This is a genomic window from Pseudomonas sp. W5-36, from assembly GCF_046540455.1.
GTDB lineage: Bacteria > Pseudomonadota > Gammaproteobacteria > Pseudomonadales > Pseudomonadaceae > Aquipseudomonas > Aquipseudomonas graminis_B.
In genome coordinates this window covers 1-115,343 of record NZ_JAXCIQ010000016.1, presented here as the reverse complement: position 1 = coordinate 115,343, position 115,343 = coordinate 1, and the positions used below count along the sequence as shown (strand labels likewise).

Annotated in this window: 83 protein-coding genes and 4 pseudogenes (1 of these 87 running past the window's edge); 35 read left to right on the top strand and 52 right to left on the bottom strand. The window is 61.7% G+C overall.

Annotated features, from left to right (window positions below; translation table 11 throughout):
• Together baeS and SLW74_RS21800 are read left to right on the top strand one after the other, a co-directional pair.
• Window positions 1-377 carry the end of a sensor histidine kinase efflux regulator BaeS gene (gene baeS, locus SLW74_RS21805; RefSeq protein ID WP_410930080.1) on the top strand. It extends 1,009 nt beyond the left edge of the window, so only the last 377 of its 1,386 coding nucleotides appear in the window; its start codon lies beyond the left edge, outside the window; it ends in the stop codon at window positions 375-377.
• 3 nt (window positions 378-380) lie between these two features.
• Window positions 381-1,064 carry a response regulator gene (locus SLW74_RS21800; RefSeq protein ID WP_065991678.1) on the top strand — a complete coding sequence of 228 codons (684 nt, stop codon included), beginning with the start codon at window positions 381-383 and terminating at the stop codon, window positions 1,062-1,064.
• Between the two features lie 27 nt (window positions 1,065-1,091).
• Here SLW74_RS21800 and SLW74_RS21795 read toward each other — a convergent pair whose 3' ends face one another.
• Together SLW74_RS21795 and SLW74_RS21790 are read right to left on the bottom strand one after the other, a co-directional pair.
• A complete protein-coding gene (locus tag SLW74_RS21795) occupies window positions 1,092-2,585 on the bottom strand; it encodes a chemotaxis protein CheW (protein WP_410930079.1) in 1,494 nt (497 codons plus the stop codon).
• Complete coding sequence (locus SLW74_RS21790; protein ID WP_410930078.1) at window positions 2,582-4,348, bottom strand: PAS domain-containing protein; 1,767 nt, start codon at window positions 4,346-4,348, stop codon at window positions 2,582-2,584. Before SLW74_RS21790 ends, SLW74_RS21795 begins: the two co-directional genes overlap by 4 nt.
• 564 nt (window positions 4,349-4,912) lie before the next feature.
• On the opposite strand from SLW74_RS21790, the gene SLW74_RS21785 reads away from it, so the two are divergent.
• Complete coding sequence (locus SLW74_RS21785) at window positions 4,913-7,159, top strand: putative bifunctional diguanylate cyclase/phosphodiesterase (protein WP_410930077.1); 2,247 nt, start codon at window positions 4,913-4,915, stop codon at window positions 7,157-7,159.
• A 355-nt stretch (window positions 7,160-7,514) separates the two neighbouring features.
• Window positions 7,515-8,654, top strand: a complete 1,140-nt coding sequence (locus SLW74_RS21780; RefSeq protein ID WP_192174678.1) for a glutathione-independent formaldehyde dehydrogenase — start codon at window positions 7,515-7,517, stop codon at window positions 8,652-8,654.
• A gap of 146 nt (window positions 8,655-8,800) precedes the next feature.
• On the opposite strand, the gene SLW74_RS21775 is transcribed toward SLW74_RS21780, so the two are convergent.
• The 3 genes from SLW74_RS21775 to SLW74_RS21765 all read right to left on the bottom strand — a co-directional run bounded on the left by SLW74_RS21775 (window position 8,801) and on the right by SLW74_RS21765 (window position 10,725).
• The gene (locus SLW74_RS21775; RefSeq protein WP_410930076.1) at window positions 8,801-9,409 is read right to left on the bottom strand and encodes a dTMP kinase; all 609 of its coding nucleotides are present in this window, start codon (window positions 9,407-9,409) and stop codon (window positions 8,801-8,803) included.
• Window positions 9,410-9,412: 3 nt separating this feature from the next.
• Window positions 9,413-9,958: a glutathione peroxidase gene (locus tag SLW74_RS21770; protein WP_192131551.1), complete on the bottom strand. Its 546-nt coding sequence runs from the start codon at window positions 9,956-9,958 to the stop codon at window positions 9,413-9,415.
• A 185-nt stretch (window positions 9,959-10,143) separates the two neighbouring features.
• Entirely contained in the window at window positions 10,144-10,725 is a 582-nt protein-coding gene (locus tag SLW74_RS21765) for a CGNR zinc finger domain-containing protein (RefSeq protein ID WP_410930075.1), read from the bottom strand.
• 72 nt (window positions 10,726-10,797) lie between these two features.
• Here SLW74_RS21765 and SLW74_RS21760 point away from each other — a divergent pair, with 72 nt between their 5' ends.
• From SLW74_RS21760 to SLW74_RS21750, 3 genes are all read left to right on the top strand, one after another.
• The gene (locus SLW74_RS21760) at window positions 10,798-11,985 is read left to right on the top strand and encodes an MFS transporter (RefSeq protein WP_410930074.1); all 1,188 of its coding nucleotides are present in this window, start codon (window positions 10,798-10,800) and stop codon (window positions 11,983-11,985) included.
• Window positions 11,986-12,082: 97 nt separating this feature from the next.
• Window positions 12,083-13,666 carry a putative bifunctional diguanylate cyclase/phosphodiesterase gene (locus SLW74_RS21755; protein ID WP_410930073.1) on the top strand — a complete coding sequence of 528 codons (1,584 nt, stop codon included), beginning with the start codon at window positions 12,083-12,085 and terminating at the stop codon, window positions 13,664-13,666.
• Between the two features lie 231 nt (window positions 13,667-13,897).
• A complete protein-coding gene (locus tag SLW74_RS21750) occupies window positions 13,898-14,059 on the top strand; it encodes a hypothetical protein (RefSeq protein ID WP_141695236.1) in 162 nt (53 codons plus the stop codon).
• Window positions 14,060-14,185: 126 nt separating this feature from the next.
• Here the strand turns inward: SLW74_RS21750 and SLW74_RS21745 are convergent, their stop codons facing one another.
• On the bottom strand, window positions 14,186-15,115 hold the full coding sequence (locus SLW74_RS21745; RefSeq protein ID WP_410930072.1) for a helix-turn-helix domain-containing protein: 930 nt from the start codon (window positions 15,113-15,115) through the stop codon (window positions 14,186-14,188).
• Window positions 15,116-15,405: 290 nt separating this feature from the next.
• Here SLW74_RS21745 and SLW74_RS21740 point away from each other — a divergent pair, with 290 nt between their 5' ends.
• Together SLW74_RS21740 and SLW74_RS21735 are read left to right on the top strand one after the other, a co-directional pair.
• Window positions 15,406-16,719, top strand: a complete 1,314-nt coding sequence (locus tag SLW74_RS21740) for an ABC transporter substrate-binding protein (RefSeq protein ID WP_410930071.1) — start codon at window positions 15,406-15,408, stop codon at window positions 16,717-16,719.
• A 55-nt stretch (window positions 16,720-16,774) separates the two neighbouring features.
• Window positions 16,775-17,548, top strand: coding sequence for an L-iditol 2-dehydrogenase (locus tag SLW74_RS21735; protein ID WP_410930070.1), 774 nt, complete (start codon window positions 16,775-16,777; stop codon window positions 17,546-17,548).
• 31 nt (window positions 17,549-17,579) lie between these two features.
• On the opposite strand, the gene SLW74_RS21730 is transcribed toward SLW74_RS21735, so the two are convergent.
• Window positions 17,580-17,822 (bottom strand): LysR substrate-binding domain-containing protein, encoded by a 243-nt coding sequence (locus tag SLW74_RS21730; protein ID WP_410930069.1) that lies wholly within the window; start codon window positions 17,820-17,822, stop codon window positions 17,580-17,582.
• 110 nt (window positions 17,823-17,932) lie between these two features.
• Here SLW74_RS21730 and SLW74_RS21725 point away from each other — a divergent pair, with 110 nt between their 5' ends.
• Window positions 17,933-18,715 carry a YkgJ family cysteine cluster protein gene (locus tag SLW74_RS21725; protein WP_410930068.1) on the top strand — a complete coding sequence of 261 codons (783 nt, stop codon included), beginning with the start codon at window positions 17,933-17,935 and terminating at the stop codon, window positions 18,713-18,715.
• A gap of 48 nt (window positions 18,716-18,763) precedes the next feature.
• On the opposite strand, the gene SLW74_RS21720 is transcribed toward SLW74_RS21725, so the two are convergent.
• Window positions 18,764-19,720, bottom strand: coding sequence for a threonine dehydratase (locus tag SLW74_RS21720; protein WP_410930067.1), 957 nt, complete (start codon window positions 19,718-19,720; stop codon window positions 18,764-18,766).
• A 123-nt stretch (window positions 19,721-19,843) separates the two neighbouring features.
• On the opposite strand from SLW74_RS21720, the gene SLW74_RS21715 reads away from it, so the two are divergent.
• The gene (locus tag SLW74_RS21715) at window positions 19,844-20,653 is read left to right on the top strand and encodes a helix-turn-helix transcriptional regulator (protein WP_410930095.1); all 810 of its coding nucleotides are present in this window, start codon (window positions 19,844-19,846) and stop codon (window positions 20,651-20,653) included.
• A gap of 12 nt (window positions 20,654-20,665) precedes the next feature.
• On the opposite strand, the gene SLW74_RS21710 is transcribed toward SLW74_RS21715, so the two are convergent.
• Entirely contained in the window at window positions 20,666-21,292 is a 627-nt protein-coding gene (locus SLW74_RS21710) for a glutathione S-transferase (RefSeq protein ID WP_410930066.1), read from the bottom strand.
• Between the two features lie 17 nt (window positions 21,293-21,309).
• A complete protein-coding gene (locus SLW74_RS21705; RefSeq protein WP_410930065.1) occupies window positions 21,310-21,525 on the bottom strand; it encodes a DUF6434 domain-containing protein in 216 nt (71 codons plus the stop codon).
• A gap of 158 nt (window positions 21,526-21,683) precedes the next feature.
• On the opposite strand from SLW74_RS21705, the gene SLW74_RS21700 reads away from it, so the two are divergent.
• The 3 genes from SLW74_RS21700 to moaA all read left to right on the top strand — a co-directional run bounded on the left by SLW74_RS21700 (window position 21,684) and on the right by moaA (window position 25,255).
• Window positions 21,684-23,033, top strand: coding sequence for a cation:proton antiporter (locus SLW74_RS21700; protein ID WP_410930064.1), 1,350 nt, complete (start codon window positions 21,684-21,686; stop codon window positions 23,031-23,033).
• Window positions 23,034-23,353: 320 nt separating this feature from the next.
• Window positions 23,354-24,181, top strand: coding sequence for a formate/nitrite transporter family protein (locus SLW74_RS21695; RefSeq protein WP_410930063.1), 828 nt, complete (start codon window positions 23,354-23,356; stop codon window positions 24,179-24,181).
• Between the two features lie 75 nt (window positions 24,182-24,256).
• Window positions 24,257-25,255, top strand: coding sequence for a GTP 3',8-cyclase MoaA (moaA, locus tag SLW74_RS21690; RefSeq protein ID WP_410930062.1), 999 nt, complete (start codon window positions 24,257-24,259; stop codon window positions 25,253-25,255).
• 404 nt (window positions 25,256-25,659) lie between these two features.
• On the opposite strand, the pseudogene SLW74_RS21685 reads toward moaA, so the two are convergent.
• The 19 genes and pseudogenes from SLW74_RS21685 to SLW74_RS21595 form a co-directional block, all read right to left on the bottom strand.
• Window positions 25,660-26,259: pseudogene (locus SLW74_RS21685) on the bottom strand (methyl-accepting chemotaxis protein); the annotation flags it as partial.
• Between the two features lie 525 nt (window positions 26,260-26,784).
• A pseudogene (locus SLW74_RS21680) lies at window positions 26,785-27,408 on the bottom strand (cache domain-containing protein); the annotation flags it as partial.
• A 398-nt stretch (window positions 27,409-27,806) separates the two neighbouring features.
• Window positions 27,807-28,556 carry a phosphonate metabolism protein PhnP gene (phnP, locus tag SLW74_RS21675; RefSeq protein ID WP_410930061.1) on the bottom strand — a complete coding sequence of 250 codons (750 nt, stop codon included), beginning with the start codon at window positions 28,554-28,556 and terminating at the stop codon, window positions 27,807-27,809.
• Window positions 28,547-29,113, bottom strand: a complete 567-nt coding sequence (phnN, locus tag SLW74_RS21670) for a phosphonate metabolism protein/1,5-bisphosphokinase (PRPP-forming) PhnN (RefSeq protein WP_410930060.1) — start codon at window positions 29,111-29,113, stop codon at window positions 28,547-28,549. The genes phnP and phnN overlap by 10 nt, the downstream gene beginning before the upstream one ends.
• Complete coding sequence (locus SLW74_RS21665) at window positions 29,113-30,288, bottom strand: alpha-D-ribose 1-methylphosphonate 5-triphosphate diphosphatase (protein WP_410930059.1); 1,176 nt, start codon at window positions 30,286-30,288, stop codon at window positions 29,113-29,115. The genes phnN and SLW74_RS21665 overlap by 1 nt, the downstream gene beginning before the upstream one ends.
• The gene (gene phnL, locus SLW74_RS21660) at window positions 30,282-31,031 is read right to left on the bottom strand and encodes a phosphonate C-P lyase system protein PhnL (RefSeq protein ID WP_410930058.1); all 750 of its coding nucleotides are present in this window, start codon (window positions 31,029-31,031) and stop codon (window positions 30,282-30,284) included. Before phnL ends, SLW74_RS21665 begins: the two co-directional genes overlap by 7 nt.
• Before the next feature lie 22 nt (window positions 31,032-31,053).
• On the bottom strand, window positions 31,054-31,884 hold the full coding sequence (phnK, locus tag SLW74_RS21655) for a phosphonate C-P lyase system protein PhnK (protein ID WP_065991652.1): 831 nt from the start codon (window positions 31,882-31,884) through the stop codon (window positions 31,054-31,056).
• Window positions 31,881-32,768, bottom strand: a complete 888-nt coding sequence (locus SLW74_RS21650) for an alpha-D-ribose 1-methylphosphonate 5-phosphate C-P-lyase PhnJ (protein ID WP_410930057.1) — start codon at window positions 32,766-32,768, stop codon at window positions 31,881-31,883. The genes phnK and SLW74_RS21650 overlap by 4 nt, the downstream gene beginning before the upstream one ends.
• Complete coding sequence (locus SLW74_RS21645) at window positions 32,765-33,838, bottom strand: carbon-phosphorus lyase complex subunit PhnI (protein ID WP_410930056.1); 1,074 nt, start codon at window positions 33,836-33,838, stop codon at window positions 32,765-32,767. The genes SLW74_RS21650 and SLW74_RS21645 overlap by 4 nt, the downstream gene beginning before the upstream one ends.
• A complete protein-coding gene (gene phnH / locus SLW74_RS21640) occupies window positions 33,838-34,485 on the bottom strand; it encodes a phosphonate C-P lyase system protein PhnH (RefSeq protein WP_192131975.1) in 648 nt (215 codons plus the stop codon). Before phnH ends, SLW74_RS21645 begins: the two co-directional genes overlap by 1 nt.
• A 26-nt stretch (window positions 34,486-34,511) precedes the next feature.
• Window positions 34,512-34,994: a phosphonate C-P lyase system protein PhnG gene (gene phnG, locus SLW74_RS21635; protein WP_192131515.1), complete on the bottom strand. Its 483-nt coding sequence runs from the start codon at window positions 34,992-34,994 to the stop codon at window positions 34,512-34,514.
• A 14-nt stretch (window positions 34,995-35,008) separates the two neighbouring features.
• A complete protein-coding gene (phnF, locus tag SLW74_RS21630) occupies window positions 35,009-35,758 on the bottom strand; it encodes a phosphonate metabolism transcriptional regulator PhnF (protein WP_410930094.1) in 750 nt (249 codons plus the stop codon).
• A 39-nt stretch (window positions 35,759-35,797) separates the two neighbouring features.
• Complete coding sequence (phnE, locus tag SLW74_RS21625) at window positions 35,798-36,586, bottom strand: phosphonate ABC transporter, permease protein PhnE (protein WP_074887601.1); 789 nt, start codon at window positions 36,584-36,586, stop codon at window positions 35,798-35,800.
• Between the two features lie 90 nt (window positions 36,587-36,676).
• Complete coding sequence (gene phnD, locus SLW74_RS21620) at window positions 36,677-37,681, bottom strand: phosphonate ABC transporter substrate-binding protein (protein WP_192131511.1); 1,005 nt, start codon at window positions 37,679-37,681, stop codon at window positions 36,677-36,679.
• A 73-nt stretch (window positions 37,682-37,754) separates the two neighbouring features.
• Window positions 37,755-38,588, bottom strand: a complete 834-nt coding sequence (gene phnC / locus SLW74_RS21615) for a phosphonate ABC transporter ATP-binding protein (RefSeq protein ID WP_410930055.1) — start codon at window positions 38,586-38,588, stop codon at window positions 37,755-37,757.
• Between the two features lie 1,077 nt (window positions 38,589-39,665).
• Entirely contained in the window at window positions 39,666-40,430 is a 765-nt protein-coding gene (locus tag SLW74_RS21610) for a methyl-accepting chemotaxis protein (protein WP_410930093.1), read from the bottom strand.
• Between the two features lie 93 nt (window positions 40,431-40,523).
• Window positions 40,524-41,558 (bottom strand): annotated as a pseudogene (locus SLW74_RS21605) (cache and HAMP domain-containing protein); the annotation flags it as partial.
• Window positions 41,559-42,161: 603 nt separating this feature from the next.
• Window positions 42,162-42,833 carry a response regulator gene (locus tag SLW74_RS21600; RefSeq protein WP_065991644.1) on the bottom strand — a complete coding sequence of 224 codons (672 nt, stop codon included), beginning with the start codon at window positions 42,831-42,833 and terminating at the stop codon, window positions 42,162-42,164.
• Window positions 42,808-46,209 (bottom strand): ATP-binding protein, encoded by a 3,402-nt coding sequence (locus tag SLW74_RS21595; RefSeq protein ID WP_410930054.1) that lies wholly within the window; start codon window positions 46,207-46,209, stop codon window positions 42,808-42,810. The genes SLW74_RS21600 and SLW74_RS21595 overlap by 26 nt, the downstream gene beginning before the upstream one ends.
• A gap of 260 nt (window positions 46,210-46,469) precedes the next feature.
• On the opposite strand from SLW74_RS21595, the gene urtA reads away from it, so the two are divergent.
• From urtA to SLW74_RS21560, 7 genes are all read left to right on the top strand, one after another.
• Complete coding sequence (gene urtA / locus SLW74_RS21590; RefSeq protein ID WP_410930053.1) at window positions 46,470-47,714, top strand: urea ABC transporter substrate-binding protein; 1,245 nt, start codon at window positions 46,470-46,472, stop codon at window positions 47,712-47,714.
• Between the two features lie 160 nt (window positions 47,715-47,874).
• Window positions 47,875-48,792: an urea ABC transporter permease subunit UrtB gene (urtB, locus tag SLW74_RS21585; RefSeq protein WP_410930052.1), complete on the top strand. Its 918-nt coding sequence runs from the start codon at window positions 47,875-47,877 to the stop codon at window positions 48,790-48,792.
• Window positions 48,793-48,815: 23 nt separating this feature from the next.
• On the top strand, window positions 48,816-49,997 hold the full coding sequence (urtC, locus tag SLW74_RS21580; RefSeq protein ID WP_410930051.1) for an urea ABC transporter permease subunit UrtC: 1,182 nt from the start codon (window positions 48,816-48,818) through the stop codon (window positions 49,995-49,997).
• Complete coding sequence (gene urtD, locus SLW74_RS21575) at window positions 49,994-50,755, top strand: urea ABC transporter ATP-binding protein UrtD (RefSeq protein ID WP_410930050.1); 762 nt, start codon at window positions 49,994-49,996, stop codon at window positions 50,753-50,755. Before urtC ends, urtD begins: the two co-directional genes overlap by 4 nt.
• A gap of 10 nt (window positions 50,756-50,765) precedes the next feature.
• A complete protein-coding gene (urtE, locus tag SLW74_RS21570; RefSeq protein ID WP_410930049.1) occupies window positions 50,766-51,455 on the top strand; it encodes an urea ABC transporter ATP-binding subunit UrtE in 690 nt (229 codons plus the stop codon).
• Between the two features lie 179 nt (window positions 51,456-51,634).
• Window positions 51,635-52,864 (top strand): formamidase, encoded by a 1,230-nt coding sequence (gene fmdA / locus SLW74_RS21565; protein WP_410930048.1) that lies wholly within the window; start codon window positions 51,635-51,637, stop codon window positions 52,862-52,864.
• Window positions 52,865-52,941: 77 nt separating this feature from the next.
• The gene (locus SLW74_RS21560) at window positions 52,942-53,289 is read left to right on the top strand and encodes an FmdB family zinc ribbon protein (RefSeq protein ID WP_410930047.1); all 348 of its coding nucleotides are present in this window, start codon (window positions 52,942-52,944) and stop codon (window positions 53,287-53,289) included.
• 419 nt (window positions 53,290-53,708) lie between these two features.
• On the opposite strand, the gene SLW74_RS21555 is transcribed toward SLW74_RS21560, so the two are convergent.
• From SLW74_RS21555 to SLW74_RS21520, 8 genes are all read right to left on the bottom strand, one after another.
• Window positions 53,709-54,686, bottom strand: coding sequence for an oligopeptide/dipeptide ABC transporter ATP-binding protein (locus SLW74_RS21555; RefSeq protein ID WP_410930046.1), 978 nt, complete (start codon window positions 54,684-54,686; stop codon window positions 53,709-53,711).
• On the bottom strand, window positions 54,683-55,723 hold the full coding sequence (locus SLW74_RS21550) for an ABC transporter ATP-binding protein (protein ID WP_410930045.1): 1,041 nt from the start codon (window positions 55,721-55,723) through the stop codon (window positions 54,683-54,685). The genes SLW74_RS21555 and SLW74_RS21550 overlap by 4 nt, the downstream gene beginning before the upstream one ends.
• The gene (ddpC, locus tag SLW74_RS21545) at window positions 55,720-56,619 is read right to left on the bottom strand and encodes a D,D-dipeptide ABC transporter permease (protein ID WP_410930044.1); all 900 of its coding nucleotides are present in this window, start codon (window positions 56,617-56,619) and stop codon (window positions 55,720-55,722) included. Before ddpC ends, SLW74_RS21550 begins: the two co-directional genes overlap by 4 nt.
• 1 nt (window position 56,620) lies before the next feature.
• Window positions 56,621-57,637, bottom strand: coding sequence for an ABC transporter permease (locus tag SLW74_RS21540; protein ID WP_065991633.1), 1,017 nt, complete (start codon window positions 57,635-57,637; stop codon window positions 56,621-56,623).
• Window positions 57,638-57,760: 123 nt separating this feature from the next.
• Complete coding sequence (locus SLW74_RS21535; RefSeq protein ID WP_410930043.1) at window positions 57,761-59,317, bottom strand: ABC transporter substrate-binding protein; 1,557 nt, start codon at window positions 59,315-59,317, stop codon at window positions 57,761-57,763.
• Window positions 59,318-59,530: 213 nt separating this feature from the next.
• Window positions 59,531-60,085 (bottom strand): D-alanyl-D-alanine dipeptidase, encoded by a 555-nt coding sequence (ddpX, locus tag SLW74_RS21530; RefSeq protein ID WP_410930042.1) that lies wholly within the window; start codon window positions 60,083-60,085, stop codon window positions 59,531-59,533.
• A gap of 143 nt (window positions 60,086-60,228) precedes the next feature.
• Window positions 60,229-61,080 carry a MurR/RpiR family transcriptional regulator gene (locus tag SLW74_RS21525; protein ID WP_065991631.1) on the bottom strand — a complete coding sequence of 284 codons (852 nt, stop codon included), beginning with the start codon at window positions 61,078-61,080 and terminating at the stop codon, window positions 60,229-60,231.
• A 788-nt stretch (window positions 61,081-61,868) separates the two neighbouring features.
• Window positions 61,869-63,236, bottom strand: a complete 1,368-nt coding sequence (locus SLW74_RS21520) for a hypothetical protein (RefSeq protein WP_410930041.1) — start codon at window positions 63,234-63,236, stop codon at window positions 61,869-61,871.
• 279 nt (window positions 63,237-63,515) lie between these two features.
• Here SLW74_RS21520 and SLW74_RS21515 point away from each other — a divergent pair, with 279 nt between their 5' ends.
• Entirely contained in the window at window positions 63,516-63,719 is a 204-nt protein-coding gene (locus SLW74_RS21515; RefSeq protein WP_410930040.1) for a 2Fe-2S iron-sulfur cluster-binding protein, read from the top strand.
• 223 nt (window positions 63,720-63,942) lie between these two features.
• Here SLW74_RS21515 and SLW74_RS21510 read toward each other — a convergent pair whose 3' ends face one another.
• From SLW74_RS21510 to mrdA, 3 genes are all read right to left on the bottom strand, one after another.
• Window positions 63,943-65,262, bottom strand: coding sequence for a hypothetical protein (locus SLW74_RS21510; protein WP_410930039.1), 1,320 nt, complete (start codon window positions 65,260-65,262; stop codon window positions 63,943-63,945).
• A gap of 311 nt (window positions 65,263-65,573) precedes the next feature.
• Window positions 65,574-67,295 (bottom strand): ubiquinone-dependent pyruvate dehydrogenase, encoded by a 1,722-nt coding sequence (gene poxB, locus SLW74_RS21505; RefSeq protein ID WP_410930038.1) that lies wholly within the window; start codon window positions 67,293-67,295, stop codon window positions 65,574-65,576.
• A gap of 135 nt (window positions 67,296-67,430) precedes the next feature.
• Window positions 67,431-69,365: a penicillin-binding protein 2 gene (mrdA, locus tag SLW74_RS21500; protein WP_192131468.1), complete on the bottom strand. Its 1,935-nt coding sequence runs from the start codon at window positions 69,363-69,365 to the stop codon at window positions 67,431-67,433.
• A gap of 524 nt (window positions 69,366-69,889) precedes the next feature.
• Here mrdA and SLW74_RS21495 point away from each other — a divergent pair.
• The 4 genes from SLW74_RS21495 (at window position 69,890) to SLW74_RS21480 (ending at window position 75,584) form a co-directional block, all read left to right on the top strand.
• Window positions 69,890-70,636 (top strand): gluconate 2-dehydrogenase subunit 3 family protein, encoded by a 747-nt coding sequence (locus SLW74_RS21495; protein WP_192131466.1) that lies wholly within the window; start codon window positions 69,890-69,892, stop codon window positions 70,634-70,636.
• Between the two features lie 6 nt (window positions 70,637-70,642).
• Window positions 70,643-72,406 (top strand): GMC family oxidoreductase, encoded by a 1,764-nt coding sequence (locus SLW74_RS21490; RefSeq protein WP_065991625.1) that lies wholly within the window; start codon window positions 70,643-70,645, stop codon window positions 72,404-72,406.
• Window positions 72,403-73,629 carry a c-type cytochrome gene (locus SLW74_RS21485; RefSeq protein WP_410930037.1) on the top strand — a complete coding sequence of 409 codons (1,227 nt, stop codon included), beginning with the start codon at window positions 72,403-72,405 and terminating at the stop codon, window positions 73,627-73,629. The genes SLW74_RS21490 and SLW74_RS21485 overlap by 4 nt, the downstream gene beginning before the upstream one ends.
• An 824-nt stretch (window positions 73,630-74,453) precedes the next feature.
• Complete coding sequence (locus SLW74_RS21480; protein ID WP_410930036.1) at window positions 74,454-75,584, top strand: SMP-30/gluconolactonase/LRE family protein; 1,131 nt, start codon at window positions 74,454-74,456, stop codon at window positions 75,582-75,584.
• Window positions 75,585-75,882: 298 nt separating this feature from the next.
• Here SLW74_RS21480 and SLW74_RS21475 read toward each other — a convergent pair whose 3' ends face one another.
• The 6 genes from SLW74_RS21475 to SLW74_RS21450 form a co-directional block, all read right to left on the bottom strand.
• Complete coding sequence (locus SLW74_RS21475) at window positions 75,883-76,035, bottom strand: hypothetical protein (protein ID WP_410930035.1); 153 nt, start codon at window positions 76,033-76,035, stop codon at window positions 75,883-75,885.
• 759 nt (window positions 76,036-76,794) lie between these two features.
• Window positions 76,795-77,130, bottom strand: a complete 336-nt coding sequence (locus tag SLW74_RS21470) for a hypothetical protein (RefSeq protein WP_410930034.1) — start codon at window positions 77,128-77,130, stop codon at window positions 76,795-76,797.
• A 417-nt stretch (window positions 77,131-77,547) separates the two neighbouring features.
• On the bottom strand, window positions 77,548-77,895 hold the full coding sequence (locus SLW74_RS21465) for a hypothetical protein (protein ID WP_410930033.1): 348 nt from the start codon (window positions 77,893-77,895) through the stop codon (window positions 77,548-77,550).
• A 63-nt stretch (window positions 77,896-77,958) separates the two neighbouring features.
• A complete protein-coding gene (locus SLW74_RS21460; RefSeq protein ID WP_410930032.1) occupies window positions 77,959-78,351 on the bottom strand; it encodes a hypothetical protein in 393 nt (130 codons plus the stop codon).
• A 331-nt stretch (window positions 78,352-78,682) separates the two neighbouring features.
• Entirely contained in the window at window positions 78,683-79,135 is a 453-nt protein-coding gene (locus SLW74_RS21455; protein WP_065991617.1) for a hypothetical protein, read from the bottom strand.
• A gap of 237 nt (window positions 79,136-79,372) precedes the next feature.
• Window positions 79,373-83,464: an RHS repeat-associated core domain-containing protein gene (locus tag SLW74_RS21450; RefSeq protein WP_410930031.1), complete on the bottom strand. Its 4,092-nt coding sequence runs from the start codon at window positions 83,462-83,464 to the stop codon at window positions 79,373-79,375.
• A gap of 37 nt (window positions 83,465-83,501) precedes the next feature.
• Between SLW74_RS21450 and SLW74_RS21445 the strand changes: the two genes are divergently transcribed.
• A complete protein-coding gene (locus SLW74_RS21445) occupies window positions 83,502-83,765 on the top strand; it encodes a hypothetical protein (RefSeq protein ID WP_410930030.1) in 264 nt (87 codons plus the stop codon).
• Window positions 83,766-83,820: 55 nt separating this feature from the next.
• Here the strand turns inward: SLW74_RS21445 and SLW74_RS21440 are convergent, their stop codons facing one another.
• From SLW74_RS21440 to SLW74_RS21425, 4 genes are all read right to left on the bottom strand, one after another.
• On the bottom strand, window positions 83,821-86,652 hold the full coding sequence (locus SLW74_RS21440) for a type VI secretion system tip protein VgrG (protein ID WP_410930029.1): 2,832 nt from the start codon (window positions 86,650-86,652) through the stop codon (window positions 83,821-83,823).
• 493 nt (window positions 86,653-87,145) lie between these two features.
• Complete coding sequence (locus tag SLW74_RS21435) at window positions 87,146-88,495, bottom strand: APC family permease (protein WP_410930028.1); 1,350 nt, start codon at window positions 88,493-88,495, stop codon at window positions 87,146-87,148.
• A 305-nt stretch (window positions 88,496-88,800) separates the two neighbouring features.
• Entirely contained in the window at window positions 88,801-89,025 is a 225-nt protein-coding gene (locus tag SLW74_RS21430) for a DUF6555 family protein (protein WP_192131449.1), read from the bottom strand.
• Between the two features lie 395 nt (window positions 89,026-89,420).
• Entirely contained in the window at window positions 89,421-89,735 is a 315-nt protein-coding gene (locus SLW74_RS21425) for a hypothetical protein (protein ID WP_410930027.1), read from the bottom strand.
• Between the two features lie 428 nt (window positions 89,736-90,163).
• On the opposite strand from SLW74_RS21425, the gene SLW74_RS21420 reads away from it, so the two are divergent.
• Window positions 90,164-92,119: a putative bifunctional diguanylate cyclase/phosphodiesterase gene (locus tag SLW74_RS21420; RefSeq protein WP_065991612.1), complete on the top strand. Its 1,956-nt coding sequence runs from the start codon at window positions 90,164-90,166 to the stop codon at window positions 92,117-92,119.
• Between the two features lie 362 nt (window positions 92,120-92,481).
• Here the strand turns inward: SLW74_RS21420 and SLW74_RS21415 are convergent.
• Window positions 92,482-92,676 (bottom strand): annotated as a pseudogene (locus tag SLW74_RS21415) (helix-turn-helix domain-containing protein); the annotation flags it as partial.
• Window positions 92,677-93,298: 622 nt separating this feature from the next.
• Between SLW74_RS21415 and SLW74_RS21410 the strand changes: the two are divergent.
• The 4 genes from SLW74_RS21410 (at window position 93,299) to SLW74_RS21395 (ending at window position 111,365) form a co-directional block, all read left to right on the top strand.
• Window positions 93,299-106,411 (top strand): BapA/Bap/LapF family large adhesin, encoded by a 13,113-nt coding sequence (locus SLW74_RS21410; RefSeq protein ID WP_410930026.1) that lies wholly within the window; start codon window positions 93,299-93,301, stop codon window positions 106,409-106,411.
• Between the two features lie 111 nt (window positions 106,412-106,522).
• On the top strand, window positions 106,523-108,004 hold the full coding sequence (locus SLW74_RS21405) for a TolC family outer membrane protein (RefSeq protein ID WP_410930025.1): 1,482 nt from the start codon (window positions 106,523-106,525) through the stop codon (window positions 108,002-108,004).
• A complete protein-coding gene (locus tag SLW74_RS21400) occupies window positions 108,001-110,160 on the top strand; it encodes a type I secretion system permease/ATPase (RefSeq protein ID WP_065991608.1) in 2,160 nt (719 codons plus the stop codon). Before SLW74_RS21405 ends, SLW74_RS21400 begins: the two co-directional genes overlap by 4 nt.
• Window positions 110,157-111,365, top strand: coding sequence for an HlyD family efflux transporter periplasmic adaptor subunit (locus SLW74_RS21395; RefSeq protein WP_065991607.1), 1,209 nt, complete (start codon window positions 110,157-110,159; stop codon window positions 111,363-111,365). Before SLW74_RS21400 ends, SLW74_RS21395 begins: the two co-directional genes overlap by 4 nt.
• On the opposite strand, the gene SLW74_RS21390 is transcribed toward SLW74_RS21395, so the two are convergent.
• Window positions 111,366-111,962 carry a serine protease gene (locus tag SLW74_RS21390; protein WP_244160408.1) on the bottom strand — a complete coding sequence of 199 codons (597 nt, stop codon included), beginning with the start codon at window positions 111,960-111,962 and terminating at the stop codon, window positions 111,366-111,368.
• 403 nt (window positions 111,963-112,365) lie between these two features.
• Here SLW74_RS21390 and proP point away from each other — a divergent pair, with 403 nt between their 5' ends.
• The 3 genes from proP (at window position 112,366) to SLW74_RS21375 (ending at window position 115,114) form a co-directional block, all read left to right on the top strand.
• Window positions 112,366-113,868 carry a glycine betaine/L-proline transporter ProP gene (proP, locus tag SLW74_RS21385; RefSeq protein ID WP_192131440.1) on the top strand — a complete coding sequence of 501 codons (1,503 nt, stop codon included), beginning with the start codon at window positions 112,366-112,368 and terminating at the stop codon, window positions 113,866-113,868.
• A gap of 236 nt (window positions 113,869-114,104) precedes the next feature.
• Window positions 114,105-114,347: a hypothetical protein gene (locus SLW74_RS21380; RefSeq protein WP_410930024.1), complete on the top strand. Its 243-nt coding sequence runs from the start codon at window positions 114,105-114,107 to the stop codon at window positions 114,345-114,347.
• A 92-nt stretch (window positions 114,348-114,439) separates the two neighbouring features.
• A complete protein-coding gene (locus SLW74_RS21375; RefSeq protein ID WP_410930023.1) occupies window positions 114,440-115,114 on the top strand; it encodes an HAD family hydrolase in 675 nt (224 codons plus the stop codon).
• Window positions 115,115-115,343: the final 229 nt, after the last annotated feature.

The following is a 115,343-nucleotide window of genomic DNA, read 5'->3' as shown; positions in this document are numbered from 1 at the left end:
AACTGGACCTGCCGTCCCAGCCCCTGGAACTGTCGGCCGATGCCAATCGCCTGCAGCAACTGTTTTCCAACCTGCTGGAAAACACCGTGCGCTACACCGACCCGAACGGGCTGATCCACATCCGGGCCGTCCTTGATCGCGACAACGTATGCATCGAATTCCTGAACTCCGGTCCCGGGGTGTCGGACGAGCAGCTGCCGCGCCTGTTCGAACGTTTCTATCGGGGCGAATCGTCCCGCGCCCGTACAAGTGGCGGGGCCGGCCTGGGGCTGGCGATCTGTCACAGCATCGCCCTCGCCCACGGCGGCAGCCTCAGCGCCGCTCACTCGCCCCTTGGTGGGCTTTGGCTGACCCTGCATCTGCCACGGAATATCTGAACCATGACCGACGACTGCCCGATCCTGATCGTTGAAGACGAACCGAAACTGGCCGCATTGCTGCAGGATTATTTGATCGCCGCGGGCTACCCGACCCGATGCCTGGACAACGGCTTGCAAGTGGTGCCGACCGTGCGCGCCCAGACACCGCGCTTGATTCTGCTCGACCTGATGCTGCCCGGGCGCGACGGTATGCAGGTCTGCCAGGACCTGCGCGGTTTCAGCGCCGTGCCGATCATCATGATCACCGCTCGCGTCGAAGAAGTGGACCGCCTCCGGGGCCTTGACCTGGGCGCGGACGACTATATCTGCAAGCCGTTCAGCCCCCGCGAGGTGGTGGCCCGGGTCAAGGCCATCCTGCGCCGCGGCCCGCAACTGCTGACCGGCGCTGCGCCGCGGCTGATCATTGATGACGCACAACACCGCGCGTCACTCAATGGTGTCGAGCTGGACCTGACACGCCTTGAACTGCGGTTGCTCAGCACGTTTGCGCGTTCGGCCGGCCGGGTCTTTTCCCGGGATCAACTGCTCGACAAGCTCTACTCCGACCACCGCGTAGTGACTGACCGTACGGTGGACAGCCATATACGCAACCTGCGGCGCAAGCTGGAGCAGGCCTGCCCTGGTGAGACGCCCATTGAATCGTTGTATGGCGTGGGCTACCGGTTTCAGCTCACTGATGCGTGAAGCGTCAGCGAGGCAAATGCCCCTGGCTTACCCCGCGAGGCGCTGGGTCTGCACCTCAGTCCCGGTCATCTCCAACCCTCTGACGATGTTGCTCAGATTGATCAGCGTCATCCAGCGGACCTGATCACCCTTGCCGATACTCACCAGGCTGCGCATGCGGTCATTGACTGAACCCCGGATGCTTGCGCCGTGCTCCCAACCCTCGGGGTGCTCGGAGGCCGGATGGGTGAAGGTTTCGATGGAGTCGGTCCGGTTGACCACCAGCCCGAAGCTATGACGTTCGCCCTTGACCAGCAGCACCCGCTCCAGCGTATTGCCGGGAGGTGTTGTGCCTTCAATCAAGCTGCTCAGGCAAACCAGCGGGATCTGCTCGCAGCGCAAATTGAAACTGCCCAGCAGATGCGTCTCTTCTTGCGCAAACCGCACGAAGTGCTCGGGCATGTCGAGGATTTCCAGCACTTGATCAAGGGGCACCACGAACGGCTGGGCCGCCTGGAACACCAGGCAGGTCTGGTTCATCTGCATGAGACGAGAACCCGGCGCGTCCTGGCTGGACGGGCTGGTCTGATAGATCCTGGCGAAACTGAGCGTCTCCTTGCGCTCGAGCAACTCGCGGTACTCAAGCAACAACGCCTGCTCTCCGTTCTCCAGCCCGACAACGCCGGCAAACAGGCCCGGCTCCCGTAACCCATAGCGGGGCAACGGCAGGATTTCGTGAGCACGCTTGCGCACAATCGAAATCATCCGGTCGTACACCAGCCCGATGCGATAGCCTTCTCGCGAAGTCAACACCAGCAACTGGTTCTGGTTCTGGGCCGCCTGCGCCGTCGCCGGGGAATCAATGCCCAGTACCCGGTTCAGGCTCAAGGCAGGCACATCAATGCCACGGCGGTTGACGACGCCCAGGCAATAATCCCCACCCAATTTGCTTGGCAGCATGTCCGGGCGGTCCACCAGCTCGGTAATCGCCCTCGCGTCCAGCGCATAGCGCTTTCCTTCGCACTCAAACAACAGCAAGTGATGCAGCTCCCGGGACGGATCCTGAACCTCCACCGTGTCGCAGACGTCCCTGGACTGCGCAGTCAACACCTGGGGCAAACCGCACAGCGCGTCCAGGTCGAGCCGGTAAATCATTCGCTCATTTTCCACCAGCACGAGTTCTGGCAGCAGCGCGACCGCGGTGCCCTCGCCGCCGAGACGGCACAGGTTTCGCACTTCGACTTTCATCACGTCACTGACGCCGCTGACCGCAATGCCCAGGCGCCGGCCTTGATGGTTGACGATGGCAACCATCTCCAACGGATCATGGCAGGAGACGTCATGCGCACCCAGCAACGACCGCAGCTCAATCAGTGGCAGGGCCTTGCCGCGCAGGCTGAACATGCCAAGCAAGGCGCCGCCCTGCAGCGGATGAGGCTGCAGCCGCGCGGGCCAGTTGATCACCTGCTCCAGTGCCTGGGCGTCAATCGCGACTTCCAGCCCGCCCAGCCTGACTACCCCAAACGCAAGGGCCTCGCTCATAGGCTTTCAACCTGGCCCGGGGCGCTCAAGCCCTTGCCCAACCCGGTCGCCAGCTTGATACGGTTGAGCTCGCCGATCAGTTCCGATACCCGCTCAGCCAGGTGATGCTGTTCCTGCGTGGCGGCACCGATGGTACTCATCGCACCATTGGTCTTTTCGACCCCGGCCACGATCCGCTCGAACGCACTGCCCGCGCTGCGGGAGATCTCGCTGCCGGAATTGATGCGGCGAACCGTCTCCTGGATCAATTTGTTGATTTTGGTGGTGGCGTGGGAAGACTTTTCAGCCAGCTTGCGCACCTCATCGGCCACCACTGAAAAGCCCAGACCATGTTCACCCGCCCGTGCCGCTTCAATCGCGGCGTTGAACGCGAGCATGTTGGTCTGACCGGCGATGGTACTGATCACCTCAATGATTTCCTGGATGTCCTCAGCCGATTTGCCGATGGTGTCCATCGCTGCGGACGCCTCGTTGAGGGTCTGGGAACCACGCTGAGCTTCATCCTGGGTAATGCGTGCCTGATCGTTGGCGTCGCCGGTGGTTTTGACCACTTCGGCAATGGCGTCCATCAGACGGGTGACTGACTCATCCATCGCCTGGGTCTTGGCTTCAATGGCTTCTTCCAGCTCGACCTGAGCGGTAATATCGGTGGCGAACTTGACCACCTTGTAGGGTTGCCCCGTCGCGTTGAACACCGGGTTATAGGTCGCTTGAATCCAGATTTTCTGGCCGTACTTGCTGATGCGCATGAAGCGCCCGGTGAAGAATTTGCCGCTGCTGAGTGCGCCCCAGAATTCCCGGTAAGGCGTGGTTTTGACGTACTCGGGTTCGCAAAACAGCGAATGGTGGCGGTTCTTCAATTCCTCCATCCGGTACCCCACCAGATCCAGAAAGTTAGCGTTGGCCGAGAGGATATTGCCGCTCAGGTCGAACTCGATCACGCCCTGGGCGCGGTTAATGGCGTTGACCTTGCCTTCGTGCTCCATCGTGCGAAGTTTGGTCTCGGTCACATCGGTGGCGAACTTGACGATCTTGTAGGTCTGGCCCTGGGCATCGAGAATCGGGTTATAGGACGCTTGAATCCAGACATCCCGACCGTCTTTGCTCAGCCGCTTGTACTCGTTGGAGTCGTACTCGCCTCTGCCCAGCTTCTCCCAAAATTCGCGGTACACCAGAGAAGCTGCGTATTCCGGCTCACAAAACATGCGGTGGTGCTGGCCCACGACTTCATCCAGCGTGTAGCCCATGGCCGAGAGAAACTTGCTGTTGGCGGTCAATACATAGCCGTCAGGGGAGAACTCGATCAACGCCTGGGAGCGCTCGATCGCCTCGATTTTGCTTTCCCACTCGGCATTGCGATTGCGCACTTCAGTGACGTCGCTGGCGAATTTGACGATCTTGAATGGCTTGCCGTTGTTGTCCATCACCGGATTGTAAGTGGCCTGCAGCCAGATCTGGCGCCCGTCCTTGGCCTGACGCTGGTACTGGCCGGCGTCAAATTTGCCGGTGCCCAGCTTCTCCCAGAACATCAGGTATTCCTTGCTGGTCGCATAGTCGGGCATGCAAAACAGCCGGTGATGGCGCCCGCGAATTTCATCGAGGTCGTAGCCCATGCAGTCGAGAAAATTCTGGTTGGCGTACAGCACATTGCCCTGCAGATCGAATTCGATGACGGCTTGGGAGCGGTCAATCGCGCTCAGCAGAGAGTTCAGGTCGGCGCCGGTTTGGGCGAGTTCTGCAGTGGCATTGGATTTATTGTTCATGGCGCAGGTCCGCTAGCTAAATGATGTTGAGTGGGCGGGGCTCCTTCCCTGAAAAGCGTTAGGCGACCACTGTTTTTTATCCGCGAAACGCCTCGGACAGAGGCGCGCTCAGGCCGGACTTACGGGTGCTCGCCTTGGATTAAACGTTTCAGATATTCGATCGGCAGCGGATGCCATGAACTTTAGCGAGGGTTGTACATTTATTTAATGCTGTATAGGTTTGAACCTTCGTCGCGGATGACAAGACCGTCCCAAAGACGGAGCGTTTAGCTGTCCAGCGCGTGGTAGTGTCTTCGCTGCAACCACGTATGGAGCGATATTTTCCATCGAGCCCACCTTCGATGATGTCATAGTGAAATCGCGGAGTGGCCACCCCTTGGTCCTTTCCTCATTTCGCGCAGATTGTTTGCCACAGGGTCCTGTTGAACTTCGTCGCCACGCCGATACCGAAAGTGCTAACCGGCGCCAGGTGCACACGCTCTACTGCGCGGCTGCTACTGGTTCCCGATCTCTACGCGTGTCGAATGTCCACCTGGTACATCGTCCCTCTTTCAGGTAATGCATATGGCCGGCAAGGCTCATCTCGGTTTGAAGAATCATGAAGTGTTGGGTCATTTCCTGGACGCGGCTTCCCACCTGACCGGGGCGACCGGCGCCATTCTGATCGTGCGAGACCAAGAGCAGTGGCGCACCGTGGCGACCTACGGCACGGCACCGGAGGTGCGCGCAGACGAAATCACCGGTGGATGGCTGAAGATGGTGTTGTCCTACGGCGACGTCGTCGACGTTGGCGAGGCCATGCCCGCTGATGCCGCGCTGCCTGCCGGGCTGGATCGCGTGGTCAACGAGTCGCTGGTCTGCGTCGCCATTCGCGATGGCAACGCCGCCCTGACCGGCGCGGTCTTGATGACGATCCCCCTTCCCCACAAGCGTCTCAGCGCCGCGCACATCTATGGCGTGCAGACCCATGCGGCCGATCTCTACGACTCCCTCAAGTTGACCCCGACACAGGCGGCTGGCGGATCAGCGGTCATCGAGCGCCTGCGCTTGCTGGAGTCGGTGGTGGTCAACGCGAAGGACGCCATCCTGATTACCGAAGCCGAACCCATCGATCTGCCCGGCCCGCGCATCGTGTATTGCAATCCGGCGTTCCTCACCACCACCGGGTTCAGCCTGGAAGAAGTCATGGGGAAGACGCCCCGGATTCTGCAGTGCGCCGAGACTGACCGCGCCACGCTTCAGCAGATCAGGGACGCGCTGCAGCGCTGGGATCCCGTCGAGGTCGAGCTGATCAACACCCGTCGTGACGGCACCAAGTTCTGGGTGCAGCTCAGTATCGTACCGGTCGCCAACGAGAAAGGCTGGTTCACCCATTGGGTTTCCGTGCAGCGCGACATCACAGAACGTAAAGACGCAGAGCAGAATTTTCGCCAGGCCCAGCTTGATCGTGAGGAGCGCGTGGCGCTCGAGTCACGGCTGATCGAGCGGGAGCGCATTCAGGACGAACTGTCCTACGCAGCGTTCCACGACGAGTTGACGAGGCTCAAGAACCGCGGCTATTTCATGGCCCGCATCCATTCGGCCTTGAGCAAGGGGAACGCCGATCAACCCGGCGCGGCCACGGTGGTGTACCTGGATCTGGACCGATTCAAATACGTCAACGACGGTATGGGGCATCATGCGGGCGACATCTTGCTCAAGAGCGTTGCAGAACGCCTGAGCGAGTGCATTGATCCCTCGGCGGTGATCGCCCGCATCGGTGGCGACGAGTTCGCGATCCTGCTGACCGACGAAGGCCATCAGGAACAGGCCATCGAGACGGCCAAGCGCGTGACCCACGCCCTGAGCCTGCCGACCGCCATCGACGGGCAACAGCTCTTTATCTCCTGCAGCATTGGCATTGCGACGCTGGACGTTCAGCACACCACCGCCGAAGACCTGATCCGTGATGCGGACGTGGCCATGTACGCCGCCAAGAAGAAAGGCCGTGGCAGCTGGGCCGTCTTCGACCTCTCGATGCGCCAGGCCTCGATTGACCTGCTGGTGATGCAGAATGCGCTCAAGCACGCGATAACCCGGGACGAGTTCTATCTGGTCTACCAGCCGATCTTCTCCATCACCACTGAAACGATAGTGGGCGTTGAAGCATTGGTCAGGTGGCGCCACCCGACCCTGGGGATTGTCGCCCCTGATGTGTTCATCAGCGTCGCCGAAGACATTGGCGTCATTTGCAATCTGGGTCAGTGGGTCATGCGCAACGCCTGTCGCGAGGTCAAGAAGTGGGCTACCGCCACCGGTTCGGGCGGTATCAAGCTGAACGTCAACGTGTCAGGGGTCGAGCTCAACCGCAAAGACTTCGCCCTTCAGGTCGCCGAGATCATCGCAGAGACCGGGTTCGATGCCCGTGCCTTGCAGATCGAGATCACCGAGTCAGTGTTCCTGCATGAACCGGAGATGGTCGCCAAGACCCTCGAAGACCTTCGCGCCCAGGGCATCCGGATTGCGCTGGACGATTTCGGCACCGGCTACAGCTCCCTGGGCTACATCGACCGCTACCCCATCGACGCCATCAAGATCGATCGGTCATTCGTCACGCGCATGATGAAACATGAGCGCAGCGTCGCCATCGTCAAAAGTATCCTGTCCCTGGGCGAGGCGCTGGACCTGGCAATTGTTGCCGAGGGCGTCGAAACCCTCGGCCAACTCGACCAGCTCAGGGAGCTGGACTGCCCTTATGCTCAGGGTTTTCTGCTCAGCCCACCGGTGCTTCCCGAGGAAGTTCTGGCATTGCTGGTTGCGAGCAGGCGATGACCAGGCGCCGGCGCTGACCTCCTGAGTGCCGGCAGTCTGTCTGCACAGGACCGGTTTCAGCCGCACAATCGCTCAGGCGGCTCACCCGGTGTCGTCGACCACACCGCCGTCGACCCGCAGCAGGGTTTCAACGCCAGGTGGGGAGACCGAGCTCACCCTGTTGGACCTGCCACGGCTTGCATAGACGCCGTGATGTTTGTGGCCAGCGACTGGCCACAAACCCCGTCACAGAGCCTTTTGCCAGCATTTACCGTTCGTCACTCCCGGCCAATCTCTTTGAACGACAGGCCGGCACGGTCGTACTAAATCTGGCGCATATATGTCCCTATCTGCACCTCATTCTTCTGGAGAACCCATGAAAGCCATTATTTACAACGGTCCTTACGACGTGAGCGTTCAGAACGTTCCCGATGCCAAAATCGAAAAAGCGACCGATGTCCTGGTCCGCATTACCACGACCAATATCTGCGGTTCCGACCTGCACATGTACGAAGGCCGCACCAGCTTCGAAACGGGCCGGATTCTGGGTCACGAGAACCTGGGTGAAGTCATCGAAGTGGGCGCCGCGGTCGATCGCGTGAAAGTGGGCGATATGGTCTGCCTGCCGTTCAATATCGGCTGTGGGTTCTGCGAAAACTGCGAGCGTGGTCTCACCGGCTACTGCCTGACCGTCAACCCCGGCAGTGCTGGGGGCGCGTATGGTTTTGCCGAGATGGGGCCTTACGAGGGCGGCCAGGCCGAACTGCTGCGCGTGCCGTATGGCGACTTCAACTGCCTGGTGCTGCCTGAAGATGCCAAGGAGAAAGAAGACGACTACGTCATGCTGTCGGACATCCTGCCTACCGGCTGGCACGCGACTGAATTGTCCGGCCTGTTGCCAGGTGAAAGCATCGCCATTTACGGCGCAGGCCCGGTCGGCCTGATGGCGGCCCATGCCGCGATGATCAAAGGTGCCTCACAAGTCTTTGTGGTCGACAACCACCCAGACCGTCTCGCCCTGGCAGCCAAACTGGGCGCCACGCCGATCAACACGGCACAGACCCAGGCGGTTGAGCAGATCATGAACCTGACCAACGGCAAAGGCACGGACCGTGGCTGCGAATGCGTGGGTTATCAGTGCTGCGACAAGCACGGCCATGAAGCCAATCACGAAACCATGAACAACCTGGTGGCGTCCACCAAGCCCACCGGCGGTATCGGTGTCGTGGGTGTCTTCGTGCCGCAGGACCCGAACGCTGCGAGCGATCTGGCGAAGGAAGGCAAAATGGCCTTCGACTTCGGCTCCTTCTGGTTCAAGGGTCAGCAGATCCGTACCGGCCAGGCCAACGTCAAGGCGTACAACCGTCGCCTCGCCGAGCTGATTCACCACGACCGTGCCAAGCCGTCGCAGATCATCTCCCATAGCCTGAAGCTGTCCGAAGGTCCGGACGCCTACAAGCACTTTGATCAGCGCGACGACGGCTGGACCAAAGTGGTGCTCAAGCCTTCGGCGTAACGCTGCCGGGTAATCCGTCGACGTCACGCGTTGACAGGCGATCGGGACCGGAGGGGATTTTCTCCTTCGGTCCCGAACTGCGTTTACAGGCCCGGAACGTGCCGTATGTGAGGCATTTAGCCCGGTTCCTTCCACGGCAAAGCAAATCACAGCACCTCGCGTATCTCGGCGACCACCTGCATCGTCGCGTCTTCGATCCGCCCTTCGTTTCGACACAAAACCCAGCCGTTATCAGAGACCGCCCGCTCAAACGCCTCAGTGCAAGCCGCGTGCTCCTCCAACCTGTGAATCACCGTGCTGCTCAACCCACGCCGTCGTGCGGCTGCCCTCGCCCATGAAACCTCGGCCGCCGTCACGACCCCGACGTGCAAATCCGGTACCTGCACCTCCTGGTCGATGTTCAACTGCAGGATGTCCGCAAACGGGACGGTCCGGCGAAACGCGGCATCGGACGGGTACCAGCGGTCGATCAGGACGATGCTGTCAGGTGGCTGTCTGGTCAGCACGTGCCGTGAAATCCAGCCACGGCTGGCGGCCAGACGCTTGCACACCTCCCACTCCAGATCCCGGTCCGGCCCTCTGACCAGTTGGTTAACCAGGGCCATGGTTTCACGCCGGTGAGGGTCACTTTTGCTTTCGCTCAGCCGGATCACTTTGTGCTTATCAGCCCTCAGTGATTGGGTGATGGCTTCCAGCAGAGTGGTTTTACCGACACCCTTTGGCCCATCCAGCGAAACGAACAGCGGACGATTCATGCTTCAAACAGCAAGGGCTTCGTCAATGGCCGCGGTCAGCCGTGGATCATCTGCGGTCACATCCGGCGCAAAGCGGCCAATCACCTTGCCGTCTCGCCCGATCAGGAATTTCTCGAAGTTCCACAGCACGTCGGTGCCTGCGCCGCTTTCGATGCCGTAGCCCTTGAGGCGTTCACGGAACGGTCCGTCGCCGGTGGCTGCGGGCTGGGCGGCGGTCAGTTCGCGGTAGAGCGGATGGGTGTCGTCGCCGGCGACGGAGATCTTCGAGAACAGCGGGAAGTGCACGTCATAAGTGGTGGAGCAAAAGGACTGAATGTCGCTGTCACTGCCAGGCTCCTGCTCCTTGAAGTTGTTGGCCGGAAAGCCCAACACTTCAAGTCCGGCGTCCTTCTTGCCCTGGTAAAGGCTTTCAAGCCCTTCGTATTGCGGCGTCAGCCCGCATTTGGAGGCCACGTTCACCACCAGCAGCACTTTGCCCTTGTACTGGCCCAGATTGGCTGGCGTGCCATCGATTTGCTTGAGGGGAATGTCGTACAGAGAATCGGTCATGGGTGGCTCCTGTTTGTTGGTTTGACGTGTCTGGGGCCAACCCTCATCGGTCGGCCTTCAGGGACACCTTAAAGCATGCGGCCGATGATTCGGTCATGTTTTGCGAGGCGTTGGCCGATCGTCTGCCCACTCTGAAAGAGCCAGGTCCTGCAGTTCAAGCGTTCTCATCCAGGCCAGGCTGGCCGCTAGCCGCTGTCCGCTACCGGGCTCTTTTTCGCCGCAGCGCGCGCCCTGAAGGCGCTGACCTTGGCAATTGTCCCGCACGCCCTGCCCTCCGCGCCGCCCTTGGTCATCCCACACCAGCGTTTACTGACGTTGCGAGTGTTGTCATAGAAAGCCCAACGGCAATCGCCACAGGTCTTGAGTCGAGACCATGTCCCTGATGAAAGGGCATTGGCCACCGCCGCCAATAGGTGGGCGCTGCAGCTGTCGTCGGCCGGCATCACCACTATCTGCGGCACGCCCTTCACCGACTTGACCTGCACTGACAGAGCCACGCGCGAGAACCAGGCGTTAAGCAAATGCCCCCCGTCATCCAGACCCTCGCAGGACTTGCGCAGGTCCGAGCGCAACGTCAGCAGTCTGTCCAGCGTATCGCTGGCGGCCGGGGGACGAAGCGAAAGCTCGTCGCGCCATCGCCCGGCGTTATGGCATAGCTGCGGCAGTTCGTCCGTCTCCACACGCGTCTGGTTGGGAATCGACCAGGTATTGATAAAGCGCCGAACGCATTCGAGATCGCCCGGTGCTGCTTGATTCTGAGTCTGCATGCCCGCTCCTGTTGCAAAGACCGTCGATGTAAGTAACCATCAAACTATCATTGATGGTTACGAGTCCTCAATATGATCAAGGAAGACCCAGCCGAACAACCGTCCTGGCCCCCGGGTATCCGCAGATTGCTGTGGATGCAGGGGCTGATGAACGCCTCCCATTTCATGACGATACCGCTGCTGGCGCTGTACATGTCAGCCAACCTCCAGTTCGGCGCAGCTGCACTGGCGTCGGTGATGTCCGCCAATCTGCTTTGCGCACAAGTGCTCCCACTTGCCGCGGGCGCGATCGCTGATCGGTTCGGCTCGCACTGGGTCATTACCCTGGGCCTGCTGCTGAGGGGCTTGGGATTTCTCGGGTTCAGCGCGTTCGATGGAGTGAGCGCATGGATTGGCTGTGCGGTGATCGCAGGTTCCGGAGTCGCCTGCTACGAGGGTGGCGTTTATGGGGTGTTCGGCCGGCAACCCAGAGAATGCCACTCGGCCCTCTTCGCTTCCAACAACCAGATGTTGAACGCCGGAGCGGCGGTGGGGCCCATTATCGGTGGGCTTGCCGGCCTGGCTGACATCCGCGTGGCCTTCGGCATCAGCGCAGTAGTGTTCATCAGTCTCAGCGCCGTTGCCTGCCGATCAACGTATGGATCATCAGTGAGGTTGAGCCGGCAGCCCGTCCTTAAAAGCCTGAAAGCTGCGGCTACAGACGGCGGGCTGTGGCGATTGATCGTTGTTTCATTGCCATGGTTTTTCCTGTTCCCGCAGCTCTACGTGGCATTCCCGATGTACGCGGGGCAATTAGCCGGCCCCCATGCAGCTTCCGCCATTTACGTCGTAAACGGGGTCGTCGGTCTGGCGTTCATCCTTTTGGCGAAGCGCTGGCTGACGACAATGAATCCGGCATCACTGACAACCTGGGCGTATCTGGGCGCGGCAGTCACGTTCGCCAGTGTCGCCATGCTGCGCGGCATCGAATGGTTTCTGCTGTTTATCCTGGCCTACACCGTTGTCGAGACCATCCTGTTGCCCACGCTTGAAAGCATGACCGCATCGCTGGCACCGGATGGCAGCCAGGGAACGTTCTTTGGCCTGATGAGTGCGATAGGGGCACTCAGCGGCACCGGGGGTTATTACGTGGGAAGCTGGCTCATATTGAACCGAAGCCCTGTCGAGACCTGGTTAGCGCTCGCAAGCGTAGGGCTCGCAGGCGTTCTCGCCTCCTTACTGCTACTGCGCAGATCGGGGCCCAGAGCGTCTGTCGGCTGATCAGCTATTCAGGGACTCTGCGATCAACGGTATGAACCTATGTGAGAAGATGGCAGTCTGACATCACGATTATCCTTCCGGCCCAGTGAGGCCTGACATGAATGACCTGCACCGCCGCAACCCCTGTCGCCTGCCAGTACTGCTGCTGATCACGCTGTCCACAGTGATCGGACTTTCCATTGTGTGGGAATTCGAGCTCGAAGCCTGGGTGATGCACTGGCTCGCCCTGCCCTATGACGCTGACTTTGAGGATGCCGAAAGATGGCGATTCGTCCTGACCGTCACGGGGTTTTCTCTGATTTCACTGATCATCCCGACCATTCTGCTCAGACGCCTGATCGCCAATACCCGGTCCAGCTACCTCAGGCTGAAACAGGCACAGGCGCAGACTGAAACCCTGGCCACCTATGACTCGTTGAGCGGGCTGATCAACCGTCGCATCTTCATGGACATGGTGAGAAATCAGCTCGGTTTGAAGCGGCCCGCGGCGGTCATGCTCATCGATCTGGACCACTTCAAGGCGGTCAATGATCAGCATGGTCACGCCGCCGGCGACATTGTGCTGGTGGAAATCGCGCGCAGGCTCGAAGCCATCGCCGACCATAACGGCGGCGTGGCGGTGCGATTGGGCGGCGATGAGTTCTGCCTGCTGTTTCTCACGTTCAAACACCAGTCCGAGCTGTGCCAGATCGCCGAGGCGGCTGTGTCCCGGCTCGGCGCGCCATTGTCCGGCGCCGTCGAACCTTCGGCGTTGGGCGCCACCATTGGCATTGCACGGTCGTGGACAGACGCGCAGGACGCTTCGGCATTGCTGCACTGTGCCGACACCGCAATGTACCGGGGTAAAGAAGACGGGCGTTCGACCTATAACTTTTATGACAGCCAATATGAAAAACAGCGCCGGGCCCAGGCCGATCTTGAACTGGCACTGAGACGAGCGGTGGAAGCAGACGAAATCGTGCCGTACTTTCAACCGATCGTCGCGCTCCCCTCTCAGGAGGTTGTGGGCTTTGAAGTTCTCGCGCGCTGGCTCAAGCCCGACGGCGGCACCGCCCCACCTTCCGACTTCATTCAGGTGCTTGAGCGCCTGGGGTTGATCCCGTCCATGACGCACTCGTTGATCAAGCAAGCCTGTCGCGCGGCCAATCGTTGGGATGACCGCTTGCGCTTATCAATGAACGTCAGCGCCGGCATGGTGACCGACGCGCTGTTTCCCGATCAGTTGCTGGAGCAGCTTCGGCAAGAGCAGTTTGCGTTTCATCGCTTCGAAGTCGAAATCACCGAGGAGGCCCTGGTCGGGAACCTGGACGTGGCGCGGCAGAACCTGAGCAAATTGCACGACCACGGCGTTACCGTAGCGCTCGATGACTTCGGCATTGGTTATTCAAGCCTGTATCACCTGACCCGCCTGTCCATCGACAAGATCAAAATAGACCGGTCGTTCTTTGAGCCCGGGCAGACCGATCACCTGCCCATGGTCGAAGCGATTCTGGGCATGGCGCGCAGCCTCAAAATGCAAGTCACGGCTGAAGGCGTCGAGGAGTTTCACCTGCCTCACCTGCCGTCGTGGCTCGCCAACAGCGGATGCAACTACGCCCAAGGCTATCTGTACGGCCGTCCGAAGCCGGCTTCCAGCCTGTTCTGCTACACCCATTCGTCGTTTGCGCAGCAAGCCGGCTGAAAGTTCGCGGGCACATGCGCTGGCAATCTCCTCTTGCGCGCGGTTTCCCGGTCATGGCGGGTCGGCCATTGCCGATCAGCTATTTCGCGTCAGGTATTTCAGCTCGGTGATCGCGGTTTGAAATGCACTGAACGCTGAAGCCGGCACTGACTCCAAACCTTGCCCCGACACTCACGGCTAACGTGTTGCGTCGGTGGGCATTCGAATCATCTGCCAGATCAAGGAATTCCCATGACCGATCCACGTAACGTCGCCCACGACAAGAAAGTGCAGCAAGAGAAGAAGAACCACGGCGAAGAAGTCGCGCCGGATGCCGTGCACGCGCCGCAGCCAGGCATGAAGCCGGCGCTCAAGCACGACGATGATGCGACCGAGCACGACGAACAAGCGTGAGTCAGGCACTGGCCTGAGTGTGAGATCACCGGTGGGCGGCGCTGACTGACCGTCAGCTGCCGCCCTATCGGCGCCCAGCCATCGTTTGGACGTGGCATGGGTTCATCTCAACACGGTAAAGATCGCCTACGACGCCTTGAACGTGTTCAAGCTGAATAAAGCCGCCGCCGTGGCTCTTCGGTAATCCGACGGCGTCTGCTTCATCTCGTAGCGAAAATGTCGATTGAAATTCGACAGGTTAATGTAACCCACCTCAAAACAGACATCGGCAATGGACATCTGCGTCTGCAGCAGCAGCCGACAGGCCTTCTGAATGCGCAGCTTGCGCATCAGGTCGATGAACCCATGCCCCGTGGCGCGTTTGAAGAACCGCGAGAACCCCGGTTCGCTCATGTGCAACCGCTCGGCGATCACCGACAGCCTGATATCCCCCGTGAGCTCCCGCTGCAGGTAGTCGAACGCCCGGTGTACACGCTCGGCGCTTTTGGCATCCAGTGTCGGCGCATAACACGCACTCGCCAACGTACGGGCTTCTCTGTCAGACGCTCCGCTCAGCGTATTGAGCAGCTCAAGAAACAGTAGCAAGCGCTGTAACCCGCTCGCCGAGCCTATGCGCTCGAGCAGGTCTGCGGCCCGCAGGGCGGTCTCGCCGGTAAATTCCAGCCCGCGACGGGCGCGGTCGAACAATCCCTGCAATTCACCCAGCTCAGGCATCGACTCGCGCAGTGCCAGCAACGTCGCGCCGTCAAATTGCAGCACGACGTCCCGGTCTTGCAGGTGCTCCCCCGGCGCAAGATCGCCCATCCAGTCATGGGGCAGATCGGGACCGATCAGCGCCACATGGCCGGGGCCGAAGGCGCCGATGTAATCGCCCGCCACCACTTTGCCGCTGCCTTTGCGGATCAGATGAATCTCGTACTCGGGATGGTGATTCCAGCGCGCGAGCGCATAGGGATAGTCGTGCTCATACCAGCGAAAACTCTGCTGGGGCGCCGGCAGGATGATTTCCAGCTCGGCAGGCAACTGCTCGAATAAGGCGGTTCGGCTCGCAGGCATGGTCTGCCCCTTTTTGTCGTTGTTGGCGCACGCATCGACGCACCATACGCCCATCGCATCGCCCTGCTCCACCTCGGCTGTCACTGCACACTGATACTTTTTTAGCCTGGCGCATGGCTGGGCTGTGCGGTTAAAAAAGCATCAGCGGCACATCCCCAGCGTGTTTGTTGCAGGCCGTCCGAGCTGCTGTAATCGACACGCCACTGCCCCGAGGTGACACGTCAGATTGATCGGCAGGGCTCAAAACAACAATAACGATTCCGCGCTGCCAGCGCGGACTGGAGATCACCATGAAGATCACCCATCACGCGCTGCTGCTGTCTGCCGGTCTGTCACTGGCGGGCATCAGTCAGGCTGCCGAGACGATCACCATCGCTACGGTCAATAACAACGACATGATCCGCATGCAGCGGCTGTCCAAGGTATTCGAAGAGCAGCACCCCGACATCACGCTCAACTGGGTGGTGCTTGAAGAAAACGTCCTGCGCCAGCGGCTGACCACCGACATCGCCACCCAGGGCGGTCAGTTTGATGTGCTGACCATCGGCACCTATGAAACGCCGTTGTGGGGCGCAAAAGGCTGGCTTGAGCCGATGAAGGACCTGCCGGCCAGCTACGACCTCGACGACATCATCCCGTCCGTGCGCCAGGGCCTGTCGGTCAAGGACACCCTGTATGCGTTGCCCTTCTATGGCGAGAGCACGGTGACCTACTACCGCACCGACCTGTTCAAGCAAGCCGGGCTGAGCATGCCCGAGCACCCGACCTGGACCCAGCTCGGTGAGTTTGCCGCCAAGCTGCACCACCCGGACCAGGGCCAGTACGGCATGTGCCTGCGGGGCAAGGCCGGCTGGGGCGAGAACATGGCCTTGCTGACGACCATGGCCAATGCCTTTGGCGCCCGCTGGTTCGACGAGCAATGGCGACCCGAGCTGACCAGCCCCGAGTGGACGGCCGCTGCCAACTTCTACGTCAACACCCTTAAAAACTATGGGCCACCGGGTGTTTCCAGCAACGGTTTCAACGAAACCCTCGCGTTGTTCAACAGCGGCAAATGCGCGATCTGGGTTGATGCCAGCGTGGCAGGCTCGTTCACCACCGACAAAGAACAAAGCCGGGTGGTGGACAGCGTGGGATTCGCCCCGGCGCCCGTTGAAGTGACCGACAAGGGGTCGTCCTGGTTGTACGCCTGGTCCCTGGCAATCCCGGCGACCTCCAAACACAAGGACGCCGCCAAGACCTTCACCACCTGGGCCACGTCCAAGGAATACATCCAGCTGGTGGCCCAGAAGGATGGCATCACCAACGTGCCGCCTGGCACTCGCACATCTACCTACAGCGACGCCTACCTCAAGGCCGCGCCGTTCGCCAGGGTGACACTGGAAATGATGAAACACGCCGATCCGGCGCACCCGTCGGCCAAGCCGGTGCCCTATGTCGGCATCCAGTACGTGACCATCCCGGAATTCCAGGCCATCGGCACGTCGGTGGGCAAACTCTTCTCGGCCGCACTCACCGGTCAGACCTCCGTCGAGCAGGCACTGGCGGCTGCGCAGTCGACGACGGAGCGGGAAATGAAGCGCGCCGGTTACCCGAAGCAATAAACGCCCCGCCGACGGAAGTCGGCCGGACCTCACCCCATGACGGATGACTCTTTCAATGAAACGACTCGAAGGTAAAAGCGCCCTGATCACAGGCGCGGCCCGGGGTATCGGGCGGGCCTACGCCGAGGCCTATATTCGCGAAGGCGCGACAGTGGCCATCGCCGACATCAATCTGCAGCGCGCGACCCAGACCGCCACCGAACTGGGCGCCAGTGCCTACGCGGTGAAGATGGACGTTACGGATCAATCCTCCATCGACGCGGCCATTGCGGCCGTCGTCGCCACCACCGGCAAGCTGGATATCCTGATCAACAACGCCGCACTGTTTGATCTGGCACCGATCACCGACATCACCCGCGAGAGCTACGAGCGGCTGTTCTCGATCAATGTCGCCGGCACGTTGTTCACCCTTCAAGCGGCGGCGAAGCAGATGATTGCTCAGGGTCATGGCGGCAAGATCATCAACATGGCGAGCCAGGCCGGGCGTCGCGGCGAGGCACTGGTGGGCGTCTACTGCGCGACCAAGGCCGCCGTCATCAGCCTGACCCAATCCGCCGGGTTGAACCTGATCAAGCACAGGATCAACGTCAATGCGATCGCACCGGGGGTCGTCGACGGCGAGCACTGGGATGGCGTGGATGCGTTGTTCGCCAAACACGAGAACCGGCCGTTGGGCGAGAAGAAAAGGCTCGTCGGCGAGGAAGTGCCCTACGGCCGCATGGGCACCGCCGAAGACCTCACCGGCATGGCGATCTTTCTCGCGTCAGCGGAAAGCGATTATGTCGTCGCCCAGACCTACAACGTCGACGGCGGCAACTGGATGAGTTGAGCCCTGAAAACACGCCACTCGCCGGGCCCATTCACCTCTGTGCGTCGCGCTGCGCCTGCCCCGCCCACTCCCGCACCGCCTGCACAAACAAGCGCAAGGACATGGGCGGATGGCGGTTCGCGGGGTAATACAGGCACAGGCCTGAATAGTTGGGGCTCCACTCGGCGAGCATCTGCACCAGCCGCCCGGCTTGCAGATGCTCGGCCACCAGGGACAACGGCACCCACACACCGCTCGGGTAAAGGTGACCGGCCAGATCGATTAAAGATCGCACTGTTGTTGCCGGCGGTGGTCCCACTCATAGAGGGCACATAACCCCAGGACTCACGCGATCGCGCCCTCGTCCGAATCATTCCCGCTTAACGAATACGCGACCCAGGTGACATGGATAGCCAAGAATCAGAAAACGTTTCAATAGCCGGCGCACCAGGCGTCGACACCGACCAACGATTCGAATGCGTCGGGTGTGGCGCGTGCTGCCGTGGCCGCTTCGTCCCTTTGACCCTGGCCGAAGCCGTGACCTGGCTCAAACGCGGCCACCCCGTAGGGGTGTTGCTGGAGGCGTTCGACGATTCTCTCTGGCCCGTCGACTCGCCCGAGTATGCCTACAACGCCGGGCGGTCTGCGCCGGTCATTGGCGGTTCGGGCACGCTGCGGGTGACGGTGATTCTGGCCGCCAATGCGATCCCTGAATGCCCGAACCTGCAAAAAGACGGTCTCTGCTCGGTGTACCTGGAGCGCCCGATGGTGTGCCGGATCTACCCGATGGAGATCAGTCCTTTCATTGAGCTGAAACCTCAAGCCAAGGACTGCCCGCCGGAAAGCTGGCGGCAGGGCAGCCTCTTGGCATCGGATCAGGGGCTGGCGATGCTGGTCCAGCAATCGCGCCAGACCGACCGCGATGATGCCCGGCGTAAAGTGGCGGTGTGCGAATCCCTGGGCCTGACCGTCGCCGGCTGGAAAGGCAACGGTCTGGTGATTCACCAGCCCTCGGTCGAAACGCTGCTCGCCGCCTGCGAAAGCGCTGAGGTCGATGCCAACCCCACGGATCAACCCTGGCAGATCAAGGCAGAAGACCCTCCGTTGAGGGCGTATCTCAACGCTCAGTCCGTGCCCATGGCCGACTCACCCAGCGACGATTACATCTTCCACGCGATCCCCCGCTGACCGGCCCCTGCTGAACCGCTTGAAGCGGTCGGCTTGCCGCTTACCGCTTCAGGCAATTACCCGCGCATACACCGACCGGTCCACATTCCCGCCGGACAGAATAACCCCGACCGTTTTCCCTGCCATGGCCCGGCGTTCCTGAATGAGCGCCGCCAGTGCAGCGGCCCCTGCGCCTTCGGCGAGGTTGTGGGTGTCGGTGTAGTACACGCGCATGGCCACGGCAATCTCGTCTTCGCTGACGGCGACAATGCGCTCCGCCCCTACGCTGTAAATGGCGAAGGCCGCCGGAACGGGTCGGCGCACGGCGAGGCCGTCGGCAAAGGTGTTCGCCGACGGGGTTTGCAATATGGTGCCTTCCTCGAACGACCACTTGGCGGCCGCCGCCTCGGTGGACACGACACCGACCACCCGGGTTTTCAGGCCCAGCGCGTCGCGGGCGGCAATCACCCCGCAAATCCCTGATCCACACCCGACAGGCACGTAAACCGTGTGCAGATCCGGCGCTCCCAGGAACAATTCCAGCGCATACGTGGCCACGCCCTTGAGCAGCTCGATGTGGAAAGGCGGGACCAAATAGTGCCCATGCACGTCCGCCAGCCGCGCGGCTTCCTCCCGGGCTTCGTCGAAATCCCGGCCGCATTCGATCACGTTGGCGCCGAGCGCGCGCATGGCGTTGTTCTTTTCCGGGGAGTTGCCTTCCGGCACCACGATCAACGCACTCAAGCCCAGCGCACTAGCGGCCAGCGCCAGGCTCTGACCGTGGTTGCCGCGCGTCGCCGTGACGATGCCCCTGACGCTCGGGTAGGTACGCTTGAGCCAGTGCATGAAGGTAATCCCGCCGCGCACTTTGAAGGCGCCAGTGGGCGTGTGGTTTTCGTGTTTGACCCACACCGTGCTGTTCAGCCGCTGAGCCAGTAACGGCCAGGCATATTGAGCGGTCGGCGGCATGACCTCATACACCTGGCGAGCGGCCTGTTCGATATCGTTGCGGGTCAGTCCGTGCATGGGGCGACTACTCCTCAAAATCGTGTCCTCCAAAAGGTGGCCCAGTCTAGGCAGACCCACGCCGCGCCGGCTTTCAGAAAACTGACCTGACTTTTGCCGAATCACTTGATTACTATCAAGGCCATGAACCCGACAAAACTCACCCCTGCCCCGCTCCCGTCTGAACCGGTTCGCCGTGTCGAGGCAGGCCCGTGGATGATCGAATTGCTCCCTGCCGCCGCTTACGCCACGCGCTATGTGGCGACCCAGGCGGTGGTCGGCTTTGCCTTCGAAAGTCAGCGCGGCCTGCACGCCATCGGCAGCGACCGGGTGCACCCCTTCGACGCGGTGCCTAATGGATTGGCGTTCGTGCCTGCCGGTTGCGACGTGTTGTCGGCGTCGCCCACGGGCGGTGAATACCTGCGGCTGCTGCGCACTGACGGGCTGGCGCTGGCGGGCGACCACGCCTTCAATAACCGCATTGACCCCCAGGCGATCGCCCTCGCCATGAAGATGCGCGCAGCGCTGTTGCAGACGTCGGCGGCAGACGATTGGGAGGGCTGGGCGCTGGCCCTGGCCGACCGGATCGACGACAAAAGCGCTGTCGACGCGCCGCTGCAAGGGTTGATAAACGCCAGCCGGATGCGCAGACTCGATGAGTTCATCGACGCCGGTCTCGACGGCCCGCTGGGGGTGCAGGCGATGGCGCAGGTGCTGGGGTTGTCCGAGGGCTATTTCATGCGGGCCTTCAAGCACACCACCGGCAAAAGCCCCCACAGTTATCTGATCGACCGACGCCTGGCCAAGGCCAGAGCCCTGATGCGTGACTCAACGGCGAGACTGGCCGAGATCGCCCACGGCTGTGGCTTCAGCTCCCAGGCGCATATGGCGACGGCCTTTCGCCAGCGCATGGGCATCAGCCCGGCGAAGCTGCGCAGTCAGTTGTCGCCGTGACCGACCTCGCGTTCACCAACCGTGGCGCTGCAGCACCGCGTGGATGACGGGATGTCGATCAATGACCCCGAGGGCGGCGTAAAACTCGGGCCGCGACCTTCCCAGATGCTCCCGCGCCCCACTCCACTGGCTGACCATGCAGGCGAGGACCTCAACGGCGCCGGGCGCATGTGGGTGCCAGGCAACCGGGTTGTCAAACACATCGCTGAACACCTCCCACTGACTGTGCAGCTTGCGCGTCGCCCCCGCGACCAAGCGGTCTAAATGGTCAGGCTCGCCGTCCGGCAGCCACCGTTCCGGGTAGTCGATCAGTCCAATGGACGCGTAGCAGTTGGTGGTGAGGTACGCCAGGGCCCGGAGTTGCTGGGCACGTTCATGGACGTCGTGAGACAAGAGGCCGGACAGCGGAAAGGCCAGGCCCAGGTGGGTGAGGATGGCCGCGCTCTCCGTCAGCACGCCGTCGCCGGGGATGACCAGCGTCGGCACCTGCATCAACGGGTTCAGACGTTTGAGCTCATCGCGCCCAGCGCCGGCCGCCTGCGAACTGGCGCCCACCAGGCGGTAATCAGCGCCGCACAGCGTGAGCGCCATCTCGATGGCGGCCGAGCCGGATCTGTCGGCCCCGAATAATGTGAACATGCTGTCTCCGGTTTTCATCAGGCGTTATTGCCGTGGCGTCGTTGCCACTCATCGACCACATCGCCCAGGGTCTTGGCGCTGTCGTTGCGTATCCAGGCCATGAAGTCACGGTCGAACTTGAAGGCCGGCCCGCACTGCGCGGTCATGAAACGACGCACGTTCTGGGTGTTTCGGTAATCGTGAGTAACCCGGGTTTCTCGGGAAAGCGATTCGCTGTGCCAGTCAAATGCCATGGGGCTCAATCCAGGTGAGGGGGTCGCGCACAGTCTAGTCGGCAAACACGCGCTGTCGCGCCTCGCCGGTCGCGGGATCCATTCCACATTAGTTTCAACTATCCCCCCCTCCTACAGTCACACACTCATTCCCGCCCATTGACTGATGATGTTTCCGCATGAGTTTCATTCTTTGCATGACCGTCTTCGGTGTCCTGCTGATGCTGCTGGCACTGACTTCTTCCTATCTGCGCTGGCTGCCGGTCACGACGTCGGCGGTGTGCCTGGCGTTTGGCGCCGCGATCGGGCCCTGGGGCCTGGACATCGCGCAGCTCGACATCCGCGATGCGCGCCACTGGCTGGAACGGCTGACTGAGATCGCCGTGTTGTTCTCGCTGTTCAACACCGGCATCAAGCTGCGCCTGCCCCTGCACCGCAGCGGCTGGTATTCGGCGTACCTGCTGGCAGGGCCAGTGATGCTGGCGACCATTGCCGGCGTCAGCCTGGCAGCCCATTACCTGTTCGGCCTGTCATGGCCCATCTCCTTGCTGCTCGGTGCCATGCTCTCGCCCACCGACCCGGTGCTGGCCGGTCTGGTGCAGGTCAACAGCGCCCAGGACCTGGATCGGGTGCGCTTCGGCCTGTCCGGTGAGGCCGGGCTCAACGACGGCACTGCGTTCCCCTTCGTAATTTTCGCCCTGATGTTCATCACCCACGGTTTTTCGGATTTCGACTGGACCCAGGGCTGGCTGCTGAAAAACATCGTCTGGGGCGTACCCGTCGGGCTGATGCTGGGTTACGGCCTGGGCCGTGGCGTCGGTCATCTGATGATCTACCTGCGCATCAAGAACGCCGACAGCACCCTGTCGCCCAACGACTTCCTCGCCCTGGCGCTGATTGCCATTGCCTACGTCACCGCCGAAGGCCTCGGCGCCTACGGATTCCTGGCGGTGTTCGCGGCGGGCATTGGCGTGCGTCACGCCGAATCCAACGCCACCCAATCGGAGGTGCCGTCGGAACACGTGGCCATCCCGATGGTGGGGCACACCCACAGCGATCCGGAGTCGGCGATCATGGGCGATCGCGATGCGCTCTCAGACAGTCAGCTCGCCGCCGGCGTGATGATGGGCGACATGATGGTCTTCGGCAGCCTGGTGGAGCGCGCGATGGAGGTGCTGCTGATCACCCTTCTCGGCGCCGCCCTCGCCAGTTACTGGGACTGGCGCGCGGTCGGGCTGGGGCTGGCGCTGTTCTGCGTGATTCGGCCGTTGAGCGTCTGGCTGTTAATCAGTGGCAAACTGCTGACCCGCCCGCAAAAAGCCCTGGTGGGCTGGTTCGGCATTCGCGGCATCGGCACGCTGTACTACCTCTGCTATGCGCTGACCCACGGTCTGCCGGCCGAGTCAGTCCACACCACCATCAGCCTGACATTGTCCGTGGTGGCGCTGAGCATTCTGCTGCATGGCATCAGCATTCAGCCTCTGCTGGAGCGCTACGAGCGCAGCATCACCCGGGCCGCCAAAGACTGACCTCAAGACCGCGTCCGCTTCCCTTTATGGAAGCGGCTGCACGATCAAAAGCCCCATGATAGACAGCGTCGATGAGCCTATCGGAACAAGCGATTGGACGCTCAAGGGTGCGATCGGTAGCGTGCTCACTAATTGATCAGGTCTTTTGAGCGTCCTCTGCAATGCGGTTTAACGTCGCAGCAGCGCGCCCAACAGGGATCGGCGCCGTGTCGGCTGACACCCCCGCGCACCAAGACTGGATGCTTGAACCCCTCTTTCGTTTTCGTGCCGCCGGCGGGTTCAGCCGCGGTGCGGTCCATTGCTTGTGAGCCTGAAAGCCTATGTCCATCAATACACCGCAGCAGATCGCCGAGATCACCATTGAAGCCGGCGTGAAAAAGTCCCATATGCCGACCGCGGCAATTCTGGTGCTGGGCTTTCTCGCCGGCGCGTTCATCGCCCTGGGCTTTTTGCTGGACATCCATGTCAGCACGATGATCCCGGCGCCCTGGGCGTCACTGGGCAATCTGATGGGCGCTGCGGTGTTCCCGATCGGGCTGATTCTGGTGATCCTGGCCGGCGGTGAGTTGCTGACCGGCAACATGATGAGCCTGCCCACTGCCATGTTCGCCGGGCGCATTCCGCTGTCGGCGGTGGCGCGCAACTGGGCGCTGGTGACCCTGGCCAACCTGCTGGGCGCGCTGTTCGTCGCGTACTTCTTCGGCCATGTGCTGGGGCTGACCGAAGGCGCGTATCTGGCCAAAACCCTGGCCATCGCCAAGGCCAAGGCCAGCGCGGATTTTGCCCAGGCGTTTATTTCCGGCATCGGTTGCAACTGGCTGGTGTGTCTGGCGGTCTGGTTGTCGTATGCCAGTAAAGACGTGACCGGCAAGATCCTCGGTATGTGGTTCCCGATCATGGCCTTCGTCGCCATCGGCTTCCAGCACGTGGTCGCCAACATGTTCGTGATTCCGGCAGCGATCTTTGCCGACGCATTGAGCTGGACCGAATTCGTTGAAAACTTCGTTGCGGTGTTCCTGGGCAATGCCGTGGGGGGTGCAATTTTCGTCGGGCTCGCGTATTACGTGTCCTATTCGAAAGCCATTCAGGCTTCGGCAACCGGTGTCACTGCTGCGTCCATCGAGCAGCAGACCGGTAGCCAGATTTAACGCTGCAGCCGCGCGCCTCATTTCCCGAGGCGCGCACCCTGTTTCTGCCACGCGTCACGTTGTCGAGAGTAATCAATGTCAGATCGAGTCCTGATGGACAGCTATTCACGCAAGGTCGATTACGTCCGCATGTCGGTGACGGATCGCTGCGATTTCCGCTGCGTGTATTGCATGGCCGAGGACATGACGTTCCTCCCCCGTCAGCAGATTCTCTCCCTCGAAGAAATCCATCAACTGGCCGAGCGCTTCGTCGCGCTGGGCACAAAGAAGATTCGTCTGACCGGCGGTGAGCCACTGGTGCGCTCCGGCATCGTCGGGCTGGTTCGCAGCATTGCCGCCCTGCCCGGCCTGCGCGAACTGTGCATGACCACCAACGGCTCGCAGCTCGACAAACTCGCCGTGCCGCTGTTCGAAGCCGGCCTCAAGCGCCTCAACATCAGCCTCGACAGCCTTGACCCGGCGCGCTTCAAGGAACTGACCCGCACCGGTGAGCTGAGCAAGGTCATCGCCGGGATCGACGCCGCCAACGCGGCCGGTTTCGAGCGCACCAAGCTCAACTGCGTGGTGATGCAGGGCCGCAACGACCACGAGATCAATGATCTGGTGGCCTTCGCCATTGATCGTGGCGTCGACATCACGTTTATCGAAGAGATGCCCCTCGGGACCATCAGCGAGCACAGCCGCGCCGAGTCGTTCTACTCCAGCGAGCAGGTCCGCGAGCGCATCGCCGAGCGCTACACCCTGGTGCATTCCACCGAGTCTACGTCCGGGCCCTCGCGCTACTGGCGGGTGGCCGAGGCGCCGCACATCCGCATCGGCTTCATCTCGCCCCACAGCCATAACTTCTGCGCAACCTGCAACCGGGTTCGGGTCACGGTGGAAGGTCGTCTGTTGCTGTGCCTGGGTAACGAGCATTCCGCCGACCTGAAAGCCGTGCTCCGGGCCAATCCGGGTCAACCGGACAAGCTCGAAAAAGCCATCGTCAACGCCATGCAGTTGAAGCCGTGGAAGCACAACTTCGAGCTCAACGATGACGTCCAGGTGGTGCGCTTCATGAACATGACCGGCGGCTGAATACGCCCTGGTTGCTCAGCGGTTAGCCCATGATGAAAAGCCTGGCGGCCTCCATCCCTCAGGCCAAGAGTCCTTGCTGAACGCCTTCGGCGAGTGACTTGGAAAAGCCCCCCTTTCAAGAGCTTCCCGGCTGAAGCCGGTCCTACAGTCACGTGGTGTTTTAGTGGGACCGGCTTCAGATGGTCCTACGGCACGCGGTGTCTTTAGTAGGACCGGCTTCAATTGGGCCTACGGCACGCGGTGTTTTAGTGGGACCGGCTTCAGCCGGGAAGAGGTCGGCTTGACCACCCTCAATTTCCTGGCAACACAACCCATGTGGGAGTGAGCTTGCTCACGAAGACGGCGTTTCAGACGCCGAAGATTTAATCGTGCTCACGCCCCGCCTGGACAGCGCGCAAAGCGCCTTACCCCTCCCGGCCACCGCGGCTCAGTGCACCCAGGCGAGCGGAGATCGACTGCATGCCTTTGCCCAGTTCGCGCAGGGTGCCGGCGTCCCGCGCGCCTTGTTCGCTGGAGGCGTGAATGCGCACGGCCAGTTCGTTGATTTCGTGGGTGACATGGCTTTGCTCCTGGGCGGCCACGGCGATCTGATGGGCGCGCTGAACGATGTCGTCGAAGCTGAAGACGGTGGTGCCCAGTGTCGCGGCGACGTCGACCGCCTGCTGCACCGACTCACGGGTGCGGGTGGCACCGTTTTGCATCGTCGAGACCGCCGCACTGGAGGCCTGACGCAGTTGCGAGATCATCTCCTGAATCTCGTTCGCCGACGCCTGGGTTCGCCCGGCGAGGGTGCGCACCTCATCAGCCACCACCGCAAAACCACGCCCCTGCTCCCCTGCCCGCGCCGCTTCAATGGCGGCGTTCAGGGCCAGCAGGTTGGTCTGCTGGGAGATCGACTTGATCACCTCCAGCACACTGCCCACGCGCTCGATATCATCGCCCAGCTGGGTGATGGCGCCCGCCGCCCCGGCAATGTCCGTCGCCAGGACTTCGATGGACTGACTGTTGCTGTTGACCTGATCCTGGCTCTTCTGCGCATCGCCCAGGGAACGGCGGGCGGTGTCGGAGCAGTCTGTGGTGTTCTGGGCGACTTCATTGGCACTGGCCGACATCTCGGTGATCGCGGTGGCCAGCAGCGTATTGTCCTGACGCTGGGATTCGGCCCGTTCGGCGACGCCTTGGGACAACTGCGCCAGCTCGTTGGCCTGACGCTCCAGAGACACCGATTCCTCGGCGATGCGGTGCAGCATGTCGCGCAGGGAACCGGCATAGCGGTTGACCGACTCACGCAACGCGCCGATCTCGTCGGCGCGCAAAATCGCCAGTTGAGTGTCAGTCTGACCGCCTTGGCCCAGGCTTGAGATCTGAGCAGTGGTTTCCTCCAGTTGCGCCAGCAGCCGCTTGCCGGCCAGCCAGGCCAGACCCAGCAGCACGCCCAAAAGCGGCAACAGGAACAACAGAATCTGTCCGGTGAGGCGGTTGGCCAGGCCGACAACCCGGGCTTCCGGGGTCACAAGCCCAATGCGCCAGCCCGTGCCGGCCATGGTCGCCAGGGTGACGTAGGCCGGGCCGTTGAGCCGACCGTCGTGCTCAATCCGCAGGGTCGAGAGGGCCGAGGTGTTGCTCGCTAGCTGATCAGCCACCGGCTTGAACCAGGTTTGCTCCTGGCTCAATCCGGTAATGGTCAACAGGCTCTTGGTGCCCTTCGCATCAGGGAAATACAGCAGATTCCCTGACGGATCGACCGCAAAGGCGTAGCCGTCGGTGACGCCGCCTTTGTCTTTGAGGAACGCCGCCAGACCGTCCAGCTTCAGGTCGATGGTCGCGACACCGGCGAACGCGCCCTGGGCCCGGTAAGGCACGCTGCAGGTGGTCATTGCCACGCCGCTGACCGGGTCCTGATACGCATCGGACCAGACGCAACGCCCTGCCGGTGCGGACTTGGCCCCGGTGTACCAGGACTCAGCCTGATAAGGCGGCGTTTTGGCCTGGTTGTATTCGTCCGAGAAATCCAGCCGGTTGGCGGGGTCGCGGGCCCAGAAAAAACTGCGGCGCTCGGTGCCTGCCGCAAAGGCGTTGGGCTCCGGCCATACGCCGCCACCGGCAATGGCGGAATCCCCCTGGCTGTCGATCAGGCCGGGGAAATTGCTCATGTACAGGGTTTCGTCGTGGGGCAGCGTCTCTGCCAGCAGCGCCATGGCCGCCGCCGTCCCTTCGATGCGGCTCAACGGTAACGCCAGCTGACGGGTGATGGCGCTGGCTGACTGCTCCGCCGACTCGGTGCCGGCAGCCACCAGCTGGGGTTTGCCGCCCAGGGTCATGACCGCGTAAATCGCCACCGCCGTCAGCACCAGCAATGTCAGGATCCCCAGGGTCATTCGTCCAGCGATGCGGCGAGGAATCAACGACATGGTCAAGCTCCGAAGGAAATGTAGGGCTACATTTGCAACGGCCGTGACAGGCAAAAGTTGAAGCCGGACAGGTGTTTAAGCGACCTGAGCGACAGGAGGTCATAGGATGACTCGCCTAACGTCAGCCCTCCCCGCCCCGGTCAGACTTCCATGGCGTCCCGCGCCACCCGAACGTGGTCAGGCAGTTCTGCGGCATGTTCCATCAGCCACGCATCCAGCGTATGCCCGACATGGGTCAGCACGGCCTGTTCGGGCTTGAGCGCCTCAATGATCTGCAGCGCCAGGTTCACATCGTTGTGGTTGCGCGGCGTCTGCGGCTGAGGGGGCATGGAGCAGTCGAGGACCAGCACGTCGAGCGCCTCGCGCTGCAGAAAGGCCTGGGCGTCATGGGGCAAGCCGACGGTGTCAGTGAGGTACGCGATCCGCCGTCCCCCGCCTTCCAGCAAATAACCCAGCGTCGGTTTGGAGTGCAGCAGCGGCAGCGCGGTGACCTGGAGTTCGCCGAGGGCGCGGCTTTCGAAGGGCATGAAAGGCTGGCTGAAATCGAGAATGCCCGGGTGCTTGTACAGGTCCGATAATCCTTCCGGGTCGACCGGGCCGTGCACCGGAATCACAAGGCCCTGGCCCCAGCGCAGGTGCAGCAGGCCCTGGGCATGGTCGGCGTGGTAGTGGGTTTGCAGGATGCCGCTGAGGCTGCGGGGCGGGAAGCGTTCGGTCAGGTCGGGCAAACCGCTGTCGATCAGCCAGCGTTGGTCGCCCAGTGCTACCAGCGCGCAGCACGGACGGCGGCGCAGGCGTTGGTCGGCATGGGCGGCGCGGCAGGCGGCGCACTCACAGCCATAGACCGGCACTTGTCGCGCATCCCCCGTGCCCAACAGGGTCAGACGCATGCGGGGGCGCGCTCCAGTCGCTGCAGCAATCGGGCGACCGTTTGCTCAAGGGCGCCGGAGTTGTCGAGCACGATCATTGACGGGTCACTCATCTGCAAATCGTCAGCGAACTGGGCATTGCGCGCCAGTCGGGTTTCGATCTCATCCGCCGATTCCCGCGCCCGACTGAGCAATCGATCCCGCAATACCGATTGATCCACCGTCAGCAGCACCACCCACAGTGACGGATAACGCGACCGCGCGTGGGGCAGATGGCCGCGCGAGCCGTTGACCAGGACGTCGTGCCCGTCGGCCAGCCATTGGTCGATCTCGTTGGGGATGCCGTAATGCAGGCCGTTGGCGAACCAGCTCAAGGCAAACGCGCCCTGGGCCTGCAGGGCCTCGAAACGCTCGACGCTGACGGCCTGGGCCGCTTCGCCCTTGGCTTCTGCCGAGCGGGTAATGACCCGCCGCACGATCCGGCAGTCCCGCGCGGCCAATGCCTCCCGGGCCGCGTCCAGCAGGCTGTCCTTGCCCGAACCCGACGGCCCGATGAGATAGATCAACCTGCCTGCCATCAGAACACCCTCTTCGCTTGTCGCCAGACTTGTTGAATGATCGGCAGTGTGCCCACAGCCCGGGCGTGGATCAGGTCGGCGCGCAGGCCGACGCGGATCTCGCCGCGATCCTGCAAGCCCGCCGAACGGGCCGGCGCCAGGCTGACCGTGGTCACCGCACGCGCCAGCCCGGCGCCTGTCGAGTCGTCCGCTGACACCTGCGACTCATCCAACTGGGCGCCCAGGGTGAACGCCGCCTGCAACAGGCTGGCCGGATAGTAATCGCTGGAGAGAATATCCAGTAGCCCTTCTTCGGCCAATGTCGCCGCCGCGATGTTGCCCGAGTGCGAGCCGCCACGGACGATGTTCGGCGCGCCCATCAACACGCTCATGCCCAGACGCCGGCAGCCCTGCGCCGCTTCAAGCGTGGTCGGGAACTCGGCGATGCTCATGCCGTAGGCCGCCGATTCCTCGACATGGGCCAGGGTGGCGTCGTCGTGACTGGCCACCGAGAGTCCGCGTGCCAGGCAGATATCGACAATCGCCCGGCGATAACGGTCGCTGTAGGTCTTCGAGTTGGCGACCTGCTCGACAATGAAGGCGTCCATCTGCTCGCTGCTCAGGTGGTATTTGCCCATGTAGTACTCACGGTACTTGGATTCCAGGGCGAACTGGCGCTGGCCCGGCGAATGGTCCATCACCGACACCAGCTGCACCAGGGGCTGCTCGACCAGGTCGCGGAACACGCTGAGGGTGTCCGGGTGACAGACCTCGCAGCGCAGGTGCAGGCGGTGCTCGGCGCGGGTCATGTCGGCGGCGTTGGCCTTGGCGATCGCCTCGACCATGCCCGGCAGTTGCTGCATGCGCTTGCCCTTGGGGTTGACGTCGCCGATGGACAGCGCGTCGAACACCGTGGTGATGCCCGCCGCGATGATTTGCGCGTCGTGGCTCATGACCGCCGACGCTGACGGCCAATCCACACCGGGGCGCGGGCTCAGGTGTTTTTCCAGGTTGTCGGTGTGCAGCTCGACCAGCCCCGGCAGCAGGTAATCGCCATTGAGGTTCTGCGCCTGGGGCAACTGGCTGATGCCCTCGTCGATTTCGCTGATCAACCCGTCACGCAGCACCACGGTGCCGCTGAAGACGCGCTCGGCGGTGACGATCTTGGCGTGGGTCAGGATCTCTTCGTTCAGCATTGTTCGGTCTCCTTCGGGCTCGATGCCATCGATGCCATTGAGGCTTGCGGGTCAAGATCGGGCGGGGTCATGTTCAGATGACGGTCGGACACCGCTTCCCGGGCCAGACGGTCGTGGAAGATGCCGATCACCGCAGCACCGGCGCCCTTCGCTTCATTGATCAATTCGAGGACCACCTGACGGTTGCCGTCGTCCAGCGACGCGGTCGGCTCGTCCAGCAGCATCACCGGCCACGGCACCATGAAGCCGCGGGCGATGTTGACGCGCTGCTGTTCGCCGCCGGAAAACGTCCCCGGCGCCAGTTGCCACAGGCGCTGGGGAATGTTCAGCCGGGCGAGCAGATGCTCGGCGCGGACCTGGGCGTCTTCATGCTTCCAGCCACGGGCCAGCGCCGGTTCCATGACCACCTCGACGGTGGCGACGCGGGGAATCACCCGCAGAAACTGGCTGACGTAGCCGAGGGTTTGCTGCCGCACTTGCAGCACCTCGCGCGGCGAAGCGCCGACCAGTTCCAGCCACTCGCCCTGATGCTGCACGCGAATGCTGCCACCGGCCGGCAAGTAGTTGCCGTAGAGGGTGCGCAGCAGCGTGCTTTTGCCCGCGCCGGAATGGCCGTGGAGCACCAGGCACTCGCCGCCGCTGACGGAGAAATTCAGGCCGCGCAGCACGTTGAGCACCACGCCGTTCTGCTGGTGCAGGGTGAAGGTTTTCGAGAGGTCACGGACCTCGATCAGCGTGTTCATTGAAGGCATCCCGAAAGTCGGATCATGGCTGCAGCACCGAAGACACCAGCAGCTGCGAATACGGATGTTGCGGGTCGTCGAGGATCTGATCGGTCAGGCCGGTTTCCACCACGTGGGAACGGCGCATGACCATCAGCCGATCGGCGAGCAAACGGGCCACGGCCAGGTCGTGGGTGACGATCACCACCGCCAGGTCCAGCTCGCGCACCAGCCCGCGCATCAGGTCGAGCAAGCGCGCCTGCACCGACACGTCAAGGCCGCCGGTGGGCTCGTCCATGAACACCAGCCGTGGGCCGGACACCAGATTTCGGGCGATTTGCAGGCGCTGCTGCATGCCGCCGGAAAAGGTCCGTGGCAAGTCGTCGATGCGCGCCGGGTCGATCTCCACCTGGTTGAGCCAGTCCAGCCCCGCCGCCCGCAGCGCCTGATAATTGCGCACGCCCTGGGCCATCAGCCGCTCGCCGATATTGGCACCGGCTGAAACGCCCATGCGCAGGCCGTCTCGAGGGTTCTGCTCGACGAAGCCCCATTCCGTACGTAGCAGTGTGCGGCGCTCGGCCTCGCTGGCGCTGTACAGGTCCAGCCATTGGCCGGCATTTTTATGGGTGTCGGCGAGGCGGTAATCGATGACGCCCCGGTCGGGCGGGCAACGGCCGCTGAGCAGCGACAGCAGCGTCGACTTGCCGGAGCCGGATTCGCCGACGATGCCCAGCACCTCGCCGGGGTACAGCTCGAAACTGACGTCCTGGCAGCCTTTCTCCGGACCGTACAACTTGGTCAGTCCGCGCACTTTCAGCAGTGGCTGGGTGCGGTCGCTGACGGCATCACGGTCGATCTGTTGAGCAGCATTCATTGCGCGCCCCTCCCCTGACTGACCCGTTGCGCGCAGTAGTCGGTGTCCGAGCAGACGAAGCTCTGGGTGCCCTGATCGTCGAGGATCAGCTCGTCGAGGAACGACTCGTGGCTGCCGCAGATGGCGCAGTTGTGTTCCCATTTCTGCACTTCAAAAGGGTGATCTTCAAAATCGAGGCTGGTGACGCGGGTGAACGGCGGCACCGCGTACAGACGCTTCTCGCGACCGGCGCCGAACAGCATCAATGCCGGGCTCATGTCGAGTTTCGGGTTGTCGAATTTGGGGATCGGCGACGGGTCCATGACGTAGCGTTCATCGACGGTCACCGGGTAGGCGTAGGCCGTGGCGATGTGGCCGAAGGTGGCGATGTCTTCGTAGAGCTTGACGTGCATGACGCCGTAATCATTCAGCGCGTGCATGGTGCGGGTCTCGGTTTCCGACGGTTCGATGAAGCGCAGCGGCTCGGGAATCGGCACCTGATAGACCATAATCTGATCGGCGTGCAGCGGCGTTTCCGGGATGCGGTGACGGGTCTGGATGATCGTCGCTTCGGGGGTACGCTCGGTGGTGGCGACGCCGGCGGTGCGGGCGAAAAATCGGCGGATCGACACGGCATTGGTGGTGTCGTCGGCGCCCTGATCGATGACTTTGAGCACGTCCTCGGCGCCGAGGATCGCGGCGGTCAGCTGCATGCCGCCGGTGCCCCAGCCGTAAGGCAGCGGCATTTCACGGCCACCGAAGGGCACTTGATAGCCGGGAATGGCCACGGCTTTGAGCAGGCCGCGACGGATCATGCGTTTGGTCTGTTCATCCAGATACGCGAAGTTGTAGGCCTCGTCTCGGGGGGCCTGTGGCTGAAGACGTGGCGGCGTGGCAGCATTCATTGAGCCTGCTCCTTGGAGGGCGTGCGCAGTGTGCGGATCAGTTCCAGTTCCGACTGGAAGTCCACGTAGTGCGGCAGTTTCAAGTGCGAAACGAAACCGGCGGCTTCGACGTTGTCGCAGTGGGCAAGCACGAATTCTTCCTGCTGCGCGGGCGAGACGATTTCCTCGCTGTACTCACCGGCGCGCAACGAGCGATCCACCAGCGCCATGCCCATGGCTTTGCGTTCGGCGTGCCCGAAGGCCAGGCCGTAGCCGCGCGTGAACTGCGGCAGCTCGGTGGCGGAACCGACGAACTGGTTGACCATTTCGCACTCGGTCACTTCGATGGCGCCGATGGAGATCGGGAAGCCCAGCTCTTCCGGCTCGATCCACACCTCCACGTCACCGACGCGAATCTCGCCGGCAAACGGGTGATTGCGGCCATAGCCGCGCTGGGTCGAATAGCCCAGCGCCAAGAGAAAGCCTTCATCGCCGCGGGCCAGCGCTTGCAGGCGTTCGGCACGGCTGGCCGGGTACTCCAGCGGCGCGCGGGTGATGTCAGCGACCGGCGCGCCGGTGTCCTGTTCTTCCTTGATCAGGCCTTCTTTGGCGAGCAGCCCCAGCACCCGCGGACAATCCTGAACGGCCGCGTCGGCCTGCCCTTCAGGGCCAGGGAATGCGCCCTCGGCCAGCAAGGTGAAATCCAGCAAGCGGTGGGTGTAGTCGAAGGTCGGGCCCAGTAGTTGCCCGCCGGGAACGTCCTTGAACGTGGCCGACAGACGCCGGTTGAGCTGCATGGCCGAGGTGTCGATGGGCAGACTGGCGCTGAAGCGGGTCAGCGTGGTGCGGTAGGCGCGCAGCAGGAAGATCGCTTCGACCAGATCGCCGGCCGATTGCTTGATGGCCAGCGCGGCGAGTTCAGCGTCGTACAGCGAGCCTTCGGTCATCACCCGGGCGACGGCCAGGGGCAGTTGCTGGCGGATTTGTTCCACGCCCAGTTCCGCGACGGACGTGTCGCCCCGGCGTCGTTTCGCCAGCAGTTTGTGGGCATTGTCGATGGCCTGTTCGCCACCCTTGACGGCAACGTACATCAGACGGCTCCTGTCGACGGTTGAGGGCTGGACGGTTGCAGACTGGACGGTTGCGGCTTGAACAGCACTTGGGTGCTGCGCGGGAGGCCGAGCAATTCGCTGCCGGCGACGAAGAACACGTCGATCCCGCGGGGGAAGTCATTGCGCGCTTCGCGCTCCTGCCAGAACGCCTCCTGCAACGGCAGGCTGACGTGGTTTTTGCTTTCGATCCCCGGCCCGCGCCAGGCCAGTTGCGTGCCGCCCTGCAGACTCGGCAACTGAACCAGCAGCGTGCAGGACTGGTCGGGGTAGCGATCGTTGCCCAGGTCGAAACCGCTGAGGTCGTGCAACTGGCTGTCGTCGAGCAGCGCGAAGCGGGCGTTCTGCCGGTCGCTGACGATGGGGCAGCCACAATGGAAGGTCAGGTTGGCGCGGATGGCCTGGGTGTCGAACTTGGGGGCGAGCCACAGCGGCGTGTCGATGTCCAGCAAGGCCAGGCACAGGGCGTGGCTGGCCGCGGCAAGGCCTTCAAGGTGCGGCGGGGTTTGCGTGGCGAGCAGGCTTTGCGCGACACCGGGGCCGGCCAGGGCCTTGAGCGCGGCGCGAAAACTGCGCTGGGCATCCAGCACCGGATCGGTGAATGCCGGCTGCAACAGCGAGGCGGGCAAGGATTGAGTGGCGAGAGAGGTGCTCATCAGTTTTCTCCTCTGACCAGGGTGAAGAAGTCCACTTTGGTCGCGGCGGTTTCGGCTTGTTGTTGGGCCCGGCGCAGGTCTTGCGCGCGGGCCAGCGGGTCGATCAGGTCGCTGATCCAGTGGGCCTGTTGCGCGCCCTGCAAATGGGCGTCGGCCAGGGCGGCGAGCTCGGCGTGGGCCTTGTCGCGCCCCGCCAGGTAGCTGAAGCCGGTGCGGCCATCGGCCAGGCGCACCACACAGCGGGTCACGGTCATCTCGCCGACGTTGAACGGCGCGCCGCTGCCGCCCATGCGGCCCCGCACCAGGGTCATGCCGATTTCCGGCGCGCGGATCAGTTGGTAGTCGGCGTCACGCAGGGCGGCTTCGTGGGCCTGCAGTTCGGCCCGGCGGCTGCGCGACAGCACGCCGATCCAGTGCTGGCGAGCGGCATGGTCGGGTGCCGGGGCGTCGGCCGCGTTGGAGGAAACGGGTGTGGCAGTCATCGCGGGCATCTCCATCAGGTGACGATCTGATACTGGAAGCGGTCGGAGCGGCTGGTGGAATGGGCAATCTCCACCGGGTTTCCGTGCGCATCGTGGGAAAGGGTCAGCACCGTCAGCGCCGGCAAGTGGCGCGGCATCAGCAGCACACTGGCCTCTTCGCGACTGGGCAGGCGCGCGCCGATCAGGCTGAAGGTCCGGGTCAACGGCAATTGCCGTTCGGTGAGGAACTGGCGCACCGAGCCGCTGACGTAGTCGGCGATCAACGACGCGCGGGTGGCGCAGTAACGGTGGCGAATCAGGCAGACCGGCTGGCCGTCGAGGCGGCGCAATGTTTGCAGTTCGATCAGCGGCGCGTGGGGTTCGAGGCCCAGATGCGCGGCCTCCTCCACCGTCGCCGTGCAGTGCCGGCGTTGCAGCAGCACCGCTTCGACGCCGTGGCCGAGCGCGGCGAGGGATTCGCTGTAGGCACTGCCGGCGGCGACCGGGTACACCAGCGGACGGCCCAGCACTTGGGTGCCTTTGCCCTGTCGGCGCAGCAGGCTGCCTTCGCGCACCAGTTCGTCGATGGCCCGGCGCACGGTGTGGCGGTTGACCTCGAAGCGCGCAGCCAGCTGGACTTCGGCGGGCAGGTATTCGCCGGCGGTGTAGCGGTCGAGTTCACTGCGCAGGGTCTGCGCCAGTTCGCGGTACCTGGGTTCACGGTGCAGGGGTTCACGGGGCAAGGCCCCGCGGTTCATCGTTTCGGTTTGTCTAGACAACTGCATGGCTAAAAAAAGGGTTCGCACCCTCTCCTGTCGTGGTCGTTAGATGAACTGCTTGCGCAGGCGCTGGGAGAAGATGTCGATGACGCTCACCACCACGATGATCACCAGCAGCACCGAGCAGGTCTGGGTGAACTGGAAGGCGCGGATGTTTTCCCAGAGGATTACGCCGATCCCGCCAGCACCAACCATCCCCACCACCGTCGCCGAGCGCACGTTGGATTCGAATCGGTACAGCGCGTAGGAAATCCACAGCGGCATGACTTGGGGGATGACCCCGAAGATCACTTCCTGCAACGCACTGGCGCCGGTGGCGCGCACGCCCTCGACCGGGCCCGGATCAATCGCTTCCACCGCTTCGGCGAACAGCTTGGCGAGCACGCCGGTGGTGCTGATCCACAACGCCAGGACACCGGCAAACGGGCCCAGGCCGACAGCGACCACGAAGAGCATGGCGAAGACCATTTCGTTGATCGAACGGAACGCATCCATGACCCGGCGCAATGGCTGGTGAATCCACCACGGCGTGATGTTGTCGGCGCAGAGAATGCCCAGCGGTACCGAGCAGACGATCGCCAGCAGCGTGCCCCACAGGGCGATCTGCACCGTGACGATCATTTCCTTGAGGTACGCGCGCCATTCGTGGAAGTCAGGCGGGAAGAAGTCGGCGGCGAAGGTCGCCATGTTGCCGGAGTCGCGGTACAGCGCCAGCGGGTTCATTTCCGCGCCGTGCCAGGCCCAGGCCATCATCGCCAGGAACAGGCCCCAGCCCAGGTATTGCGGCCAGCTGCGCTTGCCGGCGGCTTCGATGTAAGCAGCGTGAGTGGTCATAAAAAGTCCGGTTGCGAACGGATGAAGCGTCATGACTGGCGCGCCGTGCCTGCACGGGGTTGGTCCCCACAGGCAGGCGCGCCCCGTGCATCAACCCGCCTTGGCGGTGCCTTGCTTTTCCAGCTCGGAAATACGGTCCTGCAGCTTGGTCAGCCCGGCGTCGATGTCTTTCAGGCGAGTGGCCTTCTCTTCGGCGCTGAGGGTGGTGCTGGCCGTGGTTTCGGTCTTCTGCTTGAACAGCTCGAGCTGGCGGATGGTCAGCAACTGGTCGTCCGAGGACTTGAGGAACTTGCCCATCTGCATGTTCTTCAGCACGGCCTTTTCTTCGTCGGTGTCGCCATAGTTAGCGAAGAAATCGCGGATCTTGTTCTTGTCCGCGTCCGACAGGCCCTTGCGCCAGACCATCGGGTCGGCGGGGATCAGCGGCGATTTCCAGATGACCTTGAGCATGGCGGCCTTGTCCGGCTGGGTGACTGCCAGACGGTCCCAGCTTTCGGTGTTGAAGGTCGCGACGTCCAGTTGCCCTTTGGCCACGCTCAGGGCATTGACTTCATGGCTGGAGTTCAGCGTGCGTTTGAAGGCGGTGGCGGCGTCGACGTGGTTCTGCGCGAAGACGTAGTAGCCCGGCACCAGATAGCCCGAGGTGGAGTTCGGGTCACCGTTGCCGAAGGTCAGTTCCTTGGCGTGCTTGAGCATGTCCTCGACCGAATTGATCGGGCTGTCCTTGCGCGCAATGATCACGCTCCAGTAGCCGGGCGCACCGTTGGCAGCAGCGGTCTGGGCAAAGATCTCGCCGCCGGAACGGTCCACCGCTTCCATAGCCGCCTTGTTGCCGAGCCAGGCCACATCGACCTTGTTGAAGCGCATGCCCTGGATCAGGCCGGCGTAGTCGGAGGCGAAGGTGGCGTTGACTTTAAGCCCGGTCTTTTTCGTCATGTCGTCGAGGAACGGCTGCCAGACGCTCTTCAGGTTCTGCGACGACTCAGTGGACATGATGCCGAAGTTGATGACGTTGTCATCAGCCTGCGCAGTGCCCATCAGGCAACCGGCGACGACAGCGGCAGACGCGAAGACGCGCCCGATACGGTTCAACATGGGGAACTCCCGGAGCTGGGTTGGTTGTTGGGGTGTTGTCTGGTTTATGTGGTTTGTCAGTGCCGCAACTGAATCAGGCGCGGGCCATCAGCAGTTGGGGCGGTCGTTCGGTGTCCCGCGCGCTGCCGTCGAACATCAGGCTGGTGTCAGCGTCGGCGCCGTACAGGTCGTTGAGAAACTGGCTGTTGAGCTCGGCGCCGTTGCCGTCGAAGTGAATGCGCCCGCCCTTGAGTGCCACGGCACGGGGGCAATAGCGCACGGCGTAATCCACCTGATGCAGGGTGACGACGACGGTCTTGCCGTCCCGGCGATTGATGTCGGCGAGGATTTCCATGACCTTGCGCGCGGACTCGGGGTCGAGGGAGGCAATGGGTTCGTCGGCAAGAATCACTTCGGCCTTCTGGGTCAGCGCGCGGGCAATGGCTACCCGCTGCTGCTGGCCGCCGGAGAGGGTCGACGCCCGCTGCGGCGCCAGATCGGCAAGGCCGACGCGGTCAAGATTGGCCATGGCCCGGGCTTTCTCCTCGGCGTTGAACAGGCCGAGGCTTCCACGCCAGCGCGGCATGCGACCCAGGCAGCCGAGCAGGACGTTGTCGAGCACGCTGAGGCGATTGACCAGATTGAATTGCTGAAAGATGTAGCCGATATCCGCGCGCAGGCGACGCACCTTGCCGTTGAGCCGTCCCGAGGCCTGCACTTCACGACCCAGCACCTGGACGCTGCCGCCATTGCTGCGATCGCAGCAGGCCAGCCCGGCCAGGTGACGCAACAGCGTGGATTTACCGGACCCGGACGCGCCGATCAGCGCGACCATCTCCCCGTGTTGTATAGACAATGCAAGGTCAACCAAAGCGGTCTTTCGGGCGAAGGTCTTGTTGAGGCGGTCGACGTGGATGGCTGCGGTCATGGGCTTCTCTGGTTTTGTGATTCCAGCGTCCTGCCGGGAGTGAATGATCAGCCGCACGACCGTCCATGGCCGCGTTCGGTGCGAGTGACATTAGGGGCAGCCTGTGGCAGTTCCATGAACCGACGATGACTGTGGGATTGCACTTCGGAGACGGTTTGCTACGGGACTTTTCGGGGTTTTTCTGGACAGGTTGGCGCCCAAGGGCGATCTAGCCGCTGTGCGGGCTAGACAAGTTGCGCGGATGTTGAAGGCAGGACAGCGGGGTCAATGCCAAGACTGAAACAAATAATTCGTGCCGTTGGTCCGTTGGCACAACGCTATGGGGTTAGCAGTACCAGCGTTAGCGGGCAAGGCGTCGGATGGCGCGCTGCGGGATTGAGGGTGTAAAAGGCTGGCCTCTTCCCGGCTGAAGCCGGTCCCACTATGGAAATGCACTTCGACCGTAGGACTGGCTTTAGCCGGGAAGACGTCGGGTGTCACGCCGCAAGATCCAGGGTGTAAAGGCTGGCCCCTTCCCGGCTGAAGCCGGTCCCACAAGATCACCGCATCCCGTCAGTGAGGCCTGTGACGCGGAGCGTCAGGGGATGCATTCCCACGCGGAGCGTAGGGAACGATCCAATGTTGGCGTCTGAGCTAACCTCTTCCCGGCTAAAGCCGGTCCTACTACGCGTGCTTTGATCTGCTTTTGATCTTGAAACACAAATAGTTCAGACGACGCCCATCGCGACTTGGGTGCAGGCTGAACGTAGACGACGCGTAGTGGGCCGAGCCGCAGGGATGCGGCGAGAGCGCCGTCAGGACATGGATGTCCGTTCGGCGCGGGCCCACGGAGCGTCGTCGGAGTGAGGGTATTCCGACGAAGGAGGAACCAAGCCAGGAGCAAGCACCCTTGGTTACTTGGGGTGCTTTTCCAAGTAACTCGCCGAAGGCGAAACAGAGGCCGTTAGGCCGACGCTCTAGATCTTGATCTTGATCTTGATCTTGATCTTGATCTTGATCTTGATCTTGATCTTGATCTTGATCTTGATCTTGATCTTGATCTTGATCTTGATCTTGATCTTGATCTTGATCTTGCGTCTAGATCCTGAAGGTCCCCACCAAATGCTGCAACCGCGCCGTCTGATGCTCCAAGTGCGCACAAGCATCAAGAGTTGACTTCAGGTTATCGACCCCCTCCTGATTCAGCGTATTGATCTCGGTAATGTCCACGTTGATCGCCTCAACCACCGCCGTCTGCTCCTCGGTAGCCGTCGCCACCGACTGATTCATCCCATCGATCTCACTGATCCGGCGGGTCACGCTATTGAGCCGTTCGCCCGCCTGATTGGCGATCGTCACACTGTTCTCGCTCTGACGCTGGCTCTCGGTCATGTTGATCACCGCGTCCCGCGCGCCCACCTGCAACTCCTCGATCATCCCCTGCACCTGCTGCGCCGAATCCTGGGTGCGGTGCGCCAGGTTCCTCACCTCGTCCGCCACCACCGCAAAGCCACGACCCGCTTCCCCTGCCCGCGCCGCTTCGATGGCGGCGTTGAGCGCCAGCAAGTTGGTCTGCTGAGAGATACCGGTGATCACTTCCAGAATCTGCCCGATGTTCGCGGTCTTGTTGTTCAGCGTCTCGATGTTGGCACACGACTCGCTGATCTTCTCGGACAGCTGGTTCATCGCCTTGATCGTCTGACTGACAACGCCTTGGCCTTCGCTGGCCAGTTGCGTGGCGTCGCTGGAATGCTGCGACGCCAGCGCGGCGTTCTGAGCGATTTCCTGGGCGGCGGCGCCGAGCTGATTGATCGCCGCGGCCACGCTGCTGGTGCGGCTGGTCTGCTGATCGGAATTGCCCATCGACGAGTTCGAGGCTCCGACCACGCGCGCCGCGACTTCCCCCAGTTGCCCGGCGGTCGACGCCACTTCGCGGATCGAGCTGTGAATACGCTCCACGAAACGGTTGAACGACTGCGCCAGCGCGCCGAACTCATCCTGGGACACGATGGCCAGACGCATGGTCAGGTCACCCTCGCCGTCGGCAATGTCCTGCATCGCCCGGCCCATCTGGTGCAACGGCTGCATCAGCACGCGGATCAACAGCCCCAGCAGCACCATGATGATCGCCACGGCAATGACCATGGCGAGAATCGCGGACGAGCGGAATTCGCTGAGCATCGAGTAGGCCGCGTCGCGGTCCAGCACCAACGCCACGTACCAGTTAGCCGACGAGAGCCCTTCCACCTTGGTGAACGAGATGATCTGCGCCTTGCCGCCGGACTCGATTTCCGCCACGCCCGGCGCGATGGTCGGTGCGCCGCTCGGGTAGGCCTCGCTGACATTCTTCAGGATCAGCTTGGTGTCCGGGTGGATCAGAATCTTGCCGTCGGCACTGACGATGTACGCATAACCATGGCCGCCGAAGTTCAGCGAGTTGATGGTCTTGCTGATGGCGTCCAGGGAAATGTCCGCGCCTGCGACGCCGATCATCTGCCCTTGCTGGCGCACCGGCGTGGCCAGTGTCACCACCAGCTTGCCCGACGAGGCGGCGATGTACGGCTCAGTCACGATGATGCCCTGCGCCGCATCGGCCGCCTTGTACCAGCCACGGGCACGGGGGTCATAGTCGGCGGGGCGGTTGCCCGTGGGCACGGAAAACATCACGCCGTCCTTGCTGCCGAAATAACTGAGCTGGAAGTTGTCCGGGTAAACCGGCAGACCGATCGCCCGTTGCAGGCTGGTCACCGCCGGACCGTCAACCGCGATCTGCTGGGCCATGGAGTTGAGCAACTGCGTGCGGCTGTCGAGCCAGGTTTGAATGTTTTGCGTGGTCAGGCTGCCCATCTGTTGAAGTTCGGAGGCGACGCTGTTCTTCAGGGTTTCGCGCTGGCGAAAGTCGTTCACCAGAATGAAACACGAGAAGGCAACTACCACGATGAGTGCAGCGGCCAGCAGGATCTTTTTGCTGAAACCCAGACGTTTGATCATATGCGTGTGTCCATAACCAGAGATGACAGCGACGAGAGTGCGATGCCGATAGGTGCGCTGCGCTTTGCACGAGGGCTGCAAGAACGAGAAGGCACGGCCTGAACATGTTTCGGCTGGGAAGACGGGGAATTTAGGGCCGGTGAGTAATGAAGATCGGGAGTGGTTATTTGAGGGGTTAAGCGATTCAGCTTATATCCAAACGCGGGGCGTTTACGGGGTGACTGGATCCAAAGATTGAGGGTGTGCAGCCTGGTCCCTTCCCGGCTGAAGCCGGTCCTGCACAAGCACCTCATCCCGTCAGTGAGACCTGTGACGCGCGGGGACACGGGGACACGGGGACAGATTAATTTACGGTGAAGCGCTGTAAATAAATCAGTCCCCATTAATCGAGTCCCCATTAATCCTTGTAAATAAATCAGTCCCCATTAATCAATTAATCAATTAATCAATACCGCAGAATTGGAAGCGCTCAAACCGGCCTCTTCCCGGCTAAAGCCGGTCCCACTGACAGCAGCGGGTGCGTGCATTGCGACCGGCTCCGACTGTAGGACCGGCTTCAGCCGGGAAGCTCTTGATCTGCTTTTGATCTTCGTATCCCGGGGATCACACCCGCTCGGTCATTGCCGCCATGGCCACGGAGGTGGCGGCGGTGCGGGTTTCGACGCCCAGTTTGATGTAGATGTGTTCCAGGTGTTTGTTCACCGTTCGCGGGCTCAGTTGCAAAATGTCGGCGATGTCTTTGTTGGTTTTGCCGAAGGACACCCAGCGCAGCACTTCGATTTCCCGGTCGGTGAGCTGGAAGCGGCGGGACAGTTTGCCGTAGGCGGATTTGTCTTCGAACGTCACCGGCTGCGACGCCGTGCGGGCGGTGTGCAGGATGCGCGCGGTGCGCAAATGCGACGCGACCCGGGCCAGCATTTCAGCGCACTCGATCGGCTTGGTGACGTAGTCGATGGCGCCAGCCTCGAAACCCTGCACCACGTGCTCACTGTCGGTCAGCGCGGTCATGAACAGCACGGGGATGTTGGCGGTGTCCGGTTGTGCCTTGATCTGGCGGCAGGTGTCGAAGCCGTTCAGGCCGGGCATCATCGCGTCCAGCAGAATCAGGTCCGGACGCCGACGCTGGATGCGAGTCAACGCGCTGTGCCCGTCCAGCGCCACCAGCACCATGTACCCCGCCTCGTCCAGGGCATCGGACAGCAGCGCCAGGTTATCGGGTACGTCATCGACGATCAGAATGACGCCGTTTTCAGCGGCTCGGGTCATGGCGTCCATTAAGGGCCTCCTTCAATTGAAGACTGAGTTCATCCAGGCGAAAACCTGACGCCAGGGTTCGCAGGCGGGTGACAAAACCGGTGCTGTGGGTGTTCTCGCGCTCGATGGCGTCGAGTTTTTGTTGTATGCCACGGATATAGCCCAGGCCGCACAGTTCATACAGTTCTTCCAGATCTTCGCGCGACGGCAACACCACCGGCGCTTGCACGAGCAACGGGGCGCTGCGCAAACGCCGCTGCCAGGTCAGTTGCAGATGGTGCTGAATCCGGTCCAGCAGTTGCGGCAAATGCAGGGGTTTGGCCAGGTAGTCATTGCACACCTGCAGGCTGCGTTCCTTGTCATCGGCGAAGGCATTGGCGTTGGCCGACAGCACGATGATCGGCGCCAGGGACAGCGCGTTGCGGCGGATCATACGGCTGGTCGCCCAACCGTCCATGTCCGGCATGGACAGGTCCATCAGGATCAGGTCCGGGTGCAACAGCGACACCTGCCTGACCGCCTCTTGCCCGTTGGCCGCCTGCGCCACGTCAAAACCCAGGGGCATGAGCATGCCGCTGATGACCTTGCGGTGCTCGATGTGATCGTCCACCACCAGAATCAGCCGGCGCGGACCGTCGTAACCGATGACGTCGTGGTTGACGTCGATGATCGCCTTGGGCACCCGCACTTCGGACAGGAACAGCCGCACCTGAAACCGCGTGCCTTCCTCCGGCTGACTGCTGACGGACAAGGCGCCGCCCATCAGCGCCGTGAGCATCCGCGTGATGGTCAGCCCCAGGCCCACGCCGTTGTCCTGGCGTACCAGCCCGCCCCGTTCGAACGGCTGAAAAATCCGTTCGATCTGATCCGGCGCGATGCCGATTCCGGTGTCGATGATGTCGAAGGTCGCGGTTTCGCGCCGGTAACTGACCCGCAGGCAGACTTCCCCGCTGTCAGTGAAGTTGATCGCGTTGCCCAGCAGGTTGATCAGAATCTGCCGCACCCGCTTCTCGTCGCCGCGCACCACTTCCGGCATGCGCCCGATCAGCTCCAGGCGAAAGTGCAGGCCTTTTTCCCGGGCCGGGCTGGCGAACATTTTCTCCAGGTCGCTGAGAAACTCCTGGAACAGGATTTCCGTCGGCTCCAGTCGCAACTTGCCAGCTTCGATCTTGGCCACGTCCAGCAGGCCGTCGATCAGCGACAACAAATGCGAACTGCTGCGCATGATGGTCGCCAGGGAGTCCAGATGTTTGCTCGGGGTGGCGCTGTCCCGTTGCAAGATCTGGGTGAAGCCCAGAATGCTGTTGAGCGGCGTGCGCAGTTCGTGGGAAAGCCCGGTGACATAGCGGCTCTTGGCGGCGTTGGCGGCCTCCGAGGCTTCCTTGGCTTCCTGCAACGCCTGATCGGTTTTGTGGTGCGCCTCGATTTCCTGCATCAGCAACGCAGTCTGCCTCTCGGATTCTTCCAGGGCCACGCGCCGGCTCTCCCGGGTCAGCACCACCCACCAGGCCAGTACGCCGGCGAACACGCAAAAGGTCAGGAACGCCTTGAGAAACGCCAGCATCAGGGTGTGATGCACCTGCGGCGATTGATCGATCAAGCCGTGTGAGACCTGGCTGTAAATCATCGTCAGCGCCCCGGTCAGGGTCAGCACCAACACGGTGAGCAGGCCCAGGTATTGCGCCAGCCGGGTGTGCAGGTATTGGCGTGGCAAGCGGGGCAGCAGGCGGGCGATCAGGTCCTCGAACTGGGTCGACAGCCGCGAGCGGGTTTTGCATTGATCGCCGCAGCGGGCGTCCAGCGAACAGCACAACGAGCAGATGGGCGAACCGTAGGCCGGGCACCAGGCCATGTCCGGGGTTTCGAAACGGTTGCTGCACACGCCACAGCGCAGGCTGGTCTGGCGGCCGAGGGGGAACAGCAAACCGGGGTCGCTGTCCCGGGCGATGTAGTAACGGCCTTGGGTCAGCCAGGCGATCAACGGCGCCGCGATCAGGGCGCTGGTCAGGGAAATCAGCGGCGGCGCAGCCCGGGCCACCTCCCCCAGCGCGCCGAAATGGGCACACATCGACAGCAGTGACGCAATAAACATCGCGCCGACGCCCACCGGGTTGATGTCGTACAGGTGCGCGCGCTTGAATTCGATGTGCTTGGGCGAGAGGCCGAGGGGTTTGTTGATCACCAGATCGGCCACCAGCGCGCCGATCCAGGCGATGGCGACGTTGGCATACAGGCCGAGCACTTCCTCGATGGCGTCGAACACACCCAGCTCCATGAGGATCAAGGCGATAGCGACGTTGAACACCAGCCAGACCACCCGGCCCGGATGGCTGTGGGTGACCCGGGCGAAGAAGTTTGACCAGGCGAGAGACCCGGCGTAGGCGTTGGTCATGTTGATCTTGATCTGGGAAATGATCACGAACAGCACCATGGCCGCTAGCCCCCATTCCGGGGAGGCAAACACGTAGTTGAACGCCACCAGGTACATCTGCGTCGGCTCGGCCGCGCGTTCGATGGGCACTTGGTGTTGCAGGGCGAGAAAGGCAAGAAAGGCGCCGGCCATGATTTTCAGGCCGCCGGGGATGACCCAGCCGGGCCCGGCCATCAGCAGCGCGGCCCACCAGCGCTTGCGGTTGCGGCGGGTTTTTTCCGGCAGAAAGCGCAGGTAGTCCACCTGCTCGCCGATCTGCGTCACCAGGGACAACGCCACGCTGAACGCGGCGCCGAACAGCAGCAGATTGAACGTGCCGCCCTCGCCCTCCCGGCCGGCAAAGGTGGTGAGGTCGGCCAGCGCGTCGGGATTTTTCCAGATCACGAACACGTACGGCACGATCAGCAACGTCAGCCACAAGGGTTGCGACCACATCTGCAGGCGGCTGATCAGGGTGATGCCGTAGGCCACCAGCGGGATGACGATGATTGAGCAGATCACGTACGCCAGCGCCAGCGGAATGTGGGTGTACAGCTCCAGCGCCAGGGCCATGATCGCCGCTTCCAGGGCGAAGAACAGGAAGGTGAAACTGGCGTAGATCAACGAGGTGATGGTCGAGCCGATGTAGCCGAAGCCGGCGCCTCGCGTCAGCAGGTCCATGTCCACGCCATAGCGCGCGGCGTAGTAGCTGATGGGCAGCCCGGTGAGGAAGATCACCACCGTCATGGCGATGATGGCCCATAAGGTGTTGGTGAAGCCGTAGCTCATCACCAGCGCGCCGCCGATGGCTTCCAGTGCCAGGAACGACACGGCCCCGACAGCGGTGTTGGCGATGCGGAATTCCGACCATTTGCGAAAGGACTTGGGCGTGAAACGCAACGCGTAGTCTTCCATGGTCTCGTCGGCGACCAGACGGTTGTAATCGCGGCGCACCTTGATGATGCGTTGAGAGCCGGAGGGTCGCACAGATTGGTTCCTGATGAGAGAGAGCGAATTCGCCACTCACCGTCCTTGCTGGCGCGAAACTGAGACCTGTGTTCAAACAGCAACTTCTGTGCCGCGGGCGCAATCATGCCCCGGTCCGGCGCTTCCGGCCCTACGTCAAATGACGTACGCGCATACGTCACGCTGCGTATACCCCGATTCCCGCGCCCGCCTCATCCTTGCTCGCAGCTCGCGACGGCCCCTCACCCGGCGCCGCGAATCACCAGCACAGGAGCGGGAACATGGATTCACGACTGACAGGCCCCACGCGCTTTTTCCCCCGACGCCTGGCATTGGGGGCGGCCGCCCTCTCGCTGATCGCCGCCAGCGTGTTCAGCCAGATGACCCTGGCCGACGACGCCAACAGCACCGGTCTGGCGGTCACGCCGACCGAAGTGACTGTCGGCCAGCTGCACTCGGCCACCGGCACCATGGCGATCTCCGAAACCGGTTCGATCCAGGCCGAACGCCTGGCCATCGACCAGATCAACGCGTCGGGCGGCATCCTCGGTCGCCAGATCAAGATCGTTCAGGAAGACGGTGCGTCCGACTGGCCGACCTTCGCCGAGAAAGCCCGCAAACTGCTGGTCAACGACAAGGTGGCCACGGTGTTCGGCTGCTGGACCTCGGCGTCGCGTAAAGCGGTGTTGCCGGTGTTCGAGAAAGAAAACGGCCTGTTGTACTACCCGACCTTCTACGAAGGCCTGGAACAGTCGAAAAACGTGATCTACACAGGGCAGGAAGCCACCCAGCAGATCCTGGCCAGCCTGGACTGGATCGCCAAGACCAAAGGGGCCAAGACTTTTTACCTGATCGGTTCGGATTACATCTGGCCGCGCACCTCAATGAAGATCGCCCGCAAGCACATCGAAAACGTGCTCCGCGGCACGGTCGTCGGCGAAGACTACTACCCGCTGGGCAATACCCAGTTCGGCTCGCTGATCAACAAAGTCAAATTGAAGAAACCTGACGTGGTCTTCGCCGCAGTCGTGGGCGGCTCCAACGTGGCGTTCTACAAGCAGCTCAAAGCCGCAGGCGTCGATTCCACCAAGCAGACGCTGTTGACCCTGTCGGTCACCGAAGACGAACTGCTGGGCATTGGCGGCGAGAACATGAAGGGTTTCTTCGCGTCGATGAAGTATTTCCAGAGCCTGGATAACCCCAACAACAAGGCGTTCGTTGAGGCGTTCAAGGCCAAGTACGGCAAGGATTCGGTGATGGGCGACGTGACCCAGGCCGCCTACCTCGGCCCGTGGTTGTGGAAAGCGGCGGTCGAGAAAGCCGGCAGCTTTGACGTCGACAAAGTGGTGGCGGCGTCCCCAGGCATCGAGCTGAACACCGCGCCTGAAGGCTACGTGAAGATTCATGAAAACCATCACCTGTGGAGCAAGACCCGCATCGGTGAAGTCCAGGCTGACGGCCAGTTCAAAGTGGTTTACGAGTCGGAGCTGATCGAGCCCAATCCGTTTCCGAAGGGCTATCAGTAGGCCGCTGCGCGGTAGCTGTAAGCGGTTAGCTGCAAGCGGCAAGTGGAAGCGGTGTGCGTTGCAGTTGCTCTCGCTTTTACTTGCCGCTTGAAGCTTACAGCTTGCAGCTGGTCCCGACCCCCAATCCTAAACCCACACAGCTTCCCGAGGAGGGACCACCATGGAATGGCTATCGGAATTTGGTGCCATCGCGGCCATGCAGGGGTTTAACGGGCTTTCCGTGTTCTGCGTGCTGTTGTTGATGGCCCTGGGGCTGGCGATCATCTTTGGTCAGATGGGCGTGATCAACATGGCCCACGGTGAATTCCTCACCATCGGCGCCTACACGACTTATCTGCTGTCGACCCTGGTGCAGACCTGGTGTCCGTGGATGCAGCCGTACTATTTCTTCTTCGCCATCGCGTTGTCGTTCGTGGTGGCCGGTGCAGTGGGCTGGGTGGTGGAGTGGCTGATGATCAGTCGCCTTTACCAACGACCGCTCGACACCCTGCTGGCGACCTGGGGCCTGTCCCTGGTCATGCAGCAAGCCTTCCGCTCCATCTTCGGCGCCCGTGAAGTCAGCGCCAACCCGCCCGAATGGCTGATGGGCGCGGTGAACCTCACCGACGCCATCGAGATCCCGCGCAACGGCCTGTTCGTCATGGGCCTGACCGTGCTGATGACCGGCGGGATTTTTCTGATGCTGTACCGCACCCGCTGGGGGCTGCACGTCCGCGCCACGGTGCAGAACCGCATCATGAGCCGGGCGGTGGGCATCAACACTCGCAAGGTTGACCGCATGACTTTCGCCCTGGGCTGCGGCGTTGCCGGGGTCGCGGGCGCAGCGTTCACCACCATCGGTTCCACCGGCCCCACCGCAGGTTCCCTGTACATCGTCGACACCTTTCTGGTGGTGGTTTTCGGCGGCGCGGCCAGCCTGTTCGGCACCATCGCCTCGGCGTTTGCCATTGCCCAGACCCAGTCCCTGTCGGAGTTCTTCATGAGTGGCTCGATGGCCAAGGTCCTGACCCTGTCCGCGGTGATCCTGATCCTGTTGATGCGCCCCCAGGGGTTGTTTGCCAGCAAGGTCCGTAAATAAGTGTGCGCCAGAGAGGTAGCCCCATGAACGCGCTAAACAAAATGCTCGGCGGACGCCAGGGCGTGGTCGGCCTGCTGATACTCGCGGCCCTGATTCTGGTGGTCTTCCCCCTGACCCTGGACGCCTTTCGCCTGAACATGGTGGGCAAATACCTGACCTACGCGTTCGTCGCCGTGGGCCTGGTGTTGTGCTGGGGGTACGGCGGCATTCTCAGCCTGGGCCAAGGGGTGTTCTTCGGCCTGGGCGGGTATTGCATGGCGATGTTCCTCAAGCTCGAAGCCTCCGATCCGGAAAGCACCAAGATCCAGTCCACGCCCGGGATTCCGGACTTCATGGACTGGAACCAGATCACCGAACTGCCCGGGCTGTGGGCGCCGTTTCACAGCTTCACGTTCACCTTGATCGCGATCATCGTGTTGCCGGTGCTGCTGGCCTTGATCATTGGGGTCGCGCTGTTCAGACGCCGGGTGGGCGATGTGTATTTTTCCATCGTCACCCAGGCCATCGCGTTGATCCTCACGGTGCTGATCATCGGCCAGCAAGGCTTGACCGGCGGGATCAACGGCATCACAGACCTCAAGACACTGCTGGGCTGGGACATCCGCAGCGACAGCGCCAGGATGCTGTTGTACTTCGTCAATGCAGGGCTGCTGTTCGCCTGCATCCTGTTTGGCAAGTTCATCCTCGCCTCCAAGCTGGGCCGGCTGCTGATGGCCATGCGCGACAAGGAAGAGCGGGTACGGTTTTCCGGTTACGACGTGGCGGCGTTCAAGGTTTTCGTGTACTGCGTCGCGGCGTGTTTCTCGGCCATCGGCGGGGCGATGTTCGCCTTGCAGGTGGGGTTCATGTCGCCCTCGTTCGTGGGCATCGTGCCGTCCATCGAGATGGTGATTTTCGCCGCCGTGGGCGGGCGCATGTCGCTGCTGGGCGCGGTGTACGGATCGCTGCTGGTCAACTACGGCAAGACCTACTTCTCCGAGTCGTTCCCCGAATTGTGGCTGTACCTCATGGGCGGGCTGTTCATCGCCGTGGTCATGTATTTCCCCAACGGCCTGGCCGGTTTGTGGGAAAGCCACGGGCGCAAATGGTTGTCGGGCGTGACGCGCAAGCCGGCACTGGTGATTGCCTCCCCTGCCCCGGTCATCACGCCAACCCCCGCCCCCGCTGACAAGCAAGCTGCCAGCCCGATGGAGATTCAGCCATGACCCGCGCCACAGGCTTTCAGATGAACAAACCGGTCCTGGCCATTGAAGGGCTGACCGTTTCGTTCGACGGCTTCAAGGCGGTGGACGACCTCAACCTGTACATCGACCGCAACGAAGTGCGGGTGGTCATCGGCCCCAACGGTGCGGGCAAGACCACGGTCCTCGACCTGATCTGCGGCAAGACCCGGGCCACGGGCGGCAGCATCCAGTTCAAGGACCGCGAGCTGACCAAAATGAACGAGTACGACATCGTCCGTGCAGGGGTCGGGCGCAAATTCCAGACGCCGTCGATCTACGACAACCTGAGCGTGTTCGAGAACCTGGAAATGTCGTTTCCGGCGGGCCGGTCAGTGTTCGGCGCGCTGTTTTTCAAGCGCACCCCGGAGGTGCTGGACCGGGTCAATCAAGTGGCCGCCGAGATCTTCCTCGGTGACTGGCTGCAGAAGCAGGCGGGCCTGTTATCCCACGGCCAGAAGCAGTGGCTGGAGATTGGCATGTTGCTGATGCAGGACCCGGAACTGCTGATGCTCGACGAGCCGGTGGCGGGCATGAGTGTCAGCGAGCGGGCGCAAACCGCCGACCTGTTGAATCGCATCAGCCAGGGCCGCTCGGTGCTGGTGATCGAGCACGACATGGAGTTCGTCAAGAGCATCGCGCACAAGGTCACGGTGCTGCATCAAGGCAAGGTGCTGGCCGAAGGCAGCATGGAGTCGGTGCAGAACAACCCGAAAGTCATCGAAGTTTATCTGGGCCATTAAGGAGCGCAGCATGTTCAACATTCAGCAGCTGGCGTGTGGCTATGGCCAGAGTCAGGTCCTCCACGACCTGAGCCTCTCGGTGCAGAAACAGGAAATAGTCGCGGTGATGGGCCGCAACGGCATGGGCAAGACGACCCTGTTCAAAAGCCTGATGGGCATCCTGCCGCAATGGAGCGGCCAAGTTCAGCTGGACGGCGTGGACGTGTCCGGCCTGGAAACCCACAACAGGGTCGCCCACGGCATGGCCTACGTGCCCCAGGGCCGGATGATTTTTCCATCGATGAGCGTGCTGGAAAACATTCAGACCGGCCTCCCCGCCTCAGCGGGCGGCCAGGTGCCGGAAGACCTGTACGCGCTGTTCCCGGTGCTGTTCGACATGCGCAGCCGACGCGGCGGCAACCTGTCCGGCGGCCAGCAACAGCAGCTGGCGATCGCCCGGGCCCTGGCGACCAATCCCAAGGTGTTATTGCTCGACGAGCCCACCGAAGGCATCCAGCCGTCGATCATCAAGGACATCGCCCGCACCCTCAAAGAGATCCGCACCCTGCGCAACCTGACGATCATCGTCTCGGAGCAGGTGCTGTCCTTCACCCTGGAAATCGCCGACCGGTTGCTGGTGATCGAGAAAGGCCGCTTCGTCATCGAAGAAACCCGGGCCAACGTCGATGAAGCGACGATCAGTCGGTATTTGTCGGTGTAAGCAACAGCCAGAGATGTGCAGCGCCTGTAACGGCCTCTCGCGGGACAAGCCACGCTCCTACAGAGGAATGCGGCCACCTGTAGGAGCGACCGGGGTGGCGATCCACCTTGTCCCGCGATGGCGCCCGCCCGGACTTTCACGACGTATTTGATTGACCCGAAACCCAAGGAGAACCCCCCATGACCGATACCTTGATCAAAGTCGACCTCAACCAGCCTGTCACCGAAAACGAGCAGATCCACAACCGCTGGCACCCGGACATCCCGATGGCCTGCTGGGTCAAGCCGGGGGATGATTTCATCCTCGAAACCTACGACTGGACCGCTGGCGCGATCAAGAACAACGACGATGCCAGCGACGTCCGCGACGTCGACCTGACCACCGTGCATTACCTGTCCGGGCCGGTGGGTGTGCACGGCGCCCAGCCCGGCGACCTGCTGGTGGTGGAGCTGTTGGACATCGGCGCCCGAGCCGATTCGCAATGGGGCTTCAACGGCTTTTTTTCCAAGCAGAACGGCGGCGGCTTCCTCACCGAGCATTTCCCGCTGGCGCAGAAATCCATCTGGGATTTCAAAGGCATGATGACCAGCTCCCGGCACATTCCCGGCGTCGAGTTTGCTGGCTTGATTCACCCCGGCCTAATCGGCTGTCTGCCGGACCACAAGATGCTCGCCGAGTGGAACCGCCGCGAGCAGGAACTGATCGACACCGACCCGGCCCGCGTCCCGGCCCTGGCCTGTCCGCCCTGCGCCAGCACGGCGCACCTGGGCAAACTCAAAGGCCCGGCCCGAGACCTCGCCGCCGCCACGGGCGCACGCACCGTGCCGCCCCGTGAGCACGGTGGCAACTGCGACATCAAGGATTTGTCCCGAGGCTCGAAAGTGTTCTTCCCGGTCTACGTGGACGGCGCGGGTTTGTCCGTGGGCGACTTGCACTTCAGCCAGGGCGACGGCGAAATCACCTTCTGCGGCGCCATCGAAATGGCCGGCTGGGTGCACATGCGCGTCGAGCTGATCAAGGACGGCATGGCCAAGTACGGGATCAAAAACCCGGTCTTCAAGCCAAGTCCTATCGTGCCGAACTACAACAACTACCTGATCTTCGAAGGCATCTCGGTCGACGAAGCCGGCCAGCAGCACTACCTGGACGTCAACGTCGCCTACCGCCAGGCGTGCCTGAACGCGATCAACTACATGACCAAGTTCGGTTACTCCCCGGCCCAGGGTTATTCGCTGCTGGGCTCGGCACCGGTGCAGGGTCACATCAGCGGCGTGGTCGACATCCCCAACGCGTGCGCGACGTTGTGGCTGCCGACCGAGATCTTCAAATTCGACATCAACCCCAACGCCAACGGCCCGACGAAATTCATCGACGGCACCGTGGACTTGCCGATCGCGCAGGATAAGTAACGCCGGGCTGACGCCTGACCTGCAGGCGCGAAGGAATTCGCGCCTGCAGAACCCACGCCGACTAAAGGATTTGAGCCATGCCCATGTACGAATACGACTGCTCTGACTGCGGGGATTTCACTTCGCTGCGGCCCATGGCCGAGAGCGCGCTGCCGTGCGAGTGCCCGGCGTGCGGCGCATCGAGCCTGCGGGTGATTCTCTCCGCGCCGGGGCTGAGCACGATGGCCGGCAACACCCGCAGCGCCATCGCCCGCAACGAGCAAAGCGCCCACGCGCCAAAAACCCTGGACCAGTACAAGGAAAGCCGGGGCCACCCCAGCGGTTGCAGTTGCTGCGGCCCGACGAAACGGCTCGAACCCACCAAAGCCAATCCCCACGCCCTGAAAGGCAAGCCAGCGGGCCGACCGTGGATGATCAGCCATTGATCTTTAATTTTTATAGGCCGTTTATAATGTTTATTGTTTATAGGGGACTGATTTATTTATCGCGCTTCTTTGATAAATCAATCTGTCCCCGATGGCATAAGCGAGCCGGGAGACACATTAATTTACGGTGAAGCGCTGTAAATAAATCAGTCCCCCCCCCACTGCGGCAGCTCGGTCGGCGCCGAGACCGGCCCATCGTCCACCGCCACGCCCAGCCTCGGCACTGCCTCCAGTGTTTATAGAGCGTTTATAGGGGACTCGTTTATAGGGGACTGATTTATTTATCGCGCTTCTTTGATAAATAAATCTGTCCCCGATGGCAGAACCGAGCCGGGAGACAGATTGATTTACGGTGAAGCGCTGTAAATAAATCAGTCCCCTTCCCAGTCAGTCGCTCCCCAGTCGAGTTCCCTCCTCACTTACGACTCGAGATGACAGCGCACGGACGCCTCACCGCCTTTTGCCGGTAGTAACGCCTGGGGCTTTTCGCAGCCGTGGGTGGCTTTCGGGCAGCGATCCCGGAAAAAACACCCCGTCGGCAACGTTCGATTGCCCGGCAGCTCGGTCGGCGCCGACACTTGCCCATCGTCCACCGCCACCCCCAAACGCGGCACTGCCTCCAGCAACAGCTGCGTATACGGATGACGCGGCCGCTCAAGCACTTCCGCCGCCGTGCCCAACTCCACAATCTGCCCCAGGTACATCACCGCCACCCGGTCGGCCATGTGCCGCACCACCGAGACGTTGTGGGAGATCAGGATGTAGGTCAGGTCGCGGCTGCGCTGCAGCTCGGCCAGCAGATTGAGAATCTGCGCCTGCACCGAAATATCCAGTGCCGAGGTCGGCTCGTCCAGCACGATGATGTCCGGGTTCGACGACAAGGCGCGGGCGATGGCGATACGCTGCCGTTGCCCCCCGGAAAACTGGTGAGGAAAGCGATCAAGGTATTCCGTGCGAATGCCCACCTGAGCCGCCAACTTCGCGGCAATGGCACGCATCTCGTGGCGCGGCGCCGAACGCTGCACGAACAGCGGCTCGGTGATGATTTTCCACACCGGCAGCCTCGGGTCGAGGGACGATTGCGGGTCCTGAAACACAATCTGCACGTTGCTGCTGCGTTCCTTGTCGCTGTTGTAGATCCAGTCGAGTCGCCCGGACGTCGGCTTGATCAAGTCCATCAGCAACTGCGCCAGGGTGCTTTTGCCGCAGCCAGACTCTCCCACTACACCGAGAGTCTCGCCGGAGCGGACCTGCAGATCGATGCCGTTCAGGGCATGGGCCTGGGCCTTGGGTCGGCCAAGCCAGTCCTTGCCCATCGGGTAATGCACGCGCACGTCTTGCAGGCCGAGGATGGTCGGGCTCTCGCCGGGCAAGGTCTGCAGCGCTGAACGGTTCATGGCCGCGACTCCTGTGGGGTGGCGTGTGAAGGCGCGCTCAACCAGCAGGCGCTCTTGCGGTCTGCGGCGGCGTCGATGGTCTGCATTGGCGGGCGCTGCAGGCATTGAGCCGTGCCGAAGGCGCAGCGATCCAGGAAGGTGCAGCCCTCCGGCAACGCCGAAAGGTTGGGCACCTGCCCGGGTATGGTCATCAGGTCCTGACCCGGTTCGACCCTCTCCGGCAATCCGCTGAGAAGGCCCTGGGTGTAAGGGTGCCGGGGGTCGGCCATCACCTGGGCGGTGACGCCCTGCTCCACCACCGCGCCGGTGTACATCACGTATACCCGGTCGCAGAACTGCGACACCAGCGCCATGTCGTGGGTGATCAGCAAAATCGCCGTGCCCCGCGCGCGGGCCTTTTCACGCAGCAGCAACAGCACTTGCCGCTGAACGGTGACGTCCAGCGCGGTGGTCGGTTCGTCGGCGATCAGCAATTGCGGGTCGCAGGAAAACGCCAGAGCGATCATCACCCGCTGACGCATGCCGCCGGAGAGCTCGAAGGGGTAGCTGTTCATCACCTGCTCGGGGTCGGCGATGTGCATGTCCCGCAGCAACGCGATGGCTTTGGCCTTGGCGTCGGCCTTGCTCAGGCGCTGGTGATGGATGATCACGTCGAGCATCTGCCGGCCGATGCGGCGGGTCGGATTGAGGGCGGTCATGGGCTCCTGAAAGATCATCGCGGCGTCGCGGCCACGGACACTCAGCAGGTCCTTCTCTTTGGCGGTGAGCATGTCGCGGCCCAAAATGCTCAGGCTGCCGCCTTTCACGTCGTAAGAACGCTCCGGCAGCAGGCGCAGGCTGAGCATCGCGGTGACCGACTTGCCGGAGCCGGACTCGCCGATGACCCCTACGATCTCGCCAGGATTCACGTGCAGCGAGACACCGTTGAGCGCCTTGACGGTACTTTTGTAAGCCGGGAATTCGATGCGCAGGTCGTCGATGACCAGCACCGGTGCTTGCTCGGCAAGGGGTCTTTGAACAGAAGCCTGCATGGTCATTTCCCCTGCTGCCGTGGGTCGAGCAAGTCACGCACGCCGTCGCCCAAAAGGTTGAAACCGGTCGCGGTGGTCAGAATCGCCAGGCCGGGAAAGGTCGAGTACCACCATTGATCGAGGATGTAGTTGCGCCCGGTCGCGACCATGGCGCCCCACTCCGCCGTCGGCTGTTGCGCGCCGAGGCCGATGAAGCCCAGGGCCGAGGCCATGAGGATGGCGCTGCCGATGTCCAGGCTCAGCTGCACCAGCAACGGCGGCATGGCGTTGCGCGCCACGTGCCAGATGACCATGTGCCAGCGCCCGGCGCCGAAGGTTTCGGCGGCCTTGACGTAACCCATCTGGCGAATGCTCAGGGCCTGACCTCGGGCCAAGCGCACGTAGAACGGAATCCGCACCAAGGTGATCGCCAGCATGGCGTTGAACAAGCTCGGGCCCAGCGCGGCGGCCAGGGCCATGATCAGGACCAGCGACGGCACCGAGAGCATGATGTCCATCAGGCGCATGATCAGGCCGTCAAAGCGCCCGCCAATGATCCCGGACATGCAACCCAGCAAGCCGCCGGCAAAGCACGACGCGAAGGCCACGAACAGGCCAACGCCGACGGATTGCCGACTGCCGTACAGCACCCGGCTGAACAGGTCGCGGCCCACTTCGTCGGTGCCGAACCAGTGGGCGGCGGACGGCGCGGCCAGGCGCTGGGTCAGGTTCAGTGCATTGGGATCATGGGACGCGAGCCACGGCGCGAAGGCCATCACCAACAGCACCATCACGGTGATCAGCAGCCCGGCCATAGTCAGCGGACTGCGGCGGATCTGGTGGGCCAGATACGCCCATTTGTCCTGCCAGCGCGACGCGGCCGGCAATGGCGCCACGGCGGGCGCGGTGATCGGGGTAGTCATGTCAGTTGACCTCGCCAATGCGCGGATCGATCAGGCGGTACAGCAGATCGATCGCCATGTTCAGCAGCACATAAATGAAAGAAACCATGATCGCGAAACCCATCACCGCCGGGAAATCCAGCGACTGGATCGACTTGACCACGTAAGCGCCCATGCCCGGCCAGGCGAACACGGTTTCGGTGAGCACCGCGCCGTAGAGCAGATCGCCCAGGGTCAGGCCCAGTACAGTGACCGAGGGAATCAGCGCGTTGGGCAAGGCGTGACGCAGAATTACCGCCCATTTCGACAGGCCGTAGGCACGCGCGGTACGGATGTAGTCTTCGCCGAGCTGGTCGAGCATCGCCGAACGGATCTGCCGCGCCACCACGCCGAGGTTGACGAAGCCGAGGGTGATGGTCGGCAGAATCAGGTGCTGCAGGGCGTTGAAGAACAGCCCGGTGTCGCCCGCCAGCAGCGAATCGATCAGGTAAAAGCCGGTGATGGTGCGGGGCGGGTCCAGCCCCTCGTCAAGCCGCCCGCTGCCCGGCAGCCAGTTGAGGTGGCCGTAAAACAGCACAATCAGGCCCAGCCCGAGCCAGAACGCCGGGGTCGAAATCCCGGTCACCGCCAGGGTGCGTGCGACCTGATCTATAAAGCGGTTGTGGTACACCGCCGAGAGCACGCCCAACGGCACGCCCACCAGAATCGACAAGGTCAGCGCCGCCAGCGCCAGTTCCAGGGTTGCCGGAAAGAACGCCTGCAAGTCTTCCAGCACCGGGCGATGGGTGCGAATCGACGTGCCCAGGTCGCCGTGCAGCAGGTCGAGCATGTAGCGGCCGTATTGTTGATACAGCGGCAGGTCCAGCCCCAACTGGTGGCGGATGTTGTCGACGATGGCGTCGGTGGCGCGGTCGCCGGCGATCAGTCGCGCGGGGTCGCCCGGAATCAGGTGCGAGATGGAAAAGGTAATCAGGGAAACGCCGAACACCACCAGCAGCAGGCCGCCCAGGCGTTTGCGCAGCATATTCAGGAAGGCCATGGGGCACCTCAGTCACGCAGTCGATCAATAACGCGAAACTGCTCGCGGACACAGCGCTGCTTCACAGGCCGCTGCCTCACTTGCAGGGCCCTGTGAGTCACAGCGATTGACGGGATGCAGCGCTTACTTGGTGATCGTGCCGACGTTGAACACCTGTTCCAGCATCGGGTTGAACACGTAGCCCTTGACCTTTTCGCTCATCGGCAAGGTGTAGGCCTTCTGGTAGAGGTAGGCGTAGACGCTGTCGTTGAGCACGATCTTCTGCGCCTGCTGATACAGCTCGGTGCGCTTGGCCATGTCATTGGTGCTCGCCGATTCGCGGATCAGTTTGTCCACGGCCGGGTTGTCATAGAACGAACGGTTGCCGGCCAGGCCTTTCAGCTTCGAGTCGAAGAAGAAGTTCATGAACATGTAGGGGTCGGCGAAGTCCGGGCTCCACGAACCGATGGCGATGTCGAAGTCCCCGGTGCCCAGGCGCTCGCGCATGCTGGCGTTGGCGAGCTTCTCCAGCTTGAGGTTCACGCCCAGGGGTTGCAGGCCGGCTTGAAGGGTCAGGCCGATGGGCTCCCAGTTCGGGTCTTTGTCGGAGTACATGAATGTCAGGTTGCTGACCTTGGGTGACACTTTCGCCAGGTCCGCCTTGGCCTTGTCCATGTCCTGCTTGAACGCCGGCAGCTTCTCGTCATACGCCCACATGCCCTGGGGGATCGGGCCATTGAGCGGCTTGGCCTTGCCTTTCAGGATGCCGTTGATGATGCCGTCGTAATCCAGAGATTCGACGATCGCGCGCCGCGCATCGGGGTTGTTCATCGGCGCTTTCTGGGTGTTGAGGTACAGCAGCGTCACCCGCAGCGACGGGTAGTCGCCGACGACAATGCCGGATTTCTTCGCCAGCGCTTCGAGCTGGTCTTCGGGCATGTCTTCGATGATGTCCAGGTCGCCGTGTTCCAGCTGCAGCCGACGCACCGAGGCCTCGCTGATGATCTTCACCACAACTTTCTTCAGGGTCGGTTTGGGGCCGGCGTAGTAGCTGTTCTGCTCCATGGTCAGGGCCTGGCCTTTCTGCCAGTTGACCAGCTTGAACGCACCGGAACCTGCGGTGTGGTTCGACAGGTAGGCGTCGGCGCCTTCGGCTTTCTTCGCCACGTCCGGGTTGATGATCGCCGCGCCGTTGTGGGCCAGCGTCGAGAGGAACGGCGCGTACGGTGCTTTCAGGGTGAAGCGCACGGTCAGCGGATCAACCACCGACACCGCCATGTCATCGGGAAACGCACCGGACGGGCCTTGCTTGAGCTTCATCACCCGGTCGAAGGAGAACTTCACCGCTTCGGCGTTGACCTCGGCGCCGTCATCGAATGTGTTGCCGGGCTTGAGCTTGAATTCCCAGGTCAGGTTGTCCGCCGAGGTGGTCCAGCTGCTGGCCAGCTCCCCCGCCACTTCGGTGCTGCCCTTGCCGTTTTCGACCTTGTAGGTGACCAGCCGCTGGTACGCCGGGTAGGTCACGGTCCAGTCGTTGTTGTCGATGGTCACGGCCGGGTCGAGGGTTTGCGGGTCGGACGGTTTGCCGATCATCAGGGTGTCCTGGGGCACGGCTGCGCTGGCCGATTGCCAGGCGCCGAGGCCCATGGCGGTGCAGAGGACTGCCATCGCCAGCGTGCGTGGGGTAAGGATTGATTTCATGCCGGTTCCTTGATCGTTCGATGTCTGAAAGTTCGTCAGGTTTGTTATTGAAGCTATACCGGGCAGTTAAAGCTCACAGGCCTCAGGCCTGGGAAATGGCACGCCCTGTTCTTGCGAGGTCGGGTGGCGCCAGATTCAGCCGGGATTCGTGGTCGTCCCGGTCGTGTGTTCGTGTGTCTTGTTTTATGTCTTGTCGTGCTGCGTGCTGCGTGTTCAGTCAGCGGGCTGGATCGAGCCGTCGTCGATCAGCGGGTAGTCCTCGGCGTCGGGCAGTTCGTAATGCCACCACTCGCTGTCGATGTAGGTGAATCCTGCGGCCAGCATGATCCCCAGCAGGAGCAGACGATTGCGCTGAACGTTGGCGGGCAGATCAGCAAAAAACTGATGGGACTGCTCGCGCATGTCATCGAAACCGGTGCCCATGTCCAGGGCCGTGCCGCTCGCGTCGATCAGGGTAAGGTCCACCGCGACGCCACGGGTGTGGTGGGAACCCAGCGTAGGGTCACGGACGTATTCCGGGTTGGGCAGCGCCTGCCAGAGCAGGTACTGCGCGTAAGCCGGGCGATAAGCATCGAAGAGGCGCAGGCGCAACCCGGCCTGGCGCGCCAGGGTGCTGGCCTTGCGCAGACAACGCTCGGCGTCGCGGTGCAGCAGGCAGCGCGGGTCCTGGTAAATCTGCTTGCCGGCGAGGTTGTCGACGCCGGCGTAGATCAAGTCGACCTCGACCTGCAGCGCGTGGGCGTCGACTTCGACGAGGGGGCTATTCACGTAACGACACTCCAGATCAGCTTCTTCATTCATCATGTATTGAGGGGGTAGAGCTTCCCGGCTGAAGCCGTTCCTACTAAAAGCGAGTCATGCATCGGGCCCGGCTGCCTCCCGTAGGACCGGCTTCAGCCGGGAAGCTTTGGCTATTCAAACTGGCCAAACAGTTGTTGCAGCTCACGGTTCTTCGCCAGCCTCTGGTCGAGGCGATCGCCATAGCGCTCGGCTACCGCCGACACCATCAAATTAAACAGGCACGTCAGCGGCGCCAGGGAATCCCAGAATTGCCCCACGTCGGCGTCGAGCTGGAGCAGGTCGCTCGGGAAATCCCGCGCCCACGGGCAGTGAAAATCGGTGATGAAGGCCAGTCCGACGGTCTGCTGGTGGGCGACTTCGCAGAAGGTCCGCGTAACAGCGGAATAGGTGCGGAAGTCGGCGATCACGGCGTAGGGATTTTCGAATTGCGAGTTCAGCGATTCGGCATAGGTGCCGGACAAACCGTCGACGTAATACACCTTGGGCCGGATGTACTCCAGGTGACTGAAAAACGCGTTGAGGATGCCGCGGGTGGTCTGAATGCCGACGATAAACACCGCGTCGGCGCTGTGCAGCCGTTCAACGATCCGGGCGAAGGTTTCGCCACGGGCCAGGGCATAGACCCGCTGGATCGCTTCCAGCTCACGGTTCATCGAACGTTCCAGTGCATCACCCTGGGTGTTTTCTTCACGAAACGCGCCGAGCCGATCAGTGATCACCCAAGGACTGGCGGTGTCGCCGCGCAGGCTCTGTTTGACGTCGTCAATGTTGCGGTAGCCCAGGGAGCGCAGGAACCGCCCCACCGAAATACCGGTGGTGCCGGTCTGCTGGGCGATGCTGTCAGCGGTCTCGAACGGCAGCTTCTGCGGGTTGGCCAACAGGTAGCCGGCGATGCGCTTGCCCGTCGGCGTCAAATCGCTAAACCGTTGTTCCAGTGCATCGAGGAAGGGACGCTTTTCCATGAGAATTCCGATGATGGAGCCGGGTTGCACGGACCGGGATAATGTTATCCGGCGGTCATTTTGCAACAGGATGTTAGCAACTTAACATCCTGTCTCACGGCCTTACAACGATTTTTTCAAGAGATTTCAGGCAGGGGATTTTGGTGATTCAGGGTGGTGCGGACGAGAGAGGAAATGCCCTTTTTGTGGGCGATATTCACTGATACAGGATGACCTTACGGGAGCGCAATGGTCTGCGGAATGACCACTTCAAGGGAACCATCTGCAGACTTGAGCCCCAAACTTGACCACCGGCTCCGACGGAAACCGCGCAGGGCGAATATCTAGCCGATCCACGGAGACCGTCGTAAGCACCAGCGTGTTTTTACCGTCCTCCTCTGGACGACTTTTCATCTTTGAATATCAGACTATCAGCCAGATGTACTCCGGTTGCTACCTATGGCTTTCGTATCCACCTTAAGAAAGCCGCTGCCGTGAAACCCCGTATGCGGTAATCCGCCCGACGTTATTTTGACAAGATAGCTCGCCGATAAAAACTCAGGTCGGTCGTCATAGCTTGGGATCCTCGACAGGAAGAAGCTACTGCCCGCCCCTTTTCTTTCACTCCGTTTCCTCTCAACACTTTGTTCCCCTTGATCGATATTCTTTCTAGGTAGATCCCCTTGACCGACCACGTAAAATCGTTGACCGGCATCCGGATTTGGGTCGATGAATACTCCCAAAGGGACTGGACCGCTAAAAACGAAGTAGGGGTCCAGTTCTCCACCCGCCCGAGAGGCTGGAGGGTTTTAACTGCCTGCTTCCCCGAAAAACCTGAAGAGCAAAACTTCGGTGGGAAGCGTGTTCGGATCCTGAGCAACCGCGAGTATATCCGTGCCTCTTTGAATCCCCAGCTTGCGGAACCCATTAAGATTGTCATAAGTTCTGGAGCCGTTAATACCAAACTCGCTGTCCAGAGTCCCATCAGGCATTATCCGCGTCATGCGTGCATGCTGCTCCGATACCGCATCCTGTCCAGCCACGATGATTCGTTCTTGGTTATCCAACTCCATGAACACAAACGCATCTGAAATGCCGCCCATCTCACTCAACAAAAGTGCTTCACCACCATTGAAACTTGCGTCCTCCTTCCCGTTCTTGTCCAGCTTCATGACAGCAAATTCCATGCGTCCCTGCGATTGTAGGTAATCCACAGCAAGCAAGAGGATAGCTTCGCCGTCATCCAGGACCGTGACTTGTTTAATATAAACATTGGCCCCTTCGATCTTGATGATCTGCTCACCGCTATTGCCGAAGCCGGAATCGAGTTTACCGTCCGAGGTATATCGAGCCAGGACCCCCTCTGTAGCATTGGAAACCTGCCCCCTGCCAGCAAGCGTGATGCTCCTATTACTATCGATTCCATAGTCTAACCATTGCAGCCCGCGTTCTGGACTTCCCGCAGGTATCGTCAAGACGCCGTTTGTCCCAAACGAGGTCACGGGGTCGCCGTTCTCACCAATTTTTACCAGGTGGTAGGATTCAACCTGGGTGTTGGAGTTGAAAAGACGGCAACAGAAAAGTATGTCTCCACTTGACTGTACAGTCCGCCGGATAGAGCCGAATCCATGGGAAACAGCTTGAATGTGTGGCGCCCGCGAGTCGTCAGGGTGAGATAAATCAACGCCGCAGCTGGCCGCGTCTTTAGACAAGTCGACCTCGTAAATCATCCGCCCTTTATTCCCGAAATCCTCATCAATTGCGGCAGGGGTGCCTGAAGTCTCAATACGGACTGCGGCAGGGTAAAAATATCTACCGGATTCGGTAGTAACGTCTGTGATGCCAACACAGGTAATTTTGCCGTCGTTATTAAAAATCAACCCCTGAACATCCATAACGGCTCTTAGACTGTCATCGACGAATGGAAGGGCCAAGTTCCCAAAAGCAGGATCAACAGCGCCAGTCGGCAGCCGGCCAACTATCACACTTGGGTTACTGCCACTCGTCCCGTAAGTGATGACATAGATCCTTTGATCAGTATCCGTGGTTGGATCAGTGATAAACGGATCACGAACATATCTGACATAGCCACTGCCGCCGAATTGTAGATCCTGATCCCCAGCAACATGCGCGGCGTTGGCAGGAGAGGTCCTTCCGTTGCGACTGTCATTACCCATGACGTTTCATCCTTTGAATGTGTTTGCGGTTTCCAGAGCCTAGCGCCTGGTCCGATCACGTTCAAATAGGATGAAACCCACCTGATTTATTGCGAATTAGAAAATCCCTTTAAATACATTAGCTTGGAAATTAATAGTATGATTCGCAATTGAGCTTACTTCCAAAAAATCTATAGACTTATAAATAACCGAAATAAGAATCACCGTACTATTCCCTTTTATCCTGCAACGTACCACTGCTCGCAACAAGCACGCCGGCTGATCTACAGGCGCTGTGCATTGCACACAGCGCCCACTCGACCCGCATACGCCTGCCGAACTGGCGCTTGTTTATCATGCGCCGGAAAAATAATACAAGGATCTGTAGACCAATCTAATCAGAGTTATTTAACACCCAACCAACTGTCAGCCAATTATGTATTGCTATGCGTCACATGCCCTATGAAGTGCGTGCAGAGTCCCAGCAAGTTTGAAATAGCTTAAAGCCTCCCCTACAGACAACATACCCTATCTGAGCAGGACCGGCTTTACCCGGGAGGAGGCCTGTGTGAACACCCTGACTTTTGCGGTGTATCCACTGACGCCTTCCCAGCTGAAGCCGGCCCTACATGAGATCAGCGCAGGTTGTTCTTCGCCAATTCCAGCACTATGTCCGCCTTGCCGGTCATGAAGGCCTTGAGCGTGAACAGACTGAAGCTTTGATACATCAGTGCCCTGGCACGCTTTCGCCAAGGTAACGAACGACGTAAAAATTCCCGTCGCCTTGTTTCCGGTAGAATTTCGCGAGCAGGTCGGGCCCCCTGTGAATGGCCGTATTGTTCAAAGCCAAGAGATCTGGATACCCGGCTGTGCCATTCGAGCCGAAGCTGATATCCGGAATACCGTCGGGTGTGAATCTTTTAAGTTCGCAGCCGTTTTCCTGCGAATAGTAGGCGAGGAGATAGCGCCCCTTGTCATCGATATGCATTTCCGGCCAGCGTCCGCTGGTGGCAAACACCGTATCAAGAATCCGCGGCTCTCCATTATTAAATGAAGTGTCCGGCGCTCCATTTTCCAAACGCTTCATCAAGGCCAAGGCAGTGATGTTTTGCCTGGACACGGCCACAAGCATCGTCACGCTACCGTCTGCCATGACGTGAACCCGAACCAGATAAGGAGGCTCCTCTCCACCTTGGATCTTCTGTATTCCCCCGGATCCGTAGTTTGAGTCAAGGACGCCCTCTGTCGTGTACTTGGCTATCACCCCATAAGCTTGAGCGCCTGCAGCGCTCTCGCCAATCAGCAAGAGATTACCGCCCCCGTCCACACCATAGTCGTTCCAGATAGGGCCATCGGCGTCCGAGCCAATCAGAAGAAGACCGTCATGGCCAAACTGATCATCGGGCAACCCATTCTGCTTAGTCTTTACCAAATAACACGACCGCATTTGAGTGTCATAGTCGAGGATCTGAGACACGAACAAAATGTCTTTGTTCTCTTGTTGTTGACTCCGCCGAATCGAAGTGAAAGGAAAAGGAGGAACCTCAGGGGCGTTCTTGGACGGCTGACCGGTGGGGTAAACGACTCGCCCTCTATCCCCGAAGTCAACATCCAGGGCACCGGACGACGTCAGCCGGATTGCTGCGGGGTAATGATAATTAAGCTCTCGCACTTCCAGCTTCGTATCACCGACACACATCACTGCGCCGCGCTGATCGAAAATCAGTCCCTGGATACGTATATCCCCGCCCACAAGACCCGGCTGATCCGTCAACCCCGGCAGAATCAACGTTTCTCCATTATTAAAGTCGGGATCGGGTTTCCCGTTGGCTAAGTGGCGGGAGATGGAACTTGGAAAAGGTGCAGGCGTGCGGTGCTCTCCGTTGGTGATCAGGTAGAACTTCTGATCTGTTCCTGCCTCAAGTTCGGTAAATACGCGCGCGCTTCGACCCAGTACTTGTCCGTCGATACCGAAAACAGGGTCCTGATCCCCAGCCATTGATTCCACGTTGGAACCCTTAATACCGTTGCGTTTGTTTTTGTCCATGATCACTCATCCTTGCTGAACTAAACTCCGGATTGCTCAGTATAGGCAAGCGAAGGCTGTGCCAAAAAAATAAGCAAGATTCGCCGAATGTCGAGGCGCGCTCATAATTCCCTTACTAACAAAGCGTTGCGTGCGGATAGAACTATTTGGAACTGATCTGATTTCGAATAAATATAAAAAGCGAAATGCGGGTTATATGAAACCGGCACCCGATAGTGTTTGAGTGTTAAGCGATTGCTCTACCCGCATTGTCCCGGGTTGAAAAACAGGCGCTGTGCATTGCACACAGCGCCCACTCGACCCGCAGGTGCTTAACGCAAATTGGTCTTCGCCAACTCCAGCACCATGTCCGCTTTACCGTTCATTACAGCCTTGAGCATGAACAGGCTAAAGCCTTTCGCCTGGGCCAGCTTGATCTTTGGCGGCATGCCCAGTTCCTGTTTAGCGGTCACGACATCCACCACCACAGGCCCCGGGTGCTCGAAGGCTTTCTTCAGCGCGGCCGGCAAGTCCGCCGAGTCTTCCACGCGAATCCCCAGAATCCCCGCGCCGATCGCGATGTTGGCAAAATTGGTGCTGTCGAAATCGGTGTCATGGGGCACATAGCCGCCCGCCTGCATTTCCATCGCCACGAAGCCCAGCGAGCTGTTGTTAAACACCACCAGCTTGATCGGCAAATTCAGTTGGCGGATCGACAGCAGGTCGCCCATCAGCATCGACAAGCCGCCGTCGCCACACAGCGCCACCACTTGCCGCTGCGGGAATGCCGATTTCGCACCCAATGCCTGGGGCATCGCGTTGGCCATGGAGCCGTGGTTGAAGGAACCCAGCAGAGAGCGCTTGCCGTTCATGGTCAGGTAGCGCGCGGCCCACAGGGTCGGTGTGCCGACGTCGACGGTGAAAATCGCGTCCGGGTCGGCGTAGGCGTCAACCAGGCGCGTCAGGTATTGCGGGTGAATCGGCTCGCCGTGGCCCGACGGCGTAGCCAGTTCGTCGAGTTCCTCGCGGGACTTGGCGTAGTGATCCAGTGCCTTGTCGAGGAACTTGCGGTCCGCGTGGGCCTTGAGGCGGGGCAACACGGCATCGAGGGTTTCACCGATATCCCCCGCCAGGCCGAGGGCGACCGGCACGCGACGGCCAATGGCGGTCGGGTCGATGTCGATCTGAATGACCTTGGCTTTTTCCGGGTAGAAATTGCGGTACGGCAAGCTGCTGCCGAGGATCACCAGCGTGTCGCAGGCCATCATGGCGTGGTAGCCGGAGCTGAAGCCGATCAAGCCGGTCATGCCCACGTCGAAGGGGTTGGCGTATTCAATGTACTGCTTGCCGCGCAGGGCGTGAACCACTGGCGCGGAGAGTTTCTCGGCCAGCGCAACCACCTGATCGTGGGCCTCGGCACAGCCGGCACCGGCGAGAATGGTCACGGCTTTGGACGTGTCCAGCATGTCCACCAGGCGTTGCAGATCAGCTTCTGCCGGGATGATCCGCGCAGGCGCGTGATCGACCCACACGGGTTTGATGTCCGGGGCCGCGCTCAGGGCGACGTCGCCGGAGATGACAATCACCGCCACGCCGCGCTGGCTGATGGCCGCGCGCATGGCCCGCTCCAGCACCCGAGGGAACTGCTCGGGGGTGCTGACGGTTTCAACGAAGTGGCTGCACTCTTTGAACAGGTCGGTGGGGTGGGTTTCCTGGAAGTAATTCAGGCCGATCTCGGAGGACGGAATCTGCGCCGCAATGGCGAGGACCGGCACACCGCTGCGGTGGCAGTCATACAGGCCGTTGATCAAGTGCAGGTTGCCCGGGCCGCAACTGCCCGCGCACACCGCCAGCTTGCCGGTGGAGGCTGCTTCCGCCCCTGCCGCGAAGGCCGCGACTTCTTCGTGACGGGTGTGCATCCACTTGATCTTGCCCAGGCGCTGGAGGCTGTCGGTCAGGCCGTTCAGGCTGTCGCCGCTGACGCCCCAGATCTTCGAGACGCCGGCTGCGGCGAGGGTTTGGGCGAGGTAGTCGGCGATGGTTCTGCTGGACATGGGGCAAGTTCCTTGTCGAGTCGAATGAGCGCGCGAGGCCGGAACAGACCTCACGCGTGGTCTCAAATCGACCTGTCACGCCGGGCACAGTTCAGTGCATCTTGGGGAAACGCCCCCGCGCGCAAGCGCCGGATCTCACACCGGCGGCTGGCCCGCCGCTTTGCTCGGCGCGGCGATCTGCACTTTCGGATTGACCGGCGTGGCACTTGGCGTGGCGTATTGCTGCTTCAGGTGGCCGTCCGGGTCCAGCAGCCAGGCATCCAGAATTTCCCGCACCACGGGACCGGCCACACGACCGCCCGCCTCGCCGTTCTCGATCATCACCGCCACGACAATCTTCGGATTGGCGGCCGGCGCAAAACCGACGAACAACGCGTTGTCCCGGTGCCGCTCCAGGGTCTTGTTGCGGTTGTAGCGTTCGCCCTGCTTGATCGCCACCACTTGCGCGGTACCGCTTTTGCCGGCGATGCGGTATTGCGCACCTTGCGCCGCCGCACGGGCAATGCCGCGCGGGTCGTGCATGACCGCTTGCATGCCATTGTTGACCTGATCCCACTCGTGGGGATCACGCAGGACGATGTTCGGCATGGGGTGCTCGTCCACCGGCGGCGAACCGCCGATTTCCCTGGCCAGGTGCGGACGGTGCCACACGCCTTTGCTGGCGATCAGCGTGGTCGCCTGGGCCAGCTGCAGCGGCGTCACCTGCATGTAGCCCTGGCCGATGCCGAGGATCACGGTTTCGCCCGGGAACCAGGCCTGACGCCGGGTGATGCGCTTCCATTCTTTGGAGGGCATGAGGCCCGCCGACTCTTCGAACATGTCGAGGGAGACCTTCTGGCCGATGCCGAACATGGTCAGGTAATCGTGCATGCGGTCGATGCCCAGCTTGTGCGCCAGGTCGTAAAAATAGGTGTCGTTGGAGCGCATGATTGCCGCGTTCAAATCCACCCAGCCATCGCCGCTGTGGTTCCAGTTGCGGTATTTGTGATCGAAGTCCGGCAGCTGGAAGTAACCCGGATCGAAGACCCGGGTCGATGGCGTGATGACCCCGCTGTCCAGGCCGGCGATCGCTACTTCCGGTTTGATCGTCGAACCCGGGGCGTACAGGCCTCGCAGCACGCGGTTGAACAGCGGCCGGTCGACCGAATCCCGCAGCGCCGAATACTCCTTGAAGCTGATCCCGGTGACGAACAGGTTCGGGTCGAAACTCGGCTTGCTGACCATCGCCAGCACTTCGCCGGTGGCCGGATCAATCGCCACCACCGAGCCGCGACGATCCCCCAGCGCGTGTTCCGCCGCCTCCTGCAGCTTGATGTCCAGGCTCAGGGTGATGTTTTTGCCGGCCACTGGATCGGTGTGCTTGAGCACGCGCAACACCCGACCCTGGGCGTTGGTTTCCACTTCTTCGTAGCCGACATGGCCGTGCAGCTCGCTTTCGTAGAAGCGCTCGACGCCGGTCTTGCCGATGGACTGGGTGCCCCGGTACTCGACCTGATCGAGCTGGGTCGCCTCTTTCTCGTTGATCCGCCCGACGTAGCCGATGGAATGCGCGAAATGCTCCGCCAGCGGGTAGTGGCGAACGAACTGCGCCTCGACGTCCAGCCCCGGCAGGCGGAACTGATTGACGGCCAACAGGGCGATCTGCTCTTCGGTCAGCTCATACAACAGCGTCACCGGCACAAAGCGGTGGGGCGAGTTTTTCATCGCCTTGTCGAAGATGATCCGGTCTTCGTCGGGCAGGTTGAGGATTTGCATCAGTTCGTCGATCACCGCATGCCAGTCGCCTGCGCGCTCGCGGGTCATGGTCAGGTTGAAGCTGGGGCGGTTGTCGGCGAGGATCACGCCGTTACGGTCGAAGATCAGTCCGCGTTCCGGCGGAATCGGCAGCACGTGGACGCGGTTGTTTTCGGAGATGGTCGAGTGGTAGGCGAATTCGGTGACTTGCAGGAAGTACATGCGGCATACCAGCGCGACGCTGAGCATGGCCACGAAAACGGCGCAGGCGATCAAGCGTTTGTTGACCAGCCGGGTTTCCTTCTCGTGGTCTTTTAAAGGTATTGGATCGGGCATTTCTGCAGCTACTCGGTGAATATATAAACGGCACAGTCAGCAACCCGCAGGGACAGGCGGGATGCAAATGGCGTGCACGATATCAAGAAGTGGCCCTGGCAAAGGACTTGGCTTGATGAAGATTCTGTCAGGTTGGTGCCGACGTCAGCCCTGAACGGCTGTACCCGTGGGCTGCTTCGGCGGGAGGACACGCCCCCCTGATCTGACCCATTGTTACCCGATTGCAGATCGACTGTTACGCAATCGGTAAGAGTCATTTACCGATTTCACCAGCCGCAACACGGCGTAACACATCTATCATGGCAGCTGGCGTGAAAAGATGCGGATCAGTTACGGCATTTCCCCGCTTAGCGTGCGCCATTCGCGCGCAGGCGTGCCAGAGACCCAATGTCACACCCCGCCAAGAGCCACTTGCCGTGCACATCGTATGCGCGGCAATACCCGTGATAAAGAACGCAGAACACAGCCCCGGCACGGACCATTCCCCAATGGCCTGTGGGGGCGTGGTTTTGCAGGAGCCCTGAATGACAGAACAATCCAAAGGCCTCACCCGCCGCCAGTTGCTGAAAGGTTCAGCCACGACGCTGGCCGTCGGTGCAGCTGCCACGGCCCAGGCCGCCACCGTCGTCGGTGTGCCGCAGTGGGTGCCCTTCGACCACAACGGACCGATGCACTACGACACCCCCGGCTGGCAATTCTTCACCGACGCCGAAGCCCTCGCGGTGGAAGCCATTGTCGCCCGACTGATCCCCGCCGATGACCTCAGCGTCAGCGGCAAGGACGCCGGTTGCGCGGTGTTCATCGACCGCCAACTGGCCGGCGAGTACGGCACCTTCAGCCGTCTGTACATGCAGGGCCCCTTCGTTCAGGGCACGCCGATGCAAGGTGACCAGTCGGAACTGGTGCCGCGCCAGCGCTACCGTCTCGGCCTCGCCGGCCTGGAAGGCTACTGCCAGAAGCAGTTTCAGAAAAGCTTCAGCGCGCTGACGGCCGAACAGCAGGACAAGGTCCTGACCGGTCTGGACAAGGCCGAGATCACGCTGGACGGCATCGACGCCAAATTGTTCTTCCAGCAGGTGCTGGGCAACACCATGGAAGGCTTCTTCGCCGACCCGGTCTACGGCGGCAACCGCGACATGGTGTCGTGGAAAATGATCGGCTTCCCCGGTGCCCGCTACGACTACCGCGAGTACATCGGCCTGCACAACCAGAAGCTCAATCTGGTGCCGCTCTCCATCATCGGCAGTTCCGCCTGGACCAAGAAGGGTTAATTCGACATGGCCAAAAAACTACCTTCCACGGACGTCGTGGTAGTCGGGCTCGGCTGGGCCGGATCCATCATCGCCAATGAACTGGCCGATGAAAACCTGAAGATCATCGGCTTCGAACGCGGCCCATGGCGCGATACCGCGGCGGACTTCAACGTTGCCTCGGCGGCGGATGAACTGCGCTACAACCGCCGCCAGGACCTGATGGTGAGGACCCGGCAAAACACCACGACCATTCGTAACAGCGTGACCGAGACAGCGCTACCCATGCGCAGCTGGGGCTCGTTTCACCCGGGCAACGGCACCGGCGGCGCCGGCAATCACTGGGCCGGCATCAGCTTTCGTTTCCAGCCCCACGAATTCCGGCTGCACAGCCACCTGAGCGAGCGGTACGGGAAAGAGCTGTCGCCCGAACTGACCCTGCAGGATTGGGGCACTGACTGGGACGAAATGGAGCCGTTCTACGCCAAGTTCGATCGTCTGGCGGGCATCTCGGGCAAGGCTGGCAACATCAAAGGCGTGATCCAGGAAGGCGGCAACACCTTCGAAGGGCCGCGCTCCGAGGAATACCCGAACCCGCCGACGGCACAGACCTACGCGCCGACGCTGTTCGCCGAAGCCGCGAGAAACCTCGGCTACAAGCCCTTTCCAGTGCCGTCCGCCTTGCAATCACGGCCCTATGTGAACTCCCTCGGCGTGGCGATGGGTGCCTGCACCTTCTGCGGTTTCTGCACCAACTACGGCTGCGCCAACTACTCCAAGGCCAGCGCCATCACTACCGTGCTGCCGGTCCTGGTGCGCAAGCCGAACTTCACCGCGATGACCAACTGTGAAGTGCTGCGCGTGACCATGGACAGCAGCGGCAAACGCGCCACCGGCATCGTCTACATGGATGCCAACGGCGAAGAGTGGGAGCAGCCTGCCGAACTGGTGGTGATCAGCGCCTTCATCTTCGAAAACGTGCGCCTGATGCTGCTCTCCGGCGTCGGCCAGCCCTACGACCCGGTGACCAACACCGGCACCACGGGCCGCAACTACGCTTACCAGACCGCCAACAGCGTGCGCATGTTCTTCGATGACAAGAACTTCAACCCGTTTATCGGTGGCGGCGCCATCGGCATGGGCATCGACGAATTCAACAACGACAACTTCGACCACTCGGGTCTGGGCTTCGTCGGCGGCGGCAGCACACGCGTTACCCCGATCGGCGCCGCGCCCATCGACTCGCGCCCTCTCCCGCCCGGCACCCCGGCCTGGGGTTCGGAATGGAAGAAAGCCACGGTGAAGAACTACGCCGCGACCATGTCCATCGGCTGTGAAGCGAGCAGCTACGCAACGCGAACCAACTACCTGTCGCTGGACCCGACCTACAAAGATCCGCTGGGTCGCCCGCTGCTGCGCATCACCTTCGACTTCCCGGAGAATGATCGCAAGATGGCCGCGTACGTCACCGGCAAGGTCGGCGAGATCGCCAAGAGCATGAACCCGCGGCAGATGGTGCCCAGCTCCCAGCAAGGGCACTGGAACAGCGCGCCGTATCAGTCGTCGCACATCGTTGGCGGTTTCATCATGGGCGCCGATCCGAAGAACAGCTCGGTGAACAAACACCTGCAAGTGTGGGGCGTGCCGAACCTTTTCGTGGTCGGCTCCTCCGCTTTCCCGCAGAACCCGGGCTACAACCCGACCGGCACCGTCGCGGCGCTGGCTTTCAAAGCGGCGGATGCCATCCGCACCCGCTACCTCAAGCGTCCAGGGGAGATGATCAGCGTATGAAAACTTTTCTGACGGTCTGCGCAGGCGTTATCGGCCTGTCTGTTTCCCTGGCCCATGCCGCAACCGGCGCCGATTCCTACAACATCGTGGAAAAGGGCCGCTACCTGACCACTCTGGGCGACTGCACGGCGTGCCACACCATCCCGGGCAAGCCGCTGTTTTCCGGTGGCGTGATCCTTGATACGCCGTTTGGCAAGCTGGCCGGCGCCAACATCACCCCGGACCCGGCCACCGGCATCGGCCGCTGGAGTTTCGAGGATTTCCAGAACGCCATGTCCAAGGGCCACGGGCTGGACGGCAAGCGCTTGTACGGCGCCATGCCGTTCACCGCGTACACCAAGGTGCTGCGTGAGGACAACCTGGCGATCTTCGCGTACCTGAAGACGGTGGATCCGGTGGAGAACAAAGTGGAAACCAACCAGTTGCCCTTCCCCTTCAACGTGCGCACCAGCCTGATCGGCTGGAACCTGATCAACTTCAAGGAAGGCGAATTCAAGGCCGATCCGCAGAAATCCGAGCAGTGGAACCGCGGCGCGTATCTGGTGGAAGGCCTTGGGCACTGCGGCACGTGCCATACGCCAAAGAACCTGATTGGCGGTGACAAGAACGATCAGTTCCTCACCGGCGCCAATCTGCAGAACTGGGTCGCGCCGAACATTACGTCCACTGGCCACGATGGCATTGGTGCGTGGAGCGAGGCGGACATCGTCAAGTACCTGAAGACCGGTGCGAACCGTTTCGACATTGCGTCCGGGCCGATGGCCGAGGAAGTCGAGCATTCTTCGCAACACTGGAAGGATGAGGATTTGCTGGCGGTGGCGGTGTATTTGAAGGACGGCGCCAAGCCGGTCGAGGCCGCCACGCCGGTTTCGGCAAGCGATGCGGCGATGGTGGCGGGCAAGGCGATTTATGCGGATCGCTGTTCGGCGTGTCATACGCCGACGGGTGAAGGCGCGGCCAATCTGTTCCCGAAACTGGCGATGGCGCCGTTGGTGAACAGCGACGATCCGTCGTCGTTGATTCGTGTGGTGCTGGCGGGCAGTCGTGCGGGCGCGACCGATGCTGCGCCGACGGCTCCGGCGATGCCGGCGTTTGGCTGGAATCTGTCGGATGAGAATGTCGCGGATGTGCTGACGTATGTGCGTAATACGTGGGGCAACGCGGCGCCGGCGGTGTCCGGTTCGGATGTGAAGGATGTGCGTGAGGGGTTGAGGGCGAAGTAGGTTTTTCGTTTGCCTTACGTTGGAGATCAAGATCAAGGGCGTCTGCCTAGGGGCAGACGTTTCGCCTTCGGCGAGTTACTTGGAAAAGCACCCCAAGTAACCAAGGGTGCTTGCTCTCGGTTGGGCCCGACTTCGTCGGGTTCCTTCACTCCGGTCTCGCTCCGTGGGCCCGCCGCCATCCGCCATCCATGGCGGGGGGCGGCTCTCGCCGCATCCATGCGGCTCGGCCCACTCCACGAGACCTCCGTTCAGCCTGCACCCAAGTCGCGATAGGTGTCGTCTGGACTTTTTGGGTACGAAGATCAAAAGCAGATCAAGTGCAGCTCCGCTGCTTCCCGGCTGAACCCAATTCCACGGTCGAGGTTGCTGCCATTCTCACTGAATGCACGCGCTGCTTTTGTAGGACTGGCTTTAGCCGGGAAGAGGCCGGTTTGGGCGCCATCACTCTTGCGGCTCAACGCTTAGATCGTTCCCCCGCTCCGCGTGGGAATGCAGCCCTTGACGCTCCGCGTCCATTCCCGGCTAAAGCTGGTCCCACTGACTGCATACGTTGCTTTTAGTGGGACCGGCTTTTGATGATCGTTCCCCCGCTCCGCGTGGGCATGCATCCCATGACGCTCTGCGTCCATTCCCGGCTAAAGCCGACCCCACTGGCTGCACGCGTTGCTTTTAGTGGGACCGGCTTTAGCCGGGAATGGGCAGGTCGGGGCACCGATATTTTTTGGCGACGAGCTGAATACACCTCCCATCATTAACTTGTACGATGTCTTATCACGAGGTATTACTAGATCCCCGTAAAAAAATAATAGAACGGAGATCGCTACATGGACTCATCCCTGTCCGCCTTGCCCGAACACGCTGAAACCGCTGAACGCTCAAGCGGCAACACCCGCCGCAGCTTCCTGAAAAAGTCCCTCGCCGTGTCCGCCACGTTTGCTGCCGTCGGCACCGCCGCACTTCCTCGCCTCGCGTCGGCTGCGGAACCCCTGAGCCAGCGTTACCCGGACCCGCTCATTCACATTCTCGACGACAGCTTTCTCGATCTGCGCGTGTTCAACGCCAGCGTGGAGAAACTCGCCACCGGCATGCGTTGGGCCGAAGGCCCGGTCTGGGTCGGCGATGGTCGCTATCTGCTGGTCAGCGACATCCCCAACAACCGCATCATGCGCTGGGATGAAATTACCGACACCTTCACGGTGTACCGCGAGCATTCCAACTTCTCCAACGGCATGTGCCGCGATCGCCAGGGCCGTCTCATCGTCTGCGAAGGTTCCACCACCACCAGCGAAGGTCGGCGCATCACCCGCACCGAATACAACGGCGCGATCACTGTGCTGGCTGACAGCTTCGACGGCAAACCTTTCAACTCCCCCAACGACATCGCCTGCAAAAGCGACGGCTCGATCTGGTTCAGCGACCCGCCCTTCCAGACCAGCAACAACTACGAAGGCCACAAAATCACCCCGACCCAGCCCCACGCCGTCTACCGCATCGACGGTGAGAGCAAGAAAGTCACACGAGTGATCGACGACCTCGCCGGTCCCAACGGCCTGTGCTTCTCCCCTGACGAAAAGACCCTGTACGTCGTCGAAGGCCGCGCCAAACCCAACCGCCTGATTTGGGCCATCGCGATCAAAGACGACGGCACACTGGGCGAACGCCGCAAACACATCGAAGGCCTGGACTACGCCGCCATCGACGGTATCAAGTGCGACGAAGCGGGAAACCTGTGGTGCGGCTGGGGTGGGAATGGCGACCCGAAGGCCGACCTGGAAAAACTCGACGGCGTGCGGGTATTCAATCCTCAGGGCAAGGCTATTGGGCACATCTCGTTGCCTGAGCGCTGCCCCAATCTTTGCTTCGGCGGACGTGAAGGGAATCGGTTGTTTATGGCGAGCAGTCACTCGATTTATTCGCTGTTTGTGAATACGCGTGGGACTGGGTTTGCGGTGTAGAGGTATTCACGTGTTGTGACGACGGCCAAGCGGCCGTCGACATCTGCGTTCCGAATGCTGCAGAGCGAGGTTGAAGGGGGCTAACCCCTTTAATCCTTTTATTTAAGTCAGTTCGTATTTACTGACACGAAACTCAAAAGGTTTTTCATTGTAACTTTCAATGTAGTCGATAGTGATTTCCGCACTAAGGTCAATGCTTATCAGTCTGACTTCATCGCTTTGATATTTATTAAATTCGAATTCCATATTTAAAATAAGACCACGAACGGTATATGCACCGCAATATCGCCAATCCTCGTCAATCCTCGTCAATCAGCAGATAATAATCGTCACCAACTGCTTTTGATAAGAAATGCTTCAGACATTCATCCAGAACGGAAAATTCAGCACTTTCCAAAGGTATTTCTTCATTTTTTACCAACTTATTAATTATATTATCTGTCTCAGTCAAGCTCAGAAAATGTCTTTCTTCTGTGTCGATACCGAGAAAATATTTAAGCTTTTTTTATAGCTTTCACGCAGACTGTTGCCATGAGCCTTCCTGTACAGCAATTCTCTTTTATAAGGATCAATATTCATTGGCAGCATCCTTCAACATAGAAAGCTTTCCCTTTTTCATTTGGACACTGAGCCCGACCTTATGGCTCATCTTCGGACTTCCAAGTTATCAACTTTCACCTGCCCATCTTGCAAGTGCGGTTTTTCTGAGAGTTAAAGTGAGAACTCTAGGGGTCCGTGCCCTTCAACTCCTCTGTACTGCTGGAGGATGCCTAAGACGAAAGGCCTCGTGTATTGGAACTTCATCATCTTGCGCCCCACCTTCTAAGCATCTGTATTGTTTGGTGCCAATTGCAGCCCTCAGCAACTCGTATAAATTCGGGGAACGAAAGCCTACTTCGAGCCAGAGTGAGTTAGCGTCCTCTAGCGTCAGTCTCACATCATAAGCTGCTTCACTTTTCACACTCAGTTCTTTTAAGTAAATACATTCGCCAGTCGCACCAATATATGCTGTACTGGTTTTCACCGAGTCAAGGACATGGCGAGCTGAAAGCGAGTCCTCGAATACTAATCTGAATTCATAGCTCATAATCCGTGTGGTCTCCCCCGGACAATAAGTAAATCTTTAGGGTTCCGAATACCAATATGGTACTAGTTCAAGGGGTCCGTCTCCCTCAACTAAATGGGGGCGCCCCTCTCACTTTAGACATAGTCATCGGTTGATAAAGATTTCAATGTCGTCAAGAGCATCCTGAGCTCTACCAGACAAGGCCCTGTGCTTTAGCTTTTCAAGTAGGACCGCCATGACTAAAGATTTTTCGATTACTTTGTGCATGCGGGCAACATGACCTATGCATGTCAGTGCCAGTCCTCTGACGCCCTCGTCGCGATGATTCTTTATTGCTTCTATGCACTTAAGCTGAATCCATTGCGGATCATCAATGTTAAAACACAAATACATAAGTGCATCCGTAGTTACCGCCGCATCGTCCGACCGCAACATAACATCGAGGTCCTCTTGGCTATATGGGGAGGTGGTAGCGCTCATTATTTGATCTTCCCTTTGCCTGTTACCATGCCAGCTTTTCTGAATGCCGATTGTTGTCCGCTGTGCAAATCGCACCAGCAACGTACGTGCCCATGAAAATCTTCGTCTCCATTTGGGTAAGTTTCGATCCTATCCAGTACGACGAACTCCTTATTCTCTACATCCACCCCGACTCGTTTCTGGGATGTTTCTGTAACTTGTACTGAGTTATTCAGCGCTACTTGGCCGTTAGTTGGCGCACGCCTTTTAACTCCTTGCACAAGGTCTCGTAAATCAGTCGTAGTTAAAGGGGTCCGTCCTCTTTAGCCCTTCACTCGAACCCGCTGGAATCGGATCGGATTGGTCAAGCCGACTTCTTTGGCGAATTCAGAGAGTTAGAGGGATCCCCCCCCTTCAACTCTTAAACTTCTTTGGGGTCTAAATCTCCTGACCTGGGATATGAAGATTTCTAAGCTGGAATGCCTCGCTTAGCGCCACTTCTTCGTTAATTTCTCCATCACTCAGGCACTTGTATGGCTCGTTGTCGAGTGCAGTGCGCACCAGATAATATAACGCCAACGATTTGAAATTAACCTCAAGCCACAGTGAATTTTGGTCATCATAGCTCAAGCGTGCATCGTAATTTGCCTCGGTCGTGGAGACGCAATCTTTCAAGTAAACAAACTCTTGATCTGCTCGGACGCAATACTCACTCACCCTCAGAGCGCTCATGAGGCAGCGGGCGGTAAGAACATTAGGAAAAACCAATCTATATTCGTGACTCATGAGCCGTGCGGCCTCCCTCGAACTGTGGGTAAATCCATGGGGTTACGGATGCCAATATGACTTTTATTTGGATCTGTAGTGACGACACCATGATAAATAGTTAAAGGGGTCCGTCCCCTTTAACTGTTCACTTGCTGCACAGTGAATCGCAAAGCGAGCGAGGCCTGATGTTGTCACGCATAACTCCCTATAGTGTTTCTCGATCGTCCAGAGCTTATGAACCATTTCCTGGACATGCCCATCATCATGATCAATTAACTCGGTATCTGCGAAGTGCTGTAAATACCGAACTATGGTCTCAAGCCCGTCGGATGGGAGAGCTTGGACCATTTGAGAGCCAATCAGCTTAATCAGAAAACTTGCATAGCAGCGCCTAACTTCGTCATAGGAATGTTTTTGCTCTTCCAAGCGCTCGTTAATGACCCTTATTGCTTTTAGTACTTGATCATCGGTCATTTCAAAGCTCCATCCTGTACACCGAGACTTTTCATTACAGGAACACACGAGTCGCAAAAAACGAGCGGCTTTCCGTCGTTTCTAAGTGTCGTTGAGGTTCCTCCTTGCACAAGGGCTCGTAAATCAGTCGCACACCGGACATTGTGCTGGGTCGCGATCTGACTAAGTGCATCTGCTTCACCGCAACCCCCGTGAAATTTGGATCGATCGTCTGGCGGAACGTCGTCGTATAGCTGTCTTACCACTGGGTGCGCAGCGCCGTTACCCAAGGCGCCTTCGCTATAACCGAACTGGATTCAAGGGGCCCGTCTCATTAGCTGGAAACTATGGTTCACTGCGTTTGCTGGAAAAACTCAATCAGAGCCGGGCGAACTCCAGGAATCACCTTTTTCAAATAGACCAAGTAAAGATAGACTGCCGTCGGCTTATAAGAATCACCCTCCGCCCACTCTTCTTGAGTCCCGTAGCATACAAGCACACACCGAGCTAGATTCGAGAGATCGGCATCCGGGCCGCAACGCAAATCTTCTAAATCCCATAATTCATTCATTAGTTCTTTTATGGCCGGCTCACGTCGATCTATTTTTCTACAAGCGACTGCTTTTTTTAGGTGGGGAACTAGATTTGGCGTCCGATCTCCATAAATCTTGCGCAGCGTTCCGCTACGGAAAAGCTCAAGCATAAATCTTCCAAAGCGACGTCTAACTGTGTCGAACGATAAGCCATCTTCAAGGAAACGTTGTTCGAGGGCTTCTATCTCTAAGGTTTCTATCTCGTTAATCATATTAAGGTTCCATCCTTGATGCCGAGGGCTTTCATTACTCGAGAACAGGAAGGGCAGAAAGGTAACGGCTTTCCATCATTCCTTTGAGTGGTAAAAGTGGCGCCTTTAACGAGTTTTCTCAGCTGAGGTACGGACTGAACATTATGCTGCTTCGCAATAAGGCTGAGAAGGTCTGCCTCTCCGCATTGGGCGTGATAGGCGACGGTACGCTTGTCCCTAGGAATGGAATTGTAAAGCTCACTGATCACAGGATGATGTGCGCCGCCCCCCGCAGGCTGCGGAGCTGTAACCTACTTGGGGCGATGGGGGGGTTACATCTTCGCCTGTTGTACGGGCGCCCTGATTATTGGGTGTAATCCCCTTTAGACGGGCAAGTCCCAGCGGATCGATCCAACCAGTCGGGTTGGGGGCGTATTGGAAGAGGTTTAATCCACCACTGTAGCCAATCGGGTCCTTGCTGATAAACCGCCCGACCCTTGGATCATAGTACCGATGCCGGTTGTAGTGCAGGCCGGTTTCGTGGTCGTGGTATTGGCCCTGGAAGCGGATCGGGTTGGTCAGGTTGATTTGTTGGGCGAATTCAGAGCGCTGTTCGGTTGCTTCGCCCCACGCTTTGTATTGCGCGCTCCAGGCGGTGTTGCCGTTTTGGTCGGTGATTTCTTGCGGAGTACCTAGGTGGTCGCATTGGTACCAGGCCAACGCATGAATTGGTAGCGCGACGGGTTTGTAGTTCCAGAGCGGGTCTTCTTTGAAGTTGTAGCGGCCCTGATAGGTCGGTTGGCTTACCAGGCGGATGGTTTCGTGGCGCATGGCCTGGGCCACGGGAACGAAGGTGCCGGGTTCGTGGATGTAATGAACCGTGCGGCCGAGTGCGCCGGCGTACGGCGGAGGGCTGCTCTCCCATGCCAGATTGTCGCCATCCCAGCCGTACAGCGTGAAGCCGCAGCCCAGTTCGCGCTCTTTGCGGGCGTGTTCGTTTTCGTTCCAGCCGGTTCCGGCTTCCGGGCGCGGTCGGTAGTGGGCTTTTGAGAGTTTGTAGAGGCGCCGTCCAAGGGGGTCATAGCCGAAGTCGACGGTGAGGCGCGGATCGCAGAAGTGCACCAGACGATCGAAGAGGTCCCAGTGCAGTTCGCTGCGCAGGCCGTTGGTCCAGCGCTCAGTCTGGTTACCGCGTTCGTCGTATTCGTAGTGGTTGCCGGCGTAGTCGCGTAGCAGGTTGTCGATCAGTTTGTGGCGGACAGGCTCCGGATCTAACGGGCGGCGGACGGGCGCTGCGCTGTCATTTAGCAGGTTGCTGGCCGGGTCGAAAGCGAAGGTTTCCACGCCCAGGCGGCTGGTGGCATTGATTAGTCGGCTGACGGGATCGTATCGGTAGCTCAACTCCCCACGGCGGCTGTCGTCGATGTCGGTGAGTTGGCCGGCGGCGTCGTAGGTGTACGCGCGTTTGATGAGTGTGGCTTTGTCGTCGGGACGTCCTAGCAGTTGCTCTTGCAGGCGTCCCGCCGGGTCCCAGCTTTGGGTTTGCAGGAGTTGGTTGCCCTGGTGGCGGGCGACTTCGCGATGCAGATCATCGCGCTCGTAACTGAGGAGTTCGTGCTCGTCCAGTTTCAGCCCCAGCAGATGACCGCTGCCATAGGTCAGCCAACTGACGCGATGGCCGTCAGGACGGATAGTCGCAACGCGGTTATTGAGCTCGTCGTACTCGTGCTGCCAGACGGCAACCAGTGGTTTATCCAGATTCGAGTAATGCTGATGCTCTCGCAGCAGGTTGCCGGCCGGATCGTGAAACCATTGCAACTTGCTGATGGCGTTGGTAGCCATGATCAGATGGCCATTGCCGTCGTAGGCAAAGGTTTCGCTCTGGGATTTCTCTCCAAGCGTGGCGCGGCGTTCGGTCAGGCGGCCCATCGGGTCGAAGGACAGCGCAATGGTGCGTTGGCCGTTGATGACCTCGGCAAGACGCCCGGTTTCGGGATCGTACTGATAGCGAGTGCAGCGATTGTCGAAGCCGCGTTCTTCCAACAGCCTGCCGACCGGGTCGTAGTGAAAGTGAGCACGACGTTCGTTTTCGTTTTCCAGCGCCACCAGCCGGCCAAGCTTGTCCCAGCGGTAACGCAGGGTTTGCTCGGCGGCGTCGACGCGTTCGGCGATGAATCCCGCAGCGGTGTAACGCCAGGTGGTGCAGCGTTCGAGACCATCAGAATGAGCCAGCAAACGACCTTCGGCGTCGCGGCTGAAACGTTCTTCGGTCTTGTCAGGGTGCTTGACCAGGACCAACTGACCTAATTTGTACTCGTACGTCGTGCTATGCCCGGCCGGGTCGGTGAAGCGGATCATCTGGCCGCGTTCGTCGTACTCCCAAGCGCTTACCTTCCCGGAGCAGTCGGTGTACTTAACGAGTTGTCCGGCGTCGTTGTAGGCCAACGCCTTTGTATTGCCGTTGGCGTCTTTGATCGCCGTAGGAAGGCCGAATGTGTTGTAGGCGTATTCAGTGACGTTCTCTAGGGGATCAATCGCCTCGATCAGGTTCCCGCGAAGGTCGTAATCCCGTTTCCAAAGCCCGCCTTCGCCATCGCTGATCTTGATCAGGTGGCTTTTATCGTCGTACGCGTAATTCATCACGCTGTGATCAGCGCGGGTGTGTTCGGTCAGGTTGCTCAGCTTGTCGTAGCGATAACGATCCGTGCTGCCGTCGGTGTGGACGTGGCGGATGATGTTTTTTGCAGCATCACGGAAGAACCACTCCGAACGCCCGTCCGCGTGGCAAATGCGATAGGTGTAGCCGAGGCTGTCGTAGAAATGCCGGGTTTCGTGACCGAGCGCATCGGTTACGTAGGTGAGACGAATGTTTTCATCCCACGCCAACCGAGTATCAAAACTGCCGTCGTCAGCCCATTCGCGCACGGCTTTCGCGTCGGGGCCCGTGCCTTGCCACTGCAGATTCAAACCACGATTGGTGCGGTCGGTGTAGCGGGTAATCAGGTGGTTCTGATACTGGTAGCGCCAGGCAGCGCCGTTCTCGTCCTGGGCCAGAACAAGGTCACCAAAATCATCGTACTGATAAGCGCACAGTTGCCGTTTGACGTCGCCGTTACGAACTTCCCAAAGCCCCGTCAACCGTCCCTGATCATCAATCAACGTGCCGATTCGCAAGTGGACTTTACGGGCGTCCTTTTCCCGATAAGTCACCAATTCAGAGAGCACCGAATGCCCATCATGCCGATGCTCGTGATGCAGCATCACCCCGGCACCATTGGGCAGCACCTTGTTGATCAAAACAAAACGCAGACCCCGCCTGATGTAGGTTTCCCTGTGCTCCAGGCCGCGCATCAGCACTAACCGATCTTTGCTGAGGCGAATAACGGTCAGGTTTTCAATGGCGTTGAAGTGGAACAGCTTGACCTTGGGCAGAGGGAATTCATGGCTGCGGCCATCGGCATCATGAAACACCAAGCCCTCATCCACACAATCAAAGCGCGTGGTAAACGGCGTAATCCACCGCGCACCAATAACGTCCTGATCGTAGGCATCCAGACTCGAGCAGTAGGTGCGCGTCCACTCAATCGGAAACGGCCCCGGCAGACTGAAATCGGTATGACTGACCGACTCTGAGCCCATCGAAAAGCTGATGCTCTTGATGGTCGCCGCACAGGCACAATTCTTCAGCTCGTTAGGCCGCTCCTTGGCAGGCGTCTCCCGCTGAACCTTCTCAAGTTTGCCTTCGCCGGCCCGGCGCTTGGCCTGATTAACCACCCCCGGCTTGATGTTAAAGGCCTGGCCATGCCCATTGCGCGACCGCCAACTGACGACCGCATCACCCAGCGTCAGCAGCAACGAACCAATGGAATTCTGAACTCCAGGATCAGCCAGACCAGTAATCTGGGTCCGAAGCTCCGGCGCCATGGCGCGCAACAATTTGGCCTGTCTGACCACCTCTTTTTTAACGGCTTCAGGCAACAGATGTTCAACGGCGCCGTTGACAGCACCCTTGCCCGCAGCAACGCAAACCTCCGCAGCCGCCGCAAAAATATTGCCAATCGCCGCCTGAGGATCGTAGGCCCAGAGATCCCCAGCGGCCTGAACTAACTGCTCCGCCTCAAGCAAATCGGCCTTGGCGTTTAGCCCCGGGTTAACCAACTTTTCAAGACCAGAAGCGATCTCAAAAAGCACCCCTTCGCCCAGCTTCCCCGCGTCATCGAGAATGCCAGCAAGTTTGGCCTGCGCCTGGGTCACAAAATCATCAAGCGTCCCAACGATGTCGGCGTTGAGGTGCCCAATCAGCACCTCAACCAGCGAGTCTCCAAGCACCAACTTGCCCGCCTGACGCATCTCCTGACGCACCAGAAACAACGTCGGCCGCAAGCTCATGCGCGCCGCCGCCATGGTCGGCGGCGTCGGCAGCACGCCAATCAAATTGATGCCCAAACTGACCCAATCCAGCGGATCACGCTTCTCGCTCGTCGCCAGCCGAACGATGTCATTCAGCGCATCGACCAGCGCCATGACGTTGCCCACCACAGGCAGAAAGCCCGCAGCGCTCTTGATCCTCTCAAGCGAAACCACCCCGCCGCTGATCTCCTGCAGCCAGGCATCGACATTGGCCGCGCCAGCCCCAACGTCCTCAAGCTGAATCAGATCAAGCGGAACGATCGCCACCTGAGCATCGCGCTCCCCAATGCCCGTACTCATGAGAACTTCTCGCCGCCCGACACTTCAAGCAAGTCCTCATCCACCGTCAGCACTGGCAGGCTCGGAAGCTTCCCGCTTTTGATCACCCCGCTCAGAAGGCCTGAAGCGATCGGCAGAGCCGCGGTCGCAAGCGGCGGCAAGCCCAATCCCGCCGCCCCGGCGTCAACTGCAGCCGTCATGACGTGCGCAACATCCCAGTTCTTGGTCGGCAGCCCTTCACCAACCGCCGCGTCTAACGGCGCCGGAGCCTCGCCCGCACTCGGCGGCATGACCGGCCATTCGGGCGTGCCGATAAAACTGCCGTCTGCCCAGGTGTCGGCCGGGTCCTTGCCGAAGGCCACCCTTCCAGGCCCGGGTGCAGCGCCGGGAACCGCCGCGAAACCCTTGGCATCAAGCGAGCCTTTGAGCCGCTGGCCCAGAGCATCGATCACCTCGAAGCCGCCACCCTGAATGCCTTGCTGACCCGCGTACTGGTTGAACAGCTGAAGGTCGCCCTCGCCCGGCTTCGGTGGCTCGGGGAACACGCCAGCGAGGTTTTTCGCCGATGTGTAGGCAAAGTTGGCGGCGTGGGCGGTGTACGGGCCGGTGGTGACGTGGGTGATGCCGGCGGCATTGTAAGTGGTGGCGCTGCCGCCGCCCTGAATCACCAGCTCGGTTTTGGCGGTGAGGGTGATGCGCTCGGCGTTGGCGGTGATGTTGAGTTTGGCCAGCAGGTTGATGCTGTCCTTCAGGGCGCGCACGTCGATGTCACCGGAGGCGGCCACCAGACGCCAGCCGAGGCTTTGCACGAACAGGCGCATGCCCTGGCTGGCGCTGGCCAGCAGGCGTTTACCCACGGAAAAGCTGGTGTGCCCCGTGCTGCTCAATGCCAGGTGTTCGCCGGTGGCGATGTGGCTTGAACGCGGCGTGGTCAGGGCGATGCCGGCCGGGCTGGCGAGAACCAGATGGGGTTCGGTGAACTCCGGAAACTCATTGGCGCTCTTGTTCGCCGGACCGCTGCCGAGCACGCCCTGGTGCTGGGCGTGCAGGGCTTTGGCGACGTCATCCTGGTCGCCGGGTTCCTGGGCCTGCACCGCCTTGGCTTGCAGCGCGAAGCCGTCCTGCTGATCGGCGGCAGTGGCCAGGCGTTCTGCGGTTTCCGGCAAGTCCTTGTGGTGCCTGGATTCGTTGGGACGCGGCTCGGTGGTGATCAACAAGCCCGCAGCGGCCCGGACCGCACCATGGCGGTCGGTGCGCAGCTCGAAACCTTCGCCTCTGGGCTGGCCGCCAGCGGGCCGTGGATGGGTCAGGTAGCCGAGGTTGATGGCACTGGCGCCGTGATCGCTGCGCAGGGCAATGCTGATCTCGCTGGTGGTGTCGTCGATGCGCAATTCGTTGGCGCGACTGCCCTTGTATTCTTTGCTCTTGACCGTGGCCACGGTCTTGAAATCGGGCAGCTTGTACGGCGGCAAGTGAGCGCCGTGGTACAGACAACCGGTGATGAGGGGCTGGTCGGGGTCGCCTTCGAGGAAGGTGATCAGGACCTCCATGCCGACCCGCGGCAGGTTGATCGTGCCGAAGTTCTGGCTGGCCCAGTTCGAGGCCACGCGCATCCAGCAACTGGTCTTGTCGTTGTGCTGGCCTTCGCGGTCCCAGAAAAACTGCACCTTCACCCGGCCGTGCTGATCGCAGTAAATCTCTTCACCTTCGGGGCCGGTGACCACCGCGCTTTGGGTGCCCAGCACCTTCGGTTTCGGGTGCTCCAGCGGCGGCCGGTAGTGCACGTCCCAGGGCGTCGCGCTGAAACGGTTGCGGTAGCCCTGATGGAAGTCACTTTTCAGGTCGGTGACGTCGCTGGTGATGACTTCTTCCAGCACCTGCGGCTGTTTGCCCTCGTGGAATATCTCGGTGAGCAGCCACAGGTCATTCCACAACGGATTGGCGTGCCCGGTCAGGGCAAGAAAATGGCCGCTGACCAGGCGTGGTTGATCGCTGCTGCCCTCAGCCACCCGATAGTCGCTGCGGTGGCGCTCCAGGGCGCGATGGGCCAGATGGCGGCCACGTTCGCGATCGGCGAAGCGGCCGGGGTAATCGTAATCTTCGAGGTCCGGGATGGCCGCACTTTTGGCGCTGCTTTCCAGCTGGAACTTCGGTTTGGTGAAGTCGTAGTCACGCCGCGTAGTGCGGCTGGTGCGGGTGTTCATGCGCAGACCGAAGCGCTTGATCACCTGGGCGTCGGCGACCAGTCCGGTGTCCTGCTGGTAGAGCACCGGCGCCAGTTTCGGGAATACCGTCTGGTCATCGCCGAACACCAGCAGATGGCCCTTGGCGCTGTGCTGAAAATGAAAGTGAATCCCTTCCTCTTCGCACAGGCGCTGGATGAAATGCAGGTCAGATTCGTCGTACTGCACGCAGTAGACGCGTTCGGGATAGGTCGCACCGAGCTGAAACCGGTAATCGATGGAGAGAATGCCGTGCTCTTCCAGCACCTGGCTGATGATCTGCTGCACCGTCATCTGCTGGAAAATGCGCTGGTTGATCCGGTGCGCCAGGTAAGCCAACTGTGGTCGCAGGGAAATCCGGTAGCGGGTCAGCCGCTTGCCGGCATCACCCTGGGCGATGCTGTACGCCAGTCCGTGAATCCCGGTGCCGTCGTCGGCCAATTGCAGAAACGTCTGCCCGTGCAGCAGGCTTTCAAGATCGAGCGCGGCCTTTTCGCTGACCAGCTCCAGCTCGAATTCGAACGGTTGGTTGAGGCGCTCCCGGCCGGTGAAAGACAGCACTTGAAACAGTGAGTCCTGCCCATTGAGGGTCAGGCTGAATGGGGCTTGGTTGGCCGGTGCGAACATCCCTTGTTCCTTGTGCGCTGAGGCGGCAGACGTTGATGCAAAGGAGGCGATCAGCGGCTGCGAATGCGTGGAAGGACAGCGAGCCGCCGGGGGTCGGCGGTGCTCTCCGCGGTCTGGGAATCGCGATCAATCAGGGTTGTTCGCGTAACCAGAGGACGACGGAGATATCAAGGGCCGTGCCAGAAGGAGCGCGGCCCTTATGCCACAAGGGTTTGCGGGGGATTTTTGCGGGCTTGGGGTGACGTCGGGTTAACCGTCCCGGGGAATGTGCGCAAGAAGTTGCGCACCCCTGCGCAACTTCTTGCGCATTCCTCCCCACGCCACAAACGACGCCCCATGCAGGGCGCTAAGCAGGCAGTCAGGGGCGGCCCACTGCGCAACTTCTTGCGCATGATGGCGATGGGGAATGACCGGGAAGTTCAAGGTGCGGCAGGGTGTTGGTAGATGCGGCAGAGATCGGCAACATTGCGCCGCCGATCCCCATGGCGCCAGATCAGTACTCGGCGTCGGCGTCCACCGTATGGGTATTGAACGCAGGCCGTGCTCCGCCCACTCGCGCAAGGAAATACAGCGCCACCCCCACCAGCATCAGTGCCCCGGCGCGCAGCCAGGTTTCGGCGCTTTGCTGGGTCAGCAAAATCAGGCATGACACGATCGCCAGAACCGGCACCCAGGTCGGCACGCGGAAGTGGTCAGCCTCGACGGTGTCCTTGCGCAGGACCAGCACGGCCAGGTTGGTACTGATGAACACGAACAACAGCAGCAGGACCACAGTTTCCGCCAGTGTTGCCAGCGAGCCGGTCAGGGTGAGGATGATCGCGACCACTGTCGTCGCGACGATGGCCACCCACGGCGTCCGCCGCTCAGGCAGCACGTTCGACAGCGCGTTGGGCAGCAGGCCCTGGCGCGACATGCCATATGCCAGGCGGCTGGACATAATCATGGTCAACAACGCGCCATTGGCCACGGCCACCAGCGCAATAAAGGCGAACAGCCGCGGAGGAATGCCGAGGTTCGACGCTTTGACCACTTCCAGCAACGGTGCCGAGGAATGCACCAACTGCTCGATAGGCATGACGGTGGCGGCCGCGATGCCGACGCCCATGTAGATCGCGCCGGCGATCAGCAGCGCACCGAACAACGCGCGAGGGTAGACCGTGCGCACGTTGCGCACCTCCTCCGCCAGATTGGCCGAGGTCTCGAAGCCCACGAACGAATAAAACGCCAGCAACGCCGCGCCGAGCACCGCAAACGCCGGGTTGACGCCCTCCTTGAATTGCACGGCGCGGGACAAATCACCGTCGCCGGAGCGGAAGAACCAGACCGCCGCGATGATCACCAACAGCAGGCCCGAGACTTCGATCACCGTCATCACCAGGTTGGCGGACAACGATTCTTTAATGCCGCGGGCGTTGAGCAAAGCGATGACCACCAGGAAGATCAACGCCACGATATGGGGTGGCAGGTCGATGAAGGGCGCCATGTAATCGCCAGCGAACGCCAGAGACAACCCTGCGGCGCTGGTCACGCCCGCTGCCAGCATGCAGAAGCCCACCAGAAACGAGATCAAGGGCGATTTGAACGCCTTGCCGGCAAACACGGCTGAAGCACCGGCGTGAGGGTATTTGGTGACCAGTTCGGCGTAAGAGCCTGCGGTGAGCATGGCGAAGCACAGGGCGATGAGCAGCGGCACCAAGATCGCCCCGCCCACTTCACCGGCGATGGTCCCGGCCAGGGCGTACACCCCGGCGCCCAGCACGTCGCCGAGGATGAACAGCAAGAGCATCGGCCCGGTAATCGCGCGTTTCAGTGCTGGGCTCGGTTGTGGCGGCTGCGATGTCATGGGCTGGCTCCGGCGGTGTGGCGGGGTTCGGGACTTGAGTCTAAGGCTGACCCGATTGGACGCCGGAAGTTTTGGCTGTGGGAATGTCGGAACGATCAGCGGTGATCTTAAAGCGGTGAAAGATTCAGACCACTCATCTCTTCCCGACTAACGCCGGTCCTGCACGGGAATTTTCCACAGAGGACCGGCTATTAGCCTGGAACAGGCAGGCAAGTTTCAACGGGATATAACAAGGTTCAAGGGGCGGCTTTAGTTAGATCGCGCGCCCTTCAATCAACACGTAGCCCATGGGGAAAACATCTGAATCAAGCCGACTTCCAACTCACCGCATCGATGCCCAATCGCTCGGCCTTGGGCTTGGAGAGTTTGATGGCTCTGTCACTCCGGTACTTGGGGATGTCGGCCACTCCAGCGTCCACTGCAGCCCAGTGCCACGCCTCAGCGTTATCCATTTGCCTGGCGCACACGTAGAACCATCGTGGCTTGCCATGGAAAAGGTATTCAATGCGGTAGTGTTGGGTATGTTGCATGGTCTTGATCTCGTTCACAGGGTCGATTTCGTTGTTTGGGTTCCATCTGGGTGGACGACTGACTCACCGCGCAGGGTGGAGCTGCAGACCAGGGATCAGTCTGTGGCAGCTTCTTCTAAGGGGATGACCGCATTGAAAGTCTCCATTATCGAGGCCTCAGGCTTTCAAGGGCGGCTGCAGGCCGCGTTATAACCGGGACGCTAAGAACATTGATTCAATGCATGCCAATAAAACAGGCCATACAATGGCCCGTTAAAAAGTTGACCGTAGTTGGCTGAAGGATGTTCATCGTGAATTTGAAATTTCGAGACGAGCGGTTTAATGGCTGTTTCAACGCGTTAGTTGATCTAGCGCACCCACCAAAAAGATGTATTAAGTGCGCCGGCGGACGCTAATCATTCATTCGAATAGTTTCGGATATCAGCAATTAACGGCAGGCCGTCGGAGTCACCTGCGGCAATACGCTCGGCCTGGTCACGTCCCCTGACAAGCCCTTGCTCGAGGGTCCACCCGGACGCCGGAAGACTCTCCAGATGTTCCACCACCCTTTCGCCATCAGCGGCATAAACGCAAACCAGAACGTCAATGGTGTCGCCATTGGCCCGCGCCCGGACCTCCAGCTGACAGCCGTTCTCCGCCGCTTCGGTATAGTTCTCATCACTCGCTGGTGATTGCGTCCACTCGTTATAAACATCGCCACGCGCAAACATGAACGTGTCCCTTTTCCTGATCGTTATAGAAGATGGCCAATAGCATTGACTGGGGCGGCAGCGAATGATTCAGCGACCCCGTCAGATCGGCGCCCCGTTGATACGGGCCCTGTCGTCGCTTCGTTGGTTGCGCCGTTCGTCAGCCGAGCCCTGGTCAGGCTGAACCCATCCCCGCGGACATCCGTTCCAATGGGTAGGCCGTAGCAACGCAACTCGCCCCGTAGCAAGTTGCCTCCCCCTACGCCCCACTCTTCAACGCAGGCCCGGCAGCCAAGAGCCCACGGTGATAAAACGCCCGGGTGGCAAGCACCACGCTGTTACAGAATCTCACCGCGCCGCCGATAGCCCGGGACAGTCATAACGTTTTGCAGCGCTGCAAGTTGTGGGGTGGTCGTTCTTTTGAAATTGCGCGTGTTGGGTCCCTATTTATGAAATTCCCGTCTCTAGATCGATTGAAAGCGCTGGTCTGCGTCCAGCGAGACAACACGCGACTGATGGAAGCGCAATACATCGCGCTGTCCAGGCAGCTGCCGATGATGTACGTCATTCTGCTGATCAATACTCTGGCCCTGGCCGCCACCCATTACGGCGTCGCGCCGCTGTGGCTGACGGTGTACATCCCGCTGTTGCTGACCCTGGTGGGTACCGTACGCGCGGTCCTCTGGTGGCAGAGCCGCAGTCAGACCCTGACCACCGAGCAGATCTTCAAGAAACTGACCCGCACCAATCAGGTCACGGTGGTCATTGCGTTCGGCTTTACGATCTGGGCGCTGTTGCTGTTTCCCTACGGTGACACCTACACCAAGTCCCATGTGGCCTTCTACATGGCGATCACGGTGATCGTCTGCATCTTCTGCCTGATGCACCTGCCCTCCTCGGCGATGATGACCACGGCGGTGGTCAACATCGCCTTCGTGGCGTTTTTTGCCAATGCCGGCAACGCTACCTACACCGCCATGGCCGCCAACGTGTTCCTTGTCTCGCTGGCGATGATCGTGGTGCTGCAGAACCACTACGGCGAGTTCACCCGGCTGGTGAACATGCAGATCCGCACGGAAAAGCTCAGCGACGACAATCAACGGCTGGCTAACGAAGACAGCCTGACCGGCCTGCCCAACCGACGGCAGTTTTTCACCTTGCTCGATCGTGCGCTCAAACAGGCGCGGCACGGCGACACGCGGCTGGCGGTGGGGATGATCGATCTGGACGGTTTCAAGCCGATCAACGACTCTTATGGCCACGGCATAGGCGACAAGCTGTTGCGTCAGGTCGGCCAGCGATTGCGGGCGTTTGCCAGCGAGCAACTGCACGTGGCCCGACTGGGCGGCGATGAGTTCGGGCTCATCATCGTCAGGGCCGGTGACGAAAGTGAGTTGATCAAACAGGGTGAGTCGCTGTGCCGCGCCATGCGTCAGCCCTTCGTGATCGGCGATATTCACGTCAGCATTAGCGCCTCCATGGGTCTGGTGGTGTTTCCGGACCTGGCGAGCAACTCGACCGAGGCGTATGAATTCGCCGATTACGCGCTCTATACCAGCAAGCGCGAAACACCTGGCGAGCTGTGCATTTTCTCGCCGAGTCAGCATCAGCGCCTCAAGCGCGACATGCTGACCGAGCAGGGCCTGCGCCAGGCCAATGTTGCGGAAGAATTCACCCTGGTGTTTCAGCCGATCGTCGACATCCGCACCTCCAGAACGGTGGCGTTCGAAGCGCTGGCCCGGTGGGTGAGTCCAAAGCTGGGCAGCGTCGCGCCGGGGCACTTCATCGGCGTGGCCGAGCGAATCGGCCTGATCAACCGACTGACGCCGCCGCTGCTTGAAAAAGCGCTGCACGCGGCGCAGTTATGGCCCGCAGATGTCCGGCTGGCGTTCAACCTGTCGGCCCACGATTGCTCGTCGATGGACGCTGTCGAACAGTTGATCAAGGTGATCCGCCAGAGCGGATTCGACGCCTCGCGGCTGGACCTGGAAATCACTGAAACCGCCGTCATCAAAGACCTCGTTCAGGCACAACGGGCGATCAATGCCTTTCGTGAACTGGGTTGCGGCATTTCCCTGGACGACTTCGGCACCGGCTACTCAAGCCTGAGCCAGCTCCACGCCTTGCCGCTGACCAAGCTGAAGATCGATCGCTCGTTCATCACCGACATTCACCAGAACGCCGCCAGTTTCAAGATCGTCAAATCATTGCTGGCCCTGAGTCAGGACATGGAATTGCAGTGCGTCAGTGAAGGTGTTGAAACCGAGGCGGAGCTGGAGGCGTTGCGGACCCTCGGCTGCACGCTGGTTCAGGGCTACCTGTTCTCCAGGCCGATGCCCCTTGAGCAGACGCTGGAGTGGATCGGCTCAACGCCGAGCATGCCCGTGGCGGCGGTTGTTCTGTGAAATCGGCCTGGGAGGGCAACAGCGGCGCTCATCGCTGCTGACAGGAGGGCACCGGGCGTTGCCGATCAGGCGCTTTGCTGGACTTTCATCATGGCCAAGCCAATGAAGCGGCGTGAGTCTTCCTGGAAGTCCCGCACCTGGGCGGCAAATTGCTCTTCGCGGGTGTCAACGTGGCGCGTGCTGAAAGAGGTGGCGACGTCGGCGATGACCTGGGTCGTGTCGTTGAGGGTCTGGTGCAGCGTGCCCAGAATGCCCACCGCATTGCGATTTGAAATGATCACTTCGCGGTTATTGCTGGGGAGCGTTCTGCCTGAAGACGTCTGATCCTCGGCATCCAGTCTGTCCGCAGTGCCCAGCAGGGTGTTGCCGGAGAACAGATAATGCATGTCGACGCCAGCATCACAGACGCGCTGAAGGTAATCGGCCTTGGGTGAGCGATGGCCACTTTCGTAGTGACCTTGGGCATTGGGTTCGACGCCGCCAATTCTGGCGAACGCGATTTGCGTCAGCCCCAACCGTTTGCGTTCTTTTCTCAAACGCGATCCAAGCTTTTCCATGAGCAAACTCCTGCTGAATTCACGCCACGCGAGGGAGCGGTGGGTGCAATGGGGGGCTGGAGTGCGAGCTTCCTGAATGAGCGAAATAGCCTCGTACGGTGTTAACTCACCACCTTACAGCCTTTGCAACATCAGCGAACAAGTATTTGGCCGGCACCTCGATCATCGGGTACCGAGACTGAGCCTGCCCCCCCCTGCCCGCCGTCGTGAAATATTAAACGCAGCACGTCCTTCAGCGTTTGCACATTCAGGTGAATATGCGCAACGAGATCCACCCAGTCCCGAGAGCCACAGTGGCGCCTCAACTAATCGACTGTAACGCGCAAACGTTTTCCACTCGTACGAGCACATTTGCTTAAAACCGCCGACGATCGGTAGATCGATATCTAACTCACATTTTTTGCTGACGTAGCAATGGCTTACGTCACATCCATTTCGTCATATCGATAAACGTCAAAGTATTTTCCATTGATCTCGAATAGATCCGATCTAAATTATTGGCAAACAGCGTCACGCCTAACAAGAAACAAAGCTGCGCCTGACTCGATGAATCAGGTGGCTGGTATGACACGCCATTACCCGCGTTGTTGTAGTGCTAAAAGCGAAGAAAAGGACTGTCAGAATGGACAATATTGTTGTAGCCAATAAAGCAACCTCCGAACTTACTGCCAACACGTGGGGCGATCTTTCACTCAATTCACCCTCCGTTGTTCAAATGCCCGTTCCACCCAGCCAAGTCGCTTCGGTCTCCCGAAATGGGCAAGACCTGGTGGTTAATTTGAAGAATGGCGAACAGGTCAAAGTTGCCAACTTCTTCAGTACCGCGCCGGAAGGCCCCACCAGCGACATGGTGTTTCAGGGCGAAGACGGCACCCTGTGGCAGGCGCAGTACGACGCTCAGTCCTTCACCGGCTTTACCTTCGACGAAGTCAGCTCTCTGGATGAGCTCATCGCCGGAGCCGGCGTGGTGGGGGGGACGACCCCCACCTTTGCGATTGCCGGGCTGGGTCTGTTGGGCGCGGGCGGTGCGGCGGCGGCAGCGGGCGGGGTCGCAGGTGGCGGTGGTGGTGGCGGCGGTGGAAATGCCGCTGACACGTCAGCTCCCGTGGCCCCGAGCAATCTGCTGGTCAGTGCAGACGGGACGTCCCTGACCGGCATCAGTGAAGCCGGCGCGACCGTTCGGGTTCGCAACAACGCTGGCACCCTGCTCGGCAGCGGTACCGCGGCGGCAGACGGAACATTCAGCCTGTCGCTCAACCCACCGCAAACCGACGGCCAATCACTGACCGTTGATGCGGTCGACGCGGCTGGAAACGTCTCCCCGCCGGCTCAAGCGCTGGCACCGGACATCGATATCACCCCGCCTGGCGACACTACGCCACCCGATGCGCCGGCCAACCTTGCCGTCAGCGCCGATGGCACGCGCGTTACCGGTTCCGGCGAAGTCGGCGCCACCATCCAAGTGCGCGCCGCCGACGGGACCCTGCTGGGCAGCGGCATCGTCGCAGCGGACGGGACTTTCAGCCTCGGGCTCAACCCTGCGCAAACCGACGGCCAGTCGCTGACCGTGAATGCGGTCGACGCCGCCGGCAACGCCTCCCTGCCGGCTCAGGCGCTGGCGCCGGACATCGATATCACCCCGCCCGGCGACACCACGCCACCCGATGCGCCGGCCAACCTTGCCGTCAGCGCCGATGGCACGCGCATTACCGGTTCCGGCGAAGTCGGCGCCACCATCCAAGTGCGCGCCGCCGACGGCACCCTGCTGGGCAGCGGCATCGTCGCAGCGGACGGGACTTTCAGCCTTGGGCTCAGCCCCGCGCAAACCGATGGCCAGTCGCTGACCGTGAATGCGGTCGACGCCGCCGGCAACGTCTCCCCGACGGCTCAGGCGCTGGCGCCCGACATCGATATCACCCCGCCTGGCGACACTACCCCACCCGATGCGCCGGCCAACCTCGCCATCAGCGCCGATGGCACGCGCATCACAGGCTCCGGCGAAGTCGGCGCAACCATTCAGGTGCGCGCCGCCGATGGCACCCTGCTGGGCAGCGGCGTCGTTGCGGCAGACGGCACTTTCAGCCTCGGGCTCAGCCCCGCGCAAACCGATGGCCAGTCGCTGACCGTGAATGCGGTCGACGCCGCCGGCAACGTCTCCCTGCCGGCTCAGGCGCTGGCGCCGGACATCGAGATCACCCCGCCTGGCGACACCACGCCACCCGATGCGCCGACCGGCATCGCGATCAGCGGCAATGGCTTGATCGTGAGTGGCCGTGGCGAAGCCGGCAGTATCGCCAGCGTCATCGATGCAATCGGCAACGTACTCGGCACGGCCGTCGTGGGCACTGACGGGCTGTTCAACATCACCCTGAACGCGTCACAAATCGCCGGTCAGTTGCTGCAGCTCACCCTGACCGATGCCGCCGGCAACATCTCCGCCAACGTGGCACTGCAAGCACCGGACACCACCGCGCCGGTGACGCCTTCGAATTTCGTCCTGTCGGCCGACGGCCTGATCCTTACAGGTGTTGCCGAAGCGGGCGCTCGCATCCTCGTGCGCACTGCGTCGGGGGCAGTTATTGGCGTCGCCCGCGCCGGTCTCGACGGCACCTTCAGCGTGACCCTGGACATCGCGCAACTCAATGGCGAAAAACTCAACGTCAGCGCCACGGACTCGGCGGGCAACTCCGCCTCCGCCGAGCTGACCGTCGCCGACACCACGCCCCCCGCCCAGGTCACCGATGTGGTGATCAGCGCGGACGGCACGCAGGTCTCGGGTAAAGGAGAAGCCGGCGCGACAGTGACCTTCGTGGCCAACGGCACGCCAATCGCCACGGTGGTCGTCGGCGCCAATGGCACCTTCGCCACCACCCTGACTCCACCGGTCAACCCCGGCGATCTGGTGCAAATCATCCAGACCGACAGCGCAGGGCTGCCGTCCACCGTGCTGGCGGTCACGGCGCCCGACGCCATCGGCCCGACCACGCCTTCCGGTCTGGTCATCAATGGCGACGGCACCCAGCTGACCGGCACCGCGAGCGCCGGTTCGGTGGTCCAGGTGCGCGATGCCAACGGCGTGCTGCTCGGCAGTGCGACCGTGGGCGGCAATGGCAGCTTCACCGTGGTGCTCAACCCGGGCCTGGCCAACGGCGAAGTGCTCGACGTGGTCGCGGTCGACGGTCAGGGCGAAAGCTCGGTCACCGTTCCCGTCACCGCGCCCGACGTCACCGGTCCTTCCGCTGCCACCGATCTCAGCATCGCCAATAACGGCCTGATCCTGACCGGCCGTGGCGAACCCGGTGCGACCGTTTCGGTACGGGACGCCCTTGGCATTGTCATCGGCACCGGCGTGACGTCCGCAACCGGCAACTTCACCGTCACACTCGCTTCTGCTCAAACCAATGGCCAGGCACTGCAGGTGGTGCTGAGCGACGCTGCCGGAAATCCGTCCGTTGCCACCCCCGTCAGCGCACCAGACCTCGACGGCCCGCTGCAGCCCGCTGCGATCAGCATCGACGCCAGCGGCACAACGCTGACCGGCACCGGCGAGGCCGGGGCAACGATCACCGTCACCACCCTCGACGGCACGGTGCTCGGCACGGCGATCGCTGCCGCCGACGGTCGCTTCAGCGTGACGCTGAACAGCCCGCAGAACAACGGCCAGACCCTGCTGATCGGCGCCAGTGACGGCACCGGCAACCTGGCACCGTCGGTAAGCTTCATCACCCCCGACACCCAGGCGCCTGCGTCGCTGACCGGCGTTGTCCTCGACGGCACGGGTCTGGTCCTCACCGGTACCGGTGAAGCCGGCGCAAGCCTCACGGTGCGAGATGCGGCCGGCAACGTCATTGGCAGCGGCCAGGCCGGGCCCGACGGCAGCTTCTCCCTGACCCTGACGACCGCTCAAACCGACGGCCAGTTGTTGCAAGTCACCCAGATCGACGCTGCAGGCAACCAGTCGGTGGCCGCTCCGGTCACGGCGCCCGACGTCATCGCACCGGGAGCTGTGACCAACCTCAATCTGTCGGCCAACGGTTTGATCGTCACCGGTAACGGCCAGAGCGGCGCCACCGTCACCGTCAAGGATGACCTCGGCGCAACGCTGGGCAGCGCGGTGGTCGGCAGTGACGGGCGCTTTGAAGTGACGCTTTCCAGCGCGCAGATCAACAATCAGCCCCTGAGCGTCACGCAAGTCGACGGCTCGGCCCTGGCCTCTCCCGCCACGCCATTGCTGGCGGCGGACATCCAGGCCCCCGACGCCCCCACCGGCCTCATTCTTGGCACCGATGGCCTGACGCTCAGCGGCCAGGGCGAGCCCGGCGCCACCGTCAACGTGCTCGACGTCAATGGCAACGTGCTGGGCACCGCCACGGCCGACCCGCTGAACGGCCGCTTCGACGTCCTCCTCAACGCGATCCAGGCCGACGGCCAGGTGCTGCTGGTCAAGCAGACCGACGCCGCCGGCAACATCTCCCCCGCCTCCTCGCTCAACGCGCCAGACACCACTGCGCCGGGCGCGCCCGCCGGGATTACCATCAGCAACGACGGCCTGACCGTTTCCGGAACAGGCGTTGCGGGCGATACCGTTCAAGTGCGGGATGTCAGCGGGACCCTGCTGGGCTCGGCCATCGTGGGAACCAACGGCATTTTCGCGGTGACCCTGAGCCCGCCGCAGCTAGACGGTCAGGTGTTGAGCGTGACCCAGACCGACGCCAGCACCCTGCCCTCGCTGGCCGGTTCGGTCACGGTACCCGACCTCACCGCGCCGCCCGTGCCAAGCGGCCTGACGCTGGATGCCGCCGGGCTTTTGACCGGCACCACCGTGCCCGGTGGCTCGGTGAGAATTCTCGATGCCGCTGGCGTTGAGATCGGCACTGCCGTTGCCGGGGCGGACGGGATTTTCATCTTTAACGTTGCGCCGATCCTGAGCAACGGCGAGACGGTGCAAGTGGTCGCCACCGATGGTGCCAACGATTCGCTGGCGACCCCGGTGCTCGCACCGGACACCACACCACCGGTCGATGTGACGAATCTGGCGATCAGTCCGGACGGCGCGAACGTTTCCGGGGTCGGCGAACCCGGCACCACCGTCACCGTTCGCGGGCCGGGCAATGTCGTGCTCGGCACCGGCACGGTTGGCCAGGACGGTACGTTTGTTATCGGCCTCATTCCGCCTGCTGCAAACAACACCAACGTCGACGTCATCAGCACCGACGCCATCGGCAACGCCTCCAACGCGGTCACCCTCCCAGGGCCGGACGGCACCCAGCTGGCGACTCCCAGTGACCTGGCCGTCAGCAGCGACGGCTTCATTCTCACCGGCGCCGCAACCCCGGGCAGCACGGTGAACATCCTCGACAGCAACGGCGTCAGCCTGGGCAGCGGCAGGGTCAACAGCTTCGGCCGCTTCAGCATCCTGATGCGTTTCGCTCAATTGAACGCGCAGAGTTTGCACGTCGTCTCGACCGATGACGCAGGCCACACCTCGGTCACCGCGCTGGTGGTCGCCAATGACCTCACAGCACCCGACGCGCCGGCGGGTCTGACCATTAATGGCGATGGCAGCGCCGTCACCGGGCGCGGTGAAGCCGGTGCGACGGTGACCATTACAAACAGTGGCGGCACCGTGCTGGGCGCCGGCACGGTTGCGCCCAATGGCACATTCGTCATCGCACTGACGCCGCCCCAACTGGATGCCCAGCCGCTCACCGCCACGCAAACCGACCTGGCGGGCAACGTGTCGCAAACCGGCAGCATCAGTGCGCCGGACCTGAAGGCGCCCGATGCCGCCACCGGTGTGACCATCAACAACGTCGGCACCGTGGTCAACGGCGTCGGTGAAGCCGGCGCGACCGTGACCATTCGTGATGCCGCCGGCAACGTTCTCGCCACCGGCATCGTCAACCAGAGCGGCCAGTTCCAGGTCACGCTGCCGAACGCCGTGACCACCGGTGAACCGCTGTCCGTCACCCTGGCCGACGTGGCGGGCAACGTCTCGGGCGTCGCAAGCCTGACCACGGTGGACACCACCCCGCCGGCGCTGCTGCAGAACCTGCTGATCAGCGCCAACGGCAGCACACTGACCGGCACCGGTGAGGCCGGTGCGACTGTTAGCGTCCTCGACATCACCGGCACGTTGCTTGGCACCGCCCTTGTGGCCAGTGACGGCACCTTTACCGTGACCCTCGTTCCTGCACCGACTAACGGCCAGGCCCTGGACATCAGCCAGACCGACCCGAGCGGCAATGTCTCGCCGTCGATCAACCTCACAGCGCCGGACATCAGCCCGCCCGCCGCCCTCACCCAAGTGGCGGTGAACGCCGACGGCCTGACCGTGACCGGCCGGGGCGAACCTGGCGCGACGGTATCGGTGCGCACGGCTGGCGGTGCCCTGTTGGGCACCGCGCTGGTGGCCGCGAATGGCGCGTTCAGCGTCACCCTGACGACCGCGCAGCTCAATGCCGAAGTGCTGACCGTCACCCAGGAAGACCCGCCCGGCAACGTCTCGACGGCGGTCAACGTGACGTCCGTCGACCTCACGGCACCGGACAGCCCGATCGCCCTGCTGCTCAGCGGCAGCGGCGTGCAACTGGCAGGGAACGCAGAAGCCGGCAGCACCGTGACCGTGCGCGACGCGGCCGGTAGCGTGCTGGGTTCAGGCGTCGCCGGGGCCAATGGTGTGTTCCAGGTCACCCTGTCCAGCCCCCAACTCAACGGCCAGAGCCTCAGTGTCACGGCCACTGATGCGGCCGGCAATGTCTCGGTGGCAGCGCCTTACCAAGCCGCCGACACCGTCGCGCCCGCCGCCGTCAGCAACCTCGCGGTCAGCGCCGGTGGCCTGACCCTGGGCGGTATCGGCGAGCCCGGTGCGACAGTGGTGGTGCGCGATGCCAATGGCAACGCGCTGGGCACCGCGACCGTGGCCGCCAATGGCAGCTTCACCCTCGGTCTGACCCCGGCGGCAGTGGCCGGCGGCACGTTGACCGTGGTCCAGACCGACGCCGCCGGCAATGCTTCCGACGCCAGCACGGTGGTTGCGCCCGGCAATCTCGCCGAACCGGCGCCGGTGAATCTCGCCCTCAGCGCAGACGGCCTGACGCTGACCGGTACCGCCAACGCCGGCAGCACTGTCAGCGTCCGCACCGCCTCGGGTGTGCTGCTGGGCACGGCGCTGGTCAACGGCGACGGCACGTTCAGCGCGCCCCTCAATGCCGCGCAGCTCAACGGTGAATCGCTTGCGGCCATCGCCACGTCCAGCGACGGCATCAACTCGCTGGCCACCGGTTACCTGGCGGCGGATGTCACCGCGCCCGGGCAGCTCACCGAGCTGATCCTTAACGCCAACGGCGTCACCCTGACCGGCCACGGCGAAGCGGGCGCAACGGTGACGGTGCTCGGCGCTGGCGGGGTCATCCTGGGTACCGGGCAAGTGGGCCTCGACGGTAACTTCTCGCTGACGCTGAACCCGCCGCAGATTGCCGGCCAGTCCCTGAGCATCAGCCAGACCGACCTCGCCGGTAATGAATCGGCCAGCCTCGCGCTGACCGCCAGAGACCTGATCGCCCCGAATGCGCCGCTCGCCCTGTCGGTGACGGCAGACGGCGCGATGCTCTCGGGCACCGGTGAGCCTGGCGCCACGGTCAATGTGTTCAACGCCAGCGGCGAGCTGGTGGGCTCCGGCAGCGTGCGCATCGACGGCACCTTCCAGCTCGCCCTCACCACCCCGCAAGCCAACGGCGAACTGCTGGCGGTGACCCTGACTGACGCGGCCGGGAATATTTCCCTGCCTGCCAGCCTGACCTCGGTCGATACCACTGCGCCGCTGGCCCTGACGCAGCTGAGCATTTCCAGCGATGGCGCAACGCTGACCGGCCGCGGTGAAGCCGGGGCAATTGTCACAGTGACCAACGACCTCGGTACCGTGCTCGGCACGGCAACGGTGGGCAGCACCGGGGCCTTTACCCTGGTGCTGGTCCCGGCGCTGTCCAACGCCGAAGTGCTGACGCTGGTGCAACGCGATGCCGTCGGCAACGTGTCACCCCAAGCCAGCCTGACCACCCCGGACTTCACCCCGCCCGACCCGCTGGACAACGTGCGCATCAACGCCGCCGGTGCGGTGGTCACCGGGACCGGTGAAGCCGGCGCCACCGTCACCGTCCGCGACGCCGGCGGCACGCTGCTCGGCACCGCCTTGGTTCTGGCCGACGGCACGTTCAGCGTCACCCTCACCACCCCGCAGATCAACAGCCAAGTGCTGAGCGTTCAGCAGGCCGACCCACCCGGCAATGTCAGCGTGCCAGCGACGGTCACTGCGCCGGATTTGACCCCGCCAGCCGTCGCCACCGATCTGCAGTTCAATGCTTCCGGCAGCGTGCTGAGTGGGAGCGGCGAAGTCGGTGCGGGGGTGCGCATCACCTTGGCAGATGGCACGCTAGTCGGCACCGGCACCGTGGGCGTCGATGGCACGTTCCTGATCAACCTGTCACAGACGCAAAACGCCGGTCAGCCGGTGTTTGTCGTGCTCACCGACGCCGCCAACAATGTGTCGGCTGCGGGCTCCCTGGCTTCACCCGACCTGACGCCGCCCGCACCCGTCACCAACGTGCAAATCGATGACACCGGCGCAGTGGTCAGCGGCCGCGGTGAGGCAGGTGCCAGCCTGTTGATCACCGATGGGGCAGGCAACCTCGTCGGCACCGGCGTGGTGGGTGTGGATGGCAATTTCGCGGTCTCGCTGTCGGTGCCGCAAATCAACGGCGAACTGCTGTCGATCGTGCAACGTGATGCTGCGGGCAATCCGTCCGTTGGCGCGCCCGTTACCGCCCCCGACAATACCCCGCCCGCGCTGCCGGTCCTGGCGCCGCTGAGTGGCGACGGCCTGATCCTGACCGGCACCGGTGAAGCAGGCGCCACGGTCAAAGTGACCAGTGCCACCGGCGCCAGCCTCGGCACCACCACGGTGTTGGCCGACGGCTCGTTCAGCGTCACGCTGTCATCTGCCCAGCTCAACGGCGAGACGCTCAACGTCACCCAGACCGATGCGGCCAACAACGTGTCCGGCACGGTGGTTTACCGGGCCGACGACGTCACCGATCCGCTCGCCGTGACCAACCTCTCCGTCAGCCAGGACGGCCTGACCCTCAGCGGTCGCGGGGAACCCGGGGCCACGGTCTCGGTGTCGGTGGCGGGCACGCCGTTGCCCGGCACCGCCATCGTGCGCGCGGACGGCACGTTCAGTTTTGCGCTGGCGCCCGCGCAGCTTGATGGCCAGTCGCTGTCGGTGGTGCAGGTTGATGCAGCACTCAACGATTCGACGCCGGTGGCGGTCACCGCACCGGACATCACGCCGCCAGTGATTCCGACGTTCATCTCGCTGACCGGCAATGGCACGATCCTGCAAGGAACTGCCGAAGCCAACAGCACGGTGACCGTAAGGTCCGCCGACGGCACGTTGCTGGGCTCCACGCGGACCGACGCCGGGGGACGTTACGAAGTCGGGCTGAATCCTGCGCAGGCCAACGGGCAAGTCATCTCCGTGACTGCAACGGACGCGGCCAACAACGCTTCCGCGCCGCTGGTTTACACAGTGCCGGACACTCAGGCGCCTGATCCTGTCAGCAACCTGACCATCAGCGCCGATTACCTGCTGTTGGCAGGCCGCGGTGAAGCGGGCGCGATCGTGACCGTCAAAGACTCCCTCGGCGTCACGCTCGGCACCGGGCAAGTGGCGGCCAACGGCACCTTCGTGGTCACCCTGGCCCCTGGCGTCACGGCCAACAACGTGCTCACGGTCGGTCAGGTGGACGCCAGCAACAATGTATCCGGGACGCTCAACCTCACCGTGCCCGTGACCCCGCCACCGAATGCGCCGACCAATCTGCAGGTCAGCGCCGACGGTCTGAGCGTGACCGGCAGCGCCGCAACGGGCACCACCATCACGGTGTACAGCGCAACAGGCGCCGTGCTCGGGACGGCGGCCACCGCTGGCGGTACGTTCACGGTGACCCTCAACACCGCACAAACCAATGGCGAAAGCCTTGGCGTGACGGCGAGTACCGGAGCAGGTGGCGCATCGTTGCCGGCTGCGGTGGTGGCGGCTGACACAACGCCACCGGCTGCGCTCAGCGACCTTGCGGTCAGCGCCACCGGTACGCTGGTGACGGGACGTGGCGAAGCCGGGGCGACGGTGACCGTTACCACCGCCGCGGGCGTTACGCTCGGCACCGCCGTGGTCAATGCCGGCGGTACGTTTGGCGTCTTGTTGAACCCGGCGCAAGCCAACGGTCAGGTGCTCAACGCGTATCAGACCGACAGCGTGGGTTTGCAGTCCGGCATATTGCCGGTCACCGCCCCCGACATCACCGCGCCGAATGCACCCGCAGCGCTGGTGCTTAATGGCGCCGGCACAGTCCTGACCGGGATTGGCGAAGCCGGCGCGACGGTCACGGTGCGCAGCAGCCTCGGCGTCGTACTCGGCACGGCAACCGTTGCACTGGACGGCAGCTTCACGGCTAACCTTTCGACGGCGCAGCTCAATGGCCAGGTGCTGACGGTGAGTCAGCGTGACGTCGCCGGTAACGTCTCGTTGCTGGCAAACCTCAGCGCCGTCGACACCACGCCACCCGCTGCGCTGACCAACGTCGCGCTGAACGGCGCAGGCTTGCAGGTCAGCGGCAACGGTGAAGCAGGCGCGACCGTACGGGTCACCAATGCCGCAGGCGTCGTACTGGGCACTGCAGTTGTCAACGCGGCAGGCGGATTCGTTGTATCGCTCTCCACTGCTCAATTGAACGGCCAGGTGCTGAGCGTCCAGCAGGCGGACGTGTCGGGTAACGCATCAGTCGTCGCGACGGTCAACGCCCTCGACCTTCAAGCGCCGAATGCACCTTCCGCTCTGGTGTTGGCTGCAAACGGTCTGTCGCTGAGCGGCAGCGGTGAAGCCGGCGCGACGGTCAACGTGTTCAACGCCGGTGGTACGCTGCTGGGGACCACAACGGTGGGCGCAGGCGGGACGTTCAATCTCACTCTCAACGCCGCACAACTGGACGGCCAGGCACTGACGGTGCGTCAGGTGGACGTCGCCGGTAACGTGTCGGCCGCCGGCAGCCTGGTGGCGCCTGATACCACGGCCCCCGTCGCACCGACGGCGGTGAGCATCAACGCCAGTGGCTCGGTGGTCACGGGCACCGGTGTTGCGGGGTCGACGGTGACCGTGCGCAACGCACTCGGGGTCGTCCTCGGCAGCGCGACAGTCGCCGCCAACGGCAGCTTCTCGGTGGCGCTGAACGCCGCGCAGATCAACAACCAGGTGCTGAGCATCACCCAGGCCGATGCCGCGGGGAACGTGTCGCTTTCGGCGAGCGCCATTGCGCCTGACCTGACACCCCCCGCTGCACCCACTGCGCTGCTGGTCAGCGTCGATGGCCTGACCGTCAGCGGCACGGGCGAAGTCGGTTCGACGGTACAAATCAAATCCACCGGCGGCGCGGTAATCGGGACGGGCACCGTCGGGGCCACGGGAATCTTCAGCGTCACCCTCGCCCCCGCGCAAATCAACGGCGAAACCCTGCTGGTCAGCCTCACTGACATCAAGGGCAACCTGTCGGTGGTGGCCAACGTCACCGCGCCGGACATCGACGTCAACACGCTGGTGATCGCCAGCGATAACCTGGCCACCGCCACCGTCAGCCTCGTGCCGGTGAAGACCACGCAGAACGTTGCGGACTCCTTCACCACCTTGTTGGCCGGTTTCTCCAAGGCGTTCGTGTTTACGGTCAACAGCGGCACCAGCCTCGACCCGACCCTGACGTTGACCACCGGTAGTGCCGTGTCCTTGCTCGACGGCGTGGTCTATACGCTGCAGGTGAAGAACGCCAGCGGCAATTGGGTGACCCTGGACGTCAATGGCAACGGCGGCCTGCTCGATCTGGTGGCGCTGACCGGCCAGGGCGTGCGGGTGAACATCGGCGATCTGCTGGGCGGCGATTACCGGCTGGTCGTGTCGAGCACCGGGATTGGCGTGGTGACCAACGTCACCACGCAGCTGCAGCTGGACGTCACCAGCCTGACCCAGTTCAACGGGGTGGCCGGTGCCCCCGTGATCGGCAACGTCATCACCAACCCTGGCATTGATGGCCAGGCAGACGTGACCGGCCCGGACAACGGCGCTGTGTTGCAGGTGCTGAAAAACGGCAGCTACGTCACCGCCAGCGCGGGCACCACAGTGCAAGGCCTGTACGGCACGTTGACCATCGACGCCAGCGGCAACTACAGCTACCGGCCCGACGGCGCGGTCACCAGCGTCGGCAAAGTGGATGTCTTCAGCTATCAGCTGGTGCACCCCAATGGCCTCAGCGACACCGCCAATCTGTACGTGCGCATCGACAGCCCACAGGCTACCGAGGTGTGGAGCGATACCAGCCTGGCCAGCCCGGCCCTGGTGGTCGATGCCACCAACGACATCGCAGTCAGTGACATCACGCTGGTCAACAAGGAGGTCATCACTACCACGGCGCTGGGCCCGTTCATCGTGCCGGTGCTGGGCGGCAGTGGTTCATGGACCACCAGCGTGGCGGCCGGTGCGATCAGTGACCTGACGGTAGTGGTCAACTCCTCCAACCTGCTCAGCCTGCTCGGGTCCCTGACCCTGGGCCTGTACAAGCTCAACACCGCCACCGGCCAGTACGTGCTGGTCAAGAACTACAGTGGTGGTTCGCTCGCCAATCTGGGCGGCGGCAATTACGCCGCGCGCTTCGATGACCAGGGACCTGGCAGCTATCAGGTCAAACTCGCCGCCGGGGGCGTCGGTGTCGCCAGTACGGTCAACATCAGCCTGACCAACGACGCCACCTACACCAATCAGTTCGTGGTGGGCAGCTACACCCCGGTGGCGGGCAATCTGCTCACCGACACAGCCGGCGGCGGCGCTGATGTACTGGGCTCGGCGTACACCGTGCTCAACGTGCTGGCGGCCGGCAGTTACGTGACGCCGGGCTACAACGGCACCACCATTGTCGGCACCTACGGTTCGCTGCTGGTGCAGGCCGACGGGCGCTACACCTACACCCTGACGCCGGGCCAGCCCGATGCGGTCATCGGCCGTGAGGAGGTCTTTACCTACCAACTCAAGCACCCCAATGGCACCACCGACACGGCGACGCTGACCATTGATCTGGAACAGGCCGGTGCCGTCGCCACTACCTCGTTTGCCGCGCTGTCCACCGTAGCGAGCGGCGATGATCACAGCGCCACGGCCATCGCCACCACCGGTGCCGATCTGATCCAGGGCACCGCCGGCAATGACACCCTGGACGGGTCCCATGGTGGGGCGGTCACCCTGCAGGGCGGCGCCGGCAACGACACGCTGATCATCGCCGACCAGCATTTCGCCTCGGTCGATGGCGGCACGGGCACCGACACCCTGCTGTGGGCCGGGGGCGACGCGACCATCAACCTGGGCGATCTGCAGAGCCGGATCCACAACATCGAGGTGCTGGACCTGAACCACACCAGCGCCGTCGCGCTGACCATCAGCCTGGCGGACCTGGTGTCCATTACCTCGGCCGACAGCAACACATTGATCATCAAGGGAGGCAGCGGAGACAGCGTGCACATGACCAACACCTGGGTCGCCGGCGGCGCGCAACAGGCCGATGGCGTCGATTACACCCAGTACACGCCGCAAGAAGATCCAACCCATCATCTGTGGGTGCAGAACGGTATTCACGTCGTCTGATCAGCCTGCCCTCTGGCGCTGCCGGAGGCGGGGTTCAACCGGCCGATCAATGCGCTCGGCCGGTTGATTCAACAAAAGGGAAGCTCTGTATTCGTACAGTAAGGAAGCCATGTGGAGCGCGTTCGCAAGCAGAAATGGACGGCGGTCGCCCTGACCGTCGGCCTGTGTCACCCGATTTTTTCCATTGCGCTGGCGGAGGATCAGATCGATCCCGGCCTGCGCAGCATCAGCCCTTCCCGCCTGCAGGCGAAGCCCGCGGATCAGCGGAGCAAGGGCGACGGTCGTGAAGGCAGTCACCAAAGCAATGCCAAAGGCGGTTCCGGGCCCGCAGCGGTCGGGGTCAAGGAAGACAGCCAGACCCTGGGCCTCGAACAGGCCGTCCGGCTCGCCGTTGACTGGCACCCCAGCATCAGCGAAGCGATCGGCACCTTGTATCAACAGGCCGAGGGCATCAACGTGGCCGAAGCCGGTTACTACCCGCAGATCTCCGGCGGAATAAAAGGCGGCTACACCAGCGGCTATGGCAGCGACGACGGCAGCCAGTCGGTGAGCATCTCCCTCAAACAGATGCTCTACGATTTCGGCAAGGTCTCGAACGCAGTCGAGGCGGCCCGTGCCAAGGCCGCCCGCAGTCAGGCGAGCATTCTGCTGGCGATCGATCAGGTCAGCCGCGACACCGCGTTCGCCTACATCGAAGTCCAGCGCTATCAGCGTCTGGTGGACATTGCCCGGGAGCAGATTCGCGGCATCGGCGATATCGTCGAGCTGGCCAAGCAGCGCAGCGACATGGGCGCGAGCACCCGTTCCGACGTGGTTCAGGCGCAGTCCCGGGCCGAGGGCGGCATGGCGACGCTGCAAGAGTACAAAGCGTTGTATGCACGCTGGCAGTCGACGCTGACCAATCTGCTCGGTCGGCAGACCCCGCCCCAGGTCAGCAGCACCTTCAGCGCCTCGATGACCGACGCCTGCACCGCCCCCATCAGCACAGACGCCCTCCCCGCCGTGCTGCAAGCCGCCGCCCAGCGCACCCAGGCCCAGGCCGAACTGGCCCAGGCCAAGGCGGAAGCCTACCCGACGCTGTCGTTGCAGCCCTCGGTCAACCAGTTTCTGGACGATCATTACGACGACCAGAACTCGACGATCAATCGCACCCAGGCGGGGATCTTTCTCAATCTGGAAGTGCCGATCTATCAGGGTGGCGCCACCAGCGCCCGCAGCCGCGCCGCCAACTACGCCCTGACCGCCGCTGACTCCGCCGAGGACGCCGCACGCCTGCAGGCGCGGCAAGGGCTGGGCGAGGCGCAGGCGCAGACGTCCGGCCTGACGCGCCGGCTCAGCTCGCTGGAATCCCGGCAGAACAGCATCACCGAAGCCCGCGAGCTGTACGGCCGGCAGTACCTGGAACTGGGCACCCGGCCGCTGCTCGACCTGCTCAACGCCGAGCAGGAAATCCACCAGTCGCGCTTCGACTTGGCCAACACCCAGGCTGACCTGCGCCGTCTGCAGATCGATTGCCTGTACAACAGCGGTGCGCTGCGCCGCGCGTTCGGCATCGATCACAGCACCATCCAGCACGTGGAGATCCTGCCATGACCGAGACCGTCGTCATTCCTGAAGCGCCCGCGGCAGGCCCTGATCGTCCGGACTACGCGCCGTGGCTGGAGGCCATCCTCACCGTCGCCCGGCATTACCGCCTCGACGTGTCACCGGAAAGCATCCGCCTGGCCTCGGCCAACAGCGAGGGCCGAGTCGAAGAAGTGGTCCGCTACATGGCGCGGCAGGCGGGCTTGAGCGTCAAGTTCGCCCGTTACGACCGCAAAAGCCTGTCCCGCTGGCGCACGCCGCTGCTGGTGCAATTGCGCGACGGCCAGGTCGGCGTGATCGAAAGCGTCAGCGAGCAAGGCGAACTGGGCATCGCCTACAGCGGCGACCAGGGCCTGCAGAGCCGCATCGACCCGGCCGTCCTCGCCGAGCACGCCCTGCGCACGGTGGTCCTGCGGCCGATTCAGCCCCTCAGCGACGTGCGCACCGACGACTACATCAAGCCCTACGACGAGCATTGGTTCCGGCGCATCGTGCTCAGCGACCTGCGCCCCTACCGCCAGGTCATGCTGGCGTCGCTGGTCGCCAACCTGCTGGGCATGGCGGGCGTGCTGTTCTCCATGCAGGTCTACGACCGGGTGATTCCGGCCGAATCCCTGCCGACCCTGTACGTGCTGTTTGGCGGCGTGATGCTGGCGCTGGTGTTCGACTTCGTCATGCGCATCATGCGTCTGCGCATCACCGACGTGATGGGCAAGCGCGCCGATCTGCGGGTCTCGGACCTGATCTTCGGCCACGCCCTGCGCTTGCGTAACTCGGCGCGGCCGAAATCCACCGGCTCGTTCATTTCGCAGCTGCGCGAGCTGGAGCAGATCCGCGACCTGATCACCTCCAGCACTGCGACGGCGCTGGCGGACATGCCGTTTTTCTTTCTGTTTTTGCTGGTGTTCTACCTGATTGGCGGGCCACTGGTGTTGATCCCTTTGGTCGCGCTGGTGGCGATGGTGCTGCCCGGCGTCCTTGCCCAACGCAAGCTGGCGCGGCTGGCCAATGCCTCGATGCGCGAAGCCGCACTGCGCAACGCCATGCTGGTGGAAACCGTGCAGGGCATGGACGACATCAAGGCGCTGCAGGCCGAGCAGCGTTTCCAGCAGCAGTGGAATCACTACAACGCCGCGTCGGCCGACAGCAGCCTGAAACTGCGCTCGCTGACCAACAGCCTGGTGGCCTGGACCCAGAACGTGCAGGGCGCGGTGTTTGCCGTGGTCATCGTGTTCGGTGCGCCCATGGTGATTGCCGGCGACCTCACCACCGGCAGCCTAGTGGCCGCCTCGATGCTGGCCTCGCGGATGATGGCGCCAATGGCGCAGCTGACCCACGTGCTGACCCGCTGGCAGCAGGCGAAGGTTGCGCTGCAAGGGCTCAACCGGCTGATGCAGATGCCGGTCGATCACCCCGAAGGCAGTCAGCGCGTGCATGTGCCCGCCATTCGTGGTGACTACGTGTTGCGTCAGGCCGGCTTCAAGCACAGCGAAGAGGCCGCGCCTGCCCTGAGCGGCATCAACCTGAACATTCGGCCGGGCGAGCGCGTCGCCATTCTCGGGCGCAATGGCGCAGGCAAGTCCACGCTGCTGCAGGCGCTGGCAGGCTCGATGGATTTGTCCAGTGGCGAAACCACCCTGGACGGCATTGCGCTGGCCCACCTTGATCCGGCCGACCTGCGCCGGGACGTCGGGCTGATGTCCCAGCAGGCGCGGCTGTTTCACGGCACGCTGCGGGACAACCTCACCCTCGGCGCCGGCCAGGCCAGCGATCAGGAGATCATCGCCGCGCTGTCGGTGACCGGCGCGCTGGAATTTGTCCGCCAGTTGCCCAAGGGCATGGACCACCTGATTCTTGAAGGCGGCCTGGGGTTGTCCGGCGGTCAGCGTCAGAGCCTGCTGCTCTCACGCCTGTTGATTCGTCAGCCCCAGGTGCTGCTGCTGGACGAACCCACCGCCTCGCTGGACGACATCACAGAACGCCAGTTGCTGGAAAAACTCTCGACCTGGTGTCAGGGCCGCACCCTGATCGTCGCCACCCACCGGGTCAGCCTGCTGCAACTGGTGGAACGGATCATCGTGCTGGACAACGGCCGCATCGTCATCGATGACCACCGCGACGCCGCCCTCACCCGACTCAGACAGCCGCAAGGAGCGCAGGCATGAACGCACTGACCACGGAGCAAACCCCACGGCTTGGCGATCAAGTCACGTACCTCGACGGCCAGGATGAACGCAGCATCACCGGGAGCGTGCGGGTGATCTGGACGTGCGCGCTGATGCTCGCGTGCTTCCTTGCCTGGGCGGCCTGGTTTCAGGTGGTGGAAGTGTCCACCGGCACCGGCAAGGTGGTGCCCAGTTCCAGGGAGCAGCTGATTCAGTCCATGGAGGGCGGGATCATCAAGGAGCTGAACGTCAGCGAAGGCACGCTGGTGGAGCGCGGCCAGGTGCTGGCGCAGCTCGATGCGGTGAAGAGTGAGTCGAACGTCGGCGAGAGCGAGGCGAAGTACCGGGCGGCGCTGGCCAGCGTCAACCGGCTGCAGGCCGAAGTCAGCGAGAAGCCGCTGACGTTCGATGCGTCGCTGGACAAGTACCCGGAGCTGCGTCGCGCCGAAACCGACTTGTTCAACGCCCGGCGCAGGGGCCTCGGCGAAACCCTTACCGGCATCGAGAGCTCGCTGAAGCTGGTGCGCAGCGAACTGGCGATCACTGAGAACCTGGCGAAAATCGGAGCGTCGAGCCGGGTCGAAGTGCTGCGCCTGAACCGCCAGCGCTCCGAGCTTGAGCTCAAGGCCACCGAGGCGCGTTCTGAATACATGGTGCATGCCCGCGAGGACTTGGCCAAAGCCAATGCCGAGGCGCAGATGCTGTCAGCGGTGATCCGCGGCCGCAGCGATTCGCTGTCTCGCCTGACCTTGCGCTCGCCGGTGCGCGGCATCGTCAAGGACATCGAAGTCAGCACCATCGGCGGGGTCGTGCCGCCCAACGGACAGCTGATGCAGATCGTCCCGCTGGATGAGCAACTGCTGATCGAAACGCGCATCTCGCCCCGGGACATCGCGTTCATCCACCCCGAGCAGCAGGCCAAGGTGAAAATCACGGCCTATGACTATTCGATTTACGGCAGCCTCGACGGCAAGGTGGTGACCATCTCGCCGGACACGATTCAGGATGAGGTGAAGCCGGAAATCTTCTACTACCGCGTGTACATCCGCACGGACTCGGACGTACTGCGCAACAAGGCCGGCAAGAGCTTTGCCATCGTCCCCGGAATGATCGCCACGGTGGACATCCGCACCGGTGAAAAAACCGTGCTGGATTACCTCATCAAACCCCTCAACCGCGCCCGCGAAGCGCTGCGTGAGCGTTGATCAGTTGACCGCGAGGTGGGTCGGCGCTGGCGTGGCCGGCTTGGCCTGAGCCATGTAACGGGTCCACTCGCGGTTGATTTCGTTGTACGGCATGAAAATACTGATCCGTGGCTGGTTGGCCAGGTCCGGGCGCTTGATCTTGGCCAGGTCGCTGGAGGTCAGCAATGCCACGGTGATCCCCACCACCTTGCCGTCTGCCGCGAATACCGGGCCGCCCGACATGCCCTTGGCCACCGGGCCATCATGGGTGCCGTACATCACGTTGCCTTCTTTGGCGTCCAGGCGAATCATCGCCGGCAGGGCGCGGCCTGTGCCTTTCACCGACATGTAGGCGGAGTTGTAGCCCACTGAGGTGAGTTCTTCACCCGGCTGGTACGAGCGCCACATCGGAACGGAATCGGCCTTGTGCTTGAAGAACTGTACGTCGCCTTGCCCCTGGAATACCGCGCCGGAGATGTAAGGGATGTGCTTGACGGTGACGGCGTAATCTTCATTCCACTGGATCGCGGTGCCCATCAACAGATAGGGCAGCGGCGCACCGGAATGGACGACGAAGGCTTGGTCAAAGACAGGATCCTGGGTGAAAGCGGTGGGCATTCCGTTGCACCCGCTGATCAGCACCGAGGCTGCAACAAGTGACTTGAAGGGGCGCATTTTTTTCCGTGGGCATGAGTTGAAGGCGCAGTGAATATGTCATTGAGCCATCACTTAATCAATAGGCTAAGACTACCGCCCGTCTTGTTCTGATGCATTTAATTCATTGGATCCAACCTGTTTGACTTTATCGAACGATAGAGCTGCTCGATTAATCACTCATTTGAATAAATTTCAAAAAACCAGGGATTTTTCTGAATTAATTGTGTCAGGGTCCTATCTGATGCAGATGGGCCTGCCACTATTACGACAGCACACCACCTCTTTCGAGTGTATGCGCTGCCGTGGGTCGCAATGCCGATCGCCACAACGTCGCAACGTCACACTTCTAGCTGCCGGGACTTTTATGAGATCACGCAAGAAAACCGTCAACCCGATCGGGTTGCAAGACATCACTATTGTCGACGATGCCAAGATGCGGAAGGCCATCACCGCCGCCGCGCTGGGTAACGCAATGGAATGGTTCGACTTCGGCGTCTACGGCTTCGTGGCCTACGCACTGGGCAAGATCTTCTTCCCCGGCGCCGACCCCAGCGTGCAGATGATCGCGGCCCTCGCGACCTTTTCCGTGCCCTTCCTGATTCGCCCCATCGGCGGCGTGTTTTTCGGCGCCATCGGTGACAAGTACGGGCGACAGAAAGTCCTCGCCGCGACCATCGTCATCATGTCCTTGAGTACCTTTGCCATCGGACTGATTCCCTCGTATGAATCGATTGGCATCTGGGCGCCGATCCTTTTGCTGCTGGCGAAGATGGCCCAGGGCTTTTCGGTCGGAGGCGAATACACCGGCGCCTCGATCTTCGTCGCTGAATACGCGCCGGACCGCAAACGCGGGTTCCTTGGCAGCTGGCTGGATTTCGGCTCGATCGCCGGTTTTGTGCTGGGTGCCGGCGTGGTGGTGCTCATCTCGTCCGTGGTCGGCGAGGAGAAGTTCCTCGAATGGGGCTGGCGTCTGCCGTTCTTCCTCGCCCTGCCCCTGGGCATGATCGGCCTCTACCTGCGTAACGCGCTGGAAGAAACCCCGGCGTTCCAGCAGCACGTTGAAAAGCTCGAACAGGGTGACCGCGAAGGCCTGGCACACGGCCCGAAAGTCTCGTTCAAGGAAGTCGCGACCAAGCATTGGCGCAGCCTGCTGACCTGCATCGGCGTGGTCGCGGCGACCAACGTCACGTACTACATGCTGCTCACGTACATGCCGAGCTACCTGTCCCACAACCTGCATTACAGCGAAAACCGCGGCGTCCTGATCATCGTGGCGATCATGGTCGGCATGCTGTTCGTGCAGCCGCTGATCGGTTTCCTCAGCGACAAGATCGGCCGTCGCCCCTTCATCATCGCTGGCAGCATCGCGCTGCTGGTGCTGTCGATTCCGGCGTTCAAGCTGATCAACAGCGGCCAGTTGGGCCTGATCTTCGCCGGTCTGCTATTGATCGCGGTGATCCTCAACTTTTTCATCGGTGTCATGGCGTCGACGCTGCCGGCGATGTTCCCCACCCACATCCGCTACAGCGCGCTGGCCAGTGCCTTCAACGTCTCGGTGCTGATTGCCGGCCTGACCCCGACCGTGGTCGCCTGGCTGGTTGAAACCACCCAGGACCTGTACATGCCGGCGTACTACCTGATGGTGGTAGCGGTAGTGGGCCTGATCACCGGCCTCACCATGAAAGAAACCGCGAACAAGCCTTTACGTGGCGCCGCGCCGGCGGCGTCGGACCTCAACGAAGCCCGTGAGCTGCTGCAGGAGCATCACGACAACATTGAGCAGAAGATTGAAGACATCGACACGCAGATTGCCGAGTTGCAAGCCAAGCGCGAGACGCTGGTTCAGCAGCACCCGCGTATAGATTGATTCTGGTGGGACCGGCTTCAGCCGGGAAGAGGCCGGTTTGTACACCATCAGTGTTGTGGTGTAACACACGACCCCTTCCCGGCTAAAGCCAGTCCCACGACCCCTGCCGTTCGCGGTCATTTGAAGAATTTGTCGGAACCGCTGCGCCCCTCTCCCGGTCAGGTCTTGCATGAGCATTCAACCGCTGCTGTGCAGACACAGACAGCCGGACAGAGAACTGAAAGGCAGCCTTCCCCATGACCGACATCCTCGACCACCTGCCCCCCGTACTGCGACCGCAAAGCGAGCGCATCCTGGCTGATATCCATGCGTCGGGCTCGACCATTGACGCGGTCAAGAACGGCGCTCAGGCCAACGGCTTCGTGCTCGGGCTGTGGTGCTGCGGCGGCATTGACGCGCAGCAGGCCGACGCGCTTTCCGAGTTCTACGACAAGGTCGTGGAATGCCGGTTGAAGCGGCTGACACTCGGGTTGTCCTGAACCGCTTTTATGCCCCGGCCTGAACGCCGGGCGCTTCCCTTTTATTTTTAGTCATTGTCAGCGGATGACCTGTTGACCAACGGAGCCACACCATGCGATCCAATACCTCCTTCCTTTTCGACCTCGACGGCACCTTGACCGATAGCGTTTACCAAAACGTCACGGCATGGAAGGAAGCCCTTGATTCAGAGAACATTCCACTGGCGATGTGGCGCATCCACCGCAAGATCGGCATGAGCGGCGGCTTGATGCTGAAGATGTTGTCCCGTGAAACCGGGATGGAGATCACTGAGGCGCAGGCTGAGCGGTTGAGTGAAAGGCACGCTGAGGCGTATGAGAGAACTCAGGATCAGATCATTGCGCTGCCGGGCGCCGTGGAGTTGTTGAAGACGCTGGACGATGAGGGTTTTCCCTGGTGCATCGCGACCAGTGGGGAGATGTCGACGGCGCGGATCAATCTGAAGGCGTTGGGGCTGGAGCCGGAGCAGATCAATCTGATCACGCGGGATGATGTGAAGAGTGGCAAGCCGGACCCGGATTTGTTTGTGACGGCGGCGAAGAAGATTGAGGCGAGGATCGAGGATTGTCTGGTGGTGGGTGATGCGATCTGGGATATGTTGGCGGCGCGGCGGTGCAAGGCGACGGGGATCGGGCTGTTGTCGGGCGGGTATGACGTGAGCGAGTTGGAGCGCGCCGGGGCGTTGCGGGTGTATGAGGATCCGCTGGCGTTGCTGAACCACCTCGATGAGATCGCTACGCGCGAGTAGCTTTGCAGCTTTTTTTAAGGTCAAGATCAAGATCAAGGGCGTCTGCCTGGGGGCAGACGTTTCGCCTTCGGCGAGTTACTTGGAAAAGCACCCCAAGTAACCAAGGGTGCTTGCTCCTGGTTGGGCCCGACTTCGTCGGGTTCCTTCACTCCGGTCTCGCTCCGTGGGCCCGCCGCCATCCGCCATCCATGGCGGGGGGCGGCTCTCGCGGCATCCATGCCGCTCGGCC

What these genes read in the sequence shown, in the direction of transcription:
- SLW74_RS21800 (WP_065991678.1), top strand. Translation starts at nt 381, where the DNA reads ATGACCGACGACTGCCCGATCCTGATCGTTGAAGACGAACCGAAACTG.
- SLW74_RS21795 (WP_410930079.1), bottom strand. Translation starts at nt 2,585, where the DNA reads ATGAGCGAGGCCCTTGCGTTTGGGGTAGTCAGGCTGGGCGGGCTGGAA.
- SLW74_RS21790 (WP_410930078.1), bottom strand. Translation starts at nt 4,348, where the DNA reads ATGAACAATAAATCCAATGCCACTGCAGAACTCGCCCAAACCGGCGCC.
- SLW74_RS21785 (WP_410930077.1), top strand. Translation starts at nt 4,913, where the DNA reads ATGGCCGGCAAGGCTCATCTCGGTTTGAAGAATCATGAAGTGTTGGGT.
- SLW74_RS21780 (WP_192174678.1), top strand. Translation starts at nt 7,515, where the DNA reads ATGAAAGCCATTATTTACAACGGTCCTTACGACGTGAGCGTTCAGAAC.
- SLW74_RS21775 (WP_410930076.1), bottom strand. Translation starts at nt 9,409, where the DNA reads ATGAATCGTCCGCTGTTCGTTTCGCTGGATGGGCCAAAGGGTGTCGGT.
- SLW74_RS21770 (WP_192131551.1), bottom strand. Translation starts at nt 9,958, where the DNA reads ATGACCGATTCTCTGTACGACATTCCCCTCAAGCAAATCGATGGCACG.
- SLW74_RS21765 (WP_410930075.1), bottom strand. Translation starts at nt 10,725, where the DNA reads ATGCAGACTCAGAATCAAGCAGCACCGGGCGATCTCGAATGCGTTCGG.
- SLW74_RS21760 (WP_410930074.1), top strand. Translation starts at nt 10,798, where the DNA reads ATGATCAAGGAAGACCCAGCCGAACAACCGTCCTGGCCCCCGGGTATC.
- SLW74_RS21755 (WP_410930073.1), top strand. Translation starts at nt 12,083, where the DNA reads ATGAATGACCTGCACCGCCGCAACCCCTGTCGCCTGCCAGTACTGCTG.
- SLW74_RS21750 (WP_141695236.1), top strand. Translation starts at nt 13,898, where the DNA reads ATGACCGATCCACGTAACGTCGCCCACGACAAGAAAGTGCAGCAAGAG.
- SLW74_RS21745 (WP_410930072.1), bottom strand. Translation starts at nt 15,115, where the DNA reads ATGCCTGCGAGCCGAACCGCCTTATTCGAGCAGTTGCCTGCCGAGCTG.
- SLW74_RS21740 (WP_410930071.1), top strand. Translation starts at nt 15,406, where the DNA reads ATGAAGATCACCCATCACGCGCTGCTGCTGTCTGCCGGTCTGTCACTG.
- SLW74_RS21735 (WP_410930070.1), top strand. Translation starts at nt 16,775, where the DNA reads ATGAAACGACTCGAAGGTAAAAGCGCCCTGATCACAGGCGCGGCCCGG.
- SLW74_RS21725 (WP_410930068.1), top strand. Translation starts at nt 17,933, where the DNA reads ATGGATAGCCAAGAATCAGAAAACGTTTCAATAGCCGGCGCACCAGGC.
- SLW74_RS21720 (WP_410930067.1), bottom strand. Translation starts at nt 19,720, where the DNA reads ATGCACGGACTGACCCGCAACGATATCGAACAGGCCGCTCGCCAGGTG.
- SLW74_RS21715 (WP_410930095.1), top strand. Translation starts at nt 19,844, where the DNA reads ATGAACCCGACAAAACTCACCCCTGCCCCGCTCCCGTCTGAACCGGTT.
- SLW74_RS21710 (WP_410930066.1), bottom strand. Translation starts at nt 21,292, where the DNA reads ATGTTCACATTATTCGGGGCCGACAGATCCGGCTCGGCCGCCATCGAG.
- SLW74_RS21705 (WP_410930065.1), bottom strand. Translation starts at nt 21,525, where the DNA reads ATGGCATTTGACTGGCACAGCGAATCGCTTTCCCGAGAAACCCGGGTT.
- SLW74_RS21700 (WP_410930064.1), top strand. Translation starts at nt 21,684, where the DNA reads ATGAGTTTCATTCTTTGCATGACCGTCTTCGGTGTCCTGCTGATGCTG.
- SLW74_RS21695 (WP_410930063.1), top strand. Translation starts at nt 23,354, where the DNA reads ATGTCCATCAATACACCGCAGCAGATCGCCGAGATCACCATTGAAGCC.
- moaA (WP_410930062.1), top strand. Translation starts at nt 24,257, where the DNA reads ATGTCAGATCGAGTCCTGATGGACAGCTATTCACGCAAGGTCGATTAC.
- phnP (WP_410930061.1), bottom strand. Translation starts at nt 28,556, where the DNA reads ATGCGTCTGACCCTGTTGGGCACGGGGGATGCGCGACAAGTGCCGGTC.
- phnN (WP_410930060.1), bottom strand. Translation starts at nt 29,113, where the DNA reads ATGGCAGGCAGGTTGATCTATCTCATCGGGCCGTCGGGTTCGGGCAAG.
- SLW74_RS21665 (WP_410930059.1), bottom strand. Translation starts at nt 30,288, where the DNA reads ATGCTGAACGAAGAGATCCTGACCCACGCCAAGATCGTCACCGCCGAG.
- phnL (WP_410930058.1), bottom strand. Translation starts at nt 31,031, where the DNA reads ATGAACACGCTGATCGAGGTCCGTGACCTCTCGAAAACCTTCACCCTG.
- phnK (WP_065991652.1), bottom strand. Translation starts at nt 31,884, where the DNA reads ATGAATGCTGCTCAACAGATCGACCGTGATGCCGTCAGCGACCGCACC.
- SLW74_RS21650 (WP_410930057.1), bottom strand. Translation starts at nt 32,768, where the DNA reads ATGAATGCTGCCACGCCGCCACGTCTTCAGCCACAGGCCCCCCGAGAC.
- SLW74_RS21645 (WP_410930056.1), bottom strand. Translation starts at nt 33,838, where the DNA reads ATGTACGTTGCCGTCAAGGGTGGCGAACAGGCCATCGACAATGCCCAC.
- phnG (WP_192131515.1), bottom strand. Translation starts at nt 34,994, where the DNA reads ATGACTGCCACACCCGTTTCCTCCAACGCGGCCGACGCCCCGGCACCC.
- phnF (WP_410930094.1), bottom strand. Translation starts at nt 35,758, where the DNA reads ATGCAGTTGTCTAGACAAACCGAAACGATGAACCGCGGGGCCTTGCCC.
- phnE (WP_074887601.1), bottom strand. Translation starts at nt 36,586, where the DNA reads ATGACCACTCACGCTGCTTACATCGAAGCCGCCGGCAAGCGCAGCTGG.
- phnD (WP_192131511.1), bottom strand. Translation starts at nt 37,681, where the DNA reads ATGTTGAACCGTATCGGGCGCGTCTTCGCGTCTGCCGCTGTCGTCGCC.
- phnC (WP_410930055.1), bottom strand. Translation starts at nt 38,588, where the DNA reads ATGACCGCAGCCATCCACGTCGACCGCCTCAACAAGACCTTCGCCCGA.
- SLW74_RS21610 (WP_410930093.1), bottom strand. Translation starts at nt 40,430, where the DNA reads ATGGGCAATTCCGATCAGCAGACCAGCCGCACCAGCAGCGTGGCCGCG.
- SLW74_RS21600 (WP_065991644.1), bottom strand. Translation starts at nt 42,833, where the DNA reads ATGGACGCCATGACCCGAGCCGCTGAAAACGGCGTCATTCTGATCGTC.
- urtA (WP_410930053.1), top strand. Translation starts at nt 46,470, where the DNA reads ATGGATTCACGACTGACAGGCCCCACGCGCTTTTTCCCCCGACGCCTG.
- urtB (WP_410930052.1), top strand. Translation starts at nt 47,875, where the DNA reads ATGGAATGGCTATCGGAATTTGGTGCCATCGCGGCCATGCAGGGGTTT.
- urtC (WP_410930051.1), top strand. Translation starts at nt 48,816, where the DNA reads ATGAACGCGCTAAACAAAATGCTCGGCGGACGCCAGGGCGTGGTCGGC.
- urtD (WP_410930050.1), top strand. Translation starts at nt 49,994, where the DNA reads ATGACCCGCGCCACAGGCTTTCAGATGAACAAACCGGTCCTGGCCATT.
- urtE (WP_410930049.1), top strand. Translation starts at nt 50,766, where the DNA reads ATGTTCAACATTCAGCAGCTGGCGTGTGGCTATGGCCAGAGTCAGGTC.
- fmdA (WP_410930048.1), top strand. Translation starts at nt 51,635, where the DNA reads ATGACCGATACCTTGATCAAAGTCGACCTCAACCAGCCTGTCACCGAA.
- SLW74_RS21560 (WP_410930047.1), top strand. Translation starts at nt 52,942, where the DNA reads ATGCCCATGTACGAATACGACTGCTCTGACTGCGGGGATTTCACTTCG.
- SLW74_RS21555 (WP_410930046.1), bottom strand. Translation starts at nt 54,686, where the DNA reads ATGAACCGTTCAGCGCTGCAGACCTTGCCCGGCGAGAGCCCGACCATC.
- SLW74_RS21550 (WP_410930045.1), bottom strand. Translation starts at nt 55,723, where the DNA reads ATGACCATGCAGGCTTCTGTTCAAAGACCCCTTGCCGAGCAAGCACCG.
- ddpC (WP_410930044.1), bottom strand. Translation starts at nt 56,619, where the DNA reads ATGACTACCCCGATCACCGCGCCCGCCGTGGCGCCATTGCCGGCCGCG.
- SLW74_RS21540 (WP_065991633.1), bottom strand. Translation starts at nt 57,637, where the DNA reads ATGGCCTTCCTGAATATGCTGCGCAAACGCCTGGGCGGCCTGCTGCTG.
- SLW74_RS21535 (WP_410930043.1), bottom strand. Translation starts at nt 59,317, where the DNA reads ATGAAATCAATCCTTACCCCACGCACGCTGGCGATGGCAGTCCTCTGC.
- SLW74_RS21525 (WP_065991631.1), bottom strand. Translation starts at nt 61,080, where the DNA reads ATGGAAAAGCGTCCCTTCCTCGATGCACTGGAACAACGGTTTAGCGAT.
- SLW74_RS21520 (WP_410930041.1), bottom strand. Translation starts at nt 63,236, where the DNA reads ATGGGTAATGACAGTCGCAACGGAAGGACCTCTCCTGCCAACGCCGCG.
- SLW74_RS21510 (WP_410930039.1), bottom strand. Translation starts at nt 65,262, where the DNA reads ATGGACAAAAACAAACGCAACGGTATTAAGGGTTCCAACGTGGAATCA.
- poxB (WP_410930038.1), bottom strand. Translation starts at nt 67,295, where the DNA reads ATGTCCAGCAGAACCATCGCCGACTACCTCGCCCAAACCCTCGCCGCA.
- mrdA (WP_192131468.1), bottom strand. Translation starts at nt 69,365, where the DNA reads ATGCCCGATCCAATACCTTTAAAAGACCACGAGAAGGAAACCCGGCTG.
- SLW74_RS21495 (WP_192131466.1), top strand. Translation starts at nt 69,890, where the DNA reads ATGACAGAACAATCCAAAGGCCTCACCCGCCGCCAGTTGCTGAAAGGT.
- SLW74_RS21490 (WP_065991625.1), top strand. Translation starts at nt 70,643, where the DNA reads ATGGCCAAAAAACTACCTTCCACGGACGTCGTGGTAGTCGGGCTCGGC.
- SLW74_RS21485 (WP_410930037.1), top strand. Translation starts at nt 72,403, where the DNA reads ATGAAAACTTTTCTGACGGTCTGCGCAGGCGTTATCGGCCTGTCTGTT.
- SLW74_RS21480 (WP_410930036.1), top strand. Translation starts at nt 74,454, where the DNA reads ATGGACTCATCCCTGTCCGCCTTGCCCGAACACGCTGAAACCGCTGAA.
- SLW74_RS21470 (WP_410930034.1), bottom strand. Translation starts at nt 77,130, where the DNA reads ATGAGCGCTACCACCTCCCCATATAGCCAAGAGGACCTCGATGTTATG.
- SLW74_RS21465 (WP_410930033.1), bottom strand. Translation starts at nt 77,895, where the DNA reads ATGAGTCACGAATATAGATTGGTTTTTCCTAATGTTCTTACCGCCCGC.
- SLW74_RS21460 (WP_410930032.1), bottom strand. Translation starts at nt 78,351, where the DNA reads ATGACCGATGATCAAGTACTAAAAGCAATAAGGGTCATTAACGAGCGC.
- SLW74_RS21455 (WP_065991617.1), bottom strand. Translation starts at nt 79,135, where the DNA reads ATGATTAACGAGATAGAAACCTTAGAGATAGAAGCCCTCGAACAACGT.
- SLW74_RS21450 (WP_410930031.1), bottom strand. Translation starts at nt 83,464, where the DNA reads ATGCGTCAGGCGGGCAAGTTGGTGCTTGGAGACTCGCTGGTTGAGGTG.
- SLW74_RS21445 (WP_410930030.1), top strand. Translation starts at nt 83,502, where the DNA reads ATGCGCGCCGCCGCCATGGTCGGCGGCGTCGGCAGCACGCCAATCAAA.
- SLW74_RS21440 (WP_410930029.1), bottom strand. Translation starts at nt 86,652, where the DNA reads ATGTTCGCACCGGCCAACCAAGCCCCATTCAGCCTGACCCTCAATGGG.
- SLW74_RS21435 (WP_410930028.1), bottom strand. Translation starts at nt 88,495, where the DNA reads ATGACATCGCAGCCGCCACAACCGAGCCCAGCACTGAAACGCGCGATT.
- SLW74_RS21430 (WP_192131449.1), bottom strand. Translation starts at nt 89,025, where the DNA reads ATGCAACATACCCAACACTACCGCATTGAATACCTTTTCCATGGCAAG.
- SLW74_RS21425 (WP_410930027.1), bottom strand. Translation starts at nt 89,735, where the DNA reads ATGTTTGCGCGTGGCGATGTTTATAACGAGTGGACGCAATCACCAGCG.
- SLW74_RS21420 (WP_065991612.1), top strand. Translation starts at nt 90,164, where the DNA reads ATGAAATTCCCGTCTCTAGATCGATTGAAAGCGCTGGTCTGCGTCCAG.
- SLW74_RS21410 (WP_410930026.1), top strand. Translation starts at nt 93,299, where the DNA reads ATGGACAATATTGTTGTAGCCAATAAAGCAACCTCCGAACTTACTGCC.
- SLW74_RS21400 (WP_065991608.1), top strand. Translation starts at nt 108,001, where the DNA reads ATGACCGAGACCGTCGTCATTCCTGAAGCGCCCGCGGCAGGCCCTGAT.
- SLW74_RS21395 (WP_065991607.1), top strand. Translation starts at nt 110,157, where the DNA reads ATGAACGCACTGACCACGGAGCAAACCCCACGGCTTGGCGATCAAGTC.
- SLW74_RS21390 (WP_244160408.1), bottom strand. Translation starts at nt 111,962, where the DNA reads ATGCCCACCGCTTTCACCCAGGATCCTGTCTTTGACCAAGCCTTCGTC.
- proP (WP_192131440.1), top strand. Translation starts at nt 112,366, where the DNA reads ATGAGATCACGCAAGAAAACCGTCAACCCGATCGGGTTGCAAGACATC.
- SLW74_RS21380 (WP_410930024.1), top strand. Translation starts at nt 114,105, where the DNA reads ATGACCGACATCCTCGACCACCTGCCCCCCGTACTGCGACCGCAAAGC.
- SLW74_RS21375 (WP_410930023.1), top strand. Translation starts at nt 114,440, where the DNA reads ATGCGATCCAATACCTCCTTCCTTTTCGACCTCGACGGCACCTTGACC.